Origin of the sequence: Psychromonas sp. SR45-3 (assembly GCF_014163575.1) — a bacterium.
GTDB lineage: Bacteria > Pseudomonadota > Gammaproteobacteria > Enterobacterales > Psychromonadaceae > Psychromonas > Psychromonas arctica.
This window is the reverse complement of record NZ_JACJDP010000005.1, coordinates 57,672-143,181: the sequence shown is the minus strand read 5'-3', so window position 1 is coordinate 143,181 and position 85,510 is coordinate 57,672. Positions and strand designations below refer to the sequence as shown.

58 protein-coding genes and 1 riboswitch (1 of these 59 running past the window's edge) are annotated in these 85,510 nt (G+C 36.7%); of the genes, 26 read left to right on the top strand and 32 right to left on the bottom strand.

Annotated features, from left to right (window positions below):
• Positions 1–1,403: 1,403 nt before the first annotated feature.
• From H5084_RS04885 to H5084_RS04875, 3 genes are all read right to left on the bottom strand, one after another.
• Positions 1,404–1,619 (bottom strand): hypothetical protein, encoded by a 216-nt coding sequence (locus H5084_RS04885; protein WP_028870077.1) that lies wholly within the window; start codon positions 1,617–1,619, stop codon positions 1,404–1,406.
• A gap of 257 nt (positions 1,620–1,876) precedes the next feature.
• A complete protein-coding gene (locus H5084_RS04880; RefSeq protein WP_182689706.1) occupies positions 1,877–2,485 on the bottom strand; it encodes a copper homeostasis protein CutC in 609 nt (202 codons plus the stop codon).
• A 746-nt stretch (positions 2,486–3,231) separates the two neighbouring features.
• Positions 3,232–3,555 carry a hypothetical protein gene (locus H5084_RS04875; protein WP_182689705.1) on the bottom strand — a complete coding sequence of 108 codons (324 nt, stop codon included), beginning with the start codon at positions 3,553–3,555 and terminating at the stop codon, positions 3,232–3,234.
• 343 nt (positions 3,556–3,898) lie between these two features.
• On the opposite strand from H5084_RS04875, the gene H5084_RS19670 reads away from it, so the two are divergent.
• Entirely contained in the window at positions 3,899–4,027 is a 129-nt protein-coding gene (locus H5084_RS19670) for a hypothetical protein (protein ID WP_259396683.1), read from the top strand.
• A 197-nt stretch (positions 4,028–4,224) separates the two neighbouring features.
• Complete coding sequence (locus H5084_RS04870) at positions 4,225–5,634, top strand: amidohydrolase (RefSeq protein ID WP_182689704.1); 1,410 nt, start codon at positions 4,225–4,227, stop codon at positions 5,632–5,634.
• A 337-nt stretch (positions 5,635–5,971) separates the two neighbouring features.
• Here H5084_RS04870 and H5084_RS04865 read toward each other — a convergent pair whose 3' ends face one another.
• Positions 5,972–6,784, bottom strand: coding sequence for a Cof-type HAD-IIB family hydrolase (locus H5084_RS04865; RefSeq protein WP_182689703.1), 813 nt, complete (start codon positions 6,782–6,784; stop codon positions 5,972–5,974).
• 499 nt (positions 6,785–7,283) lie between these two features.
• Between H5084_RS04865 and H5084_RS04860 the strand changes: the two genes are divergently transcribed.
• Positions 7,284–8,048: a glycoside hydrolase family protein gene (locus tag H5084_RS04860; protein WP_220485896.1), complete on the top strand. Its 765-nt coding sequence runs from the start codon at positions 7,284–7,286 to the stop codon at positions 8,046–8,048.
• Positions 8,042–8,503, top strand: coding sequence for a lysozyme inhibitor LprI family protein (locus H5084_RS04855; RefSeq protein WP_028870093.1), 462 nt, complete (start codon positions 8,042–8,044; stop codon positions 8,501–8,503). The genes H5084_RS04860 and H5084_RS04855 overlap by 7 nt, the downstream gene beginning before the upstream one ends.
• Positions 8,504–8,859: 356 nt before the next feature.
• On the opposite strand, the gene cdd is transcribed toward H5084_RS04855, so the two are convergent.
• The 7 genes from cdd to malT form a co-directional block, all read right to left on the bottom strand.
• Positions 8,860–9,747: a cytidine deaminase gene (gene cdd / locus H5084_RS04850; RefSeq protein ID WP_182689702.1), complete on the bottom strand. Its 888-nt coding sequence runs from the start codon at positions 9,745–9,747 to the stop codon at positions 8,860–8,862.
• Positions 9,747–10,262, bottom strand: a complete 516-nt coding sequence (locus H5084_RS04845; RefSeq protein ID WP_051369264.1) for a DUF1097 domain-containing protein — start codon at positions 10,260–10,262, stop codon at positions 9,747–9,749. Before H5084_RS04845 ends, cdd begins: the two co-directional genes overlap by 1 nt.
• Positions 10,263–10,590: 328 nt before the next feature.
• Positions 10,591–11,922 carry a thymidine phosphorylase gene (gene deoA / locus H5084_RS04840; RefSeq protein ID WP_182689701.1) on the bottom strand — a complete coding sequence of 444 codons (1,332 nt, stop codon included), beginning with the start codon at positions 11,920–11,922 and terminating at the stop codon, positions 10,591–10,593.
• Positions 11,923–12,013: 91 nt separating this feature from the next.
• A complete protein-coding gene (gene deoC, locus H5084_RS04835) occupies positions 12,014–12,790 on the bottom strand; it encodes a deoxyribose-phosphate aldolase (RefSeq protein ID WP_028870096.1) in 777 nt (258 codons plus the stop codon).
• A 359-nt stretch (positions 12,791–13,149) separates the two neighbouring features.
• The gene (locus tag H5084_RS04830) at positions 13,150–14,088 is read right to left on the bottom strand and encodes a LysR family transcriptional regulator (RefSeq protein ID WP_028870097.1); all 939 of its coding nucleotides are present in this window, start codon (positions 14,086–14,088) and stop codon (positions 13,150–13,152) included.
• A gap of 162 nt (positions 14,089–14,250) precedes the next feature.
• Complete coding sequence (locus H5084_RS04825) at positions 14,251–14,955, bottom strand: substrate-binding domain-containing protein (protein WP_182689700.1); 705 nt, start codon at positions 14,953–14,955, stop codon at positions 14,251–14,253.
• A gap of 219 nt (positions 14,956–15,174) precedes the next feature.
• Positions 15,175–17,883: an HTH-type transcriptional regulator MalT gene (malT, locus tag H5084_RS04820; RefSeq protein ID WP_182689699.1), complete on the bottom strand. Its 2,709-nt coding sequence runs from the start codon at positions 17,881–17,883 to the stop codon at positions 15,175–15,177.
• Between the two features lie 615 nt (positions 17,884–18,498).
• Between malT and H5084_RS04815 the strand changes: the two genes are divergently transcribed.
• Positions 18,499–20,952: a glycogen/starch/alpha-glucan phosphorylase gene (locus H5084_RS04815; protein ID WP_182689698.1), complete on the top strand. Its 2,454-nt coding sequence runs from the start codon at positions 18,499–18,501 to the stop codon at positions 20,950–20,952.
• 365 nt (positions 20,953–21,317) lie between these two features.
• A complete protein-coding gene (gene malQ / locus H5084_RS04810) occupies positions 21,318–23,495 on the top strand; it encodes a 4-alpha-glucanotransferase (RefSeq protein ID WP_182689697.1) in 2,178 nt (725 codons plus the stop codon).
• A 681-nt stretch (positions 23,496–24,176) separates the two neighbouring features.
• On the opposite strand, the gene malK is transcribed toward malQ, so the two are convergent.
• Positions 24,177–25,313 (bottom strand): maltose/maltodextrin ABC transporter ATP-binding protein MalK, encoded by a 1,137-nt coding sequence (malK, locus tag H5084_RS04805; protein WP_028870101.1) that lies wholly within the window; start codon positions 25,311–25,313, stop codon positions 24,177–24,179.
• A 680-nt stretch (positions 25,314–25,993) separates the two neighbouring features.
• Between malK and malE the strand changes: the two genes are divergently transcribed.
• The 3 genes from malE (at position 25,994) to malG (ending at position 29,811) form a co-directional block, all read left to right on the top strand.
• Positions 25,994–27,175, top strand: a complete 1,182-nt coding sequence (malE, locus tag H5084_RS04800; protein WP_028870102.1) for a maltose/maltodextrin ABC transporter substrate-binding protein MalE — start codon at positions 25,994–25,996, stop codon at positions 27,173–27,175.
• 165 nt (positions 27,176–27,340) lie between these two features.
• Positions 27,341–28,909 carry a maltose ABC transporter permease MalF gene (gene malF, locus H5084_RS04795; protein WP_182689696.1) on the top strand — a complete coding sequence of 523 codons (1,569 nt, stop codon included), beginning with the start codon at positions 27,341–27,343 and terminating at the stop codon, positions 28,907–28,909.
• Positions 28,910–28,920: 11 nt separating this feature from the next.
• Positions 28,921–29,811, top strand: a complete 891-nt coding sequence (gene malG, locus H5084_RS04790; RefSeq protein ID WP_182689695.1) for a maltose ABC transporter permease MalG — start codon at positions 28,921–28,923, stop codon at positions 29,809–29,811.
• A 766-nt stretch (positions 29,812–30,577) separates the two neighbouring features.
• Here the strand turns inward: malG and H5084_RS04785 are convergent.
• Positions 30,578–32,641: an alpha-amylase gene (locus tag H5084_RS04785; RefSeq protein ID WP_259396682.1), complete on the bottom strand. Its 2,064-nt coding sequence runs from the start codon at positions 32,639–32,641 to the stop codon at positions 30,578–30,580.
• A gap of 240 nt (positions 32,642–32,881) precedes the next feature.
• On the opposite strand from H5084_RS04785, the gene H5084_RS04780 reads away from it, so the two are divergent.
• Positions 32,882–33,457 (top strand): hypothetical protein, encoded by a 576-nt coding sequence (locus tag H5084_RS04780; protein WP_182689694.1) that lies wholly within the window; start codon positions 32,882–32,884, stop codon positions 33,455–33,457.
• Between the two features lie 161 nt (positions 33,458–33,618).
• On the opposite strand, the gene H5084_RS04775 is transcribed toward H5084_RS04780, so the two are convergent.
• The 6 genes from H5084_RS04775 to H5084_RS04750 form a co-directional block, all read right to left on the bottom strand.
• The gene (locus tag H5084_RS04775; RefSeq protein WP_182689693.1) at positions 33,619–34,578 is read right to left on the bottom strand and encodes a glucokinase; all 960 of its coding nucleotides are present in this window, start codon (positions 34,576–34,578) and stop codon (positions 33,619–33,621) included.
• 51 nt (positions 34,579–34,629) lie between these two features.
• Positions 34,630–35,442, bottom strand: coding sequence for a MalM family protein (locus H5084_RS04770; RefSeq protein ID WP_182689692.1), 813 nt, complete (start codon positions 35,440–35,442; stop codon positions 34,630–34,632).
• Between the two features lie 445 nt (positions 35,443–35,887).
• Positions 35,888–37,162 carry a maltoporin gene (locus H5084_RS04765; RefSeq protein ID WP_182689691.1) on the bottom strand — a complete coding sequence of 425 codons (1,275 nt, stop codon included), beginning with the start codon at positions 37,160–37,162 and terminating at the stop codon, positions 35,888–35,890.
• 643 nt (positions 37,163–37,805) lie between these two features.
• Positions 37,806–39,248: an alpha-amylase family glycosyl hydrolase gene (locus tag H5084_RS04760; protein ID WP_220485895.1), complete on the bottom strand. Its 1,443-nt coding sequence runs from the start codon at positions 39,246–39,248 to the stop codon at positions 37,806–37,808.
• Between the two features lie 514 nt (positions 39,249–39,762).
• On the bottom strand, positions 39,763–42,972 hold the full coding sequence (gene pulA / locus H5084_RS04755) for a pullulanase-type alpha-1,6-glucosidase (protein WP_182689690.1): 3,210 nt from the start codon (positions 42,970–42,972) through the stop codon (positions 39,763–39,765).
• 560 nt (positions 42,973–43,532) lie between these two features.
• Positions 43,533–45,584 (bottom strand): bifunctional 2',3'-cyclic-nucleotide 2'-phosphodiesterase/3'-nucleotidase, encoded by a 2,052-nt coding sequence (locus H5084_RS04750; protein WP_259396681.1) that lies wholly within the window; start codon positions 45,582–45,584, stop codon positions 43,533–43,535.
• A gap of 806 nt (positions 45,585–46,390) precedes the next feature.
• Between H5084_RS04750 and H5084_RS04745 the strand changes: the two genes are divergently transcribed.
• Together H5084_RS04745 and H5084_RS04740 are read left to right on the top strand one after the other, a co-directional pair.
• The gene (locus H5084_RS04745; RefSeq protein WP_182689689.1) at positions 46,391–47,977 is read left to right on the top strand and encodes a polysaccharide lyase family 7 protein; all 1,587 of its coding nucleotides are present in this window, start codon (positions 46,391–46,393) and stop codon (positions 47,975–47,977) included.
• Between the two features lie 492 nt (positions 47,978–48,469).
• A complete protein-coding gene (locus H5084_RS04740; RefSeq protein WP_182689688.1) occupies positions 48,470–49,957 on the top strand; it encodes an MATE family efflux transporter in 1,488 nt (495 codons plus the stop codon).
• Positions 49,958–50,112: 155 nt separating this feature from the next.
• Here the strand turns inward: H5084_RS04740 and H5084_RS04735 are convergent, their stop codons facing one another.
• Positions 50,113–50,901: an LEA type 2 family protein gene (locus H5084_RS04735; protein ID WP_182689687.1), complete on the bottom strand. Its 789-nt coding sequence runs from the start codon at positions 50,899–50,901 to the stop codon at positions 50,113–50,115.
• Between the two features lie 556 nt (positions 50,902–51,457).
• Between H5084_RS04735 and H5084_RS04730 the strand changes: the two genes are divergently transcribed.
• Positions 51,458–51,925: a hypothetical protein gene (locus H5084_RS04730; RefSeq protein WP_182689686.1), complete on the top strand. Its 468-nt coding sequence runs from the start codon at positions 51,458–51,460 to the stop codon at positions 51,923–51,925.
• Positions 51,926–52,168: 243 nt separating this feature from the next.
• Here H5084_RS04730 and H5084_RS04725 read toward each other — a convergent pair whose 3' ends face one another.
• Positions 52,169–52,753 carry a hypothetical protein gene (locus tag H5084_RS04725; protein WP_182689685.1) on the bottom strand — a complete coding sequence of 195 codons (585 nt, stop codon included), beginning with the start codon at positions 52,751–52,753 and terminating at the stop codon, positions 52,169–52,171.
• Positions 52,754–53,144: 391 nt separating this feature from the next.
• Here H5084_RS04725 and H5084_RS04720 point away from each other — a divergent pair, with 391 nt between their 5' ends.
• The 4 genes from H5084_RS04720 to H5084_RS04705 all read left to right on the top strand — a co-directional run bounded on the left by H5084_RS04720 (position 53,145) and on the right by H5084_RS04705 (position 58,628).
• A complete protein-coding gene (locus H5084_RS04720) occupies positions 53,145–54,014 on the top strand; it encodes an MYG1 family protein (RefSeq protein ID WP_182689684.1) in 870 nt (289 codons plus the stop codon).
• 406 nt (positions 54,015–54,420) lie between these two features.
• Positions 54,421–54,509, top strand: a riboswitch (cyclic di-GMP riboswitch).
• 82 nt (positions 54,510–54,591) lie between these two features.
• Positions 54,592–56,061 carry a fibronectin type III domain-containing protein gene (locus tag H5084_RS04715; RefSeq protein ID WP_182689683.1) on the top strand — a complete coding sequence of 490 codons (1,470 nt, stop codon included), beginning with the start codon at positions 54,592–54,594 and terminating at the stop codon, positions 56,059–56,061.
• 448 nt (positions 56,062–56,509) lie between these two features.
• Complete coding sequence (locus tag H5084_RS04710; protein WP_028868455.1) at positions 56,510–57,895, top strand: lyase family protein; 1,386 nt, start codon at positions 56,510–56,512, stop codon at positions 57,893–57,895.
• Between the two features lie 274 nt (positions 57,896–58,169).
• Positions 58,170–58,628: a hypothetical protein gene (locus H5084_RS04705; RefSeq protein WP_182689682.1), complete on the top strand. Its 459-nt coding sequence runs from the start codon at positions 58,170–58,172 to the stop codon at positions 58,626–58,628.
• Positions 58,629–58,867: 239 nt separating this feature from the next.
• Here H5084_RS04705 and H5084_RS04700 read toward each other — a convergent pair whose 3' ends face one another.
• From H5084_RS04700 to H5084_RS04685, 4 genes are all read right to left on the bottom strand, one after another.
• The gene (locus H5084_RS04700) at positions 58,868–60,736 is read right to left on the bottom strand and encodes a methyl-accepting chemotaxis protein (RefSeq protein ID WP_259396680.1); all 1,869 of its coding nucleotides are present in this window, start codon (positions 60,734–60,736) and stop codon (positions 58,868–58,870) included.
• A gap of 772 nt (positions 60,737–61,508) precedes the next feature.
• Positions 61,509–62,852, bottom strand: a complete 1,344-nt coding sequence (locus H5084_RS04695) for a DEAD/DEAH box helicase (RefSeq protein ID WP_220485894.1) — start codon at positions 62,850–62,852, stop codon at positions 61,509–61,511.
• Between the two features lie 123 nt (positions 62,853–62,975).
• Positions 62,976–63,584, bottom strand: a complete 609-nt coding sequence (locus tag H5084_RS04690; RefSeq protein ID WP_028868451.1) for a PolC-type DNA polymerase III — start codon at positions 63,582–63,584, stop codon at positions 62,976–62,978.
• Between the two features lie 268 nt (positions 63,585–63,852).
• Positions 63,853–65,496 (bottom strand): SulP family inorganic anion transporter, encoded by a 1,644-nt coding sequence (locus H5084_RS04685; RefSeq protein ID WP_028868450.1) that lies wholly within the window; start codon positions 65,494–65,496, stop codon positions 63,853–63,855.
• A gap of 215 nt (positions 65,497–65,711) precedes the next feature.
• Here H5084_RS04685 and H5084_RS04680 point away from each other — a divergent pair, with 215 nt between their 5' ends.
• Together H5084_RS04680 and H5084_RS04675 are read left to right on the top strand one after the other, a co-directional pair.
• A complete protein-coding gene (locus tag H5084_RS04680) occupies positions 65,712–66,656 on the top strand; it encodes a LysR family transcriptional regulator (protein ID WP_182689680.1) in 945 nt (314 codons plus the stop codon).
• A 520-nt stretch (positions 66,657–67,176) separates the two neighbouring features.
• Complete coding sequence (locus H5084_RS04675; protein ID WP_182689679.1) at positions 67,177–69,342, top strand: EAL domain-containing protein; 2,166 nt, start codon at positions 67,177–67,179, stop codon at positions 69,340–69,342.
• A 396-nt stretch (positions 69,343–69,738) separates the two neighbouring features.
• On the opposite strand, the gene H5084_RS04670 is transcribed toward H5084_RS04675, so the two are convergent.
• The 3 genes from H5084_RS04670 to H5084_RS04660 form a co-directional block, all read right to left on the bottom strand.
• On the bottom strand, positions 69,739–70,551 hold the full coding sequence (locus H5084_RS04670; protein WP_051369097.1) for a mechanosensitive ion channel family protein: 813 nt from the start codon (positions 70,549–70,551) through the stop codon (positions 69,739–69,741).
• A gap of 517 nt (positions 70,552–71,068) precedes the next feature.
• Positions 71,069–72,016, bottom strand: coding sequence for a DMT family transporter (locus H5084_RS04665; RefSeq protein ID WP_182689678.1), 948 nt, complete (start codon positions 72,014–72,016; stop codon positions 71,069–71,071).
• A 140-nt stretch (positions 72,017–72,156) separates the two neighbouring features.
• Positions 72,157–72,864: an AraC family transcriptional regulator gene (locus H5084_RS04660; protein WP_182689677.1), complete on the bottom strand. Its 708-nt coding sequence runs from the start codon at positions 72,862–72,864 to the stop codon at positions 72,157–72,159.
• Positions 72,865–73,521: 657 nt separating this feature from the next.
• On the opposite strand from H5084_RS04660, the gene H5084_RS04655 reads away from it, so the two are divergent.
• The 3 genes from H5084_RS04655 (at position 73,522) to H5084_RS04645 (ending at position 76,629) form a co-directional block, all read left to right on the top strand.
• The gene (locus H5084_RS04655; RefSeq protein WP_182689676.1) at positions 73,522–74,505 is read left to right on the top strand and encodes a TRAP transporter substrate-binding protein; all 984 of its coding nucleotides are present in this window, start codon (positions 73,522–73,524) and stop codon (positions 74,503–74,505) included.
• Between the two features lie 262 nt (positions 74,506–74,767).
• Positions 74,768–76,057, top strand: a complete 1,290-nt coding sequence (locus H5084_RS04650) for a TRAP transporter large permease (protein WP_028868445.1) — start codon at positions 74,768–74,770, stop codon at positions 76,055–76,057.
• Positions 76,057–76,629, top strand: coding sequence for a TRAP transporter small permease (locus H5084_RS04645; RefSeq protein WP_182689675.1), 573 nt, complete (start codon positions 76,057–76,059; stop codon positions 76,627–76,629). The genes H5084_RS04650 and H5084_RS04645 overlap by 1 nt, the downstream gene beginning before the upstream one ends.
• 173 nt (positions 76,630–76,802) lie before the next feature.
• On the opposite strand, the gene H5084_RS04640 is transcribed toward H5084_RS04645, so the two are convergent.
• Positions 76,803–77,204: a hypothetical protein gene (locus tag H5084_RS04640; protein ID WP_182689674.1), complete on the bottom strand. Its 402-nt coding sequence runs from the start codon at positions 77,202–77,204 to the stop codon at positions 76,803–76,805.
• 494 nt (positions 77,205–77,698) lie between these two features.
• On the opposite strand from H5084_RS04640, the gene H5084_RS04635 reads away from it, so the two are divergent.
• The 3 genes from H5084_RS04635 to H5084_RS04625 all read left to right on the top strand — a co-directional run bounded on the left by H5084_RS04635 (position 77,699) and on the right by H5084_RS04625 (position 79,316).
• Entirely contained in the window at positions 77,699–78,148 is a 450-nt protein-coding gene (locus H5084_RS04635) for a hypothetical protein (protein WP_028868442.1), read from the top strand.
• A 139-nt stretch (positions 78,149–78,287) separates the two neighbouring features.
• Positions 78,288–78,566: a hypothetical protein gene (locus H5084_RS04630; protein ID WP_182689673.1), complete on the top strand. Its 279-nt coding sequence runs from the start codon at positions 78,288–78,290 to the stop codon at positions 78,564–78,566.
• Positions 78,567–79,130: 564 nt separating this feature from the next.
• A complete protein-coding gene (locus H5084_RS04625; protein ID WP_084296244.1) occupies positions 79,131–79,316 on the top strand; it encodes a hypothetical protein in 186 nt (61 codons plus the stop codon).
• A 945-nt stretch (positions 79,317–80,261) separates the two neighbouring features.
• Here H5084_RS04625 and H5084_RS04620 read toward each other — a convergent pair.
• Positions 80,262–81,533, bottom strand: coding sequence for an IS4-like element ISMps1 family transposase (locus H5084_RS04620; RefSeq protein WP_182689672.1), 1,272 nt, complete (start codon positions 81,531–81,533; stop codon positions 80,262–80,264).
• 686 nt (positions 81,534–82,219) lie between these two features.
• Here H5084_RS04620 and H5084_RS04615 point away from each other — a divergent pair.
• On the top strand, positions 82,220–83,785 hold the full coding sequence (locus tag H5084_RS04615; RefSeq protein WP_182689671.1) for a hypothetical protein: 1,566 nt from the start codon (positions 82,220–82,222) through the stop codon (positions 83,783–83,785).
• Positions 83,786–83,933: 148 nt separating this feature from the next.
• Here H5084_RS04615 and H5084_RS04610 read toward each other — a convergent pair whose 3' ends face one another.
• Together H5084_RS04610 and dgcA are read right to left on the bottom strand one after the other, a co-directional pair.
• A complete protein-coding gene (locus H5084_RS04610) occupies positions 83,934–84,794 on the bottom strand; it encodes a D-amino-acid transaminase (protein WP_211235643.1) in 861 nt (286 codons plus the stop codon).
• Between the two features lie 81 nt (positions 84,795–84,875).
• Positions 84,876–85,510: the 3' portion of an N-acetyl-D-Glu racemase DgcA gene (gene dgcA / locus H5084_RS04605; protein WP_182689670.1), read on the bottom strand. Its footprint extends 343 nt past the window's final position; the window shows 635 of its 978 coding nt (coding positions 344–978); the start codon falls outside the window, past its right edge; it ends in the stop codon at positions 84,876–84,878.

Here is an 85,510-nt window from a genome sequence, read left to right as displayed (position 1 = left end):
CTAGCAATAGTTAAGCGGATTTTTTCGTTTATGACATTAAAGTGCCATATTAGTTGAAAAAATAGCTCAAACACTAAGCTTGCGCTTATTCGCTCCATCTATCACCGACCACATTAAGAATAATCAGCTTAGCTAGCAATAGTTAAGCGGATTTTTTCGTTTATGACATTAAAGTGCCATATTAGTTGAAAAAATAGCTCAAACACTAAGCTTGCGCTTATTCGCTCCATCTATCTCCGACCACATTAAGAATAATCCGCTTAGCTAGCAATAGTTAAGCGGATTTTTTCGTTTATGACATTAAAAGTGCCATATTAGTTGAAAAGATAGCTCAAACACTAAGCTGGCGCTTATTCGCTCCATCTATCACCGACCACATTAAGAAAACCGCTTTATGCTTAAACGCAAAAGCGGTTTTTTTCTTCTTTAATTTGATAATATCAACCCAGTTTTAACTCATTATTCTTCAAATTTCCCTCTTTTAAACACTACTTTTAGCTGCTTAGAATAACTAAAAAAAACCTAAGATTTAGCTCGGTGTCCATTTTGGTTGCCAATAGATTTTTGTAAGTTAATTAATAGGTTTCTGATGTGCGGTATGAATAATTATTTTTACCGATATAATTAATCACAAATAATTTAATACAATTAATTTAAAAAGGTAGGTGTTTTAGATAAAGCATTTCACAACGCACGAGCGTCAGTGGTTTATAAAGTATGGGACAAGCTATTGTAATCAGAGATCAAAAAGACCCGAGACAACTTGGTGATACGTGGTATCTGAATGGGGCTTTTATCAAAATAAATGACGTATTGTATCGCCTTTGGCGAACAGTAGATAAAGATGGTCATGAAATTGATATTCTGGTGCAAAATGTGAAGATAAATGGGCTGCTATGCGTTTCTTTAAGCGATTATTGAAAAGTCAGTAATGGCACTGTTGAAGATTGTGACAGATAAATTAGCAAGCTATTCAGCTGCAAAAAGAGCTAATGCCAAGTGCGAGTACTCGACAGTTCAGTATGAAAATAATGGATGTGAATTATCGCATCAACCCACCCGGCTACAAGAATGGCACATAAGGCGAGTCAAACCCCATGGGCAAGCCGAAGAGTTTTTGACTTGTCGTGGTGTGGTAAACAACTTATTTCTATCTAGTCGACATTTAATGCAAGTGAAATATTACCTTCTTTTCCGTGATCCTCCATTTATAAAGAGGAAACTGCAGTTGTGTCCAAAATTTAGGTTAAGGCATGTTTGACGGTATTTCCTCGACTCGGTTCGAAAAGTTATCCATACCATGCAGCTCATCAGTCCATCATCTTCAGCTAAAAGCTAGGGTTAACCAATACCCTAACATAATATTTTCGATTGAATCATTATCGGTATTTATAGAGCTGAAGCTATTTATTTAATGGAATAGCTTTCAGTGTTTTCAAAATGGCAGAGTTATTGCTGAATTCGGCTAGCTCGATGAAGTGGCTCTTTTCAATTTCTTGCATCTTTTGGTCAGCCAATAATTCTTTGAGAAGTTCTTCCTCATTATTTGCTATTGCCGTTTTTATTGCAGCAAAGTTTGTGATGCTCTGTTTTTTGTTGTCTGTCTTGATTGATTTCATTAGTCTCATTTCCTTCTATTCTTATAACAATTATATTCATGTCGGTATTAGAATTTTTACCCATATGCCAGAAGTGGATTATGATCCTATTATGAATGACTCAAAGAAATGGATCATGCAGATAAGAAATTGGAAAACGGCCTTGAATCGTTTTATGGTAACATTCGAAGACCCTCTTAAAGATTACGTTTAAAAACCGCAGTTACACAGATTTTTGGACCGGGTCGAAAATAGGCTTGTCACATTTACAATTATAATTATACTATTTTACTTCCATGTACTTCCTTTGCTCCGGTCTCTTTTACAACTTGTACTAAGTTATCTTTATTTACACCGCCACCCGGAATAATGATGATTTTATCTTGCGCATACGTAATTAGTTTTTGTAAACATTGTAGGTTTTCTAAAGCGCTATTTTTTCCTCCTTTGGTAAGTATCCTATCTACTTTTAACGATACTAAAATATCTATCGCTTCTTTTTTGTTTTCTATCTCATCGAATGCCATATGAAATGTTTGTTTAAGGTCACTTGCCGCCGCCATTATTATTTTTACCTTTTCTACATCTATTTTATTTTCATTATTTAACACTCCATATACGATCCCATTTACCATCAGATCTTTGCATATTTTTATATCATCTAGCATTATTTCAAATTCTTCATCTGAGTATATAAAGTTACCGCTCCTAGGCCTTATAATTACGTTAATAGGTATTGATATGTTTGAAACAGAATTTTTTATTGTCCCATAACTTGGTGTAGTTCCACCTTCTAACAAGTTATCACATAACTCAATTCTGTTTGCTCCATTTTCATAAGCTCGTTTAGCCTCTATGTAACTTCCTACACAACATTCTTTGACCATGTTCTACTCCTTTTAAAAAATTATTAGTAACATAGTATGATCAGAATAGTACTCGTCAAGTCTATAAAACTAATAGCATTTTTTAGCCTGTTGAAATTTATAGCTATTTTATTATTATTTGAATTCAAGTAATAATACTTTTAGTTCGTTTTTATGGTGATGATATATGGGACTGGCGATCAATAAAGGGATATGGACGCATATGTTCACTCCATGTGATCAAGGTTAAACTGTTTTTACTCCGTTTTTTAATCATAAATATTAAGCAAAAGTATGTCGCCGCTTAAACATTACGGATGACGTTTTCTGTAGGAATGTGGACTCAAATAAGCTTTAACGACTCATAATTACTCTTCAATCTTTTAGTTATCTAGCTTATACACGCTAAGAAGAGGTAGTTGTTATGACTCAGTCTCGCTTCAATGACGGGATTAGAGTCCTTTATTGAATTGTTAGGCTAATTCAACAACAACAGTTTCTAGTGGCCGAAAAGCAAGAGGAGCGTAATAATGGCATTTATCGGCCCTGATCATAAAATTTATTTAAGGCAATAATTTAATAAAATATCCATCACATGTATTCACATATTTATTAGAAATAATGCAATTAATTTTTCATCAAGTAAATGCAAATAATGGTGGTTTTCTGATGAAGTTAAATTGGCTTGAAATGAGCGACTCTACAGTCTCGTTATGAGACACCCACCATTAAGATAGGTGTCTGTTAGAGTACGTATAAAAATGCAGTTATACAGGAAGCGTCTGTCTGTCGAGATCATATCTAACTGAAGGGCGTTCATGTTCACTAGCGCCGTGCTCTCCATCAACTGCTTCCAATTGAATGTAGTTATAATTAGCCGTGAAATTTAAAGACACATCTGCCCCTCCTGGAATAACAGTTAAAACATGTTTAACTTTAAAGATTGCTTCATCAGCACCTAGTACGTAAATCTTTATAGAACCGCCACTATCACTATGATGTAAATTCAGATTAATATCTCTACCTTGATTTATATCTGAAATAGCTATTGTTTCGGTTACTTGACCACTGTAAAGTTGACCTTGAATCATTTTATTTTCCTCATTATTGTAGCTTATTACATTTAATAAATTTGTTATATGTACGTAATGTTTCATCACATAACGTTTTATTTATAATCCCAATTTAGATCACCACAATTCATAAATTTAATTCACAAAAAAGCATGCAATCATAATCATTAAACAGCATATCATTTACAAAAAATAAATGTAAAATTAAAGTCATATTACTGACAGGGGATGGGTTGTTGCAATTGCTAAACTTTTAATCGAATGAATTACAGTTATTAAACAAATCTAGTAAGCTATTAAAACATGCAATTTCAATCATTTATTAACAGATGTTCGTGCCCTAAAAATTTACGAGTCTATTTTGAAAGATGGTATTCATCCTGTTTTGCAAGTTAATAAGCATGCAAAAACGCTTATTGCAAGACAAGAGCCTGGCTCAAAGTTTCATGCAACAGGTATTCCATTTGATGACCCGAATGGGACCATTTAATAGAATGGATTGGTTTAGATGTAGTCTGCCTTGAGCGATTACTCTCGCCCCAAGTGTCTTGTATTTGCATTAAATCAATAGCTAATCTCCTGCATTTATTGTTAATATTTGATAATAAATCAACTGCGTTCTATTCAAACGAGTTACATCTTGTTTTACCACATCGCTACTTTATTTTTTCAAAAAAGGGATTATCTATGGGCTTTCATAAAAACTTAATCGCAGCTGCATTAACGACGACATCTTTATTCTCAGCTTCAGCTTTTGCAGTAGAAAATATTGACATACTGATCACTGATGCAACTGTACTGACTATGAATGCAGAAAAAACTATTTATGAGTCTGGTACGGTTGCCATTAAAGATAATAAAATAATTGCTGTTGGCGATAAAAAATTAGCAGACCAATACCAAGCAACTAAAATAATGAATGTGGCTGGCGACATCGTTATGCCAGGACTAATTAATACGCATACACATGTCTCAATGACCGTCTTTAGATCACTTGCCGATGATGTACCAGATCGCTTACACCGTTATATCTTCCCGCTCGAATCAAAACTGGTTTCTCGTGATATGGTCCGTATCGGAGCTAACTTGGGTAACGTAGAGATGTTAAAGGGCGGTGTAACCACTTACGCAGATATGTACTATTTTGAAGATGAAGTGGCAAAAACCGTTGATAAAATCGGTATGCGTGCAGTATTAGGTGAAACAGTAATAAAATTTCCTGTAGCGGATGCAAAAAATGCACAGGAAGGGATTGCTTACGCTCTTAAATTTATCGAAGAATATAAAGATCATCCTCGTATCACGCCCGCATTTGCACCACATGCTCCCTACACCAATACAACAGAAGTATTGCAACAAGTTGCAAAACTATCCGAAGAAAAAGGTGTACCCGTATTGATTCATCTAGCGGAATCTACACGCGAAGAAGAGAAAATTGCAGAAATCAGCAGAGGTAAAAGTCCAGTTCAATATATGCATGATATTGGTGCGTTAAATAGTCAGCTTGTTGGTGCTCATATGATCTTAGTTGACGACGAAGATATCGCTTTGGTAAAAGCAAGCGATATGGGCGTTGCACATAACATGAGTGCAAATATAAAATCTGCAAAAGGTGTCTCACCGGCACTCAAAATGTATGACCAAGGAGTTCGCATTGGCTTAGGAACCGATGGCCCAATGTCAGGTAATAACTTAAGTACCATTGCAGAATTTGGACAAGTAGCGAAAGTACACAAGTTAGTTAACCACGATCGTGCTGCAATGCCGCCAGTTAAAGTCATTGATATGTCCACCATGGGTGCCGCCAGAGCTTTACATATGGAAGATAAGATAGGATCATTAGAAGTCGGTAAACTTGCTGATATCATTGTTATCGATACTAAAGCGGTGAATATGGTTCCCATGTACAACCCATATTCAGCTTTAGTTTACTCTGCTTATCCGACCAATGTCCGTCATGCTATCGTAGACGGAAAAATACTCATGGAAGATAAGAAGGTTTTGACAGTAGATGAAGATAAAATTCGTGAAGAAGCATTGAAATTTACCGATGTCGTTAGAAAAACTATTATCGATAGTGGAGAAATTGTGCAATAAAAAGTGAAAGATAACGGGCTAAATAATTCAGTTTACCCGTTTTATTTACTCCAAAGACCTACCCTGTAATTTTACTGGCCGCTCTCTCTGCGATTTACGAGCAAATTGCTAAACCACTAAACTTCTATTTATGATCAGTTTAGCTTATAAGTCCAAGGACTTATTTCTAGCTTAAAGGTGCTTAGTGATAAGCAAATAACGCAATCGATTGAAACGTTAGATTTATGTCCTATGGATTAGTGTTTATAGCCAAACAATAATCCATAGCCTAGTAAGATTTAATGCTAGATCAGTTAATTATAAACAGTTACATACTGGCTTTTTTATTAAAATTTAGTCAATCCGATTCGATAAGCTGAAGGTGTTCTTTAATCACGTTCAACACGCCATGATTAAGATTACTCGGCGCACTAAAACGGGCATATTTTTTTACTTTTTCATGGGCATTTTCTACTGCATAAGAATGAAAGCTTGCTTGTAACATTTCGATATCGTTAAAGTAGTCACCAAAACTCATTGTTTGTTCGAAACTAAACTTTAATGTGTCTTGTAAATATGTGATGGCATCTCCTTTTGATGCATTGATATTCATTACATCAAGCCAAACCTTAGCGCTTACCACTACTTTATGGTCAATACTGAATTTTTCATTAATTGACGGATATACGTGTTCTTGTGAACCATCAAAATGGCAGATAGCAATCTTAATAAACTCATCTTCTACCTCGAGTAAATCTTTTACAAATTCACAACGATGGTAGTATTTTTTTATTTCATTAAGTGCTTCAGGTATTTGTGTTTCAATGTATGCGGACTTTTTGCCACATAAAACAATATGTGCACCTTCGATTAATCGAGCCTCTTTGATAATGCGATGAATTGAGCTGGTATCAATAGTACAACTGTAGAGTTCTTCGCCTTTATGCATGACTAAGGTGCCGTTTTCAGCAATAAATATCATGCGTTCCTTAACCGAAGAAAAGGTTTGTAATAAGCTATAATATTGGCGCCCAGAAGCAGCTGCAAACATAATATCTTTTTGCTCTAATTGTTGGAATACGTCAAAAAAATCAGGTGGTAAACGACCCTCATTATCTAACAACGTACCGTCCATATCGGTAGCAATGAATTTAATATTATGTTGTGCCATTGATGAACGCTCGCATATTTTGTAAGGGATTGATAATAGGATGATTATATGATTTTTCGTGATGCTTTAGCAAATGGATAAAAACCATGTAGCTAGCATTAAAAGAAATAATTTAGAAAGTGGCATTTCATGATCTGTTAAAAATTATCTAGATCGCGTTTTTGGCCTCATCCTAAATAAAGTATTACTTCTTGGCTTAATTTTTATCCAGCTACAGTGGCTAGCTACTGAATAATGAATTCCTTTTAAAAACTCCCATCACTCAATTTATTCAATCGATGAGAGAAAAGAAAATATCTTGTTGAGCATCAATTAAATATGAATTAATGTGGTTAAGTATTGAGCTATGCAAGAAGGCCGTTAGTTTAGCTTTTGAAATAGTTAGATGCTCATGCATCACCACCAGTCGTTAGTAAATTATAGCAATCGTTCCAGAAGTTTATTCTTTGTGTTCTTCTCGGTGTCAAGAAGAGCGCTCCATAAATGAAGGGGAATTACCATGAAAACGATAACTGCATCCGTTGGAGATAAAGGCGAAAATAACATTGAAGATGTTAAAATAGTGCAAGGCTTGCTCAATCAACATAAATTTGCTGGCTTTGCAAAGCCGTTGATAATAGATGGACAATCAGGTCCAAACACGATTAAACGAATACAAGCTTTCCAAAAAATGATGATGGATATGCATCAAGCAGATGGGTTGGTTGATGCTAATGGTGAAACCTTGAGACGCTTACAGACCACTAAAGAAGCAGTTGCATCGATTAGTTCGCTATATTTTGGTGAAAAAGGAATTAATCTTTTGAAGGAGATTGAAGGTTTGGCAATAACTCCCTACGACGACCAAACCGGCAAAGATATTAAGGTGTGGGTAGAAGGTGCTACTATTGGTTACGGCCATTTGATTGCCAGATCAGATTGGTCTAAATACAAAGCCGGTTTGAACGAGGCGCAAGCGATTATATTATTACAAGCAGATCTAAATCCTTTTATTAACACCGTAAAAAGTAAAGTGAACGTTGATGTTACTCAGCATGAATTCGATGCAATGGTAATATTTGCTTTCAATATAGGTCAAACAGGTTTCTCTCAGTCATCGGTGTTAAAAATGATTAACGATCCTGACGTGATAACTTCTTACTCTACGTTGGAAAAAGCTTGGAAAGCCTGGGATAAATCTCAAGGTAAAGTTAATCGTGGTTTAAAAAATAGACGGCAGTCGGAGTGGAACATCTATCAGAAAGGAGTTTATGAAAAATGGTAAAAAGATCACTTAATTATATGTATCGGATCCTTCTTGGCTGTTTATTCTCTATTAGCGTTATTTTTGGAGCGTGTGCAATTGATAACCCAGATGCCCCAGATTTGTTTGGCGAGTTTGAAAAACGAGAAATGGTCTACTTGATGGCGATTGATGATCCCAAAAATAAAACCAGAGATTTTTTAGTTGCTTATAATAACTATCTGTTATTTTTAGACAAAGAATTAAATAAAGCATTTTCACATATTAAGTTGAAATTACCCAATGCAAGGAAGTCCGATTTGATAACTGCGCAACTTGCTTGGTTAAAGTACCGTGACGCTGAGTTTAAGTTAATTCAAAGTACTTGGACTCGTGAATATTTTGGCAGTTCAGCGGGAATATCTCGGGGTGATTATCGAACGCGGATAGTCAAAGAGCGCATTGTTCAGTTGTTACACTATGCAAAAAATCTTTAACGTTAGATCGTACCAATAGTTTTACTATAAAAGTATGTTATTGCATGTATTGTTTAGGTTAAATGATTCAACACTAAACAAGCATACTCAGAGCTTGTATGGTCGCGATGCCAAATGATTCTTTTAAACTCACCTGCAGTAGCTAGGTTTCTCTATTTTTTTGCTCAAGGCTGTTCTTTAGCAAGCTAATACATTGCTAAAGAACTGATTAGTAAGGAAATAACTTACTAAGGAATTGATTTGCTAAGGAAAAAACTTGGCAAAGTAATTATTTTACTAAGCCATAATTTTATGATTACAAAGGTAAGTACAAAACACGTCTGCAGTGCAGTGTTTTTAATTAACAGCTCATTGTTTTAAATAGCAAGGTAATTAAGTTGGATGCCAAGTCTCAACGTATCTAAAACAGATTGTGTCGTTGATTTATGGGTTATTTGACCCGCTTTAAGCTCGACCAATGTAACTGCTGAAATTTGTTTAAAGCTTTTGCCCGCTAAAAGTATCTGTATTAATGCTACTTGAAGTGGTGGCAAACTCGGATTAAAAGCAGCGTTTTCTGCATAAGCACCGATATAGATTGATTGATCATCGAGTTGAATAGCGATGCCACAGTAGTTTTCTGAATAGGGCGCATGGCTGATATTTAAAGCAGCAACGGCATTCGTAAGTAACAAATTATCATCAGATACAACATATTTTTGTGGTTTATCTTCCATTAACAGTGTCGTTATATTGAGATCTTTAGGACCAAATGATTCTGGTAGATAGTCTTGTAACGTTTTTGCTTGTCGATTTGGCAGTTGTACCATCATTTTATCTGCACTGCTTAGTTCATTCATAAACTGTCGGCAATGTCCGCAGGGACTATAGTTTATGGTGATATCTTGAATGCCCGTCTCTCCTTTCATCCAAGCATGGGAAATGGCAGATTGTTCTGCATGCACTGCTTGTGCTAACGGTGACCCTGGAAATTCAATATTAGCCCCAAAATATAATATTCCTGAAAGGCCGCGCGCAATCGCTCCAACACAAAAATTGGAAATAGGGGAGTAGGAGTAACTTGCTGCAAGTGGCAGTAATGCAACACGTAATTCACTATCACTTAATGTAGTTATAGTCATTAATTCATTAAACTGTGCCACTGAAATAGTGGCAGAAAAGTCCTTATCTTCAACGATAGGTTTTAAATAATCGGCTAAAATTATAGGTAGTTCATTCAATGCATTTGCTAACAATTTATTCATTATTTTATTCCTAAGCTTTTTGATCGACCGTTTTCCGATAGCTGAGATTTACTATCGCTTGAGCGGTGCTCGCTCCATTTATGCAACTGTTCTCCGGTATAAGTCATGAGAAAGCCAACAATAGCACCAATAAATAAGGCAATAATAGTAACCATCCATTCTCCATTGGAAGAAAAAATGGCGGCTGCACCGATGAATGTGCCAGGGATAAATTTAAGCACATTAAATTTAGCTTGAAAACACATAGCAAAGGCAAAGATAGCCGTTGTGGCATAAGGAGCAAAATCAGCTGCAAGATAAGTGGAGAAAACAATAATTAACATTGCCCAAATTGTACCACTGAAATTAGTCAACCAGACTTGAACCAATCCTTTCATACCTTTATCAGTACAAGCAAAATAACTGGTTGCCCCTAAGAATACTAGCCAGCTTGCTATATCAAAAAAATCAGTAAGCCAAACTAACAAGCCGGATAAAATGCCAGTGCTAATTGACAATGCTAACAGTAAACTCATCGAATATCCCTAATCTTTGTAAATTAAAATAGTATAAAAAAATATGAAATGAAAGCACATGCTTTGAGTAAACATGTGCTTATTGTTATAGAAAGGAGAGGCAATAATTGATTGGTTACGTTACATAACCACTTGCTAAACATTAACCAATATTAGCGCACCATTTTTTCTCAATGTTTTTGTTAATAAACCTACAAAGAAATAGATTAATCATCATATTCAAAGGCGGTATCATTATTATTTACATCAAGCAGTGAGCATAATGTACATCAAACACTGCTTCAATAACTGCCACTCTGATTTCTTGTGCCTTGTTACAGGCTTTACTTTAAATATCTTCCGCTCGGATTTGTCCGTAAACATTGGGTGTCGGTTGATAAGCTTGGTCGCTTACCTTAATAGCCTGAAGTAGTGCTGTAGCGGCCTCTTGCCATTGTTCTTCACTGCGAGCATGAATAACAGCTAGTGGTTTTTGTTCGTTTGCAGTGTCACCTAAACAAATAAAGTTATCAAAACCAACAGCATAGTCAATAGTATCGCTAGAAACGCGGCGTCCACCACCCATACTCACTACGGCCATACCAATTGCTCTGGTATCCATTGCGGAAACAATTCCACTTTGTTTTGCATAAACAGGTTTGACAATTTGTGCTTTTTCTAGGTATTTGTCGTAGTGTTCAACAAAGTCTTTAGGTCCACCTAAGCCTGCAACCATCTTACTGAAACATGCTGCGGCAGAGCCGTCGTCTAGCACGGTTTGTAACTGTTGATGTGCTTGCTCGCTGTTTTCAGCTAATTTACCTAATACTAGCATTTCCGCACAAAGTGCCATGGTGATTTCATAGAGTCTAGGATTGCGGTATTCACCGGTTAAGAATTGTACTGCTTCACGTACTTCGAGTGCGTTACCTGCTGACGAGGCAAGTACCTGATTCATATCAGTTAAAATTGCCGTTGTTTTTGTGCCAGCACCATTAGCCACAGCAACAATAGATTTAGCCAGTTCTTCAGATGCTTGGTAGGTGGGCATAAATGCACCGGAACCCACTTTTACATCCATCACTAGTGAATCCAGCCCTGCTGCTAATTTTTTAGACAAAATTGACGCGGTGATCAAACTAATATTGTCTACTGTAGCGGTGATATCTCGAATTGCATAAACACGTTTATCGGCAGGGGCAAGGTTGCCAGTTTGACCAATAATCGCTACACCTGCTTGTTTGGTCACTTCGCCAAACACATCGTTGCTTGGAGAAATGTTGTAACCAGGAATTGATTCTAATTTATCTAATGTGCCACCAGTATGACCAAGACCACGACCAGAAATCATTGGTACAAAACCACCACAGGCAGCAACCATTGGACCTAACATCAGCGAGGTAACATCACCCACGCCACCTGTTGAATGTTTATCAACAATAGGGCCACCAAAATTCATGTGATCCCAGTTCATGACCATACCTGAGTCACGCATTGCACAGGTAAGGGCAATTCGCTCTGACATGTCCATTTCATTAAAGAAAATAGTCATAGCAAATGCACCAATTTGGCTTTCAGAAATAGTATCGTTAGCCACGCCTTGAATGAAAAAGTTGATCTCTTCAGTGCTTAGTGTTTGCCCATCACGTTTTTTGCGGATAATTTCTTGAGGTAAAAACATTAATCTCTCCATACTCTTTAACGAGTTTTAATTAATTGTTTGTCTGCCCCTCTATAATAAATAGAAGGACTAGCTGTAACGAAAGCGATGCCTAGTATGCTGTTGCATCGGCAGTTTGATTTGTCACTTCTAATGTGTTCAATAAATTAGTCAGTAGACTTGATGCACCAAAACGGTAATGCATGCTATCAGCCCATTGCTCACCTAGAATTTGATCTGCCATTGCTAGATATTGCGCTGCATCTTGTGCTGTTTTTACGCCACCTGCTGGCTTGAAACCAACGCGCTGAGCAACACCCATATCACGAATCACCTTAAGCATTATTTCAGCTGATTCTGGAGTGGCGTTAACTGCAACTTTACCAGTAGAGGTTTTGATGAAATTTGCACCAGCATCAATGCTCAACTCTGAAGCACGCTTAATTAACGCTTCAGTTTTAAGCTCTCCAGTTTCAATGATCACTTTAAGTAAAATATCACCGCAGGCTGCTTTACATTGTTTCACTAGCTCATAACCAACATTTTCATTACCGGCGATCAGTGCGCGATATGGGAAAACCACATCAACTTCATCGGCTCCATAAGCAATCGCAGCTTTAGTTTCTGCAACTGCAATCTCAATATCATCGTTGCCGTGTGGAAAATTGGTCACGGTTGCAATACGCACCTCTGGTGTACCTTGTGCAAGCAGTGTTTTCTTAGCAATCGGGATAAAACGAGGATAAATACAAATTGCAGCGGTATTACCAACGGCCGTTTTAGCATTATGACAAAGCTCGATGACTTTTTGATCAGTATCATCGTCATTCAATGTAGTTAAATCCATTAGCTTAAGTGCACGTAAAGCAGCTGTTTTAATATCAGACATAGGGTGGCTCCAGTTTTATCGTAAGTTGAAAGAGGTTTATGTGCTCGAGAGTACATCGAATAAAAGCATTGATATATACGATATAGGCAAAGCACTTTTTACGTATGGAAAAAGTGAAGGATTGATTAACGTTCTTGAATACTGTTTTTTTTGCCGCTATGTTATGAAGCTATGTTATGAAGTCAGGTTATGCGACTAGGGTTACAAAATTAGGTCTAAAAAATCGGTTTTAAACGATATAACAGAGCATAGAAACAGGCTCTGCTATTAAAGGGCGCTTTACGCGGCACTGGCACAAGAAAAAGCACTGACGATCACAACGAATAAATGAAAAGAAACGAAAGGTTTATTTAATGCGACTAAATGTTCTTCACCCAAGGAGCTAGAGCTAGATCCCAATAGGGCGGCGTACCAATATGCTCCTTTAGAAACGTGATCACTGTATTCAGCCTTTTGGGAAGGTGCTTTTTTCGTGGGTAGACGGCGTAAACCGGCATATCTAAATTAGCTTTCCAGTCTGGTAGGAGTTGGATAAGTTTGCCTGTTTCAAACTCATTGGATAATAAATAGGTCGCAATATAACCTACGCCGTGATCTCCGATAACTGCATCCCTTACTGCTTCAGAAAGGTTGACACGGTAGTTGCCAGTGACATGGTTACAACATAATTGTTCGCCCTTACTAAATGGCCAATAGCTGTAGTCACGGGTATTACTATGATAGGTGACACAGTTATGATGCAATAAATCATCTGGGTGAATAGGTTTCGGGTTTTTATCTAAGTATCCCGGTGAAGCGGCAAGCACGAAATTACCATCGGCGACTCTTTGGGCTATATAACCTTCATTGATATCCGCATGGGTTGTTATCCATAAATGAATACCATCATTTAGCATGTCGATTTTTTGATCTGAAAAAGTGATATCAAAATTGATCTCTGGATACTGCTTTTGCATTTTATCTAATACTGGAATGACGTGCAGCGCGCCAAAACTTCGTGATAGTGCCAAACGGATGGTACCTGACATTTGTTCTGTTGCATCCATCATTGCCGCTTCTGCATTTTGAATATTGGCATAGAGTTGAGCACAATGTTCAGCAAACTCAATACCCGCATCGGTTAAGGTCAAATTGCGCGTGGTTCTTTGCACAAGTTGCACATTGAGTTCTGACTCTAATTGAGTTAATTGTTTACTAACATAGGAAATTGATACATCCAATCGTTCAGCCGCTTTAGTAAAGCTGCCACTCATTTTCAATATATGTAATAAATACATTTGATTAGCACGGTTTTTCATTTCAATTTCCAAGTTTTAAAAAAGCATCTTACAAAGATAGTAAAAGCAATGCCAGTAAAAGAGCTGAATGGTAGATAAGTGAGGTGAATAAGTTATATTAACCTGCTATTGATCAATATCTATTGTTCTGTGGCTAGTTAGGGGAGCAAGTAATTGCTGTCATCAAATTGATTTATTTAGATTTTTAACGCTATCTCTTATTATTAAACTTGGTTCAAGTTTGATGACGATAGACTCAGCGCGTTGTTTATTAATTTTTTCTAGTAACGTATCGACAGCTTTTGCACCTAACCTAAATTTAGGTTGATGAATGGTTGTCAGAGAAGGGGTGAAAAATTTAGCCATTTTAATGCCATCATAGCCAATGATAGAGATGTCTTCTGGTATTCTTATCCCTTGTTTATGGGCTGCATTAATAACCCCCATTGCCATCATGTCATTACCAATAAAAAGTGCGGAGGGCAGTGGGCCTTTTTCAAATAACTTATTAAATGCTTGAAAACCACCTTCAGCTTCAAATTCATCTTCTATGATCCATTCTTTGTTGACTGCAATATGTGCTTCTATCATTGCTTGTTTAAACCCTTGCAACCTTAAGTGAGCCGTATTTTTTTCTAACGGGCCTGTAATACAACCTATTTTTGTATGCCCACAGTCTATTAGGTATTTAGTCGCCATGCTTCCACCGAGAAAAGAGTGATCTTGGATTTGATCTAGTGAAGGATCAGCAGGCCCCCAGCCCATAACTATCGAAGGAACAGGTTTATGATGTTGAAGCAGATCAATATGACGGCCATCTACTTCTGCACACATAAGCATTAACCCATCAACACGCTTTTGCATTAACATGTCTACGTTATGCTGCATTCTGTCTAATGGACCCTTGTGGCATAAAACTTAACCATCTACTTTAGTAGGTGGTTGAGTTGGCTTCAACTGCGGTCATTATTTTCTTTATTCAGTTGAGCCCTTGTATCAGGACTAACTTATTGGGCCACTTCTTTATTCTTGATGGTAAACCATCAAGAATAAAGAAGTGGTGTATTTTAACCAGCAATATTAATTAGCTATTGAGCGAAATTGGTATTAATAACCAATAAGTCTCAGCAAGTTCTCTGCTGTTTTTATAGCTTCTTTGCGATTTGCAATATTCAGCTTCTGATACAAGTTGCGAATATGTGTTTTTATCGTTGTACCTGCCACATCCAGCTCGAGTGCGACTTGTTCATTGCTTAATCCAGAATAAATCAAACCTAATACTTGCCATTCCCTTTGTGTTAAGGGACTGGTTCGAACGAGCTCAGGTATATCAGGGTGATTCACCAGTTGATCCACAAAACTTTCATCGAAGTGGATAGAACGGCTCTTTTGCTTGATAGAAATATCTTTTAATAATTGTAACGTACGGTGTTTTTCAAGTTCATTTAAGCTAGCGGAACTGCTAAGTTTTTGTAGTAAATGCTCAATATGTACACCATCGATCAAGAAGTTACTGACCATGCCTGTTTGGTTAGTTAAACTTAGTGCTTGTTTTAATGTCTCTAACGCTAATGTTTCATTACCTACTTTTGCCGCTATAATCGCTTCAATAATAAGATTACGATTATTATCCGTAATTAAATGTGATGCTTTGGCCTCAGACTGTAAAAACTTAATCGTTATTGTTGCTTGGTCATATTGTTCAAGGGCTATTTCAGCTCTGACAATGTTACGAACTTGCAGTTGCAAAAAGTGGTTATTTGCTTGGTTAGGGCGGATTGCGGTACCTAACCAATTTTTAATTGCGTCTAAGTCATTACGAGCTTGCCAGTATAAAAGCAATGATTGTGACGCATGTGCTGACCAATCATCATGATAGGTTGATTGTTGTACTAGGTGTTGTATTTTTTCAATAAATCGCATGGCCTTATCTAGCTCTCCACGACTTATTGCTATCATCGCTAGCATTGAATAACAGTGTAAGTGTTTGCTAGGTTCTATGTTTCCGAGTACATTGATTCCTTTATAAGCACATTCTTCAGCTTCATCTAAGCGATTCCAGCACCATAATATTTGCGCACGGTTACGCAATAAAAACTCATGTAACGGCAATTGCTGCAATTTTTGTTCAGTAATCAGTTTAAAAGCACTATCTTGTAACTCAAATGCAGCTTGTACAAAACCTTGTGCCAGCAGTATTTCACCCTGTTGCAATATTGCCCACAATGCTTGATGAAAGAGTTTATGCTGTCTCGCTAATTTCTCGGTTTGTTGCATTAAAGGTAGGGCTCTGTCTAACTGTCCCATTACATGATTTACTTCACCTACTATAGAGGTGGTGATAATTCGATTTCGATAACCATTAGAGTCTAATTGGGTTAATGCTAGTTCAGCTAGTTCAAAGGCTTTTTCAGGCTCACTCCGATTAATAGCAACTTGCGCAAGCAGCGCATTAACTTGACCTTGATCGTTTGTTGTTAACGTAATATTTCTCTTATCGATCTCTTGCTTAGCCTCCGCCAGCATATTCTCTACTGCGGTATAGCTATGTTGGCTTTGTGCAAGCCAAGCTCTTATTAATGGCAGTTTAATATTTTCGTATAACTTGTCAGGAGACAAACTGTTAATTGCACTTTCTAAATTAGTTAATTCACCATGATTAAACATTCTCCAGCCGTGAGCGGAAATGATTTTTGTCAGTAGTTCGCCATCATTTACTTTCTGTGCATGAAACATAGCCTGTTGAGGGATATCTAGTTTTAGCCATGCTTTAGCCGCTTTATGATGAAGCGCATTTTCTTCCTGCGGGATCCGTGCTTGACGCTCATGTGCTAGAAACTCTGCAAATAAATTATGAAACCTAAACCAGTTTTGTTCTCCCTCTAAGGGGTATATAAATAAGCCATAACGATTTAGGTATTCAAGCATACTCAATGCATCGTCTCTTTCTGTTAACTCACTAATAAGCGTATCGTTAAAGGTACTCAGTACAGAGCATTGCATTAAAAAGTGACGAGTATCATTATCTAAAAAGTCAAAAACTTCTTCAACAAGGTATTCCCAAAGATGGCCATTACTAAAATTTGAAACAGACTCAACCGATTGTGCTAGTGTTTTTTTGTTATGTTGTGCTTGTAACGCGATAAGTTGTAATGCAGAAGGCCAGCCTTCAACATAAGCACGAAGGTTATCTACCGTAGTATCATCTACGCCCTCGGAAAAACGTTGATTGAAAAAACGAGCTGTTTCATCTGCATCAAAAGCGAGAAGATCATTGTCTATTTCGATCATTAAGTCGCGTACTCTAAGGTTTGCTGTACCAATAGGAGGTGCAGAACGACTGGTTACGATTAATGTTATATTATCTGGCATATGTTTAAGGAAAAAACGTATCCCTTCATGAATCTCATTTTCTTTGATCAAGTGATAATCATCTAATACCAAATAACATTCTTGGTGATAGTTGGAAAGTTCACTAAATACTTCACCAAATAATGATTGCAGCGATGAAAATTGACGTTTTTCAACTAATGTTTGCGCATTAGGACAGGACTCGTTAGTTGCCTTGTTGATTGCTTGAATGAAATAGTTAATAAAATGAAATATATCATTGTCATTCTCATCAATGCTGTACCAGCCGACGGAGGATTTATCCGCTAACCATTGTGCGGTCATGGTGGTTTTTCCATAGCCTGCTGGCGAACGAAATAGAACTAGTTTATAAAATGGCGCTTGTTGCAATAACTCGAGCACGCGAGGTCTTAGTATTGCGTTATGTAATCTGCCTGGTCTTGTTAGTTTTGATGGGAGCCACATTTGCTTTCTCGTGTTATTAATTATTTCTATTATAAGGGCCAAGCGTACGCTATATTCACTAGAATTGACTACTGCAAGGCTTTACATTGCATGACATTACACACATTTTTTAGTGCCCTGTGTAATAGCGATGTGACTCTAATCTCGTACTGTATGGCATGGCTAATTCTCGATGATAGTACTGTTTTCAAAACCTCAATCACCAATCATCAAATTATGTGACCTAAAGTATACCTTAAGCTATTTTTGAAAATGATGATGCATATCAGTGTTTAAACCTAATATCATGAAAAACAAAGCTTATTTTTTTTTTGTAAGAGTATTTATATTTTCAAACCAGCATTAAGATTAATTCATTTACTATCGAAGTGTCGAGACTACTTTATCTTTGTTATTTTAAAAAGTGACTTGGCACTCATTATCCACACTAGTGCTATCTATTGATTATTATCGTAAAAGGTCATCGATTCTGTATTCATCGCCCTAAGCATAAACTTAGTTTTCTACGCCCTTAATACTCCTCCTTATTTAACCCTAAATTAGGAGGATGTTTTGCGTTTAATATAAATCCAGAATATGCCTCAGATAAATAAAACTTAATAAAGAGGCTTTACCATGAAACCTGTTCAACAAAGAGAATTTGATAAAACATTATTTAAATCTGAAGTGTTAAATCACTTAAACACGACTTATGCAAAAACCGAAGAGACAGCGACGACGCATGACTGGTACCTTGCCTTAGGACGCGCATTAGCTGGGCTAACTACCTTTGATTTATTAGCGACTGAGCAAGATCCGAAAATTAAAAATGCGAAAAGTGTTAATTATTTATCCTTAGAGTTTTTGATTGGCAGACTGACAGGCAATAACCTAATTAGCATGGGTATTTACGATCAAATTAACGATGCGATGCAAGAAATGGGACACAGCCTATCGGATTTACTTGAAGAAGAGCGCGATCCGTCATTAGGAAATGGTGGTCTTGGTCGTTTAGCTGCTTGTTTTATGGATTCATGTGCAGCCCAAGAATTCCCTGCTATTGGTTACGGGCTACATTACGAATATGGGCTTTTCAAGCAATCCTTTGAACAGTGTCATCAAAAAGAAGCACCAGATGCATGGCGAGGTGTAGAAGGTTACCCGTGGGAAGTTGCGCGCCCAGAATATGCGCAGGAAATAGGATTTTATGGGCATGTACAGCCTGTAGTTGAAAATGGCAAAGAAAAGCGCCGCTGGGTACCTGGTATGTTCGTAAAAGGCATGCCGTGGGATCTTCCGATTGTTGGTTACCAAAGTAATACTGTTTATCCATTACGTTTATGGGAATGCCAGGCGATTGCACCATTCTCATTAGAAAGTTTCAATAATGGACATTATTTTGAAGCACAACATGCACTTATCGATGCTGGTAATATCACCAAAATTCTATATCCAAATGATAATCACGAAAAAGGTAAAACACTGCGTTTAATGCAGCAATATTTTCATAGTGCCGCGTCAATCAAAGACATTTTACGTCGTCACGATGAATCTGGACATAATCTCAAAGATCTTGCTCAATACGAATCCATACAGCTCAACGATACTCATCCAACGATCGCTATTCCAGAATTAATGCGTATTTTGATTGATGAAAGAGACATGAGTTGGGACGATGCTTGGGCTATTTGTAGCAAAACATTTGCCTACACTAATCATACGCTACTACCTGAAGCGTTAGAAACTTGGTCTGAATCATTGATTCAAAGCTTATTACCTCGACATATGGAAATTATATTCCATATTAATCACTTATTTATGCAAGAAGTACGAGAAAAATGGCCGGGTGATGTTGAGAAACAACGTAAATTATCCATTATTCAAGATGGTTTTCATCGTAATGTTCGCATGGCAAACCTATGCGTAGTTGGCTCTTATGCGGTTAATGGTGTTGCAGCTTTGCATTCTGCTTTAGTTAAACGTGATTTATTCCCTGAGTTTGATGAGTTGTATCCTAACCGTTTACAAAATATCACTAATGGCATTACCCCTCGACGTTGGTTGAAGTTCTGTAATCCAGCATTATCTCAATTAATCACTGATAAAATAGGTGATCAATGGCCTGCGGATTTAAGTCAACTTAACCAAATCGCTGAGTTTGCCGAAGATAGTCAATTTCAAAATGATTATATGAATGTAAAAAAATTGAATAAACAGCGTTTGGCCAGTTGGGTTAAGGAACATATGGATATTGAACTAGATAGTGATGCTATTTTTGATGTTCAAATTAAACGTTTACATGAATATAAGCGCCAGCATTTAAATTTATTACATATTTTGTCGCTTTATTATCGTCTATTAAACGAACCTACCTTTGATATGGTGCCGCGAGTTGTTTTCTTTGCTGCAAAAGCTGCGCCCGGTTACCACCTTGCAAAAGAGATCATCTTCGCTATTAATAAAATTGCTGAAACCATTAACAATGATCAGCGAATCAACGGCAAGTTGAAAGTCGTATTTATTCCTGATTATCGAGTCAGCATTGCTGAAATCATCATCCCTGCTGCGGATGTTTCTGAGCAAATATCAACGGCAGGTAAAGAAGCATCAGGCACAGGCAACATGAAAATGGCATTAAATGGTGCGTTAACAATCGGCACAATGGATGGTGCAAATGTAGAAATTCGTGAAGAGGTAGGTGACGATAATATTTATATTTTTGGGCTCGACGTTGATGGCGTTGAAGCTGTACTAAGCCGAGGTTATAACCCCTTCGACTACTACCATACTAATCCGTTATTAAAAGCTTCATTAGACTTGTTACTTAGCGATGTATTTACACCTAATGAGCCAGGAAGGTTGCGTACTATTTATGATGCGTTGTTGGATGGCGGAGACCCTTACCTGTGTTTAGCGGACTTTGCATCATATATTCATGCGCATGAAGCGATGGATAAACAATACCAAGATAAAAAGGGCTGGGCGCGTAAAGCTATTATGAATACTGCATTGGTAGGCAAGTTTAGCTCTGACCGTTCTATTCGAGACTATGCTAATAATATTTGGAAGTTATCGGCAGTACATCGTTAATCGCATTGAGTGAAGTGTGCTAGGCGCACTTCACTTTTTAATTTATTAATCTATATGCCCATTTCACAGTAGTCGCCATTATAAATGCTGAATTCATTTATAAAAAAAGAACGAAAAATAATGGGCTCACATTAAGCAGTGATATTGATCAGCAAACATGCTTTGGTATTACGCTAAAAAATTTGAGTAGGGTTGATAGTCTTTTACTTACTAAATAAACCATGGTTTTACCATCATTTTTTGCAGATTGTTTTTACATTTGGATAAGGTATATACCCTTCAATATTCTTATTAACAGTAGCGAGCTAATGTTTGGCCATGATCTTTTATTAACGAGTCTTGATATTATGCCCACGGAGAGAGCAATGAACGAACAATCAGTATTAAAAAAAGTAGCCAAAATGGCTAAAATCTCAGACCGTTACATTAGTGCCTGGGGAAATGAAGCTTATGTTAAAGATGAAACCATCGAACAACTATTAAGTGCGTTAGGCTACGATACGACTGATGATCAAACGTTGTTAAAATCTGCACAAAAAAGGCATAAAACCGAAATATTAGCACCCGTTAAGGTCATTAAGGATCCACAACAACCGATTGAAATTGAATTAAACCTTGGTTTAACCGTGCGAGAAAGCGAATTTAGTTGGCAAGTTATTACAGAGAATGGTGAAGTTTTAGAAGGTTATTTGCAATCACAAGTGATCAAAGATGAGCGCTCAAATGGAGGAGCGTTGATTTTTCAACTACCCAAATTACCGTTAGGGTATCACCAATTAACGGTTACTCGTAAACGCCGTAAAAACCCGTATCAAATGACTATAATCATTACGCCTGAATCTTGTTATAAGCAGTCTAGTTTACTTAAAGGTGAAAAACTTTGGGGTCCAAGCATCCAACTTTATACGGTTCGCACCGCATATAACTGGGGAATAGGAGATTTTGGCGATCTAAAGCAGCTAATAACAGAAGTCGCTTCCCGTGGCGGAGATTTTATTGGCCTAAATCCGATCCATGCATTATTTCCTGCCAACCCTGAAGGGGCTAGCCCATATAGTCCTTCTTCTCGTCATTGGTTGAACATTATGTATATTGATGTGACAGCTATCCCTGAGTTTGTATTGAGTAGCGCGGCGCAGCAAAAAGTCGGATGCATCAAATTTCAACAACGTCTCAAAAGTGTGCGTAAAGATGAATGGGTTAATTACAGTGAAGTAGCGGCATTAAAATTAAGTGTATTACCCCTTTTATTTAAAGAATTTGAAATTAGGCATCTTTCTAAAGAAACAGAGCGCGCGGAGGCTTTTCATGATTTTGTGGCGCAAGGTGGAGAAAGTTTACAGCATCAAGCGGCATTTGATGCGCTACATGCCCACTTGCATCAACAGGATCCTTCTGTTTGGGGCTGCCCAGTATTTCCAAATAAATATAGCAAGTTCAGCAATATAGAGGTACATCAGTTTATTACACAAAACAGATCACTGGTTGAGTCTTATTTATATTATCAATGGATTGCTGATACACAGATTAATGAAGCTCAACAGTTTGCAGAAGAATGCGGAATGTCGGTCGGCTTATACCGTGATTTAGCAGTAGGCGAAGCAAACTCAGGTTCGGCAAGTTGGGCTGATAATGGACATCTGGTACTTGATGCAAGCATCGGAGCACCACCGGATGTGTTTGGGCCGTTAGGGCAAAATTGGGGACTGCCACCTCTGAACCCTCAAGTACTTAAGAACTCAGGTTATGCTCCTTTCATTGCGTTATTAAGGGCTAATATGAAACATTGTGGTGCGTTAAGAATCGATCATGTTTTGGGTTTATTACGCTTATGGTGGGTACCTAAAAATAAAACTGCGGCGGAGGGGGCTTACATTTATTACCCTGTTGAAGACTTGTTAGCTATTTTAGCGCTTGAGTCACATCGACATCAATGTGCAGTAATTGGTGAGGATTTAGGTACTGTTCCAGATGAAATTGTCGATATACTGGCAAGCTCGGGTATCCATTCTTATAAATTGTTTTTTTTCGAAGTCGCTGAGGACGGTGGTTTTTTCTCACCTACCCATTATACAGAACAATCTATGTCAGCACTTTGTACACACGATATGCCAACGCTTAGAGGGTTCTGGCATTGTGAAGATCTGCGTATGGGTAAAGAACTTGGTTTGTATCCAGATCCTGTTCAATTAAAAGCTTTATATGATGAACGGTTACGATCTAAACAAGAAATACTTAATAGCCTTGCCTGGCATGGACTCTTGCCTGAAGGTGTGGGCAAAGATGCAGCCTTTGTTCCAATGGACAGTTACTTGAGTGAAGCGCTACATTTGCACCTCGCTGCCGGTTCATCTGCATTGTTTAGTGTGCAACTTGAAGATTTGTTAGAAATGGATATGCCTGTCAATATACCTGGAACGGTCAATGAATATCCTAACTGGCGACGTAAATTATCAGTTAACATCGATGATATTTTTCAAAAAAAGTCGGTAAATCGCTTAGCTAAACAAATGACCCAATTGCGCTTAAAAGCTAGCCATTAATTGTTTGTGCTGGAGATTATATTCTCTCTAGCTCCTATCGTTGAGCAATATAGTCGGTAATAAAGCCTTTCTTAGCAAAGCTTTATTACCCGTTTTAAATTGCTATTCGTTTGGGATTTTCCTCTCAATTTAAGGACTCATTTAACTATTCACTTAACTATCAACTTAATTATCAACTTAGTTATCAATTCAATTTTAAACATTAATCATTAAACTCATCCATTTTCTTCATTTAACATTATCATTAAGCTGGTTCAGTATGGAGCTACCTAAATTTACTTAATTAAATGCAATTACTTAAATACAATTACTTAAATACAATTACTTAAGTACAAGCCTAGATTCGTATAATAAGTGGTTTCATAAAATAATTTGATGTCGTCATTCTATATAGTCATTTCCTAAAGAATAAATGACATAAGCATTGTAAATAGAGTCTGTGGTAATAAATGTAATCGTTGAGTTATAAGCGATATCGAGTATTTGATTGTTTATAGACTGTGTCGGTTATGGGTTATTATTTTTTGTGTGCGGGAAGGGGGAAATCATCAGTTGTGAGTTATTAATGTATATTGCATTGCCAATGTTGGAACAAAAAGTGTTGGAATAGTAAATGCTGCACTATTTGCTCAGTATCTGTGAGCATTTACTATTGAATTTATATTTTTGTTAATTTTGTCTTTATTTTTCAGCGATCATCGCATCATAATCAACACCGCTTTCACGGTGAAGACGGCGACATGCTATACCATCTCTGTGGAATAAATGACAACGATGCGCAGTTAAACCCACATTGTATTTTTGACCAACTTCCACATCAAGCGTATCTGCTGCTCTATATATAACATCTGCATCTGCGCTGGCTAGGTTCATGTAAATTTGGGTTTCATTACCTAGCTTTTCTACGATTTGTACTTTGCCTTCGATAGTGGCATCAGCTTGTTCTGCATTCAGTAAATGTTCAGGACGAATGCCTAATGACATTCGATCGCCTATAGTCACTGTTTTACCTTCTACAGGTATCCAAAAGCTTTCATTATTTGCTAGTTTGACTTTGACTCGTTCATCCTCTGTGTCTTCAATCGATACGCTCATGAAGTTCATCTTAGGCGAACCAATAAAGCCGGCTACAAAACGATTGATTGGATAGTGATATAGTTCAAGAGGGCGACCCACTTGTGATACTGAACCCGCATCTAATACCACGATTTTATCGGCCATTGTCATTGCTTCTACTTGGTCATGAGTCACGTATATCATGGTGCAGCCAAGTTTACGTTGCAGTTTAGTAATTTCACTGCGCATATTGACGCGTAATGCGGCATCCAAATTAGAGAGTGGTTCATCAAGCAAAAAGACATTTGGCTGTGATACCAGCGTTCTGCCAATGGCGACACGTTGTCGTTGCCCACCTGAAAGTGCTTTAGGTTGACGTTCAAGTAAGTGAGTTAATTGTAAAATGTCCGCCACATGATGAACACGGGTATCTATTTCAGATTTTTTAGCTTTAGCTAACTTTAAACCAAAGGACATGTTGTCATAGAGGTTGAGATGCGGATAGAGTGCGTAGGATTGAAATACCATACCGACACCCCGTTTTGATGGTTCAACATCATTCATGCGTTCTTCACCGATGTATAAATCACCAGAAGTAATTTCTTCAAGGCCTGCTATACAGCGTAAAAGTGTGGATTTACCACAACCCGATGGACCAACAAAGACGACCAGTTCGCCTTCTTTTATTTCAAGATCGACATTTTTAGAGATAAGTAGCTTGTCGTAAGCTTTACATACATTTTTTAAGGTGACACTGGTCATGTAGTTTGTCCTCGATTAATTTTTATGTTTACGGTCATGATTTCTGTTGTTTATTCCTGAACTCTTATTTAGGAATTTTTATTTATGAAATTTGAAACCATTAATTGTGTTTTATATTAATAAATAATTGCTGCCGTTGATGTATCCTTCTTACAACATTTCTTTTTATTAACAACGAACTAACTAGATACACTTTATAAATACCGAGGTTGCATAATTTGTTATGTAAATGGTAGTAAAAAAGTATAAATATTAGCGCTAAATAGGTTTTATTGGCTATTTATGACCGCTGTTAGGAATCGTTAAAACAAAAGTGTAAATAACACGATCACAATCTATTACTAGTGATTGATAGTTTGCTTATTTTAGACCACCTATACATCATCCTAGTGCAATAATTTGTAGGAGGAGGACAGAGGAGGGGAGGGATAAGACATATTCAACAAAGTGCAGATGTCATTCCACTAATTTGCATTAATTATGATGATTACTATCACACAAAAATTGAATTTGAGATCTTGATCTCGGTTATAGGTAGAGCTGTGTCACGAAAATAGAGTCGAACCCATGGGGCGTAGTGGATAGGATGATGATTAAGCGTTTTAACTTCTAGATAATAAAGTTCGAAATATGGCTTACCCAACGGCTAGCCCTCCATCACAACTAAAAAGGATATTAACATGAAAAAAAATCTAAGTATCGTTGCGCTTTGCACCATGGCTGCATTGGGTTCTTTTAATGCCAACGCGGCGATTGAAGAGGGGCAGCTTACTATCTGGATCAATGGCGACAAAGGGTACAATGGACTTGCTGAAGTCGGCCAACGTTTTGAAGAAGACACCGGCATTAAAGTTACTGTTGCTCACCCTGATGCACTACAAGACAAATTCCCACAAACGGCATCAACGGGCGATGGTCCTGATATCGTTTTTTGGGCACATGACCGTTTTGGTGGATACGCAGAAGCAGGTTTGCTAGTTGAAGTGACCCCTTCTAAAGAAGTGAAAAACGGTATTGTCGATTTTGCTTGGGATGCTGTGCAGTATAAAGGTAAATTCATTGGTTACCCTGTGGCTATTGAAGCGCTATCACTTATTTATAACAAAGATTTAATTGCTACGCCTCCTGAGAATTGGGAAGACATCACGGCGCTGAATACTAAACTGCAAAAAGATGGTAAATCGGCGATTATGTGGAACTTAAAAGAACCTTACTTTACTTGGCCTTTAATGGCTGCTGATGGGGGGTATGCTTTTAAGCCAACGTCTACCGGTTATGATATTAAAAATGCTGGTATTAATAATGCGGGTGTAAAAGGGGCAATGACGTTTGTAAAACAATTGATCGATAACAAGGTTATTTCTCCTGATATGGATTATTCCGTGTCTGAATCTGAATTTACTAAGGGCAATGTTGCAATGACTATTAACGGTCCTTGGTCTTGGGGCAATATTGAAAAAGCTGGCATTAATTATGGTGTGACTACTTTGCCTAAATTTAATGGTAAAGATTCTAAACCATTTGTTGGTGTATTGACCGCGGGTATTAGCACTGCGTCACCTAATAAAGACCTTGCTGTTGAGTTTATTGAAAACTACCTACTCACTAACGAGGGTTTACGTAATATTAATAATGATAAACCGCTTGGTGCTGTTGCATTGAATTCATTTCAAAAAGAGTTAGCTGCTGATGCACGCATTGCGGCAACCATGAATAATGCAAAAAATGGTGAAATAATGCCAAATATCCCACAAATGGGTGCATTCTGGGGAAGTGCAAAAAATGCCATTATCAATATCGTTGATGGTCGCCAAGCAGTAGATGCAGCGCTTGCAGATGCAGAAAAACAAATGGTCAAATAATGACGTTGTTAAGGAGTAAACATCAAGTTTATTCCTTAACACTGGAGAAAGCATTGCTTTCTCCTCATTTTAATTTTTTTCGACTCCATCAATAACACATCACTACTATTAATCATGATGAAAAACAGTTAGTGGTGGCGTTGATTTTAGTAAACAGGGTTCTATATGCAGTCAGTTCAAGGTTCTGGTGCCATTGCACCATCTCCACTTCCTCTTAGTTGGGGAGTGATAATAAAATGGGCCATTTTAGTTTCAGTCGCTATCGTAAACGGTTATGCGTCGATTGTAATGTACTCTCGTGGAGAACTAGCATTTGCATTACTTACCGTCATATTAACATCACTGGCACTGTATATTTTTGGTAGTAAAAAGACCTATGCTCATCGCTATATTTATCCTGGTATTGCGGGCATGATCCTATTTATATTATTTCCATTGGTTTATACCACTAGCCTCGCATTTACTAACTACAGTGCAAAAAACCAATTAACGATAGAGCGAGCACAAAGTGTCTTGTTGGATAGAACATTTCAGAGCGGTCAGAGTTATCCGTTTAATCTCTATCAGACCGAACAAGGTTTTCGTATAGCGGTCATTGATAATGGCCAAACGCTGGCGACAGATAACTTTACAATGGATATTGTTGCCGGACAAAATATTGAACTTAAGGCCGTACAAGAAGTTGATGGTAAAAAACAAAAAATAAAATCAATTATCAAAAACAGGACAAAGCTCAACGACATCAATTTAACTATGCCAAACGGCACAGTGGTAGGCATGAGTGGGCTACGAAAATTTGCCGCAGTACAACCTCTTTATAGCATGCAGTCGGATGGTGAAACATTATTAAATAATGAAACTGAGCAGCGACTTAAAGCGAATATGGAAATAGGATTCTATCAAGTTGTTAATGAAAATAACGAGTTTATAGGAGACCCTATCTCGCCTGGGTTTGTAGTTAATGTCAGTACTGCAAATTTTGAGAAGGTATGGAAGGATGAGGGAATAAAAGAACCTTTTATAGGGATCTTTATTTGGACCGTTGTATTTTCAGCGTTATCTGTATTTTTGACCTTAATTATCGGTTTGGTATTAGCTAGTGTGGTGCAATGGGAAGCACTAAAAGGGCGTGCAGTGTATCGGGTATTACTGATATTACCTTATGCGGTTCCCGCTTTTATCTCTATTCTTATTTTTAAAGGGTTATTTAACCAAAGTTTTGGTGAAATAAATATGGTGTTAGAAGCCCTGTTCGGCATTAGCCCAGCTTGGTTTTCAGACCCTATCACCGCAAGAACCATGGTGGTGATTGTTAATACTTGGCTTGGTTTCCCTTATATGATGATCCTGTGTATGGGGCTTTTAAAAGCGATTCCACATGATCTTTACGAAGCGTCTGCAATCGATGGTGCAGGGCCATTAAAAAACTTTACTAACATTACTTTCCCTCTAATGATTAAACCATTAACACCGTTATTAATTGCAAGTTTTGCTTTTAACTTTAATAACTTTGTAATGATTTACCTATTAACGGGTGGTGGGCCGAATATGATTGGCACTACTGAACCGGCAGGTTATACGGATTTATTAGTGAGCTATACCTACCGCATTGCATTTGAAGGAAGTGGTGGACAAGACTTTGGTCTAGCAAGTGCCATTGCAACAATTATTTTCCTATTAGTGGGCGGCTTGGCATTGCTAAATCTTCGCTTCACAAAACTTGAACAAGATTAAGGAGTTTTTCGATGGCTATAGTACAAGGCAAGAATTTAAAGTATAGAGTGTGGGCAACTCACATAGGGCTTTGGGTTTTTCTATCATTTATTATTTTCCCGTTATTAATGGTAGTCGCAATCTCATTGCGTGAAGGTAACTTTGCAACAGGTAGCTTGATACCCGAAAATCCATCTTTAGAGCATTGGAAGCTGGCGTTAGGTTTCTCTGTCACTAATGCCGATGGCAGTGTCACACCGCCCCCATTTCCTGTATTAACCTGGTTATGGAATTCAATTAAGATTGCGAGTATTTCTTCAATTTTAATTGTTGCCTTGTCAACAACTTCTGCTTATGCTTTTGCGCGTATGAAGTTTGGTGGTAAGAGTGCTATTTTGAAAGCGATGATGATTTTCCAAATGTTTCCGGCAGTACTGGCATTAGTTGCTTTGTATGCGTTATTCGATAAATTAGGACAATACATTCCGTTTCTTGGATTAAATACCCATGGCGGATTGATCTTTGCTTATTTAGGGGGGATTGCACTGCATGTTTGGACCATCAAAGGATACTTTGAGACCATTGATAACTCGCTTGAAGAAGCGGCTGCTTTAGATGGTGCTACACCTTGGCAAGCATTCCGCTTAGTGTTGTTGCCTTTATCGGTTCCGATATTAGCTGTTGTGTTTATCCTTTCGTTTATTGCTGTAGTTGGCGAGGTGCCTGTTGCTTCACTATTATTATCAGATGTTGATAACTATACGTTAGCGGTTGGCATGCAACAATACTTGTACCCTCAAAACTATTTATGGGGTGATTTTGCTGCAGCAGCGGTACTCTCGGCATTACCTATTACTGGTGTATTTTTACTCGCACAACGTTGGTTAGTGGGCGGATTAACAGCTGGAGGTGTGAAAGGGTAGCATCTTTAACTTCTAGATAGCTTTAATAAACGCAATTTATCCCACCTTGTAAATTGCGTTTTTTTTTAACTATTTTAAGCCTACTTTAATCATCATTGATTGATTGATTGGTTGATCCATGAATTAATTTTATGAGTAGCCGTTCTCCCTCCTTATTTGTGATTATACGAGATTATTACCCTTGTAATTATTTTTATGTGCAACTATAAACTAAATATTTATATTTTCTCCTCTGTTTTTATCTATGTTATTAATAGGCATTGATAATGAGAATTAATGTTTTTTAAGAAAAAATAAACTTAAATAACCTCGTCCCAAGTCGTTCTGACTGTATTTACACATATCGCTAAGCTAAAGGTACTAAAAGAAAATACTATTGAAAGTGAACATTTCTTATTCATGTTGTTGAAAGGTTTCGTGTATTGAAATAGTTCTTGGTTGGTTTTTTTGATTCGTTTAGGGCTGGTGTTAAGGCTATTGATAGAACTAGATTCAAGGTTGGCTTTTGTTAATCTCTAAATGAACTAGAACAGTTCGATTGTATTGTTACTCATGTACATACACATGCTATCTTGATGGCGTTATTGCAATGGTTTCGCATCATGAGGGTATTAATAGGCATTGATTTATGACTATTAATTATTGGATGCAGCTTATAGATGTTTTTTATAAGCAGTTACCTATAAATATCTACTTATAAATAAAGAAATGAATTGTCTCTGCACTAAGTCACTTTTTACTGCACTGAGACAATTGATATAATCGGTTAATGGCCAAAAAAAGCAACCACAACGGTATCGTCTTTCAAACTTCTACTAAACACATAAGCATTATCCTGGTTGATAACGTTATGTTTTCCTGCTCCTATTGCAGGATGATTTTTTCTAAATTTAGCAATCGTTTTCCAATGTGTTAGTAAGGATTGACGATCTTTATCTAAATCCCACACCATGTCAGAGCGGGTGCCTTGATGAAAATCATCAGCATATGGACCAATTTTTCTTGCCACTTCATCGCCATAATAAACTTGGATTGCGCCAGGGGTGAGCAACAATGCATTTGCCGCATTTCTTTGCATCTGTAAAGAGTTAAAGCGACTGAAGAATAGCTCCGTATCGTGTGATGACATGTAACTGACCGGATTGAAGTCTTTGCTTTCCTGTATCGTATTGGCATAGTTTTGGTAGGTATTCTTCATTTGGCTGAAACAAGCAGCGCCTTTATCCATTTTCTTTTGCAAATCAAAATTAATCAAAGCGTCAAACCCATCATCAAAATAAGGACTACGATAAGCTGTATGGCCCCACACTTCACCCATCATAAAAAAGGGTAAACCAGATTCACCGTTATTGTTGCGCCATGTCTCTAAACTGTTAATACTTTCTAACTTCAACCTTTTCCAGACACTGGGTTCAACATGTTTAACGGTATCGATCCTAAATCCATCAATACCAAACCGTTTCACCCAATCGGTTTGCCACTCTATTAAATAATCTGACACAGTAAAATTAGCCCGTTTAGCAACACGAGTACCTGCATTATTGAGTAGCCATTCAGGTGGCGCTACCGCTTTGGTTGATTCTGTTATCATATCGGGTAATCCTGCTAAAGAGGACGAAATATCGCTGTTCCCCGGTGACTGATAACCGGGGAACGTTGCTCTTATCCAATCTTTTCCCCACCAATGTTGCCATTGCGAACTTTTATAATTAATTTGCTGGTGAAAACTATGCCAGTTTTGTTCTGACATGGGCTTCCAAGCAGACCATTGAGGTGGCCAATTTGATTGAGGTGTCACAACATCGATTTTATCTATTTGAAGATCGGCTAAGGTAGCATAACCTGCATGGTTAATTACTACATCTAGTAGTACCTTCATCCCGCGTTGATGGGCCTGTTTGACTAACTCATTTAAGTCTTCATCATTTCCAAAATTTTGGTCAATTTTAGTAAAATCTCGTGTCCAGTATCCATGGTAAGCATAAAAGGGAAAGTTACCTTTCTCTCCACCGCCAACAAACCCATGTACTTGCTCGACAATCGGAGATAACCAAATAGCGTCAGTGCCTAAACTTTGAATGTAATCTAGTTTTTGAGTGACACCTTTAAGATCACCGCCATGAAATGTGCCGACTTCATCTAAACCGTCGCTAACACGTCCATAAGATTGATCATTACTAGTATCTGCATTATTAAAACGGTCAATCATAACAAAGTAGATATTTGCATTTCTCCAATTTAATGGGGGTTTCTGTTGAACTGTGCTTGCTGTTGGCAACTTTTCAAGTAGCACTAATCCACCGCTATCAGGGGAAGGTGTGAGCGTTACCTTATTGTTTTTAACTTCGACAATATGGCCCGAATAAGCATCACGTAATTTTGTCGATTCATTGAATAGATTATCCAGATTAATAGTAACTGCGCTTCCTGAATAGACTTCACACTGCAGATTAGGAAGAGGGCGTTTAAAGGTAGTTTTTTGTGAAGTTTTAGGTTGCCGATTAATTTTTAAGGAAGGGGGGCTTTCATTAAATGTGAATGCATAATCTCCGCTAAAACGGACCCGTAAATCAAGCTCTGTTGGCTCACCACAATTTAATGCTAAAGGCTTATTAAATTTTACTTTTTGTGCATTTACTGAAGCACATTTTCCATTAACCTCAGAGATATTTATGGTGTAACTATCTTTTGAAAGCGGGACAACCAAGGGATGTTCGTCTTCAAGTGTAAACTGTCGACTATTTGTAGTGGTAGATATTGCAATATTGGCTGCGAAAACGTTCGGAGCACTGATTAATAATGTGAGAAAAAGAGTATTAAGTTTCATCATTTTACCTTCTTTTAATTACCTTATTACATCATATAAAATTGTATCTATTGACACATCAACCGTCCATCTACGCCTCAGGTTTTTAAAGTAGACCCCTATTATAAATGGTTTAAGGGTGATACTTCTGTTTATGTAAACAGGTAAACTAATAACATCTTGATCATTTAGTTATGCTGTTAATGCGTTTTATAGTTATTCAGTTAACCAGCTATTCAACAATAAAGTAACCACGAGCCATTTATGAAAAAAACTGTTTTTACTTCTCTAATCTGTAGTCTATTTTGTTCTACGTTAACAGCTTATCCTAGTACTTTAAGCTTACCTTGGTTATCACCTATGTTAGGTGACAATATTCCCGGGTGGTCTGTTGATGTATTAAATAAAAATCAGGATCTATTTGATTGTGGCGAAAAAGAAGAAGGTAAAGAGTTTTGCTCTGAAGTTGTTAATTACTATACAACGCCTGTACAGGGACATTTATGGTTAGCAAAGGGAAGTGTAAACAAAATTCAACTAAATGCGCTCTTTACCGCAAATAATTATTCCAAACTTCAACTCAATATTCGTAAGGATGGCTATGTTTTAGCTTGGGTTGAAATTGCAGGAAAACATATTGATATTATTGATCAACTTAAGAACAAACCGTTTCATATTGTTGATAGAGAAGTGATTATGTTTATGAACTCGGGCAGAATATCTTCACCTAGAAGGCTACTGTGGTACCCTGAGACACAATATCAACAAGCCAATCCAAGTCGATATGTTGAGTTTGTAAGTGATGGTGTTACGATAAATGTGAACTTTTTTAAGCTTTAAGGTCACTGACGGGCTCAAGCTATTGCTAATGATGGGTAACTATCAAACTATCAAACTATCCATCAATCAATTAATCTATCAATAGTAAGGTAGGTGGTTGCAATCAACGTCAGTAAAAATATCTGCTGGCGTTGATTTTAAACTAGAACATTATTTATTGATTAGTGAAGGTATTTTAACTCTTGGCGTAGGTAAGTTGCTGCACCTAGTAAACCTGGATTTTTGTGAGTAATAACAAAAGTAGGTATTTTCGTTAAATAGTCTTTTAAACGTCCTTTTTCTTCAAAATATTGTCTGAATTCACTGGCTTCAAAAAATTCAAGAAAACGCGGCACGATGCCACCAGCAATATAAACACCACCCGTACAGTTCAAGCTCATGGCGAGATTACCTGCAAAACTGCCCATTATTTGACAAAAGATATCCAAAGTTTGTCGTGCTATTACACATTTATGGTTTAGTGCTGCTTGGGTTATTTGTTTAGGCTCAATAAATTGAGGGTTCAGTTGCGATAAGTCACACAGACTTTGATATAAATTAACGATACCTTGCCCTGACATCACTTGCTCAGCAGAAACATGGCCAAACTTAGCTTGTAATTGAAACAAAATATCCGCTTGTTGGTGGGTGTTTGCAGTGAAGCTAACATGCCCAGCTTCACCTTCTAGACTGATCCATTTATCAGCGACTTTTATGATATGTGATACACCTAATCCAGTACCTGGCCCAAAAACAGCGGTGTTGCCATTTTCCTGAACTGTACCCGAACCAATTTTTAATTTATCTGATGGCGTTAAGAAAGGCAATGCCATAGAGATCGCGGTATAATCATTGATCACATATAAAGTGCTTAAGTTTAATTGTTCCTTAAGTGCCTTTTGTGAAAATGACCAACTTAAATTAGTCATGGTCACTTGATCATTTTCTACGGGGCAGGCAATACCGATACAAAGGTCATTAACTGCACTATGCAAGGTTGAGAAATAAGCTAACAAAGCTTGCTCTATGGAGGCAAAATCAGCGCAAACATACTCGACCAATTGGTTCAATTCACCAGTTTTAAGATCACAAACCGAAAATCTAATATTAGTGCCACCAAGATCGACTACAACAGCTGACATATTTTCTCCTAAATACTTGTTAACTTTCAACTTAAATTTACCTTTTATCTTTTACTTATAACTATTGATTGCATCAACAAAAATTGTTTGTGCACCTTCTACTTGCAGATTTTTAGCTTCTTCTAAAAGCTTTAGTGCCTTTGGAATATCTTCATTTGCAACGGCATTTTGGATTGATTTTTTATAGAAACTTTCAAGGTTAATCCCAGCAGGAATATTATCACTGGTGTTAATGATGCGTGTTGTCACAACTTGATTGCTAGTAAGCGTTAAGCTTAAATTGCCATAGGCAACATGTTTAGCAAGCGGATCATCGATAATAGGTTGTACTGTATGCTTAGCAATGGCAAAGGCTTTTGCTGGGTGCAAAACTGGCGTTGAACCTGCTAAATCTTTTGCGGTGGTAAAGACCAATAATTTTAGATTATCTCCGCTCATATCAGGCATGATATTAAACTTAGTGGTAAATTTATCGTTATCTAATAATTTTGCCGGCTCGTAGGTAAAGTCGCTGAAGGGCTTTTGGTCAATAAGGTCGCCTGCTTTATTTAGGATAACAATATTAGGTGCATAAAAAGTGTTTTTACTATCGACAAAAGTTTCAATTTCTATATCTAAAGAACCTTTATTGCCAGGCAAAGTAAAGCTGGCGATAGGGCCTGCACTTTCTCCGTTTAGCAATAATTGGTTTGACTTATCAATCGAAAATTTAATATCAGTTGGGATATCTAAGGCTGACCATGTGATCTCTGATATGTTCAATGCAACTTTATTTTCTTGAGGAACGTCGAGTGTCACTGTTTGTGTTTTTGCACAACCTACGATTAAAGTTGATAAAATAATTGGTGCTATCCATTTTTTCATGATTGATTATCCTAATTGTGAGTATCATTTCTGCCACTTTATATCTTCACTGATTAAGAGTGACCAATAATAAGTGTTTATTGTACCTGTATTTGAAAAGACGATTTGTGTTTATTCTTACCTATTATTTCATTCTATAGCTTTGTTAACATTGATTATTATTAGTTTATATTATTTTTAAATCATCCATGTCGCTGGATTTAAAATTGTATGGATAAAAATTTGGTTGGTTTAAAAATAATATCCCTTTAAAAGCTTATTTACTTGTTTTACTCATTCTACTTATTTTCAGAAGGCTAGGTTTCAAGAGTCTAGGTCTCAGGAGTTTAGATATCAAGAAGCCTTGTTTTAAGAAATCTAATTTTGATAAAAGATAATGCTCAATTAAGGAAGTAAACAACACAGTCTAGACATCGACTGTGTTGTTGATTAATAACTTAGTGGCTTACCACCAAGCTTCAGCTTGAACACCAAACTGCATAGTACTGTCGTCACGACCACCGTTAAAGGCATTAACACCGCTGTCTGCGTCTTGATTAATGTAGCTTGCATAAACACGGATTTCAGGACGTGCCCAGATGCTTGAACCTGCGGTCCATGCTTGCGCAATAGTTACTTTACTATTTTTGGTTTTATCACCGTCTGTGTCATCAATGTTATAACCTAACTCAAGGATAGTTTTATGATTCTCATCCCATTTGTAAACAGGACGAATAACCGCTGACATGGTTTTAGTTTTATCATGACCATCCCACATATCTTCACCAACGGCATAAACTAGCTGATGTAACATCTCAATATTTTCACCAAAACCAAGTACACCCCAGTTAATTACACGGTAGCCAGAAGCACCGTCATTTGCTTCAGCACCATACCAGTTACCGCTGCCGTAAAAGGCTAAAGATTTACTGTAGCCTTCAGTACCGTATTGGAATACTGTTTTATTGAAGCCATTATCTAAACCTTGTGTAAATTCAAAAGTTGTCATAACGCCATCTTGTGGATCACCAACAACATCATCAGTGTCATTGACCATCGCATAATCAAGACCAACTTCTAAGCTACCTTTTTCCCATAATGAAATCCCAGCATAACGAATATCAAATGTATTAACGTTTACTGAACCACCTTTGTTGCCACTATCGACAATATCACTACGGTCATTACGTACCCAAGCTAAAGAAAGTTTGCCTGGTCCTACTTGAATGTTTTCAACACCCGCACCTGCACCTGAAATATCCCAGTAGTAAAAATCCGTATGATGTACATCATGACGTTGGTAAAAACGCTTACCGGCCCATAACGTTGCTTCCGGTGCTGCAGAAATTAAACCTTTTGCTTGGACGTTAAACTGACGTAAAGCGAATTGCGCGTCATCTTTACATTCTACTGCATCAGCAGACCCTGAAGTGACAAGCTCACAAGAAGTACCGGTACTTTCCCAATCATTTGATCCGTTAGAGGTCATCGCAACCATTGAATCGAGATAAAATGTTTTGCCATTATCATTATAAACTTCAGACCCTAGCTGAATTTCACCATAAACATCGTCCTCATTACCTAAACGACCAATTTTATTTTTCTCGTGAGCAATTTGTTGTCCGCCATCTGCGTTCATGCCAACACCTGCACGAGCATAACCGTGAAAATCTACTGCAAATGCTGAGCTTGAAAGCAATGCGGTAGATACTGCTGCTGCGATTAAACTTATTTTTTTCATGTTATCAACTCCATTTTTAACTCGCTAATTTTAAAACGATTGGTTATTTATTATTTCTCCGTTATTCCTTTAACTTATTAGATAGACAGTAAAAAGTTTAAGCAACAACAGGGTAGTGTTTAGGAGTTTCCTCCCTTCAAAGTGACTCAACGCTGACTATGTTAGGTGAGATAAAGATGGCTGACTTCCTCCACCTTTATTTTATTTAGGGGGGGGGGGGAAGGAGTAGAGTTACGCCATTAAAATAAAAATGTAGAAGGGGTCACGTATTTAGGGAGGAGGTGGCTGAAAAAGAGTGATCAAGGTAATGTTACTGTACCATTTGAGCTTAAAATTGAGCGAAATTTGTAATCTCTTTCTAATTGTTTTACGCGACTAAATATTCATTAATGACGATAATATTGCGTTAAATCAAAACTCAATAAATTGCTAATATTAGCCCTTAAAATTAGATTGAAATTAATTCTAAAAAGAAGAGTGCACAATCGGCAAATAATGACCTGTAAGTTAACGTTGCAAGTCACTAGAGAAAGGCTTTTAATGCTTGGTTGCTGGTTGCTGGTTAGTAGTTTGTTAAGTTACTAAGTAGATACCCCTTTAGCCTTGAATGCTAAAGGGGATATAAATATAGTCTGTGATAGCATCAAATTAACATTAAATATGATTTTCCTTCTAAGATTAGATGTAATTTGTCTGCTTCAATTTCAAACTGCTGCTCAGTCAATATATCTTGCATTGCACGATGCCATTGAAAGTCGATACAGATGTCTGCATCGGATTTGTTTATGACAACGATCCCTTTATCGCCTCGTGCAAAAACCAACAGATCTTGGTTAGATAAAATAGGGATCATTGGTTCTCCATGGACATAATTATGAAATTTAATCATCTGTTGCATGCGTTTATTTTTCCAAGCGTTAACCCAACGTGGTTGTTGATTTTTACCTTCGATACCGCTGGTATTTAAATCCGCATATATTAATGGCACACCACCATCCCTACCTAATATATATGCATAAGCTAAGTATTCATTTTGTTCTGATAAAATCAAATCTTTAAAGCTATCGTTATTGGGAATATCATGGGTGATCACAAAGGTAATCGCTCTAAAGTTTACTAACGCCTGCCCAAAACAATAAGGGTCGATCAGTGATTCTATATTGCCATTTTCCTGAAACACGTCAAAAATAGTGTTAAATAATGGAAAGTCGTAGGACCCTAAGCTTGTTTTTTCAAGATAGGGTTGCAGAAATAACTCATACTCTTCTTCCGTCGCACCACCATCGGTTATTATTTCACCAAATACATGCATATTTTCAGTGATATCTTTACTCCAAACGCGTTGCAAGTGTTCGAGTGTCATGTGTTTTGCTGCATCGATTCTAAAGCCTTTTACGCCTAGCCTTTTAAGTGCTTTTAAGTATGACTGTTGTTGTGTTATCACATAGTCACATACTTTTAGCGTGGGTAATCCAGGGTCTTCTGCGCCGCCTGTTATTCTTCCATTTTGCACTTCCCAGCAATTTTTCCAGTCTTTAATACCAAAGCCATCAACAAAGTGTGTGCTGTTAAACAAGGGGTTACTTAAATCACCAAAAAGAAGCAAAGATTGATAGTAATATTTATTATCAGCATAGTGTTGAAGATCTTCCTGACTTGGGTACTGAAGATCAGTCCGTAGATAGGCTTCATTGGCCATATGATTAAATACAATATCGGCATAAATATGAAGATCATATTTAGCGAGTTGTTTTATCATATTAGAGAAATCGAGGGTATTACCAAGCTGATTATCAATGATACGATAATCCTGTGGTTGGTAGCGTTGCCACCATTCTGTGCCATTTTTATGTTTAAAAGATTTTAGTGGTGGTGAGACTAATACTGAGTGATAACCCATTTGGCTGATTATTTTTGCTTGCTTAGCAACCTCTGCGTATGACCAATCAAAGGCATGTAAAATTACATTTTCATTACCAAGTTGGTTACTTTCAATATTTACCCGTTTTGAACTGTCTTGATTCTTCAATACTTCGGACGTTGATATATCCAGTTCAATAGTGTGCATGTTAGATTGATACATCATTTTAGTTCTCCTTGGCTATTGCAGCTTGTTGCAATAAACCTAAATAAAATTCAACCCTACCTAAACTCAATCACTTAATTTTATTGTTTTTATATAAACGAAAAAGTTTAATGTAGTTTATTTTTACTCCCGTTCATCATAATTAATTTTCAGAGCAACAGTACATTTATTTTCTATTAGAATATGTCTCATTATAAACGCTGAATAATGGAAGCAATCCACCCGATATCTATATTAGTAGGTTGAATCGGCGGGCGTAGAAGTAGAAGTAGTAAGGTGTTATTACATTTTTATCTGATATCTGAGCTTATTTTAGCCTGTGAAAAGGTACGTGATTATTAACCCCTCATTAAAGTGGTCTACGCTTAAAATTTTTATTATCAATACTTTATAGCCTACCCATATAGGCTATAAAGTATTATTGTTTACTCCAGTTGATCTAAACTACTAGTTTCTGATCTAAGCGGTCATTTTTTAATAAAAACTTAAATCTTTAATTGAAATAGTGTGTTTTCTACTTTTGTTGTACAGCAAGTCCCAGCCCTTGAGATTCTCCTTGTGATTTAATAAAAACCGCAGTCGATAAGGCTGGAACAGTAAATGTACCTTCCGCAAATGATGCACTACTGTCGACTAATCTCGGGTGTAATGTAAAGCCATTAGCGTCTGAAACGGGAAACACTTGTTGTTCATTAGTCGCATTAATAATAGTCACGATGGCGTCTATCTTAGGGTCTAAATCTATACCTGCTGTTGCCCCATCATCAATACTCATTACGATTAATCCTGTTATTGAATCTGCACCTGTATTGTGGAAATCAACGCGTGCTTGTATTTCTGCTTCAGTGGACAAGCTAAATAAAGGGGAACTAGTACGAATTTTTAAAAGTTCTTTAAATCGTGTATCGGTCCACTCAATATCCGCAGTTGTAGGTTGAGCCTGTGGATCTTCAATAATTGTTTGGATTAACGGCCAGTTATCACCATCTTTATCTTGTCTTGGTAAACCCACATTCCAATTATTATTGCTCATATCAAAATTGACTGTATTAAACCAGTCACCTGAATCATAACTATCGCGTTGCATTGATTTTGAGCGCAATAATTCAGATCCCATATGTAAAAACGGAATGCCTTGCCCCAACACGTTGATACTGAGTGATAATATTTGCATTTGTGCTCGTTGCTCAGAAGTTATCTGTGACGCTACTTTGTACATATTATTATCCCAAAGTGTTTGGTTATCATGCTTTGAAACATAGGATATGTTCTCTTGCGGATCTAAGGTATAACCCGCTTGCTGACCGTTGTAATCGATTTCTTTACCTTTTTTAACTACCCCTGTCTGATCTATCAATTTAAAGTTAGCTAGGTTGCCTGCCATGCCTAAGCGGATTATATCTCCATCTTTTCTTAACTTGAGTGAAGCTGCAGTAATATCTTCCTGAAGTTCGTTCCATAATCCTGCTGTGGCAAATCCTTGGTTTTTACGTAGATCACTACCGCCATCGAAGGGGCCTCCACCTCTAACTGCATCACGTAAGCGGTCTGAAAATGTTCCAATACCAGTACCGGCCATATTTAATTGTGTGGCTTGTATAAATAAAGCATCATTAGCTACCTCTCCAAAGTTCCAACCCTCCCCATAAAAGTAATTATCTTCATCAACGGCTTGAACAGCATTAAGTGCATCAATCATTAACTGCTTTGGTTGATGTCCCATTAAGTCGAAACGGAAACCATCAATGTTATAGTGAGTTGCCCAAGTAACTAATGAATCAGTCATTAATTTACCCATCATGATATGTTCTGTTGCTGTATTTGAACAACAGGTCGAGGTCTCAATTCCGCCTGCTGCATTAAGGCGTTGGTAATAGCCTGGTACTATTTTATCCAATACAGATTTATCATTAGTACCTGCTGAGTTGGTATGATTGTAAACGACATCCATCACTACTCGATAACCCATCTCATGTAGTTTCATAATCAACATGCGGTATTCTTCGACTCGTGTAATGCCGTTTGCATTCGTTGCATAACTGCCTTCAGGTGTTGTGTAATGAAAAGGATCATAACCCCAGTTAAAGCTGTCATAAGCCCTTAAGTCGTTGAGTAAAGCTTGGGCTGCCCCTGTTGAAGAATCATAACCTGCGAGTACATCACGTATTATTGAGCCGTTCACTCCTTGATCACAAATCGCTGCAGAGTCATTTATTCCACATAATTTAGCGACCGTGTCATCTAACTGAACTTGCTGTTCAGGATCTTCATTGACCGTGGCAATATCAAACATATTCATCAGATGAATTACATTCATTCCATTATCAGCTAGTGATACTAATTGTTTATAACTCGCTCTATCTGACTCTGTAATGGCAGTGTATTTACCGTCTAATGCATCTGAGCCTCCATCATTAACTGCAGAGGTTAAATCTCGAAGGTGTGTTTCATAAATAAGTAATTGTTCTGGCTCTGTAACAGATGTAATAGATTGAGTATCCCAACCGCTAGGTTTGGCTTGGTTTTCTAAATCAATTACCTGCGAATAGTGACTGTTAGCTGATAAACTTAGAGAGTATGGATCTGTGACTTGTAATGTTTCAACGCTATTTAACGCGGAATGATAAACACTGACTTGATAACGATAATACAGGCCAAGGGTATTGGGGATGTCATCAGTAGCCCATGTGCCATTTGCTTTTCGTGCCATCGTGATAGCTTGACCGACTTGTACAAAATTTTGATCATAAAGGTAAAGAGATACTTTCTTTGCTGTTGGGGCCCATAGTTTAAATGTTGTACTATCACCATTGACGATGGCGCCTAATTGTTCTGTCTGCGCACCAGTATCGCCCGTGGCATAAATTGTATCCAATGCAGGTGCAAGTTGTACGCCTGTGACTTCAAGGATTGTACCTTTGGCATTTTTAGCAACGAGCACTAATTGGCCTGACACTAATGTGTCAATGGGTAAGGTTAATTCAGCTGGAATAGTAAATTCAAAGGCACGGTAATTGTTATAGCGTTTACTTGTATTAGAAGGTAGGTGCGAAGTTTCTGTTAGTGTCATGGCGATGGTTGATGACTGTATTTCACCACTCGCATTGTCGATTGTAAATCCACCATCGGCGAGGTAATGAAGCTCATAAGAGGCGGCATCACCCACTTGCCATGCGATAGTATTAGCATTAATTAATGCGCCTTTTAGATCTTCTAACTTTACGGTAATAGCATCGTTGGGATTATCTAGAATTGTTGTAAAATCCGCGCTTACAAAGCCTTGACGATCTGCAATAGTGGCAAAGGATAATTTTAGGTCAGCTGACTGACTGCCATTTGCTCTGACAATGAAATTAACGCAATCTTGAGCGGTTTGTTTTGATAATGGCAGGACCCAATAGACACCGTTTTCATCTTCACCAGTTGCAGCAACACCTTGATCCCAAACTTCAAACCCTTGAATACTCTCTCCATCTAAGGCACTACAAGCCTCATTATTCCAGACATGTAACGTGGAGTCTAAGCGGTTTTCTGAATCCGACATGAGATAGATCACCGCCTCATTTTCCTTTGCTTTAATCGCATTTGTAGGCGTTTGATCAATTGGATCTTTTTCAATAGGTATTTTATCAGTGGAGTTACTACTCTCGATACATGCTGTCAGTGTTGAAGCTATTAATAAAGGCATGGTATAGCGTGCTAACGTACTGAGTTTAAATTTCATATAGATGTCCCATTGGTATAAATAAATATTGAATGAAGTGCTGATCACGGCTTATTGCAGATCCTAAAGAAAGCGCTACTTAGTTCCTTTAGTGAAGTGGTTCTAGTCATAAGCACTATTACTTCATCTTCCTTGTATCAAGCATTATGTTATTGGGATTTTAATTGGCAGACCTCCTCCATTGTCATCTAATATTGAGGAGGTGTAGAAGGGGTGATAAATAGTGCTGTAAATTTAAAATGTAGTTTGTGTCACTTATTGAAGGCTTAGGAACAAGTAAATATGTGAGCTTTACTATTTTTTAGACACTTAAGTAATCGAACATTTATTAATATTGACAGGGTAGGTGGGACACAGTGAACAAAAAGGCGAAGGTTATTTGTATATAAGTAGTTACATAGAATTATTTACAGGGGGCCTACTGACAATCTATTCATATAGTTAATAGAATTAGTAACGGAATGACTTTCCGTTACTAATTTAACGCCTTATCAACCTAAAGAAAGCAATCATTTAGAGCATGATTTAGTATCTTAAACGGTGATGGCTATAGTTATACTTTACTGCGCTTTTTTATCCAGTTGAATATTGTAGATTGCAAAACCTAGCTCGTCTTGATTTGCTCTTTTACTTAATGAACGTTGAGCATAGGTTTTGATGAAGTGATCAGCCATTGTACTGTCTTGAGTTTCAAATCGAATATCAAGTTTTGTAGGCGTTATTATATCAACAAAATCCCAGTTATTATCAGCTGATGGATTAACCGCACCCTGAGTATTTGTTTGTGAAGTGATATAAGCGGCAAGTACATCGCGGTTGGTATCGGGCTGTTCCATTACAACATAGTTAGCACCCGTACCAGCAAATTTCCCACCAAAGGCTCTGTAGTTATTAGTCGCGACAATGAACTGTTGTTGTTCTAATTGCTCGCCTGTGATCTTTTGGCCTTGCTGATCGGTGTAAGTTAGCCCAACTATTCGCTCTGCCGTTGGGTTAATCACTGCACAATTACTGTCAAATTTACTGGCTTGGGTGACATCTATTTTATAGGTGACACCATCTATTACGTCGAAATTATAGGTGCGGTGATCTTTCCAGTTAATTAAATATTGCGGGGCACTACTGTGCTTGTCGATTTGATTAAATTGATTGGCGCTACATTCTAGCCAGTCTTTTAATTCAGCCCCTGTAACTTTAAGTGCTACCACGGTATTAGGGTACAAGTATAAATCTGCCGCATTTTTATAGGTCAGCGCTCCCTTTGGCACTTGCACATAAGCGTCTCCATCTGAAGCCGCGCTGTGACGACCACCGGCTTTGAATGGTGCAGCCGCAGATAATATAGGTAAACCTTTAAGCGAACTGTTATCTGAGGCTGCGACTTGATCCTTAACATATTGTAGTTGCGCATTTGATACAATTTGTACTGTTGGATCGTCTTGCACTAAGGTTAGGAAACTATACATATCACTGGTAGCTTTACCAATCGGAGCATTAACAAAGGCTAAAGTACCTTTATGTTCAGCGGCAACGGCATCATGGATAGTTTTATCCGCAGCTACAACTGCTACTTTAGTACCTGTTTCATTGCGTTTATAGATTTGACGTGATTCTGATTTAGCACTTTTAATTGACCATGTTTGATGACTGTACTGTAGTTCGAAATCAATCACGCCTAAGTTATCACCCCATCGACCAGGCATTACCGCAGGTATGCCATTAATGAGGCCTTTGGCAATGTCTACGTTAGGTAAATTAGAAAATTGTTGGCTTGGAAATACAGAATGACTATGCCCAAACATAATCGCATCAATACCCTTTACTGTGGTTAATGCGTAGGTTGCATTTTCAGCATGAATATCACTTGGATTTTCGCTGGAGCCTATACCTGAGTGAGGAATGGCGACAATAATATCTGCACCTTGTGCTTTCATTTCAGGAATGAACTTTTGAGCCGATTCGACGATCCCTTTAACCGTGACTTTACCTTCAAGATTTTGTTTATCCCATTGTAATATTTGAGGAGGAACAAAGCCGATGTAACCGATGTTAATGGTTCTTTGAATACCTTGATTATCGATAATAGGTGTTTTTTTGATGATGAAAGGGGTAAAAAGGTTCTCACCTGTTTTTTTACCCTCCCAACAATCGGATTCACAGTAAACGTTAGCATTAATGTAAGGGAAATTTGCTTTGTTAATTGCTTTGTTTAGAAAGTTGAGACCGTAGTTAAACTCATGATTACCAATATTACCGACCTCGTAATTTAATAAATTCATTGCTTTGTGAGTCGGGTGGGTGAAGAACTCATTACCCTTTTTAAATTCACTGGCAATATAATCTCCCATCGGGCTGCCTTGTAAAAGGTCTCCATTATCTACCAACAAGGTATTTTCAGATTCTGCACGTGCGGCTTTGATCAGACTTGCCGTACGAGCTAAACCAATGGTGATGTCTTGTTTGGTTTGATAGTAATCATAATCCATGACATTGGCATGGATATCGGATGTTTCCAGTACACGTAATTGTGCCGAATAGGTACTATCTAAAGACTGACACCCTGATATTGCGAGTGTTGATGAAATCATTACGGCGAGAAATGTTTTATTCAAAGTATATTCCTTTTTATTGAAAATAAGGGCCTGTTACTAAACGGTTATTCGTTCGTAGAAAGTGGAAGAATGGTACATTTTCTTTGCTTAAGCAGTTATTGATGACAGCTATCGGTCACTGGTGATTGTTAACTAGTATATAAAGATAAAACGTGAGGAAGTTTATAATAATGAATTTTACTATTTCTTTAATCATAATGAATAACAAAATATGTGGGAGATATTTTTCAGCTAGCCGTCTGTTGACTAGATAAATTAGGAGATACATTTAGTCGTGTTGTTTTGAGTAGGTGTTAATGTACAACCAATGTTGTTAAATCAATTTTAAATTTAACTGATGATTAGTAATACAAAAGAGTAAGTTTTCATTTTTATTAGATAACAGTTGTATCAGCTGTAGAGTCAATTTGCAGGTTTTTATATTGTATATTACTCATTATTGAGTGTGAGATGTTATCTATATTCAAGTCATAAATTTATTATAATTAATACATTTTTATTGACCTCAATGATCTATTTTCAAGTGAATATTTTAAAAAAAACTGTCTTTTATATTAAGCAAAATGCTTTGTTTGTTGAGTTTTTGTGAGGTGGGCATCTAACTTCTTTACCCTTTGAATCTCTAAATTGAGATCTAGTTAAGACTTTATAACAAACATCAATGCTGTGTATAAAATCTTACGGTACGCTAGTAGTTGAAAAATAAAATCCAATAGACAGGTTAACTTTAAGCATGGCAGAGTATTCTCACCTCCAGGTTTAAAAGTATTATTTAATTATTAAATGGCAAGGAAATAAGGGATACAATGAAAAACGGAAAATTGAGTTTTGTACTAAGTACTTCTATTGCTATCGCGTTGTCTGGCTGTGCGACAACTGATAACGCACCGATGGGGCCAATAAACCTTGCTGGTTCACAAGCACCACTATCGGTAGTGACAACTGAATCAAGCGTGCATGATGGGAACGGTCCAGATCGTTTAATTGATGGTGATATTTCAACGCGTTGGTCCGCAAGTGGTGATAACTCTTACGCTACTTTGGACTACGGTCAAGTTGCTGAGTTTGATGCTGTACGTATTGCTTTCTCTAAAGGGCACCAACGTTCTAGTAATTTCGATATATTAGTAAGTGAAGATGGCAAAACATGGACAACTGTTCTTGAAGGTATGAAGTCATCAGGTAAAGTAACGTCCATTGAACGTTTTCCATTTACTGCAGTTAAAGCACGTTATATTAAATACGTAGGTCACGGTAATTCTAAAAACATGTGGAACAGTGTTACTGAGTTTTATGCAGTTAATTGTGCGGTTAATACTTGTCTTCCAAATGAATTTGTTACTGCTGATGTGATTGCAGCAAATGCAGCAGAAAATAAAATTTTAGATAAAGCAGCAAAAGTTAAAAAAGCAAAAGAAAAAGCAAAAATGAAAGCATTGCGATTAGGCGACTTTGGAACCCATGTTCCTCTAAAATGTGATTCAGCTGTTTCTGATTGTAGTAAAAAAACCTGGTGGGATGTGCCATTAAAATCACCAACAATACCAGTGGTTCCATTAGCAGGTAACAAACCTGGTGAAAACTTTGATTTAACAACATGGTACTTATCACAACCCTTTGACCATGATAAAGATGGTAAGCCAGATAATGTTGATGAATGGTATTTAAACCAAGGTTATGAACAACCAGAATTATTTTATACCGCTGATGATGGTGGTTTAGTCATTAAAACTTTCGTCAAAGGTACTCGCACCTCTAAAAATACTAAATATACGCGTACTGAAATGCGTGAAATGCTACGTCGTGGAGATAAATCTATCTCTACTAAAGGTGTTAACAAAAATAACTGGGTATTCGGAAGTGCTCCTGAAGCGGATTTAAAAGCTGCTGGTGGTGTTGATGGCGTTATGGATGTGACATTAAAAGTTGATCATACTACTTCAACAGGCGAATTAGGTCAGGTTGGTCGTTTCATTATAGGCCAAATCCATGATCAAGATGATGAGCCAATCCGCCTTTACTACCGTAAATTACCGAATAGAGAGACTGGTTCAGTTTACTTTGCACATGAAAACACACTCGAAGGATCAGATAACTACTTTAGTTTAGTAGGTGACTTAAGTGGTGAAGTAGATGATGGTATTGCGTTGGGTGAAGTATTCTCTTACCAAATTAAAGTAGAAGGCAATACAATGACTGTTACGGTTAAGCGTGATGGAAAAGATGATGCCGTTCAAGTTGTTGATATGAGTAAAAGTGGTTATGACCAAGGTGGTCGTTACATGTACTTCAAAGTGGGCGCATATAATCAAAATAATACCGGTGACCCAGAGGATTATGTACAAGCAACTTTCTACAAAATCAAAACATCTCATGATCAATACAAAAAATAACCATCTATAGTTGATAGCGATCAATTATTGATTGCCTATCAGTTATTGATTGTTTACCTACTATTGAATAGAAAGCCAGCATCTTTGCTGGCTTTCTCTTTTAAATTGCTTTGGACCTGTAGCGATATTTCAAATGCTAGCGTTAACCCCTCATAGAGGCTTTAATTGTTTAGCTCTTCAAATAAACTGCTATTACGAAGTAATACCAATAGTGATAAATGGTTTATCACTATTGTCGCTTAAAATGTATCGCTTGTGCATTAGCATTTTTGCAAAAAGGGCAATAATGCAGGGCCGTTTATATTTTAAATCGTTTCAGATTTTACCCCTACCTTTGCTCTCATATTTAGTTGTATTGTGAAAACAGCAGTATTCGTCCTCTAGGCTCAGCAGTTTAATTGTATCTATTGATTCAAATAGAGCATTAAAAGTGCTGTAATAGCATTTCTTTAAATTAATTTATTAAATTCATTCTGAAATGGTCGTACGCAAATGGTAAAAGGTAAGTTTGTTACAGGTAATATTTTTAATCATATTCTTGTTATGTCATCCACTAATGCCATTGGATTAACTGCATTATTTTTGGTTGATTTAGCAGACCTTTTCTTTATCAGTTTGTTAGGTGAAACGGAATTAGCTGCAGCGGTCGGTTATGCTGGCACGATTGCATTTTTCACTACTTCTATCAGTATTGGTTTATCAATTGCAATGACTGCTTTGGTTTCAAAAGCCATCGGGCAGCAGGATCGAGAGAAAGCACGGCGATTAGTCATTAACATACTCGTCACAGGGTTCATCATCAGTTCAATAGTGGCTGCTGTAACTTGGTACTTCACGCCAGAATTAGTGAGTTTAATTGGAGCTAAAGGCGAAACACATCAATTAGCAGTTGAATATTTACGTATATTATTACCCTCGTTGCCTATTTTATGTTTGGGAATGAATGCAGGTGCTGCTTTACGTTCGGTAGGTGATGCTAAACTTGCAATGTATACAACGTTAGCTGGCGGAGGTGTTAATGCATTGTTAGATCCGTTGTTTATATTTACCTTTGGTTTGGGCTTACACGGTGCCGCTATTGCTTCAGTTATTGCTCGTTTTGCTGTTGCTTTGGTTGCTATTTATGGGGTCAGTAAAGTACATAAACTAATGGGGACACTTAATGTTAAGCATTGGTTAGCGGATCAAAAAGAAATTTTTAATGTTGCCATTCCGGCAATGAGTACCAATATCGCCACGCCTATTGGTAATGCTTATGTCACGATGATGATCGCTGGATTTGGAGACGGGTTTGTTGCTGGGTGGGCCGTAATAGGGCGTTTATTACCGGTAGCATTTGGAATGATCTTTGCCATCTCCGGTGCTGTTGGCCCGATTATTGGACAAAATTTTGGAGCCTTGCTATATGATAGAGTTCGACTAACTAGCAAACGAGCTATCGAGTTTACTGCTGCATACGTAATTATTGTCGCCTTGATTCTTTTCCTTATACAAAATCAGATAATCTCTATCTTTGGCGCTCAGAGCGATGCCGAAGAGATGATTCGTTTCTATTGTACATGGCTGTCTATTGTGTTTGTTTTTAACGGTCTAATCTTTATTGCTAATGCAACATTTAATAATTTAGGTTTCCCTACTACATCGACAATGATGAATATAGGCAAGGCAACAATAGGCACAATTCCGTTTGTCTATTTTGGAGGAGAATGGTTTGGTGCACTAGGTGTTGTTGCAGGGCAAGCTGTCGGGTCTATATTGTTCGGTTTAATTGCATGGTGTTGGTCTTTACGTATATTAAATAAATTAGGTAATGATCCTAAAATGCAATGCGAGGAAGATGTGAGTCTTAATTCTGTTCTACCTTTAACTCCATTTTCTTCTAGCCGTATTTACCTGTGTTCCGATACCGATGAGTGCCTAACTGAACAGCAATTAAAGGATATCGAAGTTATTGAGGGGAAAGAAACAACTAAAATCTGATTATGTTAGTTTTGTAAAAACACGATGCTTTAAAAATAATATTCATCGCCAGGATCAACGATGAATATTAATGGTCAATAATTTCTTTATAAGTTGGTTGTAGTGGTACAGGCATCAAAAATGACACCAAGCTTTTAAACTATTTTAAAAGGCTACTATTTCAAAAGGCTACTAAGGTTGATTGTTTGATCATAAGATTTAGTAAATAACGGTGAACTAATTTCAAAGTGTAACGGTAAATTTGGATTCGTTAGCATAGAAAATACATTACTAAACATATCACTCGGTTTAATGCTTAGAGGTAATTGTAAGCTGCTTTTGCCAGTACTGATTTTTTGACTTGTCAGTGCGCCCTTAAACAAATCATTGCCCTTTGAGGACACTGAATATGTTAGGTCGTCAAGTGGTAAATTGAAATCATTTTGGTTGTCTACATCAACACTTAAAACGATGTCTAGTTGCGAAAAGCTAGCATTAACTACTTTCATATCTGCGATAGTTACTTCTGGTATATATAAAGTCGCAGATTTTTCAAATGGTATCGCTAGACCGATTGTATTTACATTCCCTTTTACTTGGTAATCTAATTTTCTATTCTTAAATAATAACTGCTGTAAGGATGTTAGCGTTTCTTGAGTCAGTGCAATCGACAGGCTGACATCTTGATTGCCATTTGCAGGTAAAGTTCCTATCTTATCAGTTTCACCATTCAACATTTTTTCATTATTCAGCGAAAGTTCATAGCTAATCGAATTGACAGGAATAGGATAACCATTCTCGTTAGTAATATTAAATGTAGGGTTCAGTTCAATACGATCCATTGATACTTGACCTAGTGCAATTGATTTGTAACTCACTTGTGGCTGCTTAAAAAGACCTTCTGTTAATGTTGAACATCCAGATACTAAGGTTATCATGGCAACAACCATTAAATTTTTAATCATAATTTTTCCTGTTAATTTAAGTGATAGTAAAGCAGTGTTTACAACTTGTTATTGAATAGTGCTGTGTTGAACTCCCAACTCATGAGTTACAACTTGTCATTTATGGTTCATTTATAGTTTTCTATGTTTATTATAACAGAATCAATACTTAGTTCTTGGAATTGACATCAGTACAAGATAAAAAGCACTAAATGAATTAAACAGATAAAACGCCCAAACCTGGTTGTAAACTCGTTATAAAAAACAGCAATTTTCTCATTACTTATACAAAATTTTGTTTATTTAAGTGAATTACACAATTACACAATTACACAATTACAAAAAAACTATTCTGGTCAAGCTTTGTCGGTATAAATATAGGTTGTTGCAAATAAACCAGAAGGTCAACAGGGCTTATTCATGTATAAAAATAAAACCCCATTGGAATCACTCCTGTATTCACGATAAGTTTGTTTTTAATCAATGATGTGCTACTTAGTTAATTGATTAAAAAGCTATTTTTGTTACTGTTGGCTAAATATAAACGATTATAATTTACAACTTTCAGGAGGTCGTCATGGAGTACAATAGCTTTATCATTGCAAGAGCGTTGCATATTGTTGCAATTGTGATGTGGATTGGTGGTGTTGCATTTGTTACTACGGTTTTGATTCCCTCTATTCGTAGTGCAAAGTCTATTGATAATAAATTACATCTATTTGAAATGCTTGAGGGAAAGTTTGGTTTTCAAGCTAAATTAACAACTGTTATAACAGGTGTTTCCGGTTTTTACATGCTAGATGTTATGAATGCATGGGCAACAATGAACTGGTGGATTCATATTATGATTTTTGTTTGGTTTATTTTTACCTTAGTCTTATTTATTTTGGAGCCACTCATTTTGCATCGGTGGTTTCATCAACAAGCTGAAAAGAATATTGAAAAAGCATTCTTCTATTTGCAATGGATGCATACTATATTGCTTTCAATTAGTTTAATTGCAGTTTTTTGTGGTGTAGCTGGCGCACATGGTTTCTTTTTTTAGTGTTAAGTAATGACACATTTGTTTTGTAGTATAGTAAATATTCAGGCGCGCATTTGTAGCTGATAGAGTGCCAGTTTGTGAGCAAATATTGAATCAGCAATGAATTAATTTAAAGTTAATATTGCTTAATCATTGTCGTTATTATCAGACTATTAACCATTAAGGAACGATGTTTAAGGCGTACTTATCTAAACCTGTTCATAACTATAATAGCCATAGTAGGCAGGCTATTATAGTTATGTATTAGCGGCATAGCAGTTTTTTAAATATGCTTGATATGATAGAGGCAAAACTAACGGTTTCAGCATTTGATGCACTTTCTGCACTTTCAGCTTTAATAGCGGCTTTATTATCTGGAATAGATTGTAACAATCTTGCTAAGCTGGCATCGTCAAAGACGAACCCATCACTGTCATTATCTTGCGCATCATATTTATCAATTAATAAATCCAGTATATTGATAATAGTACTCGTTTTATTGAGTGAGCCGATATTATCGAAAACTGCACCATTACCTAACGCCACAGTCCTCCTATGGGCACGGAATTCAGTTCTTTGCTGACTGAGTTCTTTCCAACTTAATTGATTAACGGAGGTGAGTATTTTATGGTCATTGCGCCAATATATTGCGTCTTTACCAATGATTAAACCTCTATGAAACTGAGTAAATGAGGTGCGCATTGCGGCTAATATATATTCTTGGTCAGGAATATCTAATATGGCACGTGCATAATGCTCGATTTCTTGTGGCACAAGAGGATTCATATTAAAATTATTTTCACCATGATAATAGGTCAAAATATTTAGCACTTCATCCAACATGTTCATTTGTAACTCCTTGATCAAATTAAGATGCCTATCTTACCTAGGTTTAACCAGTATAAACAGACTAAAAATAGACTTCACTTCTCGTTTTTACTATCTTTTGTATGACAAATGTAAGTGCCCGTTTTTGGCCATCTATTTTACTTATTAAAATTGATAACAATTTAATAAATTATTGGGTTGACTGATATCAACCAATAGATAGTAGAAGCATTACTGAGGGTTAATTGAGTGTAACTAATCTAGATTTCAACCTATTTTTATGCGCTAGTTTAGTGTAGAATTTCGCTTTTATTTTTTGAATAACTAACAATAAAAATATCACAATTTAAAGCGTTATTATTTGATGCTTTCTTATCCTTTTTCTTCTATAACAAGTAATGAAATAACCTCTATGAAAAAAATAACGATAGCAACGCACAATGGTAACTTTCATGCAGACGATGTTTTCAGTATCGCTGCCCTTAAATTTATCTTTCCAACTTTTGAACTGGTAAGAACACGTAACTTAGATGTTATTCAAGAGGCTGATTTAGTCATTGATGTGGGTGGTGAATATGATCCGGAAGTGGGGCGCTTTGATCATCACCAGCGTGGTGGAGCCGGTGAGCGTGAAAATGGTATTCCTTATTCATCATTTGGCTTAATTTGGAAAAAGTATGGGCTAACGATTTGTAATAATGATCAAGATGTTGCGAATTCAGTAGACGCAGGTCTAGTTTCTACTATTGATGCAATAGATTGTGGGCATGTAGAAGGGGTTGCTCAAGGTATTAGTCTAAGTCAAACGATTTCGATGTTTAACCCTACCTGGCAAGAAAACGGTGATTTTGATAGTTGTTTTGACCAAGCGGTTGAGTTTGCTCACATCGTCCTATCTCGTTTTATTGCCTCTGCTAATGGTGGAATAAGTGCTAAAGCTATTGTAGCGAAAGCGATTACAGAAGCAGAAGATCCTCGCCTTATTGTATTGCAACAATATACACCATGGAAAAGAACGGTGCTGACTTTGTCTAAAGAAGCATTATTTATGGTTTACCCATCTCAGTCAGGGCATTGGAGAATTCAAACTGTTCCAGTTGAACTTGGTTCTTTTGAAGATAGGAAGTCGTTACCTAAATCATGGGCTGGGTTATCAGATGCAGCGCTACAAAAGGAAACAGGCCTTGCTGACGCAATGTTTTGTCATAACGGATTATTTATTGCTGGTTCTGAGTCTTTTGAAAGCACCATGAAAATGGCATCAATGGCACTTTCTGAATAATATTTTGAGTTAAAAGTTAACAAGCAGAGTGTTTTACTCGTTTGTTAACTGATTATTTAATATATCTACCGTTTAACACCACGTTTAACTATTTTACTCAACCTGACTTTTCTAATCGCCGTTCCTTCAATGAGCCAAATATATATGCGCATCATGAAAGGTGAATTTGTTGCTCCAAGGCGGAAAATTGATCTGTATTAATTTATTTTACTGCATATTTGATTGGTTAATTTTAATCTAAAAATAAATGAAATATTAACATGTTGATTTTACGATAAATAAAATAAAAGTTAAAATTATTTGCCTATTCCTTTGGTATTATTTTTTTTATGTTCTATATTTTCTGGGCGGTAAAGATTTACCGAATACTTATAAACTTTTCTCATTTAGATGTTTACATATTGTAGCTAGAAAAAGGCAAACTAAGGGAAACTTTAGGACGCAAAACCACCGGCCTGTTGACAATTAATTGTCTATGGTAGCGGGGTTACCGAGGCGGTAAATATTATCCCTCCACTTTTCAAACAAATAATACAATGTCACTGGACGCTAAATGATCACTTTTGTGGAGGCAAAAATGAATCAGCACCTTTTTAGCGTAAAAAAATCATCTCTTGTTTTATTTTCACTTTTAGCAGGTAGTTCAATCGCTTCTGCTGAAAACCTAAAAATAAATTGGACCGATAACTCTACTAATGAAGATGGCTTCATTATTGAAAAAAGACTTCAAGAAAACAATCTATTTGAGATTGTTTCTACTCTTCCAGCTAACGCTAGCAATTTTACAGATTCAAACGTTATTGTTAATCAAACATACTGTTACCGTATTGCTGCATTTAACCAAGCAGGACAAAGTACTTCTGATGAGTCATGTTTAGAAGTTTATGAAGTTGCAAGTTCAGAAACGCCAGTAGAACCAACTACTCCAGCAGATACTTCAACTCCAACTGAAACTGAGACTCCAACAGATGCAGGCATAATTTACACTGCGACTGATATTGCTATCTCACATGAATTTACAAGCAAACCAAGTGTCATTGAAGTGGGTGAAAAAGAGTTGTACTCATTTAGAAGTGAAGCCGCTTATAACGAAGAATTTAGCGACGATAGCATTGCAAATAGTCAATTTTCAGTTAGCGAAGGAAAAGTTGGTTATTATGACCGTAACTACTTTAGTTTCCAACAAAATGGAACTGAATTGACTAATGGTTATGCGTTAATGAAATTTAATACAGGCAATAAATTATCATTTGATTTAGTAGGAAATGGCCAAGAACAAAATGCGACCTTGTATATGCAAGCAGGTGTATGGAGCAGAGATACGTCAAGTGTGATTGTCACTGTTGGTAATGAAGTAGAAACGATTACTATACCAAGAGGCTTCGCTTGGCAGTACTTCTCAGTATCTATTGCATATGACGGATCTACACCCGTTACCATTACTACAGATAGTGACCAAGGTGGTTATAGTTCAGTAATGTTTGCTGGTATTGTATTAAACAATGCAATAACAGCTGAAGTGGAAGTTGAAGCTGTAGAGGCTGTAAAATATGCAGCGCTTCTATCTGTTGATACAAACGCAGGCTATACAGTTGATGTTGCAGATGCAGAGTTTATGAAACATGATATGCAGTCTGGAAATCATGACTTTACAGATGCGCAAGTTGAGTCAATCTCATTTTCTGGTAAAACTTATGATGTAGCGAAACGTTATAACTTTACCGACCAGAATGGTAATAGTTTTATTGGCTATAAAGGTATGAGCTGGAAAGAAGAGAATGGTGTGACACTTAAACTTAAAAGTGGTGAGTCTCAAGTTAATGTAGCTTCTCTATACTTTTCAGCGGGTGCTTGGACAAGAGAAACGGCTGCTGTTGAAGTTGTGATTAACGGTGTAAGCGAGATTATTGAGTTAAGCTCAGGTTATTCTTGGAAATATATGCAAGTAGACGTTGAATTTGAAGGTGAATTAGATATTGATATTCATCCAGTAGGTACGATAGGTGGTTACAGTGCCTTTAACTTTGCTGGTGTTACATTGAACTAATCAGAGTTAAAAGATTCAACATTAATAACCGAAGCTTAATCGCTTCGGTTTTTTTGTTTTAAGAAGTAATTGAGAACATAAGTTAATTGAGATACAGCCCCATACTTTTATGTGTTCCCATGTTAAGTTATTTATAACAATACCTGCTATTGATTGGTTGATTTATCTTTAAATTTATAAAACTAATTTCACAATACTCCCTACAAAAATTAGCAGTTTGTGGGGATGAAACATTTAAACATATCGATGTTTAATTGTTCTACATCCCACTAACCATCCCAAAACTTAAAAAATTAACGATAGTTCTGCGCTTTAATGTTTATTCAGCCTCATTTTTATAGCGAACGGATTTTTGTTGTTACTCACTAACTAACAGCATTATGATAGTGTTTAACTAGTTTTAATTGCTTATATGTAATAACACAGACAACTGATAGGGGGTAAGAGCATGAACAAAACGCGCACAGAACGTGACAGTATGGGAGAGCTTGAAGTTGATATCAATGCTTTATATGGAGCACAAACACAACGAGCAATTAATAACTTCCCGGTAAGTGGTCTTAAATTGCCGGAATCATTTATTAGAGCTTTGTTATTAGTTAAGTCTGCTGCTGCCACTGCAAATATGACGTTAGCACATTTATCTAAAGAGAAAGGGCATGCGATTAACCTCGCTATTGATAAGTTATTAGCAGATTCAAATCTAATGGACCATTTTCCCGTTGATATTTATCAAACAGGCTCTGGTACTAGTACTAATATGAATGCTAATGAAGTCATTGCAAATGTAGCTAGTAAAATTTGTAGTGAAAAAATACATGCTAATGACCATGTTAATTTTGGCCAAAGTAGTAATGATGTGATACCAACAGCGATTCATGTTAGTGCATCAATTGCACTACATAATAACCTTATTCCTGCATTAAAATCATTATCTAATACTATTCATATAAAAGCCGAAGAACTTGATGCTTATACTAAAAATGGACGTACACATTTGATGGATGCAATGCCGGTACGTTTTAGCCAAAGCTTAAATAGTTGGGCAACGCAAATAGAGCAAAACATTAAACATTTAAAGCTGTTACAACCGAGTATTCAACGTTTAGCTCAAGGTGGTACTGCGGTAGGAACGGGTATCAATGCAGACCCTGCTTTTGCTAAGGTGTTTAATACCGTTCTGTCAGACATAACTGGAATTACATTCAAACCTAGCAATGACTTTTTTGCTGCAATCGGTACTCAGGATACTGCCGTTGCATTATCAGGACAACTTAAAACAACTGCGGTATCTATTATTAAAATTGCCAATGATTTGCGCTGGATGAATTCGGGACCTTTAGCAGGATTGGGTGAAATTAATCTCGAAGCATTACAGCCTGGTTCTTCTATTATGCCCGGTAAAGTTAACCCTGTGATCCCTGAGTCTGCATGTATGGTTGGTGCGCAAGTCATAGGCCATGATGCCGCTATAACCATTGCAGGGCAATCAGGAAATTTTGAATTAAATGTCATGTTACCCCTTATTGCCCATAATTTATTATCCAGTATTGAGCTTTTAGCGAATATCAGTGTGTTATTAGCAAACAAAGCGATTAAAACCTTTACGGTTAACTCACAAAAAATAAACGATACATTGGCTCGGAATCCAATATTAGTGACGGCTTTAAACTCGCTAATTGGCTACGAGAAAGCTGCGATGATTGCAAAAATAGCCTATCAAGAAGGGCGGCCAATTATTGATGTAGCAGAACAACATACCGATCTTACTAGATATAAATTGGAGATTTTACTTAACCCTATCAAGCTAACCGAGGGTGGTATTCCTCATTAAACAATGGTAAAAAATTAATTGTTAACTGGCAAAAAAACTAGGTCATATTCGAATTGTATTTATGAGATTAACATTTTGTGAGATATTAAATTTGTAATAACTCAACGTAAATATGCTAACCTCCATTTGGTTTATGACCGCATCAACGTATTAAGTAATGTCCTTTATACGTCATTTTTATGCCAAGAGTCTGTTCACCTCATCGCTTGCTGATTTTTGCATCTTGGGTTAAACGGGTACATGTAGCAACTATTTACAGTTTATAGAGGAACGAATGAACAGTTCAATTACATCTTTTATGAGAAACTTTTTCTCAAGAGCGTTAACCATCATCTTTTTTGGGTTAGCTATTATTCTTGTTATTTCACTATTTATAAACGCAGCACAAGGTTTGATAGCACAATCTGACTTAACTGAGATCCTACTCAAAAGTATTAACACTGGTATCATTGCTTTGGCAGTGTTTGAGCTTGCACTTATTATTAATAAAGAGTACTCAGAGCTTGGTGAAGATGATAATAAAAATGCAATTGATACTTTACGTGGTACCTTACCAAGATTCATTGGTACTGTATGTGTGGCGTTATCTTTAGAGGGGTTGATCATGGTTATTAAATATAGCCAACTAGATTTAGCGGGTAACTTGTATTATCCCGTAGCGATTATTACCAGCACAGCATTACTTTTATCATCACTGGCCCTTTTCTTGTATTTAACTGATAAACAGAAGTAAATATTTAATGAGTTATTAAAGTTTGGAAAACTAAAGCTAGAAATTATTCAACGACATAATTATTTACAGGGTCAAAAAGCCTTCAAAAATTTAATAGGTCTGAAGTGACCTCATTAAGTTTTGAAGGCTTTTTGTTATCTACTGATAATATAAAACACGCAGTAAATTGTCAGTAAATGCCACCAGCAATGAACTGCGAGTTAAGTACTATTGACCTCTATTTGTTTGATCTAGGACTTTTATGATTTAAAACGTTTTACTAAATCATCTAAACTTGACGCCATACATTTTAATGAATCCGTTGATGATTCAATATTTTGAGAGGCTTGCGCACTTTGTTCTGTACTGTCACTGATATTAACAACATGAATATTAATTTCATTAATCACTGCTGATTGTTCTTCTGTCGCGGTAGCAATTTGCATATTAAGATCTGAAATATGTTGAACATTTATAACAATTTCGCTTAATACTTCATTGGTTTTATGTGTCGCTTTCAGCCCAAGAATTGCTTGTTCTCTACTTTTATGTACTGAATCTACTGCCATTTTTGAACCATCTTGTAATTCAGATATCATTTTATGAATTTCATCGGTTGATTCGTTAGTTTTCTTCGCAAGGTTTCTAACTTCATCCGCTACTACAGAAAAACCTTGACCGTGTTCACCGGCTCGTGCGGCTTCAATTGCGGCATTCAGTGCTAGAAGATTAGTTTGATCTGATAGACCGCGTATCACATCAAGAATACCGCTGATCGAATCACTGCGTTTAGCTAAATTTTCAATACTAGAGGTCACACTTTCCATATCGTCAGCCATATGGCTTATGGTAGCTGTTGATTCGTTAACAACTATTTGTGCTTGGGCTGTCATGTTGGTTGCTTCATTGGTTGTTTGTGCAGCTACACCAGCATTATTAGCTATCTCAGCAATAGTGCTGCCCATTTCGTTAATAGCAACGGAGACCTGATGTGCTTCATCACGTTGTTTATCTAGTGATACTTTAGAAGCATTGGCATCTTGATAAACATTCTCAGAAGCATTCTTTATGTCTGTTGATGTTGATTTAACATCTTGAACAACAGTGCGGATATTAGCTACGAATGCATTAAAGCCTTTTGCCAATTCAGATATTTCGAAAGCGCCATTTTCGTTGATTTTATAGGTGAGATCTCCTTCTCCTTCACCTAATTCACGAAAGGTAACAGCCATTTCTTTAATTGGCAGTACTAAACGGTTGCCTATAACAATACTTATTAACACAAATAATATGGTCACGATAACAAACATCATTAGCATATAGTTCCGAGACTCATCCAAGCCTGCATACAGTTCAGATTTAGGTACTTCAGCTATTACATACCAACCTAAACTATTTATATAACTGGTCGAAATAACAAAATCACCTACTTCTTGGAAAGCAAAATTTTGCTTGTTAAATAGTTTATCCTTGTCAATATTTGCATATATATCCTGGATATTTTTTTTCTCAGCATAGTCTCTGTTTCTATGAACTTTAACTAAGCCATCTTGATCCGCTAAGTAGACAAAACCACTTTGTTCAATCTTGAAGTTTGTTAAGAATTTAGCGATTTCATCAAAGGATTTAGAAACACCTGAAGATCCACGGCCATTAACCTGCTGATAGTTAACAAAGATATCGATAGAACCGTCAGAGTTAGTATAACTACTTGCAGACTCTTCTATGCCACTCTGTTTAAATTTGAAAAACCAACTGTCATGATCGTTATTTTGTAATTGACGTAAAAAACCTTCTTGATTCCAATATTTGGCTGTATTGAGGTCGATGTACGATGCATTACTTAACCCATTAGCTTTGGCTACGTCTCCTAAATACTTAACCAACATTTTTTCGCCTGCTGCATCTTCACCGTTATCTACCCAAGAGGCAATAAAAGCATTACTGGCAATTGCTTTGGTTAACGCTTTCATTTGGGATATTTCACCATTAACGGCTTCCTCAACTCGTTGTACTAAGTTAGGAAGTTCAGAGTTTTCCAAACGATTAAGCAATTGGTCTCGTGATTTCATTTGAGCAACAAATGCAATCACACTGGTCGATACAATGACGGCAAGTAAAATCGTCAATATTAATCTATTTTTGATAGAAAGTGAGCGCATAAAAACCTTAATTTATATAGAAATTGGAAGTTTACAAGAGTAGTTAAAGCAATATTAATAGCATTAAAATTACTATGAATTCCACTGTAAGTTACTCAATAGAGGTAGAAGTGTAGCACTTAGTAAATAGTTAACCATTAATTGAAGATATTTTTATTAAAATTTTTATTAAGAAAATTATAGGTATTTTATCCTGTATTATTTACATTAACTTAACTGATTATCAGCTCGGTTAAGTACATCTGAAAGTAAGATAAATTGTCAATTTATAGTGTGTCTTTATCTCTAAATCTCACAAAATTGAGTATTAAAGATGAAGTAAATAAAGATTAATAAAGTAAAGAAGAACGCATTAAATAATGGATCAATGTTACCCATTTTAAAAAGGTTAATTGATCACTGAATGTTACATTTGTGCTTGGCCTGAGTGTCATTACTTAGTGGTGCCACTAAAAAGTGAATTTTAGTGGTGCCACTTAATTCTGCCATTTAATGGTAAGTAGCAACTTTGCCTGGTGGGTATTACATCTAACTTATTGTATCAAAGATAGAAATAATTTTTGAGTAAACTGAGCCCCATTACAAATTTAGAATGACAGAAAGCTTTTCGCTTGGAATTTAGTCATCGACACAATACAGCTTATTAGGTCGATGACTGAATGGAAGCGATCATAAATATTAGTAGCTTGTAAAGGATAATAAATATGATCCTGTTGTAATTAATATAAATTACAATTAATTAAACGTTACCTAACCATATGTCTGCATTGATTTTCGGTGCTTTTTTACGTTTTTTCTTGCCTGTACCTGCGGGTTTAGCCTTAGGTTTTTCAGCGCTAGAAAATACATTGTCGATGTATTCAGTTGTTTCAAAGCCTGCAACTTGCTCTCTATCCAAGTGCAGTTTGTTCTTTTTATCGATGACATTAAAATGATGGTAATCGTCATGGTCAATAATCGATAACGCTAATCCAACTTCTCCTGCTCGACCACTTCGACCAATACGATGCATATAATCAGATGGACTTCTTGGTAAATCAAAATTAATCACTACTGGCAATTTTTCAATGTCTAAACCACGTGCTGCGATATCAGTTGCAATTAACACTTGAATTTCACCAGCTTTAAAAGCTTCTAGTACACGTGTCCGTGCACCTTGTCCTTTGTCTCCATGAAATACCTCTGCCTTGATACCTCGCTTAGCAAGTTTGTCCGCCAAGTGATTACATGCATTCTTAGCATTAACAAAAATCAAAGATTGCTGCCATTGATGTTGTTTAATTAAATGGGCTAATAATGCTGTTTTTTGCCCCTTATCAACAGTGAATACACGTTGCACCAGTGTACTGGCATCGGCGCTTTGTAACTGTATTTCTACCGGATTGTTCAATAACGTTTTAGTCAACGAGGTGACTTGCTCCGGGAAGGTTGCAGAAAACAGTAAGGTTTGTTTGGTTTTTGGAAGTAGATCTAATAATTTTTTTAGTTCTTCAGTAAAGCCTAAACTTAACATGCGGTCTGCTTCATCAAGAATTAAACATTGTACATTATCAAGTTTAACCGCATTGCTTGAAATCAAATCCAGTAGTCTACCTGGTGTAGCAACAAGAATGTCTGTACCACCTCTTAATGCAAGCATTTGTGTATTGGCAGAGACGCCACCAAAAACAGCAACCGTTTTAATTGCCCCGTTAAAATGCACGGCATAAGATTTAATACTATCTGCAACCTGTTTTGCAAGTTCACGTGTTGGCACTAAAATGAGCCCAGTAACATCGTTACTTCGTACTTGGTTAGTACTTTTAGACATTTTTTTATAAGCAGGCAATTGTTGTTGATGTTGTAACTCATTAATCTTTTGTAATAATGGCAATGCAAATGCCGCCGTTTTACCAGATCCGGTATTGGCTCCTGCAATTAAATCCTGTCCATCTAATATGCTTGGAATTACTTGCGCTTGGATAGGTGTAGGGTGCTGATAATGCAACTCTGTTAAGCGTCCTAACAAAGGTGAAATAAGACCAAGTTGAAGAAAGTTGGTTGCAGTATTGATTGATGTGATTGGGGTTGTATCATTGCTCATTAATATAAAAGACTCGTTGCTAAATAATAACCTTCTATTTTAACGTATTTAGTACGTTAGTAGTGAATTAAATAGAATAAAAATAATCCCTTTGCAAATTGCTTTAAACGCTTAGTCAATAGATCACCAGCTAGCGAGGAGTCGGTGTACTGATTTTTTTGGGGTTTTACAAAGTAACTGTATTTGTTGAAAAGTTAAATCAAATAAATTGTATCTTTCACCTATGTTATTAAGCATCGCTAACCAAAGGTGGCTAGTCATTTGAGCATCGTATAGCGCGCGATGAAAGTCGCCAGTATTCGCTATATTAGCAAAGCGGGTTAATTCGCCAAGTTTATGGCTCGGTGCTTCTTGAAAAATACGACGAGATAATAAGAGGGAGCAACCTACTTCACCTAAATGTTTTCGGTTAACTCGCGTCAATTCTGACGATAAAAAACGTTTATCAAAAGAAGCGTTATGTGCAATCAAATTATCATCTTCGATATAATCAGAAAACTCTGCCATCACTTGGCGACATGGTGCTGCTTGAGACAACATCTTGTTAGTGATGCCAGTGTATTGTTCAATAAATGAATTAACAGAAAAACCTGGGTTCATTAATGCTTGGAATTGATCTTTAACTTCACCATTCACGAGGCGAACCGCACCAATCTCAATGGCCCTATCGCCTTCATTTGGCGATAACCCTGTTGTTTCGAAGTCAAAGATAACCACAGTATCTGCTCGCATATCTAAAAACCTTCCTTTTACTGTATAAATAGAAATTTGGGATCGACTTATTGATATATGGCGCTTTCCCAAATTATAAAGAAGATTAAGTTAACATAAAGCACATACTTAGTATAAATCCATAACAATTAGCAGCCGATAGTTTGAGTATTCAATAATGGGTTTATAGTTTTTGTGCGGTCATAACAGATGAAGAATCGAGCTATGACCAAGAATATTGGGAATGTTTCTTGGTCATAAATCTTTAAATTGAAATTTAAGTCTTGATTTAACGTGACACGTGGCTCAATGCCAACTTTAATGCCTGTTCTCTTGAAGTACAGTGATTATCACTATCTATTAATGACAATACATTTAATTTTTGTAGACGTTTACGCGTATCAAGATGAGGGCATAGTAATAGCACTTCACAATACGCATCTAAGGCATCTTTAATCGCATTTTCTAAAGCTAAACCTACCGTTACATCAATCATTGGTACATCACTTAAATCTAGAATCATAACTTGATAGTCGCTGATACTCGTGTGTTGACGTGATATTGCTTTTGAAACACTAAAAATCATCGGTCCTGATAAATAGAAAAACAAAACTTTACCATTTGCTCTTTCTAAAATAGCACGTTCATTATCGGTCAACGGTAAGTCGTTATCTGCGTCGCTGATTGCTTTTACTTGACGCGCTTGCGCTCGGCTTAGCTGTTCTATGATGATGATATTTGAAATAAATACACCTAAACCAACTGCCACAATTAAGTCGACAAAGACAGTCAAAAACATAACCCCGTACATTATCGCCATACTCTGAAGGCTTACTTTGTGCGCTCGTTGAATAAAGCTCCAGTCTAAAATATTGAATCCTACATAAACGGCAATACCTGCTAAAACAGCCATTGGAATGGGTTCTGTTAATCCCCCTGCAACTAACACGACAAGTGCTAAAACCAATGCTCTTACAATTCCTGAAAGGGGGGATTGTGCGCCAACTTGTATATTGGTTACTGTGCCCATGGTTGCACCTGCGCCAGGTAATGCACCAAATAAACCGGAAATGACATTAGCGATACCTTGACCTCGCAGTTCTTTATCTGAATCATGTTCTTTACGGGTTAATGAATCTCCTATGACTGCAGTTAATAATGTATCAATACAGCCCAGTGTACCTAGCACTAAAGCGTCAATAACCATGGCCGTTAACATTTCGCTGTTGAAGTTAGGAATGATTAATGAAGGTAATCCCGCAGGTATCTCTCCAATGCGGCGAATGCTGTCGGTATCGAACAGAAATACAGATAAAAGCGTAACTGCAATTAGGGCAACTAGTTGAGCTGGCACAAACTTGCGATATTGTTTGGGGAAGAAAAATAAAACCGCTAAGGTCAGTACACCTAGAAGCAGTTCGTTATAACTAATATTAGCGAATATAGTCGGGAGTGCAGTTATTGTACCTAGTACTCCACCAGGTGGTGCTGAGTGACCTAATAGAGGAGATAATTGTAAAATAATTAAAATAACACCGATACCAGACATAAAACCAGAGATCACACTATAAGGCATTAATGTCACATATTTTCCTAGCTTTAATGTGCCCAGTAATATTTGAAAAATACCCGCCATGATCACCACAGTAAAAGACATTGCTAATCCAGTTTCTGGATATTTAGCCATCATACTGGTCAAAATAGCGGTCATGATAACGGTCATTGGTCCCGTTGGTTCCGATATTAGTGTATTTGAACCTCCAAATAGGGCGGCAAAAAAACCGACCATGATAGCGCCCCACAATCCAGCTTCTGCGCCGGCTCCTGATGCGACCCCAAAAGCTAATGCTAATGGTAGTGAGATAATTGCAGTAGTGACACCACCAAAAATATCGCCTTTTAAATTAAGGTCTTGAAACCGATTAATCAACAAAATTTATATCCTTGTAGTCAATGATCAAAGTAGACTAATAAGTCAGTCTTAATCTTTTAATTATTTATGTTAGCCCGAGTTAATGTTAATTATGTCAAATTTCATAAATAGACTAAAATTGATATTATCTAATGTTAATATAGATTATTGTCTATGCAATTTTTTCTCTGACACTCAACTCGCTTTACTTCATCTTTTATTAATAGGAACTTGCAATGCGTTCACGTATTCATGCTCATGTTGGCACCATGAGGCAATTAGAAATTCTGCTTGCAGTACACGATCAAGGTAGTATTAATGAGGCTGCTAAATCGCTATTTTTAACGCAGCCAACGGTCTCTATTCAAATGAAGAAACTCAGTGACGCCATTAGAGGTCCTTTATATCAATTTGTAAATCGTAAGTTAGTTTTTACGGATATAGGTTTAGAGTTAGTAAAGACATCTGTGGAAGTATTAGATAGTTTTGCTCGGCTTGATGTGGCTTTAGGTAGCTTACGAAAATTTAAACCTAGTACGTTACGATTAGCCGTAGTCACAACCTCTAAATATTTTATTCCTCATTTATTGGGGCCGTTTTGCGAAGAATTTCCTGACGTTGAGATTCAACTAAATATTGGTAATCGTGAAAAAACGATTGAGAGGATGAAGCAAGGGGTAGATGATTTCTATGTATTTAGCCATCCACCACAGGATATTGAAGCACAAAGCTTAGAGTTTTTAGATAACCCTTTAGTTGCTATTGCACATGAAGATCACCCATTAGGAAAACAAAAATCGATTAATTTAGCAGACCTGTGCGAGCAACCATTTTTAATGCGAGAGAAAGGCTCTGGTACTCGCTATGCTATTGAAGCTTTGTTTAAAAAGCATAACTTACAGCCCAAAGTGAAAATGACGATTGAAAGTAATGAGGCAATTAAACATGCTGTTATGTCTAAATTAGGGATCACTATTATATCTGCTCATACCTTAACTTACGGCGGACAAAGTGGTTTAGTTCGTTTACCTGTTAAAGAGCTACCAATAGACTCTCATTGGTTTTTTCTCTGGTTGTCAGCAAAACGACCGACTTTAATTGCGTCTGCTTTTTTAAAGCATATTAAAACAAATGGGCGAGAATTATTACAAAATGAACTTGATAAAAATGCAGTTAACTAAGCACTATAGCGCCTTGCTTATCCAGAGTTAAAGTTGTGATTATGATATAAAGTAATAGTTAGAGGTTGTTATTTCATCTAAACAGAGAAAAAGGGCTCAAATTGTAAAGTTTTACATATGTATTGCTTTATGTGCATATTCAAACTAAAAGCAATGACAATCATAAAAGGAATATCCTATTTCCTGATCTATACTTGGATCTGATAGATTAGCTCCTATCTAACTAAAAAGTCTCTGATATAGGCTATGTGTCATGATTGGTATAACAATACACATCATCCACCTATTAATTAGTGCACTTCTGAGTAACCTTTTTTACTAAGTTACTAAGTTACTAATATCAAATTACTGATATTGGTTTATTAAAAAATTGATTTTAAAGTCGATTAACTCTACAAAAGAATAATCTTAAAGATACAGTTAAGATGAAATTACGGTGTTTTTAATCGAGTATTATTCAATACACATATTTATCGCTTGCTTGAATGATTAAGTAATATCTAACAAGGAATGTTTTAATATGACACGAATAAGTAATAGTGGCGACAGTTCTGATTCAGATAGATCTAACCACAACGCCTCAGATAATGATGATTCAAAAAAACGCCTTGAAGATAGCTTACAAGATATTGCGGGGTATCTTGATGCTGTCTTTAATAATATGGGCGATCCTATTTTTGTTAAAGATGAATCATGCCGATTATTATTAGTTAATGATGCTTTTTGTAACATGTTTAATTTACCCAGGGAACAAATTATAGGGAAAACATTAGCAGAAAGAGTTCCTTGCAATGAGCGAGAACATTTTTTATCGATGGACAAGCAAGTACTGGAAAATGGTCAAGAGATATTAAGTGAAGAAACATTAACTACTGGGGGCTGCCTAACTAAAACAATCCTTACTCGAAAAAGTCGATTTGTAGATTCTAAAGGTAATTATTTTTTAGTGGGAGTGATCCACGACATCAGTGAACGCAAACAAATCGAAGAGCATCTCAAACTCGCGGCCAGTGTTTTTTCTCATTCAGGAGAGGAGATATGCATAACCGATCACAATGCCAAAATCATAGAAGTTAATAACGCTTTTACACGGATAACAGGGTTTAGCCGAAAAGAAGTGTTTGGCCAACATTTAAGTTTTCTACAGTCAGAAACACATTCGTCGGAATCCGATAAAGAAATGTGGGGTATATTGCACAATGAAGGCGCTTGGCATGGTGAAGTGTGGCAACGACGTAAAAATGGGGAAACCTATATACTAATGAAAACTATTAGTGCAATTTATGACGATAACGGCGTCACTACACATTACGTTTCTTTGGGTAATGATATTACGCCAATAAAAAACCAACAAGACCAGCTAGAGCATATTGCACATTACGATATGTTGACCAATTTACCCAATCGTTCATTATTGGCAGATCGATTAACGCAAGCTATGTTGCAATGTCATCGTCATAAGCAATCATTGGCCGTCACCTTTATTGATTTAGATGGTTTCAAAGCAGTTAATGACGCTTACGGACATGATGTTGGTGATCAGTTGTTGATCGCATTGTCGCTTAGAATGAAGCAAGCGTTACGTGAGGGAGACAGTTTAGCACGTATCGGCGGTGATGAATTTGTTGCAGTATTAGCTGATTTGGCACAAACAGAAGATTGTAAAGTTATTCTAGACAGATTACTTCTAGCTTCATCTGAAGCAGTTACTATTAATGATGTAATTTTTAAAGTATCGGCAAGTATTGGTGTAACTATATACCCACAGGATAATGTAGATGCCGATCAATTAATGCGCCATGCGGATCAAGCGATGTATGTAGCAAAAGGGGCGGGAAAAAATTGCTATCACTTATTTGATACAACACAAGACGATGCAGTAAAAGTACAAAGGGAAAGCTTAGAAGCGATCAGGGTTGCCTTAGATAAGCAACAATTTGTATTGCATTATCAACCTAAGGTTAACATGCGTAGTGGCAAGGTAACTGGCGTAGAAGCTCTTATCCGTTGGCAACATCCTACTCGTGGCTTACTCAATCCCATGGAGTTTTTACCTATAATTGAAAACAACCCCATGAGCATAGAAATGGGCGAGTGGGTTATTGACAATGCACTATCACAAATTAGTGAATGGCAAAAAAGGGGGCTGAATTTACCGATTAGTACCAGTGTTAATATTGCTGCAGTGCAATTACAGCAATCTGTGTTTACCAAAAGATTAGCTGAGTTATTAGCGCGACACTCCGATGTCGATCCTAGTTATTTAGAACTTGAAGTGTTAGAAACGAGTGCAATGGATGATGTAATACATGTTTCTAAAATAATGAATGCGTGTATTAAGCTAGGTGTTAATTTTGCTTTAGATGACTTTGGCACAGGCTACTCTTCTTTAACTTATTTGAGACGATTACCGGTCAAATTGATCAAGATAGATCAAAGTTTTATTCGAGATATGCTTGATGATCCCGATGACTTAGCGATTGTAGAAGGGGTGATTGCTTTAGCAAAATCTTTTAAACGAGAAGTGATTGCCGAAGGCGTTGAATCCATCGCACATGGTACTGCATTACTGAAATTGGGTTGTGAACTTGCACAAGGTTATGGCATAGCCAAGCCGATGCCCGCCAGCGAAATTCCTAAGTGGGTAAATCAATGGAAACCTGACACTGCCTGGAAGATTAAGTAATACTCGTGTTATTAAGTACGTAATCAAATATTTGGCTATATATTGAATCAATTTAGAGTGCAGATTTTTTCAGTTAGTTGCCAGTTGGCTATTAATTTTGCAAAGTCTTTACGCAAACATGATCCACTTTAAGTAATATAATCGCATTGCTATTAAGTGGTGTCACTAATGGTGATAATTGTAGGGGCGAATAGGTAGTAGAGATGTGTTGTTCATTTCATGATTATTTAATAGTCATTTCATCGCTGCTTAAATACATTGACCTTCTTTAAAGCGAACCAGCAATTATGAATGAGTAAAAACGAGGTTGTTACCACCTTTATCCTAAAAAATCATTGCATATAAAAAAGCCAGGCTTAAAAAACCTGGCTTTGACAAATAAACACACCACTAAGATTAATCTTTGTGTAGGTGAACATCCATTTGTGGGAAAGGAATATTTAATCCTTGTTTAGGGAATGTTTTGTATATGTTTTCATTCATATCAAAGAATACTCCCCAATAATCAGCAGCGTTAACCCATGCGCGAACCGTAAAGTTTACTGAGCTGTCTGCTAACTCTGCAACAGCAATAACGACAGGAGTATCTTGTAAGATACGAGTATCTGCATCGCAAAGAGCTTTAATTGCAGCGCGAGCAACATCAAGGTCATCTCCATAAGCAACACCAACAGTCCAATCTACGCGGCGTTTTGCTTCAGTTGAAAAGTTAACCATTGAACCAGAAGATAATGCAGCGTTAGGTAGAATGATTGTTTTGTTATCAGGTGTTTTTAAAATAGTATTAAAAATTTGGATTTCATTAACTGTACCAATATGGCCTTGTGCATTAATAACTTGGCCAACTTTAAATGGTTTGAAGATTAATAACATCACACCACCAGCAAAATTTTGTAATGTACCTGAAAGTGCCATACCAACAGCTAAGCCAGCAGCCGCTAAAATAGCAACAAAAGATGTCATTTCAATACTTAGCATACCTAATACAGATATAACTAACATAACCTTAAGTAATGTACCCACTATACTGCATAGGAAAGGTTTTAGAGATACATCCATATTGCTTTTATCTAGGATTTTACTGAAAGCGTTGATCAAAACTTTGATCAACCAGCTACCAATAATCCATACAACAATTGCACCGATTAATTTGGGACCGTATTCAAGCGCCATTGTTTGCGCCATAGTCATTACTTCTTCTGCCGTCATAATTTTATTCCTTTAGTTTTAAAATTGTATTTATTACTCGGTTTAACTATACAAAGTTTAAATTTGCAATAATTATACCCGTACCAGTCCTTTGATTAATATTTGACCATTAAACAAGCATCGATATTTTACATTAAATTTGTAGCGGATTAATACCGAAAGTTTATATTTAATTAAGAAATGAGGGAAATTGCACTTTAATAGGAATTAAAGGCACTTAGGAAAGCTATATTGCTAAAGGCGCTATATACAAGATTACAGTTGTTATTACAGTCTCTTTTTACTTTTTTATTTGACAATAAAATGAGGCTCGGTTTATTTTTATTGCTTAATTTGAGACTGTAATAAAAACGCTTTAACTGCTTTTGTAGACTGGTTTTTAATTAAGCCTAGATTCACATAATAAGGTATGTTACTTAGTCATTTTTTAAATGTCTCGTGTTCATACCTTAATTGTTAATTTAAACAACAAGCCTTGCTCAATACCCTGTAAAAATTTTTTAGTGTAAGTTATCCGTTAACCATTGATTGTTTTAACCGTCTTAGTTTTATTCTGTGATTGTAGAAAAAGACAGGTAATAATGAGTACTATGCCAAACCATCCAATTAAAGAAATAGATTCTCCCACAATGAGAACAGCCAACACTGCCGCCACAACGGGTTCAAACAATGTTAACAGCGTTGCCTTGCTAGCATGAACGTAACGCAAACCAAATCCAAAGGCTAGATACCCTATAAACATAGGTATAACGGCCATATAGCAAACCACTATAATATTCGTCATGTTTGAAAATAAATGCTCGCCGGTAAATAACAAAGAAGGAAGTAATATTAAGGCACTAAGCGCAAATAAACTGCCCATTGCAGATTCAGATTGAACCCCTTTTTCAATCATGGATCTGGCTACCCAAGAATATACAGCATAGGTAACCCCAGCGAGAATCCCGAGTATAATGCCTATCATTTTAATTGAATTAGCGTCATCTTGTAGAGAGCCCATATTCTCAGAATAGGTTAGTAAAATGATGCCTATTAAACCAATGACGACACTTAAAAGCCAACGATTATCTAGAGTCGATTTTTTGCTAAAAAGACGTTCAAGTAGAGCCGTTGCAAAAGGAGCGGAACCAATAGATACAACGGTGCCGATAGCCACACCCGCAAATTGCATCGAACTATAAAATGCAAGCGGGTACGTCGCGACAGCGAGTGCACCAATTATTAACTCTTTTTTTAGGTGAACTAATTTCCCCGCATCACTAATCAACTTCTTTCTCGCCATGGTCGCAAGTAATACTCCACCTATACCCATAGCAAAAGCGCCTATAGCTAAAGCACTCAATTGCGAAAAACTAGCGACGGTACCTGTTGTCCCCCATAATGTCGCTGCGAATAAAATAGCTGTTTGGCCTCTGATTCGATCATTGCTTGAAAGTCGTAATTTTGAAATTGTATTTACTGGCATTTTATAACTCGATCGTTGATGGCATAGATAGAAAGGCCATTATAAATACAACAAAAATATTTACTTTGCATAAAAGACGCATTACTTGGTTAAAAGGGCGTACTTTCAATAGTTGGTCCGTTAATGAGCCAGGAAAATTGTTAGCGTAAAAATCGACGCGGAGATAGTCCAAAATAGAGTGAAAATCGACGGCTAAACGCTGATAGGTCATTATAGCCCACTTGTTCTGCAATTATTTGGATAGGTAAATCAGTATGTGTGAGCAGTGCCTTCGCTTTTTGCATTCTTTTCTCAGTAATATATTTATGAGCGCTGATACCTAAGTTATCTTTAAACAACTTCTTAAATTGCGTCGGGCTCAGATAAGCTATTTGTGCAAGTGTCGAAATGGATAAATTATCTGCAATATTATCATTAATGAAAGCTTGCACTACTCGTATTCGCTGTTGTACTTGCTGAGTGAGGGGGTGCTTGCATAGGAGGATATAAAAAAGCTGAAATATACCCTCTTCGATTGATTGATCAACCTGATATTCCAATTGGCTCTCTACAAAATGTAAGTAATTTCGTAAAGGTGGTGTAGTTGTAAAAACAACTTGTTCAGATTTCAGCAAACTACTGGGTAACGTCTGTAAATCTGCAACAATAAAACGAGCTGCTTCATTCGCACTAAAATGATGTTGTTTACCTGCTTTAATAACTGCACATTCACCTACAGAGACTTTTCCGTTATAACCGTCAAGTTCTATATTAATCGTACCTTGTATTGGTAGCACTAATTGATGATAAGGATGAAAGTGACTTTCTGGTTGTTTTGTATAGGCGCGAATGCTTAAGCTATTTTTCATAGGTAACCAATGTGTTGTTTATTAATTGAGCCAGTTGATTAATTAAATCAATTAAACAGGCTCTATATATTGGCATTGTTTTTATATTGTAACGTCAATTTTTGATACCTATGTTGAATCATTTAAGTCCAAAATGAGAGATCAAACAATGCATGATAGGTAATATTTTTGTTATGTTATTGTAATACAAAAAGTGTCTTTATCAGTAAACCTTGTGAACACAATATTGAACTATGGGCCACGGTTAATTTGATAAAGTCGTTTTTGTTGACTTCAATAATATATTACCTTTTAAGTTTAGATGTTCGACAGATTATTTATACATGGAAGTATATTTGAAGTGTTTTTATCTAGTTGCAATAAATAATGTTCAGATAAATGCTTGGCATTTATTAAGCATTCAAATTAAGAAAACTTAAGCCAAAGCAATTAATCATGTTCAATCAGCAGATAGCAAATTAATTGATAACCTAGTGGCATACCTTTTTATATGAAAGATTAGCTAAGTGAGTTCTGTATCTAATAGTCATTCGCTTAAAGTGATAAATCTTAATTTTGCCTCATATGAAAGTGTTATGACTTGGTCAATTATTTTAAGCCGTACAATTGAACACCTGATAATTGAAATGGATTTTTATAATATATTAGGAGTTAACTATGCGTTCTAGTTTTAAGAAGAAGTTAGTATCAGCTTTGTGTCTTGTTTGGGCATCTTCAGCGTATTCAGCTGTAGAGTTTAAACTTGGCCACTTCGGTTCTGAAAATCATCCTTCACACATTGCCGCTATGCAATTTGCTAAGCAAGTTGAAGCGCGAACAAAAGGTGAAGTAAGCGTTGAGCTTTATCCTAATAATGCCCTAGGCAGCCCACCAGAAGTACTTGAACAGGTGGTTATGGGAGTTGTTGATATGAGCCTCTCTGGGCAAGATCAATTAGCTAAACATGTGCCTTTGTTCGACACCGTCAGTATTCCTTTTTCTCTTAGTAACTCTGCTCATGCAGACCGTGTTTTAGATGGACCATTTAAGGAGTGGGCAGCACCAGAACTTGAAAAAGTAGGGCTTGTTTACTTATCCAGTTGGGATTGGGGGTTCCGTCAGTTGACTAACTCTGTTCGTCCTATTTTGACACCTGCGGATGTTAAAGGACTAAAAATTCGCACTCCACCTGCAATGACCTATCAAGCTGCAATGCAAGCAATTGGTGCAAATGTACAAACTATTTCGTTTAGTGAACTTGTAATGGCAATGCGTCAAGGGGTTGTTGATGGGCAAGAAAATCCAATTGGTGTTATTTACAATTTGAAATTGTATGAATCACAAAAATTTATTTCAATTATTAATTACTTGTACAGTTCAATGGTTCACGTTGTTTCTCAAGACGCTTGGGACCGTTTAACTACTGAGCAGCAAGTCATTGTTCGAGAAGAATCAGATTCCGCTCGTTTGTTAATGCGTAAATTAATGCGCGCAGAAGAGTTGAAACAAATTGAGGATATGCGTGCAAAAGGCATTGTAATTGATGAGCCTGATCTTGCTCCTTTCCAAGCAATGATGGGACCTGCCTATGAACAAATTAAAAAGAAAGTGGGTGTAGCTAATTTTGATAAATGGATTGAAATGACCAAATCAGTTAAATAGATCAAGATTTAGATGTTCCATGCTCTTTGATTTCGCCTTTTTAAGGCGAAATTTTATTTTTACAACAATTGAATAAATGATGTGTCAAAGGTTGGATAGAATTTTGACTAGCTAAAATGAGTCGTTTTTGAAGATTGTTAGCAATTCATAAATGTATTACACGATTTTAATAGCAAAGTGTTGAGTACAGCAAGCTAACTACATTTTGACCTAAAAACATGAACTTTATATTCCATTGTTTTACTGACAGGTAATAACTGGTATGTTGACCTTAGCGATATTCGGCGTTCTTATTTTCCTCCTCTTAATTAATGTGCCAGTTGTTGTTGCAATTGGCCTAACATCTGTAGCATTTTTTGTAGGACTTGGTGATGCTCGTTTACTCGCGATGCTCCCACATCGAATGTATTACGGAACAACTGGTTTTACACTACTGGCTATTCCATTTTTCATTTTAGCGGGAAATTTAATGAATACGGGCGGGATTACCGACCGTATATTCCGTTTTGCTCAATCCATGGTAGGACATATAGCAGGGGGAATTGGCCAAGTTAACATCGTTGCGAGTGTTATCTTTTCAGGTATGTCTGGTTCTGCAGTTGCAGATGCGGCTGGGCTTGGGCAGATAGAGCACAAAGCTATGGTTGACCAAGGTTATGACCCTGCTGACTCAGCAACTCTTGTTGCAGCTTCGTCCGTTATAGGGCCTGTTATACCTCCTAGTATTCCTTTTGTTTTATATGGATCTATTACCAGCGTATCTGTAGCGCGTTTATTCTTAGCTGGCTTTATTCCTGGTCTGTTGATGGCTATCGGCATGATGATTGCCTTGGGTATTTTAGCTAAACGCAGAAATTACCCTCGCGCCGAACATAAGGCTCCTTTTAAAGAACGCCTTGCTTCATTCAATGGTGCCTTTTGGCCCTTGATGGCCCCAGTCATCATCGTTGGTGGGATTATGAGTGGTTTTTTTACACCGACAGAAGCTTCGGTTGTTGTCTGTGTTTATGCCGCTTTACTTGGTTTTTATTACAAAGATTTAAAATTAAAAGCAATACCTGGGATCGTTTATAAATCAATTACTCAATCGGTAAGCTTGTTATTTATTATTTCATCGGCAAACTTTTTTGGATGGTTAATTATCCATCAAAAAATTCCAGATAGTGTTATTGAGACACTAGTTGGTTACGGTGCAACACAGTCAATTGTCATGTGGATTGTTATCGGTGTTGTATTAACCATGGGGCTATTTTTGGAAGGAAATGCCATCTTCTTGATCACGCTTCCATTGTTTATGCCAATAGCAACAATGTTTGATATAGACCTAGTTAATTTTGGTGTTGTAATGGTTTTATTGATCATGATTGGAAATTTAACGCCGCCGGTGGGAATGTGTTTATTTGCCGTGGATAGCTTCGCAAAAGTAGGGATGCCAGCTTTAGCTAAAAGGGTTTGGCCATATTTATTAATGATATTTTTAATTACGTTATTAATTGCGTTTGTACCAAGTATTTCGCTATTTTTACCTAATCTTATCATGGGAGAAATGTAATGATTCATTTACTAAAAACGCTTGATATGTGGGTTCAACGTATTCTTCGCTATATTGCGATGACTATGTTTACGGTACTGGCTCTTTTGTTGATCGCTAACATAGGGTTACGTTTGATTAACGATTTTGTTCAGTTTTCAATTGAGCATGGTATGGAAGGAGTAGCCAATGTAATTCAAAGTATTGTTACAATTAACTCTTTCTATTGGTTTGATGAAGTGATCGAATTGAGTTTTGCTGCACTTGTATTTTATGGTGCTGCTGCTCTTTGGTGTGCAAAACTACACTTTTCCGTGGGTGATTGGATAAGCCCTAGAATCCAAAATGTTCGCTTGAAACACTTTTATACCTTATTGATCCTGTTAATTTCTGCTATTTTTATGGCAATTTTATTTTGGTATTCTCTGAAATTAACGTTAAAAACAAATCAGGTAACCACTGCATTTCAGATAAAACAGTGGATACTTTATTCGTGTATACCAATTTCTTCTGCAATTATGCTCACTTATTCAATTGCCGACGTTATTATTGCAACAAAAAGATGGATAAGAGGAACGGTTGAAGATTCATAACGGTTTGTATCTGCAACCGAAGTGACAATTGCAGCAATTTTCTGTCTTAAAAATAGTAGCTTATAAACAATAAAATAGTCTCTATAGCACGCAATTTTTTGCGTGCATAAGATATAACGTTAAGTGCAAGCTCCTCTGTTCAACATTCACCTTTTATGAATTTTTAACATTGTTTATTTATCATTAACAATCACATCAACTTTATCATGGTAGTTTTTTTCATTAAGAGGGTACCTATTACCAAAATAGAGTGTGGTTTGTCCTTTCTTATGCGCCGTAATCTTACAAATTTCGCCACCAAATATCATTCCAGGCTCCCGAAATGGGATTAAACTTCTAGATGCTTCACAACTTATACTAGCAACGTCGGGAGAAGATGAGATTACCGAAGGGTAATATCCCCAGCGGCCTGGAAATCCATCACCAATTGCTAGTACTTCTTTAACCTCATCTTGGTGTAACTTTATAACCGAGATACCATTATCACTTTCAACTAATTCGGTATAACTATGTCTTTCTCCTGCACAACCTTGCAGCAAAAAGGAAAGAAAAAATACGTAAATTAACTGTTTCATAAACTATCCTTGTTATGTTTTGATTATGTTAATAATGATTTAATGCAACGAATATAGTCTGATTTTACCTACTGCCAAGCAGTAAGTGTGTTACATGGCTCTAATCTAAAACAGATTAAATCGATATTTATCAAATGGAATGAGCAGGGCTTGACTGAAGTCAATCCTATCAATTAGTTACCATAAACATGGTCAATTACAAATGACATTGAGTTAATTGTTTATTTATCAGAGGCTTATTTTGTTTTCAATCACTTTCAATATTAGCGTCATTCTTTCAAATTTCAGTCTAGAATGACAATCTTCATATTCTCTACAAACTTTCTGCACATTTTATCTTTATAGTTTAGATATTCAAACCAAGTGGCTTTCAAAGCAGATCCTGCATATAGACAACATACCTTAAAGCTTATTGAAATTTAACAAAACATAAAGGAATACCACAACAATTCAACTTGTTAAAGTTTTTGTCCTTTATAAACTAGGAAAATAATATGAACAATAAAATAATGGGATTATTAAGTACGTTATTTGCTTTTAACTTTGTAGTAGCGACGCCTGCTATTGCAAACGAACAACGCCATGGTAGTAAAAATAACGAACCACAAAATGCTCAAAAATTTGAACATAAACCGGTGCAGATAGTAACTCAACGTCATAATCAACATCATCGCAACAGCAGTAATTACAATAACCAGTATCACAACAAAAATCGGCACAATGTAAAACTAAAGACGCATCGCAAACAAGTAGGGAGTTTTATTGAAATTAATACAAGCCATATACCATTGTTGTCTATTATTGTATCAAAGAATAAAATTATTAATCCTCAACATCATAGTGTTAAGCACCAAAAAAATAGACATAAACTTAATCAACATAAGAGAAAACAAGATAGCCATTACGGAGCTGTTAATTATTTAGCATTTGACCCGCGCAGATAGTTGGTTACTATCAAGTTTTAATTATTTTTGTGATTAATGCTGATTAAAAATCATTGATCATTAATGAGCATTATAAATTTGGATAGACAGGCTATAAAGGTTACTGTTTGGTTAGTATTTTAACAATGGAGGCTGGTTTATGGAAGAATCCAAGAAATACAATAGAGCAGTTATATTAAGTATTTTATTATTAGTGGTTGGTGAGGCTCTATTTTATATAGGTGTGAATTTTACATCACCCGATAGTACTGCACGTTATGCGTACGCGGTTTCGGGCTTATTAACTGTGCCCTTATCCTTTTTCTGGGCGATTTTTGCTTTCATGAATGCTAAAACTAAGAATACTAAACGCTTATCATTGATTGTAATCGCTTTGACGGGAACAATTCTAACGATTGGCTTGTTGAAAATATTTTAGTCTAAATAGAAAGTATCACTGAACTATCTCATCATCAAAGTACTGGAAACCAACTGGGTATACCCTATATCGAAATAAGCTAAGCTCAATAGAGACTTAAGCTGAGGTTTGCCTTAGGACCAGATCTTTGAGCGGTAATCATCAACGAAAAATACAGATAAACAAAATAAATTAACGTTGTAGCATTGAATCAAGATTAGTCAGCCAAATCATCTAAGAGAGAAATACTTGTTATCACTTTTACCGATCGATAATTCAGTTAATTGCTAGTAAGAAAAAAATATTACGAATGGCCTATGCGTTTTGTGTTAGCGACTGAAAAATGCATCTTGATTTTAAAGATTATTAATAAAAACGAACAAATTTTAGTTTTAACTGTCTAACGGGGAGCATAAATCAATGATGGTCATTTATCAGGAGCTAAATACTCTTAATGTTGTTTTTGATCTTACCTTGGAAGGTAAAAAAGAAAGGCAAAAAACGAACTTCATCTTTGACTAGAATTTAATCATAACCAACGGTATAAAAAACGTTAATAACAAATATAACAAAATAGGTAAAACAATGAAAATAAAGACTTTAATCTCACTTTCAATATTAATTTTAATAACAGGATGTACATTAAGAGGCCCTTCAATAAAAGTCTCTGGTCCAGAAGTTATTGTTGATGATAGCGCAAACGGCAAGGTTTCTCAGAAGAATAAAGGCTCTTTTTGTCCGCCAGGCCAAGCTAAAAAAGGTAATTGCTAACTGATAGATTACTTAAGCAGTAAATCAAAAGGGAGGAGAGAAAATGTCCCTTTTTAAATTAAAGATAATCATATCAAAGCGGCTATTTATTTTCTTACCCTATTCATGTTGATTAAATTGTAGGAGGAACTTTGTCCCAATCATAAAAACTATTAATATAATCTTTAGTAGTGAAAATTGGTTCTGAAGTACATAAAACGGCTATTTATATCTCATAAATCTACTGAATGAGCATTTAATCCCTAATTAACACTGAAAGGGATACAACAGATACGTGCAATATCATCCTAAACAACACTGTCAATCCCCGACATGCCGTTTAGCGGTTAGGTATTTTCTCAACGATGCGACATAGCTTGTTAGACCTTCTGTTTTATAACAAGCATGGTATTTTTCAATATCACTTCTATTGACTAAAAGAGTGTGCATACCTAAGGATTTTGCAGTAGTAATACTTGCAACTTGTAGATCCTAAAAAGGGCTTCATTGGCTTTCAAACCAAAGTGTTCGCAGATAGTCTCAAATACATGCTAGCGAAGCTTTATTTTGAAACTGTTAGTGCCTCACTGAATACTTCATAAAAATCATATAAATTAATTTTTTAAGACTCTTGCTGCATAATCAACCACCGCTAGGTTTTGTGCGTAATTATTAAAGAAGAAAAGTCGAGTGTAGTGCCTAGGCAAAACATGATCACCCGTGATCTGTCGATCTTACCTCATCAGCCCTAGAATGAAATAAAATCAAAAGCCTTAATTGCACATTATTACCTGCTCAGTTTATCAAAACTCTGTTTTCCAACTCCTTGAAACGTTATCAATCGTTGATAAATTCACTGAATAAAAATTAGTCAAAGCGTTTGTATGACCTAATATAATTTAATGATCTGGCGAATTCAAAGTATAGATCTTGTCGTTACTTTAGGCCTTATTCATAGGTTGGACTTTAAGAAATAATGGGTTTTAACCCGTATTGTAATCGTCCCGTTTTTTTATCTCTGTCAGGGGGTGCCCGTTTGGCATATTTTGACAGAAAATGAATTGTGCTTTTCCACGTTTTTTTGAGCTTCGATAATATGTTTTGCGTTATCAATTCCATCAGGGGATAAAACCAACCCTGTGTATTTTTAGCAACCATAAACGTCGATAACTCAACGCCAGTAAGTTGCTGAACACTTAACCCTATACGTCGTTTAACCAACAATGAGAGTAAACTGCTCCAGACCAACCCTTCCATCATTGTCGCTTTTCGAGTGTTAAATTTTTGTAAGTTACAATATGATTTCCACTCTTTAAAGAGGAGCTCAATTTGCCAGCGTAATTGATAGAGTTTAATCACCTTTTCAGCACTAAACTGCTCTCTATCTAAATTCGTTGCCCAATAAGTCGGTTCATCTTTTCCTTCCGGCCAACTGGCAATTAATCGATAATTTGTTTTCCCTTCTACGTCCATGTCCACAATGCCGCTACGGCGAATATGCTTCTTAACCGCTTTCTGTTTTATTTTTTGAAACCGTTTTAATGGCTTACCCGCTTTATTGAATCCAGCAACAACCATCGGATTAACTGTTGTTTTAGCACGTACAACATAAGCGCCTCCAGCCTGGTCTATCTCATCTAAATATGAAAGCTTGAAATAACCTCGGTCAGCCAGCAATAACCTACCTGCTAATGCGTCTGCATCGGGTAAAAAGTCATACTCCGCTTGACTATCAGGACTGATAGATACTTGCTCAGGGTAGCCTTTCAATACGTCCCAGCTAACATGAACCTCGATGGCTGCGGGGCTAATTTTGGTAAAGCGACCTTTGAAAATATCTTTTAAGCTATCGTGAACAGCAAACGAGCTACCATCTTGTAATACGATACCTTTAAAGGCTGATAACTCAACTTCAGTGCCAAGCACTTGTTGCTGCCAATCATTGACAGCAACCCCAATTAACTCTTTTATCAGTTCAACAAATTCCGGTTTACTCAGCTGATTATGAAAAGGCTTATACTGCACATCTGTTTCAGTTAATTTTACAAAATAACGATGTAAATCTGTTACCGTATCGACTGATTTATCACCTAAAGCAGTGATTAACGACATCACCAATTCAAAAGGTTTAATAATTCGTTTTCGGTTACAAAAGTTAACATTTTTACCTATTTCATTAATTTTTAATTCATTAAGCACTTTAGTTATTTGCAGTAACTCAGTATTATCTTTATTCATGCTCTGATTTGCTCATTGATAGTGGTTTGGCGATTACTATCAGATCAAATTCAGAGCATGTTTTCAACTGATTTTCTTCTTAAGATCCAACCTATGAGGCCTTATTAGCTTTGCTAATCACAATGTCATCTATGCATTGCTATTAAAAATATCAAAGTCGTCTGTTAGATGAGTAACACCGCTTAATCGACTATTTTTTCAAAATGCTGATTTTTAAGATATATATACAACTACTTTAATGTGAATATTACTCGTTAAGTTATTAAACAACTAAAAAATAGATTTGAGATATTCAATAACATGAAGTGCGAATAATTAACATTTACAACAAAGGAAGGTTAGTATTAGTATGGACAAAAGATTAAAGAGCGCTCTTATATTGAACACAGTAGTTTCATTAACTACGGCTTGCGACGATAACTCTATAGATAAGGTCGAAGTGTTAGCACCAATTTCGATTGGTCAGTTAGAAGTGCCTGTTTCAGGTCATAAAATATGAAACTCAAACTATCACAGGAATAACCGATGAAACTGGTTCATTTGAATATCGAAACGGAGAAACGATCACTTTTAGTTTGGGGCAATATAGCCTGACAGAAGTTGAGACAAATGCCAATATTAAACTAGCTTCTCTGGTCGGAGAGGAAAGATACCAAGAAACTCAAAGTGTTAAATTATTGTAGGCGATGATCGCTCTTGAACAAGATAACGACGTATATAATGGGTTAGCTTTAGATACTTCTGATTTGAATGAAATAAACACAAAGTTTACAGATATTACTGACCGTGAATATACAGATATTACCAATACGCTAGGAGATGCAAAAGTTTATGCATATTTAAAATGGATGAATTTTGATCGCAATATCATCTTGTCTGCCGGTAACCACCATACACTCGGTTTATCAGCACAAGGTAAACCTTTCAGTTTCGGTGAAAACTATGCTGGCATTGTTTACGCTGAATCTCCAAGTCATTATTGCGGTAGCGAGCTACGTTTTAAGTTAGGTCGTGAATCTGATATGGATTTAGAACCCGGTACAGAACTTAATGAGGACGGGAAAGACACCTTAACTGAAGCAGAGAATGAATGTTATATCGAAGGAAATATTAAGCGTCAATATGGGTTATATAATGCCGCCTCAGGTTGGATGACATTGAGTGATGAATCATTAAATTTTAAAAGTGTTTCAACTGATCAGGTTGATGGTGCTTTAGTAACAACCGAGGGCAGATTATTTGTTTTCGGTCCGAATTTTAGTGGTGAACTAGGGACAGGTAATAAAAACCCAGTAACTACACCTATTGAAGTGACATTACCTAATGGAGAATTAGCGGTTTATGCAACTTCAGGAAGTAATAGTAGTTTCGTGGTAACACGTTCTGGGAAACTTTATTCCGCGGGAGATAATGGCAATTTGCAACTAGGGCGACTTGAAGATTCCACTGATGATCAAAGCACCTTTGGTTTAGTGCTTATACCGGCAGATGAGGTTGTGGTCGATGTTGCAATACGTGATATGCATGTTTATGCATTGACAGATCAAGGTGATGTCTATTCTTGGGGTAATAACACTAGCGGTGGTGAACTTGGAGACGGTTCTATTAGTGTTGACCGTTCTACACCTGTAAAAATTCTTGAGGGAAAAGATATCATTGCTATTGAAGCGGGAGCTGATTTTGGTCTAGCCGTTGATAATGCAGGTATCGTTTATGGTTGGGGCAATAATAGCTATGGTGCATTAGCACAAGGTACGTCGACTAGTACTGGTTTTGTCTATAAAGTATCGGATATTGCAAATATCTTGCTACCTGAAGTAATAGCTAACTTATCGACAGGATCTGCAGCGATGGGGGATGATCGACTGATTAGTTTCCAAGGTGGTAGTCGTAATGCACAGGGCTTAAGTTTGAAAGGGGATGTTTATTCTTGGGGAGATATGGGAGCGGGTTACATGGCGAATGGCTACGAAACTGATGTTAGTGGTATTGAACGTCAACTTGCTATTGAACCCGTTAAAGTAGCTGCCTTAGATGAGCTCTTTATTGCTTCTTTAAGCGCTAATACATCAAGTCACTTTGCGGTTACAGATCAGAATATTGTCTATGCTTGGGGATCAACTAGCGATGGCAGATTATCAGCAGTACAAGATGTATGTGCATCAACCAATGCGACGTTATATGGTGAAGAAGCCTCAGCTTCGGTTTGTTACACTCCTATTGAAGTCACAGTGACACCAAGTGTAAATTGATTTTTATTGAGTCGTCACATTTTAATGAGTTCCCACGGATCTTTATTTGAATCACCGTGGGAACTCATGTTAGTTTTTACTGAGTCGCTATATATTTCTGCGTGCAAAATCGAGGCGATCTAAAGGAAGGGCCCATAAATATTAAAATTTATTCAGCAGTTTCTTTTGCTAATTCAATGTAGATTTTACGTAACTTATTTGCAACTATCCCAGGAGTACCTGTTCCAATTGTTCTGCCATCAATTTCAACAACAGGCCAAACAAAAGTCGTTGCTGAACTGACAAAAGCTTCACTTGCTTGATGTGCTTCTGTAACGCTGAAAAGGCGTTCCTCAATAGTGATTTTCTCTTTTTTGGCAAGCGTTAATAAAGCTTTACGGGTAATGCCATGCAAAATATCATTGCTTAATGGACGAGTGACCAAAACACCTTCTTGCGTAACGATATAAGCATTATTCGAACTACCTTCGGTTATGTAACCATCTTCAACAAGCCATGCGTCGTCAACTTTTGCATCGGTTGCTGCTTTCTTTGCCATACAAGGTGCAAGTAAACAAACGGTTTTAATATCACGACGTTTCCAGCGAATATCTTCGATGGTAATCACTTTCATGCCTTTAACCGCTTTTGGCGTATCTAGCAATGAGCGCGCTTGTGTGAATAAAACTAATGTTGGTTTGACACCCGCTGGATAATCAAAATCACGGTCACCAGCAGAGCCTCGGCTTACTTGTAAATAAATACCACCTTCATTGAGATTGTTTTTTACGATTAAGCTTTTTTGAATTTTGGTGATTTCTTCAGTGGTAACGGGTAATGAAATCTGTAATTCATTACATGAACGTTGCAAACGAACCATATGGCCATCGTTATCAACTAACTTGCCATCAAGGACTGCTGTCACTTCATAAACAGCATCGCCAAATAAAAAACCACGATCGAAAATAGAAACTTTTGCTTCACTTTCGTTAATAAATTGACCATCTAAGTAGACGATACGTTCCATCATTTATACCTCGTTAGGTAGCAACAGTTTTATTATTGCTCTTGTCGTAAAACAGTTGCTATTGTCATAAAATAAAGTGGGAAATTATCCCCACAGTTCAACATCACAAACGTGCATTGAACTCGCAGTGAAAGTAAAAGGAAACTCTCTATCTTCAGCCAGTAGCAGTGGGCCATCCAAATCGACAACATCCACACCTTGTGCAACAATAAATGCAGGCGCCATCGCTAAAGAGGTGGCAAGCATACAGCCAACCATTACCTGTAGGTTTGCTTGTTGCGCTGCTTTTTTAAGTTCGAGTGCTTCAGTCAAGCCACCGGTTTTATCCAGTTTTATGTTAATCATGTCATAACGACCGATGATTTTTGGCAAGCTTGTTCTGTCGTGGCAAGATTCATCGGCGCATAATGTAATGGGTCTGGGCAGATATTCCAATGCAGCATCATTATCCGCAGGAAAAGGTTGCTCAATCATTTCAACACCGAGTTTGACCAATTCTGGAACAATTTCTAAATACAATGCTTCGTCCCAACCTTCATTGGCATCAACAATAATACGTGCCTTTGGTGATCCTTCTCGAACGGCGGTCACACGTGCAATATCACCTTCGCCCGCCAATTTAAGTTTTAATAGTGGACGATGGGCATTCTCAATTGCGGCTTTCTTCATGCACTCTGGTGTATCAAGTGAAAGTGTGAAAGCAGTGAGTAATGATAAAG

Bases quoted from the DNA above. Each gene is read 5' to 3' on its own strand.
- H5084_RS04630 (WP_182689673.1), top strand. From the start codon at position 78,288: ATGGAAGAATCCAAGAAATACAATAGAGCAGTTATATTAAGTATTTTA.
- H5084_RS04845 (WP_051369264.1), bottom strand. From the start codon at position 10,262: ATGAGTTTACTGTTAGCATTGTCAATTAGCACTGGCATTTTATCCGGC.
- H5084_RS04875 (WP_182689705.1), bottom strand. From the start codon at position 3,555: ATGATTCAAGGTCAACTTTACAGTGGTCAAGTAACCGAAACAATAGCT.
- H5084_RS04625 (WP_084296244.1), top strand. From the start codon at position 79,131: ATGAAAATAAAGACTTTAATCTCACTTTCAATATTAATTTTAATAACA.
- H5084_RS04770 (WP_182689692.1), bottom strand. From the start codon at position 35,442: ATGAAAAAATGGATAGCACCAATTATTTTATCAACTTTAATCGTAGGT.
- malT (WP_182689699.1), bottom strand. From the start codon at position 17,883: ATGTGGCTCCCATCAAAACTAACAAGACCAGGCAGATTACATAACGCA.
- H5084_RS04855 (WP_028870093.1), top strand. From the start codon at position 8,042: ATGGTAAAAAGATCACTTAATTATATGTATCGGATCCTTCTTGGCTGT.
- H5084_RS04730 (WP_182689686.1), top strand. From the start codon at position 51,458: ATGGAGTACAATAGCTTTATCATTGCAAGAGCGTTGCATATTGTTGCA.
- H5084_RS04615 (WP_182689671.1), top strand. From the start codon at position 82,220: ATGATCGCTCTTGAACAAGATAACGACGTATATAATGGGTTAGCTTTA.
- malK (WP_028870101.1), bottom strand. From the start codon at position 25,313: ATGACCAGTGTCACCTTAAAAAATGTATGTAAAGCTTACGACAAGCTA.
- H5084_RS04880 (WP_182689706.1), bottom strand. From the start codon at position 2,485: ATGGTCAAAGAATGTTGTGTAGGAAGTTACATAGAGGCTAAACGAGCT.
- H5084_RS04745 (WP_182689689.1), top strand. From the start codon at position 46,391: ATGAAAAACGGAAAATTGAGTTTTGTACTAAGTACTTCTATTGCTATC.
- H5084_RS04710 (WP_028868455.1), top strand. From the start codon at position 56,510: ATGAACAAAACGCGCACAGAACGTGACAGTATGGGAGAGCTTGAAGTT.
- H5084_RS04675 (WP_182689679.1), top strand. From the start codon at position 67,177: ATGACACGAATAAGTAATAGTGGCGACAGTTCTGATTCAGATAGATCT.
- H5084_RS04735 (WP_182689687.1), bottom strand. From the start codon at position 50,901: ATGATTAAAAATTTAATGGTTGTTGCCATGATAACCTTAGTATCTGGA.
- H5084_RS04715 (WP_182689683.1), top strand. From the start codon at position 54,592: ATGAATCAGCACCTTTTTAGCGTAAAAAAATCATCTCTTGTTTTATTT.
- H5084_RS04765 (WP_182689691.1), bottom strand. From the start codon at position 37,162: ATGAAAAAAATAAGTTTAATCGCAGCAGCAGTATCTACCGCATTGCTT.
- H5084_RS04870 (WP_182689704.1), top strand. From the start codon at position 4,225: ATGGGCTTTCATAAAAACTTAATCGCAGCTGCATTAACGACGACATCT.
- H5084_RS04775 (WP_182689693.1), bottom strand. From the start codon at position 34,578: ATGTCAGCTGTTGTAGTCGATCTTGGTGGCACTAATATTAGATTTTCG.
- H5084_RS04860 (WP_220485896.1), top strand. From the start codon at position 7,284: ATGAAAACGATAACTGCATCCGTTGGAGATAAAGGCGAAAATAACATT.
- H5084_RS04885 (WP_028870077.1), bottom strand. From the start codon at position 1,619: ATGAAATCAATCAAGACAGACAACAAAAAACAGAGCATCACAAACTTT.
- H5084_RS04865 (WP_182689703.1), bottom strand. From the start codon at position 6,784: ATGGCACAACATAATATTAAATTCATTGCTACCGATATGGACGGTACG.
- H5084_RS04695 (WP_220485894.1), bottom strand. From the start codon at position 62,852: ATGAGCAATGATACAACCCCAATCACATCAATCAATACTGCAACCAAC.
- H5084_RS04655 (WP_182689676.1), top strand. From the start codon at position 73,522: ATGCGTTCTAGTTTTAAGAAGAAGTTAGTATCAGCTTTGTGTCTTGTT.
- H5084_RS04620 (WP_182689672.1), bottom strand. From the start codon at position 81,533: ATGAATAAAGATAATACTGAGTTACTGCAAATAACTAAAGTGCTTAAT.
- H5084_RS04610 (WP_211235643.1), bottom strand. From the start codon at position 84,794: ATGATGGAACGTATCGTCTACTTAGATGGTCAATTTATTAACGAAAGT.
- malE (WP_028870102.1), top strand. From the start codon at position 25,994: ATGAAAAAAAATCTAAGTATCGTTGCGCTTTGCACCATGGCTGCATTG.
- malG (WP_182689695.1), top strand. From the start codon at position 28,921: ATGGCTATAGTACAAGGCAAGAATTTAAAGTATAGAGTGTGGGCAACT.
- H5084_RS04815 (WP_182689698.1), top strand. From the start codon at position 18,499: ATGAAACCTGTTCAACAAAGAGAATTTGATAAAACATTATTTAAATCT.
- H5084_RS04760 (WP_220485895.1), bottom strand. From the start codon at position 39,248: ATGATGTATCAATCTAACATGCACACTATTGAACTGGATATATCAACG.
- H5084_RS04680 (WP_182689680.1), top strand. From the start codon at position 65,712: ATGCGTTCACGTATTCATGCTCATGTTGGCACCATGAGGCAATTAGAA.
- H5084_RS04650 (WP_028868445.1), top strand. From the start codon at position 74,768: ATGTTGACCTTAGCGATATTCGGCGTTCTTATTTTCCTCCTCTTAATT.
- H5084_RS04725 (WP_182689685.1), bottom strand. From the start codon at position 52,753: ATGAACATGTTGGATGAAGTGCTAAATATTTTGACCTATTATCATGGT.
- H5084_RS04825 (WP_182689700.1), bottom strand. From the start codon at position 14,955: ATGCAGCATAACGTAGACATGTTAATGCAAAAGCGTGTTGATGGGTTA.
- H5084_RS04720 (WP_182689684.1), top strand. From the start codon at position 53,145: ATGAAAAAAATAACGATAGCAACGCACAATGGTAACTTTCATGCAGAC.
- cdd (WP_182689702.1), bottom strand. From the start codon at position 9,747: ATGAATAAATTGTTAGCAAATGCATTGAATGAACTACCTATAATTTTA.
- H5084_RS04645 (WP_182689675.1), top strand. From the start codon at position 76,057: ATGATTCATTTACTAAAAACGCTTGATATGTGGGTTCAACGTATTCTT.
- deoC (WP_028870096.1), bottom strand. From the start codon at position 12,790: ATGTCTGATATTAAAACAGCTGCTTTACGTGCACTTAAGCTAATGGAT.
- H5084_RS04780 (WP_182689694.1), top strand. From the start codon at position 32,882: ATGAAAAAAACTGTTTTTACTTCTCTAATCTGTAGTCTATTTTGTTCT.
- H5084_RS04740 (WP_182689688.1), top strand. From the start codon at position 48,470: ATGGTAAAAGGTAAGTTTGTTACAGGTAATATTTTTAATCATATTCTT.
- H5084_RS04705 (WP_182689682.1), top strand. From the start codon at position 58,170: ATGAACAGTTCAATTACATCTTTTATGAGAAACTTTTTCTCAAGAGCG.
- malF (WP_182689696.1), top strand. From the start codon at position 27,341: ATGCAGTCAGTTCAAGGTTCTGGTGCCATTGCACCATCTCCACTTCCT.
- pulA (WP_182689690.1), bottom strand. From the start codon at position 42,972: ATGAAATTTAAACTCAGTACGTTAGCACGCTATACCATGCCTTTATTA.
- H5084_RS04635 (WP_028868442.1), top strand. From the start codon at position 77,699: ATGAACAATAAAATAATGGGATTATTAAGTACGTTATTTGCTTTTAAC.
- H5084_RS04665 (WP_182689678.1), bottom strand. From the start codon at position 72,016: ATGCCAGTAAATACAATTTCAAAATTACGACTTTCAAGCAATGATCGA.
- malQ (WP_182689697.1), top strand. From the start codon at position 21,318: ATGAACGAACAATCAGTATTAAAAAAAGTAGCCAAAATGGCTAAAATC.
- H5084_RS04690 (WP_028868451.1), bottom strand. From the start codon at position 63,584: ATGCGAGCAGATACTGTGGTTATCTTTGACTTCGAAACAACAGGGTTA.
- deoA (WP_182689701.1), bottom strand. From the start codon at position 11,922: ATGTTTTTACCTCAAGAAATTATCCGCAAAAAACGTGATGGGCAAACA.
- H5084_RS04660 (WP_182689677.1), bottom strand. From the start codon at position 72,864: ATGAAAAATAGCTTAAGCATTCGCGCCTATACAAAACAACCAGAAAGT.
- H5084_RS04640 (WP_182689674.1), bottom strand. From the start codon at position 77,204: ATGAAACAGTTAATTTACGTATTTTTTCTTTCCTTTTTGCTGCAAGGT.
- H5084_RS04830 (WP_028870097.1), bottom strand. From the start codon at position 14,088: ATGAAAAACCGTGCTAATCAAATGTATTTATTACATATATTGAAAATG.
- H5084_RS04670 (WP_051369097.1), bottom strand. From the start codon at position 70,551: ATGACGGCAGAAGAAGTAATGACTATGGCGCAAACAATGGCGCTTGAA.
- H5084_RS04785 (WP_259396682.1), bottom strand. From the start codon at position 32,641: ATGATGAAACTTAATACTCTTTTTCTCACATTATTAATCAGTGCTCCG.